81 protein-coding genes, 7 pseudogenes and 1 other annotated feature are annotated in these 81,978 nt (G+C 33.5%); of the genes and pseudogenes, 16 read left to right on the forward strand and 72 right to left on the reverse strand.

Translation table 11 applies throughout. From position 1 onward, the window contains the following. Positions 1-34 precede the first annotated feature (34 nt). On the forward strand, positions 35-460 hold the full coding sequence (locus tag PGC35_RS19370) for an acyl-CoA thioesterase (protein ID WP_053589445.1): 426 nt from the start codon (positions 35-37) through the stop codon (positions 458-460). Further along, positions 460-762 (forward strand): hypothetical protein, encoded by a 303-nt coding sequence (locus PGC35_RS19375; protein WP_053589446.1) that lies wholly within the window; start codon positions 460-462, stop codon positions 760-762. The genes PGC35_RS19370 and PGC35_RS19375 overlap by 1 nt, the downstream gene beginning before the upstream one ends. A gap of 9 nt (positions 763-771) precedes the next feature. Here the strand turns inward: PGC35_RS19375 and PGC35_RS19380 are convergent, their stop codons facing one another. Then, positions 772-1,065, reverse strand: a complete 294-nt coding sequence (locus PGC35_RS19380) for a HesB/YadR/YfhF family protein (protein WP_375220303.1) — start codon at positions 1,063-1,065, stop codon at positions 772-774. Positions 1,066-1,134: 69 nt separating this feature from the next. Further along, positions 1,135-1,740 carry a glycerol-3-phosphate 1-O-acyltransferase PlsY gene (gene plsY / locus PGC35_RS19385; protein WP_053589448.1) on the reverse strand — a complete coding sequence of 202 codons (606 nt, stop codon included), beginning with the start codon at positions 1,738-1,740 and terminating at the stop codon, positions 1,135-1,137. Positions 1,741-2,148: 408 nt separating this feature from the next. Here plsY and parE point away from each other — a divergent pair, with 408 nt between their 5' ends. The 3 genes from parE to PGC35_RS19400 are packed head-to-tail and all read left to right on the forward strand — an operon-like array spanning position 2,149 to position 7,772. After that, complete coding sequence (parE, locus tag PGC35_RS19390; protein ID WP_375220304.1) at positions 2,149-4,149, forward strand: DNA topoisomerase IV subunit B; 2,001 nt, start codon at positions 2,149-2,151, stop codon at positions 4,147-4,149. Beyond that, positions 4,146-6,578: a DNA topoisomerase IV subunit A gene (parC, locus tag PGC35_RS19395; protein ID WP_375220305.1), complete on the forward strand. Its 2,433-nt coding sequence runs from the start codon at positions 4,146-4,148 to the stop codon at positions 6,576-6,578. Before parE ends, parC begins: the two co-directional genes overlap by 4 nt. A gap of 9 nt (positions 6,579-6,587) precedes the next feature. Beyond that, complete coding sequence (locus PGC35_RS19400) at positions 6,588-7,772, forward strand: MFS transporter (RefSeq protein ID WP_375220306.1); 1,185 nt, start codon at positions 6,588-6,590, stop codon at positions 7,770-7,772. On the opposite strand, the gene PGC35_RS19405 is transcribed toward PGC35_RS19400, so the two are convergent. The 25 genes and pseudogenes from PGC35_RS19405 to PGC35_RS19525 form a co-directional block, all read right to left on the reverse strand. After that, the gene (locus tag PGC35_RS19405) at positions 7,765-7,977 is read right to left on the reverse strand and encodes a hypothetical protein (RefSeq protein ID WP_375220307.1); all 213 of its coding nucleotides are present in this window, start codon (positions 7,975-7,977) and stop codon (positions 7,765-7,767) included. The genes PGC35_RS19400 and PGC35_RS19405 overlap by 8 nt on opposite strands. 878 nt (positions 7,978-8,855) lie before the next feature. After that, a complete protein-coding gene (locus PGC35_RS19410; RefSeq protein WP_375220308.1) occupies positions 8,856-9,608 on the reverse strand; it encodes an oxidoreductase in 753 nt (250 codons plus the stop codon). 61 nt (positions 9,609-9,669) lie between these two features. Beyond that, positions 9,670-9,840 (reverse strand): hypothetical protein, encoded by a 171-nt coding sequence (locus PGC35_RS19415; RefSeq protein WP_375220309.1) that lies wholly within the window; start codon positions 9,838-9,840, stop codon positions 9,670-9,672. 29 nt (positions 9,841-9,869) lie between these two features. Continuing rightward, positions 9,870-10,658, reverse strand: coding sequence for a dCTP deaminase domain-containing protein (locus PGC35_RS19420; protein ID WP_375220310.1), 789 nt, complete (start codon positions 10,656-10,658; stop codon positions 9,870-9,872). 263 nt (positions 10,659-10,921) lie between these two features. Then, positions 10,922-11,341: a hypothetical protein gene (locus PGC35_RS19425; RefSeq protein ID WP_375220311.1), complete on the reverse strand. Its 420-nt coding sequence runs from the start codon at positions 11,339-11,341 to the stop codon at positions 10,922-10,924. Then, entirely contained in the window at positions 11,320-12,180 is an 861-nt protein-coding gene (locus PGC35_RS19430) for a hypothetical protein (protein WP_375220312.1), read from the reverse strand. Before PGC35_RS19430 ends, PGC35_RS19425 begins: the two co-directional genes overlap by 22 nt. 88 nt (positions 12,181-12,268) lie before the next feature. After that, a complete protein-coding gene (locus tag PGC35_RS19435) occupies positions 12,269-13,657 on the reverse strand; it encodes a hypothetical protein (RefSeq protein WP_375220313.1) in 1,389 nt (462 codons plus the stop codon). A 32-nt stretch (positions 13,658-13,689) separates the two neighbouring features. Further along, positions 13,690-14,685: an ATP-binding protein gene (locus tag PGC35_RS19440; RefSeq protein ID WP_375220314.1), complete on the reverse strand. Its 996-nt coding sequence runs from the start codon at positions 14,683-14,685 to the stop codon at positions 13,690-13,692. A gap of 12 nt (positions 14,686-14,697) precedes the next feature. Then, a complete protein-coding gene (locus PGC35_RS19445; protein ID WP_375220315.1) occupies positions 14,698-16,659 on the reverse strand; it encodes a hypothetical protein in 1,962 nt (653 codons plus the stop codon). Continuing rightward, on the reverse strand, positions 16,649-17,332 hold the full coding sequence (locus tag PGC35_RS19450; protein ID WP_375220316.1) for a TnsA endonuclease N-terminal domain-containing protein: 684 nt from the start codon (positions 17,330-17,332) through the stop codon (positions 16,649-16,651). The genes PGC35_RS19445 and PGC35_RS19450 overlap by 11 nt, the downstream gene beginning before the upstream one ends. A gap of 1,188 nt (positions 17,333-18,520) precedes the next feature. Further along, positions 18,521-18,865 (reverse strand): group II intron maturase-specific domain-containing protein, encoded by a 345-nt coding sequence (locus PGC35_RS19455; RefSeq protein ID WP_375220317.1) that lies wholly within the window; start codon positions 18,863-18,865, stop codon positions 18,521-18,523. 304 nt (positions 18,866-19,169) lie between these two features. Further along, entirely contained in the window at positions 19,170-20,414 is a 1,245-nt protein-coding gene (ltrA, locus tag PGC35_RS19460; RefSeq protein WP_375220318.1) for a group II intron reverse transcriptase/maturase, read from the reverse strand. Between the two features lie 523 nt (positions 20,415-20,937). Then, positions 20,938-21,638, reverse strand: a pseudogene (ltrA, locus tag PGC35_RS19465) (group II intron reverse transcriptase/maturase); the annotation flags it as partial. A gap of 784 nt (positions 21,639-22,422) precedes the next feature. After that, complete coding sequence (locus PGC35_RS19470; RefSeq protein ID WP_375220319.1) at positions 22,423-23,283, reverse strand: DUF421 domain-containing protein; 861 nt, start codon at positions 23,281-23,283, stop codon at positions 22,423-22,425. A 22-nt stretch (positions 23,284-23,305) separates the two neighbouring features. Beyond that, positions 23,306-23,512 (reverse strand): DUF1657 domain-containing protein, encoded by a 207-nt coding sequence (locus tag PGC35_RS19475; RefSeq protein ID WP_375220320.1) that lies wholly within the window; start codon positions 23,510-23,512, stop codon positions 23,306-23,308. Positions 23,513-23,524: 12 nt separating this feature from the next. Next, positions 23,525-23,875, reverse strand: a complete 351-nt coding sequence (spoVAE, locus tag PGC35_RS19480; RefSeq protein WP_375220321.1) for a stage V sporulation protein AE — start codon at positions 23,873-23,875, stop codon at positions 23,525-23,527. 2 nt (positions 23,876-23,877) lie between these two features. Beyond that, the gene (gene spoVAD / locus PGC35_RS19485) at positions 23,878-24,891 is read right to left on the reverse strand and encodes a stage V sporulation protein AD (RefSeq protein ID WP_375220322.1); all 1,014 of its coding nucleotides are present in this window, start codon (positions 24,889-24,891) and stop codon (positions 23,878-23,880) included. Further along, the gene (gene spoVAC, locus PGC35_RS19490) at positions 24,891-25,370 is read right to left on the reverse strand and encodes a stage V sporulation protein AC (RefSeq protein ID WP_340780272.1); all 480 of its coding nucleotides are present in this window, start codon (positions 25,368-25,370) and stop codon (positions 24,891-24,893) included. Before spoVAC ends, spoVAD begins: the two co-directional genes overlap by 1 nt. A gap of 20 nt (positions 25,371-25,390) precedes the next feature. Then, positions 25,391-25,864, reverse strand: coding sequence for a YhcN/YlaJ family sporulation lipoprotein (locus PGC35_RS19495; protein ID WP_375220323.1), 474 nt, complete (start codon positions 25,862-25,864; stop codon positions 25,391-25,393). An 81-nt stretch (positions 25,865-25,945) separates the two neighbouring features. Beyond that, a complete protein-coding gene (locus PGC35_RS19500) occupies positions 25,946-26,152 on the reverse strand; it encodes a DUF1657 domain-containing protein (protein ID WP_375220324.1) in 207 nt (68 codons plus the stop codon). A gap of 714 nt (positions 26,153-26,866) precedes the next feature. Next, positions 26,867-28,165, reverse strand: coding sequence for an IS1182 family transposase (locus PGC35_RS19505; RefSeq protein ID WP_375220325.1), 1,299 nt, complete (start codon positions 28,163-28,165; stop codon positions 26,867-26,869). Further along, a complete protein-coding gene (locus PGC35_RS19510) occupies positions 28,081-28,677 on the reverse strand; it encodes a transposase (RefSeq protein WP_375220326.1) in 597 nt (198 codons plus the stop codon). Before PGC35_RS19510 ends, PGC35_RS19505 begins: the two co-directional genes overlap by 85 nt. Before the next feature lie 145 nt (positions 28,678-28,822). Next, positions 28,823-29,110: a hypothetical protein gene (locus PGC35_RS19515; protein ID WP_375220327.1), complete on the reverse strand. Its 288-nt coding sequence runs from the start codon at positions 29,108-29,110 to the stop codon at positions 28,823-28,825. Between the two features lie 95 nt (positions 29,111-29,205). Continuing rightward, the gene (locus PGC35_RS19520; RefSeq protein ID WP_375220328.1) at positions 29,206-29,412 is read right to left on the reverse strand and encodes a hypothetical protein; all 207 of its coding nucleotides are present in this window, start codon (positions 29,410-29,412) and stop codon (positions 29,206-29,208) included. Between the two features lie 519 nt (positions 29,413-29,931). After that, positions 29,932-30,111 (reverse strand): annotated as a pseudogene (locus PGC35_RS19525) (phospholipase D-like domain-containing protein); the annotation flags it as partial. 452 nt (positions 30,112-30,563) lie between these two features. Between PGC35_RS19525 and PGC35_RS19530 the strand changes: the two are divergent. Next, positions 30,564-31,244, forward strand: a pseudogene (locus tag PGC35_RS19530) (IS30 family transposase); the annotation flags it as partial. Positions 31,245-31,305: 61 nt separating this feature from the next. Here PGC35_RS19530 and PGC35_RS19535 read toward each other — a convergent pair. From PGC35_RS19535 to PGC35_RS19550, 4 genes and pseudogenes are all read right to left on the reverse strand, one after another. Further along, a pseudogene (locus tag PGC35_RS19535) lies at positions 31,306-32,507 on the reverse strand (IS110 family RNA-guided transposase). Positions 32,508-32,765: 258 nt separating this feature from the next. Beyond that, positions 32,766-34,101, reverse strand: a pseudogene (locus tag PGC35_RS19540) (IS3 family transposase). A 100-nt stretch (positions 34,102-34,201) separates the two neighbouring features. Further along, positions 34,202-34,434 (reverse strand): annotated as a pseudogene (locus PGC35_RS19545) (alpha/beta fold hydrolase); the annotation flags it as partial. Positions 34,435-34,613: 179 nt separating this feature from the next. Then, the gene (locus PGC35_RS19550; protein WP_375220330.1) at positions 34,614-34,898 is read right to left on the reverse strand and encodes a hypothetical protein; all 285 of its coding nucleotides are present in this window, start codon (positions 34,896-34,898) and stop codon (positions 34,614-34,616) included. 1,669 nt (positions 34,899-36,567) lie between these two features. On the opposite strand from PGC35_RS19550, the gene PGC35_RS19555 reads away from it, so the two are divergent. Further along, on the forward strand, positions 36,568-36,993 hold the full coding sequence (locus tag PGC35_RS19555) for a ferritin-like domain-containing protein (RefSeq protein WP_375220331.1): 426 nt from the start codon (positions 36,568-36,570) through the stop codon (positions 36,991-36,993). A gap of 204 nt (positions 36,994-37,197) precedes the next feature. Then, positions 37,198-37,689 carry an SRPBCC family protein gene (locus PGC35_RS19560; protein WP_375220332.1) on the forward strand — a complete coding sequence of 164 codons (492 nt, stop codon included), beginning with the start codon at positions 37,198-37,200 and terminating at the stop codon, positions 37,687-37,689. A 153-nt stretch (positions 37,690-37,842) separates the two neighbouring features. Here PGC35_RS19560 and PGC35_RS19565 read toward each other — a convergent pair whose 3' ends face one another. Both PGC35_RS19565 and PGC35_RS19570 read right to left on the reverse strand, forming a co-directional pair. Then, positions 37,843-38,304: a GNAT family N-acetyltransferase gene (locus PGC35_RS19565; RefSeq protein WP_375220333.1), complete on the reverse strand. Its 462-nt coding sequence runs from the start codon at positions 38,302-38,304 to the stop codon at positions 37,843-37,845. A gap of 78 nt (positions 38,305-38,382) precedes the next feature. After that, positions 38,383-39,033 (reverse strand): RNA polymerase sigma factor, encoded by a 651-nt coding sequence (locus PGC35_RS19570; RefSeq protein WP_375220334.1) that lies wholly within the window; start codon positions 39,031-39,033, stop codon positions 38,383-38,385. 91 nt (positions 39,034-39,124) lie between these two features. Between PGC35_RS19570 and PGC35_RS19575 the strand changes: the two genes are divergently transcribed. After that, positions 39,125-39,544, forward strand: a complete 420-nt coding sequence (locus PGC35_RS19575; protein WP_375220335.1) for a VOC family protein — start codon at positions 39,125-39,127, stop codon at positions 39,542-39,544. Positions 39,545-39,721: 177 nt separating this feature from the next. Here the strand turns inward: PGC35_RS19575 and PGC35_RS19580 are convergent, their stop codons facing one another. From PGC35_RS19580 to PGC35_RS19615, 8 genes are all read right to left on the reverse strand, one after another. After that, complete coding sequence (locus PGC35_RS19580) at positions 39,722-40,138, reverse strand: VOC family protein (protein WP_375220336.1); 417 nt, start codon at positions 40,136-40,138, stop codon at positions 39,722-39,724. Positions 40,139-40,160: 22 nt separating this feature from the next. Then, a complete protein-coding gene (locus PGC35_RS19585; protein WP_375220337.1) occupies positions 40,161-40,451 on the reverse strand; it encodes a VOC family protein in 291 nt (96 codons plus the stop codon). 129 nt (positions 40,452-40,580) lie between these two features. After that, complete coding sequence (locus PGC35_RS19590) at positions 40,581-41,231, reverse strand: RNA polymerase sigma factor (RefSeq protein ID WP_375220338.1); 651 nt, start codon at positions 41,229-41,231, stop codon at positions 40,581-40,583. A gap of 155 nt (positions 41,232-41,386) precedes the next feature. Then, positions 41,387-41,887, reverse strand: a complete 501-nt coding sequence (locus PGC35_RS19595) for a hypothetical protein (protein WP_375220339.1) — start codon at positions 41,885-41,887, stop codon at positions 41,387-41,389. A 586-nt stretch (positions 41,888-42,473) separates the two neighbouring features. Beyond that, the gene (locus PGC35_RS19600) at positions 42,474-43,508 is read right to left on the reverse strand and encodes a hypothetical protein (protein ID WP_375220340.1); all 1,035 of its coding nucleotides are present in this window, start codon (positions 43,506-43,508) and stop codon (positions 42,474-42,476) included. A 126-nt stretch (positions 43,509-43,634) separates the two neighbouring features. Next, a complete protein-coding gene (locus PGC35_RS19605; protein WP_375220341.1) occupies positions 43,635-44,759 on the reverse strand; it encodes an SAVED domain-containing protein in 1,125 nt (374 codons plus the stop codon). Between the two features lie 43 nt (positions 44,760-44,802). After that, positions 44,803-45,441: a hypothetical protein gene (locus tag PGC35_RS19610; RefSeq protein ID WP_375220342.1), complete on the reverse strand. Its 639-nt coding sequence runs from the start codon at positions 45,439-45,441 to the stop codon at positions 44,803-44,805. After that, positions 45,438-46,622 carry a nucleotidyltransferase domain-containing protein gene (locus PGC35_RS19615; protein WP_375220343.1) on the reverse strand — a complete coding sequence of 395 codons (1,185 nt, stop codon included), beginning with the start codon at positions 46,620-46,622 and terminating at the stop codon, positions 45,438-45,440. Before PGC35_RS19615 ends, PGC35_RS19610 begins: the two co-directional genes overlap by 4 nt. A 376-nt stretch (positions 46,623-46,998) precedes the next feature. Between PGC35_RS19615 and PGC35_RS19620 the strand changes: the two are divergent. After that, positions 46,999-48,566: pseudogene (locus tag PGC35_RS19620) on the forward strand (IS3 family transposase). 125 nt (positions 48,567-48,691) lie between these two features. On the opposite strand, the gene PGC35_RS19625 reads toward PGC35_RS19620, so the two are convergent. The 3 genes from PGC35_RS19625 to PGC35_RS19635 all read right to left on the reverse strand — a co-directional run bounded on the left by PGC35_RS19625 (position 48,692) and on the right by PGC35_RS19635 (position 50,325). After that, complete coding sequence (locus PGC35_RS19625) at positions 48,692-49,270, reverse strand: histidine phosphatase family protein (RefSeq protein ID WP_375220379.1); 579 nt, start codon at positions 49,268-49,270, stop codon at positions 48,692-48,694. A gap of 173 nt (positions 49,271-49,443) precedes the next feature. Next, a complete protein-coding gene (locus PGC35_RS19630) occupies positions 49,444-49,782 on the reverse strand; it encodes a hypothetical protein (RefSeq protein WP_375220344.1) in 339 nt (112 codons plus the stop codon). A gap of 270 nt (positions 49,783-50,052) precedes the next feature. Then, positions 50,053-50,325 carry a hypothetical protein gene (locus tag PGC35_RS19635; RefSeq protein ID WP_375220345.1) on the reverse strand — a complete coding sequence of 91 codons (273 nt, stop codon included), beginning with the start codon at positions 50,323-50,325 and terminating at the stop codon, positions 50,053-50,055. Positions 50,326-50,760: 435 nt separating this feature from the next. Here PGC35_RS19635 and PGC35_RS19640 point away from each other — a divergent pair, with 435 nt between their 5' ends. Continuing rightward, the gene (locus tag PGC35_RS19640; RefSeq protein WP_375220346.1) at positions 50,761-51,018 is read left to right on the forward strand and encodes a DUF3888 domain-containing protein; all 258 of its coding nucleotides are present in this window, start codon (positions 50,761-50,763) and stop codon (positions 51,016-51,018) included. Positions 51,019-51,217: 199 nt separating this feature from the next. Here the strand turns inward: PGC35_RS19640 and PGC35_RS19645 are convergent, their stop codons facing one another. The 3 genes from PGC35_RS19645 to PGC35_RS19655 all read right to left on the reverse strand — a co-directional run bounded on the left by PGC35_RS19645 (position 51,218) and on the right by PGC35_RS19655 (position 54,030). Then, entirely contained in the window at positions 51,218-52,207 is a 990-nt protein-coding gene (locus PGC35_RS19645) for a hypothetical protein (RefSeq protein ID WP_375220347.1), read from the reverse strand. Positions 52,208-52,286: 79 nt separating this feature from the next. Further along, the gene (locus PGC35_RS19650; RefSeq protein WP_375220348.1) at positions 52,287-52,820 is read right to left on the reverse strand and encodes a hypothetical protein; all 534 of its coding nucleotides are present in this window, start codon (positions 52,818-52,820) and stop codon (positions 52,287-52,289) included. Between the two features lie 982 nt (positions 52,821-53,802). After that, positions 53,803-54,030, reverse strand: coding sequence for a hypothetical protein (locus PGC35_RS19655; RefSeq protein ID WP_375220349.1), 228 nt, complete (start codon positions 54,028-54,030; stop codon positions 53,803-53,805). 153 nt (positions 54,031-54,183) lie between these two features. On the opposite strand from PGC35_RS19655, the gene PGC35_RS19660 reads away from it, so the two are divergent. The 3 genes from PGC35_RS19660 to PGC35_RS19670 all read left to right on the forward strand — a co-directional run bounded on the left by PGC35_RS19660 (position 54,184) and on the right by PGC35_RS19670 (position 57,869). Further along, a complete protein-coding gene (locus PGC35_RS19660; protein ID WP_375220350.1) occupies positions 54,184-55,659 on the forward strand; it encodes a spore germination protein in 1,476 nt (491 codons plus the stop codon). A gap of 103 nt (positions 55,660-55,762) precedes the next feature. Further along, positions 55,763-56,806, forward strand: coding sequence for a GerAB/ArcD/ProY family transporter (locus PGC35_RS19665; protein ID WP_375220380.1), 1,044 nt, complete (start codon positions 55,763-55,765; stop codon positions 56,804-56,806). After that, positions 56,781-57,869, forward strand: a complete 1,089-nt coding sequence (locus PGC35_RS19670; RefSeq protein ID WP_375220351.1) for a Ger(x)C family spore germination protein — start codon at positions 56,781-56,783, stop codon at positions 57,867-57,869. The genes PGC35_RS19665 and PGC35_RS19670 overlap by 26 nt, the downstream gene beginning before the upstream one ends. Before the next feature lie 569 nt (positions 57,870-58,438). On the opposite strand, the gene PGC35_RS19675 is transcribed toward PGC35_RS19670, so the two are convergent. The 9 genes from PGC35_RS19675 to PGC35_RS19715 form a co-directional block, all read right to left on the reverse strand. Next, a complete protein-coding gene (locus PGC35_RS19675; protein ID WP_375220352.1) occupies positions 58,439-58,708 on the reverse strand; it encodes a hypothetical protein in 270 nt (89 codons plus the stop codon). A 669-nt stretch (positions 58,709-59,377) separates the two neighbouring features. Beyond that, positions 59,378-59,719, reverse strand: coding sequence for a hypothetical protein (locus tag PGC35_RS19680; RefSeq protein WP_375220353.1), 342 nt, complete (start codon positions 59,717-59,719; stop codon positions 59,378-59,380). A gap of 160 nt (positions 59,720-59,879) precedes the next feature. Next, positions 59,880-60,071 (reverse strand): hypothetical protein, encoded by a 192-nt coding sequence (locus tag PGC35_RS19685; RefSeq protein ID WP_375220354.1) that lies wholly within the window; start codon positions 60,069-60,071, stop codon positions 59,880-59,882. A gap of 251 nt (positions 60,072-60,322) precedes the next feature. After that, the gene (locus PGC35_RS19690; RefSeq protein WP_375220355.1) at positions 60,323-61,108 is read right to left on the reverse strand and encodes a class I SAM-dependent methyltransferase; all 786 of its coding nucleotides are present in this window, start codon (positions 61,106-61,108) and stop codon (positions 60,323-60,325) included. Positions 61,109-61,325: 217 nt separating this feature from the next. Then, positions 61,326-61,946, reverse strand: coding sequence for an SdpI family protein (locus PGC35_RS19695; RefSeq protein WP_375220356.1), 621 nt, complete (start codon positions 61,944-61,946; stop codon positions 61,326-61,328). Next, positions 61,943-62,245: an autorepressor SdpR family transcription factor gene (locus PGC35_RS19700; RefSeq protein WP_375220357.1), complete on the reverse strand. Its 303-nt coding sequence runs from the start codon at positions 62,243-62,245 to the stop codon at positions 61,943-61,945. Before PGC35_RS19700 ends, PGC35_RS19695 begins: the two co-directional genes overlap by 4 nt. Before the next feature lie 826 nt (positions 62,246-63,071). Next, positions 63,072-63,890, reverse strand: coding sequence for an SDR family NAD(P)-dependent oxidoreductase (locus PGC35_RS19705; protein WP_375220358.1), 819 nt, complete (start codon positions 63,888-63,890; stop codon positions 63,072-63,074). 35 nt (positions 63,891-63,925) lie between these two features. After that, a complete protein-coding gene (locus PGC35_RS19710) occupies positions 63,926-64,624 on the reverse strand; it encodes an SGNH/GDSL hydrolase family protein (protein ID WP_375220359.1) in 699 nt (232 codons plus the stop codon). Next, positions 64,602-65,222 (reverse strand): TetR/AcrR family transcriptional regulator, encoded by a 621-nt coding sequence (locus PGC35_RS19715; protein WP_375220381.1) that lies wholly within the window; start codon positions 65,220-65,222, stop codon positions 64,602-64,604. The genes PGC35_RS19710 and PGC35_RS19715 overlap by 23 nt, the downstream gene beginning before the upstream one ends. Positions 65,223-65,595: 373 nt before the next feature. Between PGC35_RS19715 and xerA the strand changes: the two genes are divergently transcribed. Beyond that, positions 65,596-66,435 (forward strand): site-specific tyrosine recombinase/integron integrase, encoded by an 840-nt coding sequence (gene xerA, locus PGC35_RS19720; RefSeq protein WP_375220360.1) that lies wholly within the window; start codon positions 65,596-65,598, stop codon positions 66,433-66,435. A 1,498-nt stretch (positions 66,436-67,933) separates the two neighbouring features. Here xerA and PGC35_RS19725 read toward each other — a convergent pair. The 9 genes from PGC35_RS19725 to PGC35_RS19765 all read right to left on the reverse strand — a co-directional run bounded on the left by PGC35_RS19725 (position 67,934) and on the right by PGC35_RS19765 (position 74,972). Beyond that, on the reverse strand, positions 67,934-68,530 hold the full coding sequence (locus tag PGC35_RS19725; RefSeq protein ID WP_375220361.1) for an AAA family ATPase: 597 nt from the start codon (positions 68,528-68,530) through the stop codon (positions 67,934-67,936). A 550-nt stretch (positions 68,531-69,080) separates the two neighbouring features. Beyond that, a complete protein-coding gene (locus tag PGC35_RS19730) occupies positions 69,081-70,220 on the reverse strand; it encodes a carcinine hydrolase/isopenicillin-N N-acyltransferase family protein (protein WP_375220362.1) in 1,140 nt (379 codons plus the stop codon). Positions 70,221-70,413: 193 nt separating this feature from the next. Then, the gene (locus tag PGC35_RS19735; protein ID WP_375220363.1) at positions 70,414-70,818 is read right to left on the reverse strand and encodes a hypothetical protein; all 405 of its coding nucleotides are present in this window, start codon (positions 70,816-70,818) and stop codon (positions 70,414-70,416) included. A 152-nt stretch (positions 70,819-70,970) separates the two neighbouring features. Next, entirely contained in the window at positions 70,971-71,558 is a 588-nt protein-coding gene (locus tag PGC35_RS19740) for a histidine phosphatase family protein (RefSeq protein ID WP_375220364.1), read from the reverse strand. Positions 71,559-71,640: 82 nt separating this feature from the next. Then, complete coding sequence (locus PGC35_RS19745) at positions 71,641-71,985, reverse strand: hypothetical protein (protein ID WP_375220365.1); 345 nt, start codon at positions 71,983-71,985, stop codon at positions 71,641-71,643. Positions 71,986-72,289: 304 nt separating this feature from the next. Beyond that, a complete protein-coding gene (locus PGC35_RS19750; protein WP_375220366.1) occupies positions 72,290-72,712 on the reverse strand; it encodes a hypothetical protein in 423 nt (140 codons plus the stop codon). Positions 72,713-72,863: 151 nt separating this feature from the next. After that, positions 72,864-73,535 carry a DUF4030 domain-containing protein gene (locus PGC35_RS19755; RefSeq protein ID WP_375220367.1) on the reverse strand — a complete coding sequence of 224 codons (672 nt, stop codon included), beginning with the start codon at positions 73,533-73,535 and terminating at the stop codon, positions 72,864-72,866. Between the two features lie 189 nt (positions 73,536-73,724). After that, complete coding sequence (locus tag PGC35_RS19760) at positions 73,725-73,970, reverse strand: hypothetical protein (RefSeq protein ID WP_375220368.1); 246 nt, start codon at positions 73,968-73,970, stop codon at positions 73,725-73,727. 225 nt (positions 73,971-74,195) lie between these two features. Next, positions 74,196-74,972: a hypothetical protein gene (locus PGC35_RS19765; protein WP_375220369.1), complete on the reverse strand. Its 777-nt coding sequence runs from the start codon at positions 74,970-74,972 to the stop codon at positions 74,196-74,198. 276 nt (positions 74,973-75,248) lie between these two features. Here PGC35_RS19765 and PGC35_RS19770 point away from each other — a divergent pair, with 276 nt between their 5' ends. After that, on the forward strand, positions 75,249-76,043 hold the full coding sequence (locus PGC35_RS19770; protein WP_375220370.1) for a hypothetical protein: 795 nt from the start codon (positions 75,249-75,251) through the stop codon (positions 76,041-76,043). Positions 76,044-76,110: 67 nt separating this feature from the next. Here the strand turns inward: PGC35_RS19770 and PGC35_RS19775 are convergent, their stop codons facing one another. From PGC35_RS19775 to PGC35_RS19805, 7 genes are all read right to left on the reverse strand, one after another. Then, positions 76,111-76,266 carry a hypothetical protein gene (locus PGC35_RS19775; RefSeq protein WP_375220371.1) on the reverse strand — a complete coding sequence of 52 codons (156 nt, stop codon included), beginning with the start codon at positions 76,264-76,266 and terminating at the stop codon, positions 76,111-76,113. 290 nt (positions 76,267-76,556) lie between these two features. After that, entirely contained in the window at positions 76,557-77,591 is a 1,035-nt protein-coding gene (locus PGC35_RS19780; protein ID WP_375220372.1) for a DUF4179 domain-containing protein, read from the reverse strand. Continuing rightward, complete coding sequence (locus PGC35_RS19785; RefSeq protein WP_375220373.1) at positions 77,588-78,142, reverse strand: RNA polymerase sigma factor; 555 nt, start codon at positions 78,140-78,142, stop codon at positions 77,588-77,590. The genes PGC35_RS19780 and PGC35_RS19785 overlap by 4 nt, the downstream gene beginning before the upstream one ends. 379 nt (positions 78,143-78,521) lie before the next feature. After that, complete coding sequence (locus tag PGC35_RS19790; protein ID WP_375220374.1) at positions 78,522-79,049, reverse strand: hypothetical protein; 528 nt, start codon at positions 79,047-79,049, stop codon at positions 78,522-78,524. A 315-nt stretch (positions 79,050-79,364) separates the two neighbouring features. Further along, positions 79,365-80,393, reverse strand: a complete 1,029-nt coding sequence (locus PGC35_RS19795) for a S66 family peptidase (RefSeq protein ID WP_375220375.1) — start codon at positions 80,391-80,393, stop codon at positions 79,365-79,367. Between the two features lie 41 nt (positions 80,394-80,434). After that, positions 80,435-80,650 (reverse strand) — a binding site (T-box leader). 201 nt (positions 80,651-80,851) lie between these two features. Next, positions 80,852-81,310, reverse strand: a complete 459-nt coding sequence (locus tag PGC35_RS19800; protein ID WP_375220376.1) for a hypothetical protein — start codon at positions 81,308-81,310, stop codon at positions 80,852-80,854. Between the two features lie 119 nt (positions 81,311-81,429). Beyond that, entirely contained in the window at positions 81,430-81,600 is a 171-nt protein-coding gene (locus PGC35_RS19805; protein ID WP_375220377.1) for a hypothetical protein, read from the reverse strand. Positions 81,601-81,978: the final 378 nt, after the last annotated feature.

Below are 81,978 nucleotides of genomic sequence, written 5' to 3' on the forward strand. Positions count from 1 at the left end.
TTTCTGTATAATATATATAGAGGTGACATGAAAGATGTATATAAGTGAAAAAGAAATAGAAGTGCGCTATGCAGAAACAGATCAAATGGGCGTTGTCTATCATGCAAATTATGTTATTTGGTTAGAAATTGGACGAACTCAATTGATTCAAGACTTGGGATTCACGTATGCAGGCCTTGAAGCAGATGGATATATCTCCCCTGTAACGAATGTCAATATTAACTATATGTCTTCTGTAAAATACGGAGAGACAGTAACAGTTAGAACCTGGATTGAGAGCCATGGAAAACTTCGTACTACTTATGGATATGAGATTTTACATAAAGATGGAACGATTGCATCAAAAGCTACATCCGAGCATGTTATCGTCAAAAAAGATAATTTCCGACCGGTTTCACTAAAAAAAATCAATCCGCAATGGGATTCGAAATATACTGAAATTGCAAAGGAACTTGTTTAATGGCTTTTGGAATTACACGTGATGAATTAAATGAATGGAAACGAAATGTACATAATGAGCAAATTGCATTTTTAACGCATTATTGGGTCGACAAACGTTTTCCAGGTTGTAATACGGTTACAAAAGTAGGCTGTAGTAATCTTTCCATTTTAATTGAGTGGGGTAAGCAGTACGGTTTAAAAGAAGAATGGATTGATTTCAAAGAAGGATATCCTCATTTTGACTTATTCGGTAAACACGAATATGACATTATGAAAAAAGAAGGTCAACTTGAACAGCTTAAGAGGTTTAAAAAAGCGTGACAATAAATGTCACGCTTTTTTATAGGAGTAGGCTAATTCCTCCGTCTTGGTGTCTACATCTACATAAAGATCATGACCATTGAAAAACCATTCATCTTTCTCCTCGATAAAAAACAAGATATTTTCTATCGTTACAGTTACTGATGGAATTACGGGAGTATCAATTGTCATTCCTAAGGAGAACCCTTCGTTTATTGGACTAGTTCCGCCATAACGAGCATAGAAACGAATTGTTTCGCCATTCTGTACTTCCATTTCGTCATGGAACCATTTTAGTGCATCAGTGGAGATGAATATTTTCATGTGTAATCACCAAGCTTTCTTTAAAATCATTCGAGCATATTACATCTCATGGTAATAAGTGCGTAGTTGCTAAATCCATTTGACTTTCGGTTCTGTTCCTTCTTTGATTCGTTTTATATTCGTACGATGTCTATAAAAGATGAAAATTGCAAGAAGTAGTACTATACCAATCAATGGTAAATCGTGGTCTACAGTATAGTGATAAATAATAGCATATAAAACCGCAATGATAGAAAGAATCATTGACGTTAGAGAAACCATTTTAGTTAATTTTAGGATAATGAAAAATCCAACAACTAATAGCACAAATATAGGCCAGTTATATCCCAATAATATTCCACCTGAAGTGGCAACTGCTTTTCCGCCTTTAAACTTCGCAAATATAGGGAACATATGTCCTACAACAGCAATGATACCTAAAATTAATGGATGAACATTAGCAGATTCAAAAAATGGTAACGCACCTAAAAGTGTTGCAGCTGTTCCTTTTAATATGTCCATGATTGTAACTACTAACCCGGCTTTTTTTCCAAGTGTGCGGAAAGTATTTGTACCACCTAGATTACCGCTTCCGTGCTCTCTTATATCTGTATTATAAAATAACTTTCCAACCCAAAGTCCTGAAGGGATGGAACCAATTAGATAAGCGAGTAAAAGTAAAATGAATGTAGTCATAGCATACTCCTTTTATTATGAAACTAATAATATAATGAACTTTTCTTAGTTTACCATGTACATAAAGCTCTCTTCAATGTTTAGTAAGTAAATATCTATTTAATAATACTAACCAAAAAATACTTTATAACGGTATAATTAATTATATATAATGAGCTAACATCATTAGAGTTATGTAATATATAGTCAATTGATGCTGAAAAAATGTCTAAATTATTATGCTATTATGAACTTTGTTTATAAAGTTTGGTATTACTATGAAGGAATAAGGAGCTTTAATAGAGAAAGCTATGGTATGGCAGATTGCATTACACTAGAAATTTATTTACAATTAAATTCTGTCCTATGTACTGTAAGTATTGACACATCGACAATCTGTTTGTAGGCTTAAATAGAAGTTAAGAACGGATGTTTTGTTTTTTTGGAGGGGAACATATTTTGCGTAAAGATGAACTATTAACAAGTTATAGTGATGATGATATTCAGGTATTAGAAGGGTTAGAAGCCGTTCGGAAAAGACCTGGTATGTATATCGGATCAACAGATACTAGAGGATTGCATCATTTAGTATACGAAATAGTAGATAATGCAGTAGATGAAAGTCTTGCTGGTTTTGGGGAGCATATAATTGTAACTATACATGAAGACCAAAGCATTACTGTTCGTGATTTTGGGCGTGGAATGCCAACAGGTACACATAGAACTGGAATACCTACTGCAGAAGTAATTTTTACAGTGTTACATGCGGGTGGTAAGTTTGGACAAGGTGGATATAAAACGAGTGGAGGACTCCACGGAGTAGGTGCATCCGTCGTGAATGCACTATCTTCATATGTTGAGGTAATTATCCATCGTGACGGCAAAAAGTTCATGCAACGCTTTGAAAATGGTGGTAAAGTCGTACAATCATTGACTCAAATAGGGTCTACTAAAGAAACAGGTACTTCTGTTCATTTCTTGCCGGATCCTAACATATTTTCAGTCATTAAATACAATTACGAGACGTTAAGCGAAAGATTAAGAGAATCTGCTTTTCTTTTAAAGGGATTAAAAATAGAACTACTCGATGAGCGAACAGGTGCTCATGATATTTTTTACTTTGAAACAGGAATAGAAGCATTCGTAGCATATCTAAATGAAGAAAAAGATGTATTACATCCGGTTTTCTATATGGAAGGCTCTCATGATGAGATAGAAGTTGAATTTGCTTTTCAATTTAATGATGGTTATTCAGAAACCATTCTGTCGTTTGTTAACAATGTCCGTACTCGAGATGGCGGAACGCATGAAACAGGTGCAAAAGCTGCTTTAACAAGAGTATTTAATGATTATGCTCGTAAAACAAATTTGTTAAAAGAGAAAGCTAAAAACTTGGAAGGTTCTGATATACGAGAAGGAGTTTCTGCGGTAATATCTGTTCGTATCCCAGAGAATATATTACAATTCGAAGGCCAAACAAAAGGCAAACTAGGTACAAGTGAAGCAAGAAGCGCTGTAGATGCTGTCATTTCTGAAAAACTACAGTATATATTAGAAGAAAACTCAGAGTTAGCTTCTTCTCTAATTCGAAAAGCTATTCGTGCACAACAAGCTCGTGAAGCAGCGAGAAAGGCACGTGAAGATGCTCGAAACGGAAAGAAACGAAAACCTTCAGAAATGTTATCTGGTAAGTTAACGCCAGCACAATCGAGAAATGCTGCCAAAAATGAACTATATTTAGTCGAAGGAGATTCAGCAGGAGGATCCGCAAAACAAGGTCGAGATCGAACATTCCAAGCAATCCTTCCTTTACGAGGTAAAGTTATTAATACAGAAAAAGCAAACCTAGCAGATATTATGAAAAATGTAGAAATTGCAACAATCATTCATGCTATTGGAGGCGGGGTTGGAGCAGATTTCCAAATCGATGATATTGCCTATGATAAAGTCGTGATTATGACCGATGCTGATACGGATGGAGCACATATTCAAGTACTGTTATTAACCTTTTTCTACCGCTATATGAAACCGTTGATTGAAAATGGAAAGATATATATTGCTTTACCACCACTTTATAAAGTATTTAAAGGGATAGGCAAAAAAGAAGTTTTTGAATATGCATGGACTGAAAAAGAGTTAGAAGCTGCAGCCAATAAAATTGGTAAAGGATACATGCTCCAACGTTATAAGGGACTTGGAGAGATGAATGCCGACCAATTATGGGATACTACCATGAATCCAGAAACCAGAACCCTTGTTCGGGTGACGATTGAAGATGGAGCAAGAGCAGAAAGGCATGTTACAACACTTATGGGTGATAAGGTAGAACCACGTCGTAAATGGATTGAAGCAAACGTAAACTTTAGCTTAGAAGATGATTCAAATATTTTAGAAAATGATAGATTACACACGGAGGATGAATTAGTATGACACAAACCGAACGTTATCAAAATTTACCACTAGAAGAAGTAATCGGTGATCGGTTTGGACGTTATAGTAAATACATCATTCAAGACCGTGCACTACCAGATGCGAGAGATGGGTTAAAGCCTGTTCAACGTCGTATATTATTTGCAATGTTTCAAGAGGGAAATACAAATGATAAACCATTCCGTAAATCTGCTAAAACAGTTGGTAATGTAATCGGGAACTATCATCCACATGGTGATAGTTCCGTTTATGAAGCAATGGTTCGTATGAGTCAGGACTGGAAACTGAGACATATGTTAGTAGAAATGCATGGAAATAATGGTTCTGTTGATGGTGATCCTCCTGCAGCAATGCGTTATACAGAAGCAAGACTTTCTGCCATTTCTCATGAGCTACTAAGAGATATAAACAAAAATACTGTGGATTATATTGCAAATTTCGACGATTCGGATACAGAGCCAGTCGTATTACCTGCACGTTTCCCAAATCTATTAGTGAACGGCTCAACAGGAATATCAGCCGGTTATGCAACGGATATACCACCACATGCACTTCACGAAGCATTAGATGCTGTATTAATGCGTATAGAAAACCCTGCAGCAACAGTGGATGAGTTAATGACTGTTTTAAAAGGTCCTGACTTCCCGACAGGAGGGATTATTCAAGGTGTAGATGGGATTAAAAAAGCTTATGAAACAGGAAAAGGTAAGATTGTCGTTCGATCTAAAACAGAGATTGAATCTATTAAGGGTGGCAAAGAACAAATTGTCATTACGGAAATTCCTTATGAAGTGAATAAAGCCAATTTAGTTAAAAAAATCGATGAACAACGTCACGATAAGCGTTTGGAAGGCATTGCCGATGTGCGAGACGAATCAGATCGTACAGGATTGCGTATTGTTATTGAAATGAAGAAAGATATAGATGCCCACGGTATACTACAATATTTATTTAAAAATACGGATTTACAGGTTACCTACAATTTCAATATGATTGCTATTCATAATCGTAGACCAACAATGATGACATTACCTCTCTTATTAGACTCTTATATTGGTCATCAAAAAGAGGTAGTAACCCGTCGTACTGCATTTGACTTAAAAAAAGCAAAAGAACGTCTGCATATTGTTGCAGGTTTAATGAAAGCTTTATCTATTTTAGATGAAGTTATTAAAACGATCCGTGCATCAAAAGATAAACGTGATGCGAAAAACAATTTAATCGCTAGCTTTGAATTTTCTGAAGCGCAAGCAGAGGCAATCGTGTCCTTACAGCTTTATCGTCTAACAAATACGGATATTACGGAGCTTCAAAAAGAAGAGGAGTCATTGAATGCATTAGTTAAAAAGTTAGAGAGTATTTTAGCTAGTGAGACCGTTCTTTTAAAAGTCATCAAAAAAGAACTACAAGAGGTAAGAAAACAATTTGCAGAACCACGTAAATCAATAATTGAAGATGAAATTGAAGAGATAAAAGTTACACTTGATGTCTTAATTCCAAGTGAAGAAGTAATTGTAACAGTCACGAAAGATGGCTATATTAAACGCACGAGTATGCGTTCGTTTACTGCATCCAACGGACAAGATTTTGCTATCAAGGAGTCTGATTACTTATTGTACCAGGAGCCTATCAACACGCAGCATCATCTACTTCTTTTCACTACCAAAGGTAACTATATCTATCAGCCTGTACATGAGCTTCCGGATATCCGTTGGAAAGATCTTGGCCAACATATCTCAAGCATAATACCATTAGATACAAATGAATCGCTTATTAATGTAATAGGAATTGAGACGTTTGACCTTGATCTATGTGTCCTTACAGCAACCAAGGAAGGACAGATTAAACGATCATTACTTTCTGATTATGTTGTTCAACGTTATGCACGTCCAATAAAAACAATGAACTTGAAAAAAGAAGACGAATTAATCCTTGCACAACTTGTTTCTCCGTCAGATGATGTATTGTTGACGACATATCACAGTTATTCTGTCCGGTTCTCACTTGATGAAGTACCAATTACAGGGGTAAAAACTGGTGGTGTGAAGGCTATAAACTTAAAAGATGATGATCTTGTCGTAAGTGTAAATGTTATTTCTCAAGATAGTCAGGAAGATATTACATTAATAACACATCGTGGGTCAGTGAAAAAAATGGGGCTTAAAGAAATAGAATCTGGCGGACGCGCAAAGCGAGGAATCGTGACTCTACGTGAACTAAAGTCAAACCCTCACAGAGTTTTCGCTGTTATATTGACGAATAAAGCAGATGAAATTGTTTTAGAAACAGAAAAAGGTGTTCAAGAAGTTGTTCAAACGAATTCACTTCGTCCAACTGATCGCTATTCAAATGGATCCTTTATCGTAGATACAGAAAAAGACGGTCAACTTGTTCGAGTTTGGAAACAACCAATTGAACAGAAAGAGTAAGGGAATAATATGTGGAGAAATGCAAATGTTTGGATTGTGTTAGTAGGGGAAATGATTGCGGGACTTGGTCTTTGGAGTGGAGTCATTGGCAATCTAGAATTTATGCAAGAGAAAGTACCATCCGATTTTCATAAATCGTTAATCCTCGCAGGCGGTCTACTAGCCGGTGTACTAATGGGCCCACTAGCAGGGAGGATAATTGATCAATCTAAGAAAAAAACAGTGTTAATAGTATCTAGTGTAGGTAGGATATTAAGTGTTCTATTTATGTTCGTAGCAATTGCAACAGGATCTATTTGGTGGATGGTTTTATTCTTAATTAGTTTACAAATATCCGCTGCGTTTTATTTTCCTGCATTGCAAGCTACATTACCAATGATAGTGAATGAGAAAGACTTGTTACAATTAAACAGTTGGCATATGAACATTGCTACAATTGCACGTGTAGCTGGTACAGCTATTGCTGGCCTTGTTTTAGTCTATTGGTCGATCCAATATCTATATATTTTTTCCATGGTTGCATATGCTGGATTACTGGTATTTACGTGTATGCTCAAATTGGAGGAGAAAGAAGCTGTCACTGTAAATGGGGAGAAAGTAAAAAGCGGATTTAAGGAAATTTTTCCAATGTTAAAGGATAATACTGCAGTTCTCATGACAGTTATCTTAACTTTAATTCCATTATTGTTTTTGGGATCGTTTAATTTAATTGTCATTAATATTAGTGAAATTCAAGATTCCTCTTCCATCAAAGGTTCCATATATGCAGTAGAAGGTTTTGCCTTCATGCTAGGTACGTTAGTCATTAAATATATTGGATCTAAGTGGAAAGTAAGTAATATTCTATTCAGCTTTGTAATAATAATTGGACTTTCTGAGATATTACTATACTTTGCTGAAAGTCCTGCATTGACTCTAACGACTTTTGCTCTTTTTGGTTTTTCCATTGGATGTTTCTTTCCCACTGCAATGACGATCTTTCAAAAACAAGTACCCAAAGAGTTTCACGGAAGATTCTTTTCATTTCGAAATATGTTAGACCGTGTAGCATTTCAATTAGTATTATTGTCAACTGGTGCACTTTTAGATATCATCGGATTGCAATATATGGTAGTTGTTTTTGGTCTAATTAGTGTTTCATTAACATGTATTTTCATGCTACAAATGAAAAAAAGTAAATTAGCATTCAATTAAGCAATATAAAAAGCATTTCCACGGGTAATATACCTTGTTGGAAATGCTTTTTGTGTTTGTTCTGATACTGTTGTAATTTTTCCTTCTTTGTTTTCGTTTTTCGCACGTGCATACTAAATTCAACATCATTTCGGAAAGTTGTAACATCTTTACCAGTATTACGTAGTTGGTGAGAACGTTTTTTATGTGCTGCAGACTTAGCCATGTAACCACTCCTTAAAAATTTATATCTTACAAGAAACAGAGTATATTATTTTATACAAAAACACAAGAGAATGAATGTAAGAATGATATCTATTAGTATGTATGGAGCAAATGGGGAAGTGGTAGCAATGAATCCCGAGTTGTTGTAGAAAATAGTGTTTAAATAATCATGCATAAGTAGTAAGATATTGGAAAAAATACTGACTAAAGCTAAAAACATCAAAATGAAATCTAAAAGAACTTAATTTATTTTTAAAAATAAACAAAACTGACCAGTTATAAATACTGAGATGAAAAGCAATACAAAATCTTTTAGTGTTTATTTGTAAGTGATCAATTGGATGCAATGAAAATAAATATAAACAAAAATATTGATTGTAGTATTAAGTAATAAAATTGATATTTGATACAAAATTCTTTCTGATATCTCACTGTTTCAAGTATACTTCTTCAATGAAATACAACTTCGTATAATTTATATTATGTAAACTTAATTATTTTCAAGGATACCAATAACCAGCCACTTACCTACCTATATGACGAACGACACAAATGTTTTGACTAAAATGACACAAATGTTTTGACTTTCCCTCTTTGCAATACAGTCTATACTTTTGTGTCACTAATTAATGACACAAAAGTATAGACAATAAAAACTTTCGTAAATTTTATGTCACAATTCGTTAGATGTTCTTCAATATTAGCTGTTTGTCCACCAAAAAATAAAAGCGATGGTAATTTCCCCTCGCTCACTGGTACCATTGTTATGCCCCATTAGTTGAATTTGAAAAAAGAACTAAATAAGTTGCCTCAGGTTCTATTAATAATGCTCATAATGATCTAATGTTAATTAGTCATTAGATAAATGAACCTTACAATTTATGAAATTGTTTTATTAAGTTCGTATATAGGACAACCTACATGCTCGAGATTTAATGAATAGTAATGACATTTATTCTTAAATTCACATCTATTTATTGTTGAAGCTTGATTTTCAAAAGACTTTTTTACAAAGAATGGATCAGCTATCAAAGAACGACCAATTGAAAAGGTAAGATTATTAGGTAGTGTTTCTAATTTCAATTCATCTATATTCCAAATATTACCTGATGTATTCCAAAGTATATTTGGATATTTTTCCGCATATTTTATTATATTCTTAAGGAAAAAAGCGTGTCCCCATTGCTCTAATGGATAAATTAATTGCTTATTTACATCGTATATTCCGTTAGAAAAACTTATCATATCAATATCTAGTTTAGTCAATTTTTCTATTAGATCTGCTTTAAAATTGAGTTCAGCTTCTGGATCAGTCAAGCCCTCTAATAAAGAAATTCTTAGATCAATTATAATGTCTTCGGTCTTTTCCCGAATACCTTCTATAATTGATGAAAGTACAAAGTTATTTAAAGGAGCAAATTTATCTTTTCTTTTATTCAGCTCATTGCTCAGTAATTGAGATAAAAAATAACCATGTGCAGCATGTATTTGAATAACTTTGAAGCCAAGGTGATAAGCACGTATAGAACTATCTATAAACTTAGATATAATTTTAAGAATATCAGCCTCGTTTAGGTTTAATATATCGTTTTGAACATAGTGTTTGTAAGTTAAGATATCATTGTTAATCATTCTTCTAATAGGTACTAAACTAGAATTTCTACAAGCAATTTGTATCCCAGCAATAGAACCTTCATTCTTCTTTATAAATATCTTTTGTTAAGTTTAGTTTTTTAATTATATTAGAAAACTCCCCTAACTCACCCATCAGACCAATTATATCTTTACTAATTACTTCTAGTTTTTCAGAGGTATTTCCTGATTGAAGACTCCATCCATGCTTCGTATCAAACTCTTTCTGCATTTCAATAATCTTAGATAATTCTATTATAATCAGCTCCTAATATTAGTTAAGAAAGTAGCGGTTACTCCATAAATTATATTTACAATTACACCCAAAACTATTGTTGTAATAGTGCTTATCCAATCAGTTCCTTGAAAAATAGCTATAAGTATTAATGTAAATACAAGATATGCAATAGAAACTAAGAGGAATTTTCTTTCATACTTATGAAGTCTTGTAATTACATTGGAGATACTTTTACCATGTGAAAGTTCGATTTCTTTAGAAAAATCCTTAATTCTCTTATCGTTTTTGATCTCTTCAATTGTCATTATTAAATCTGTTGGTATTGGCCATATTCCTGTTTCATATCCATGTTGACCCGAATATGCTTTTTCCACAGGATGCTCTAGTTTATTAAATTCTATTTTCGCTATTGCTTCTTCGGGATAGATTTTTAAGTAATTATTAGATAAATTACTAAAAACTATGCCTAATTTCCCTTGGAACCCAGGATCTGCATAAGTGTTCACAGGTAATAGACCTACTGAAAATAATTTTCCTTTAGTCAATATTTTACCTAAAATATCATTCGGTAAAGAAAGTTCTTCTAAGGTTATAATTACTACTATCTGTTTTGGTTTAATAATTATATATTCCCCAGTATTTACTGTATTCTTTTTGTGTGAGTCTGAAATATCATAAAAAATATTGCTTGCTCTTAATTCATAACATGCTTGTTTCACATTTTTCCTTAAAAAATTTTCTGTAATTAATTTATTCTTAGAACAAAGATTGATAATATCTTTATCATTTAGAGTTCCAATTGTAGTATCCATCATATACCCCCTATTCCATTTTTTTCTATAATTATATTATAAATCATTTAATTGATTTATTATATGAGTTTCTACAGTTTGCCGACAATAATTAAAAAGCGAAAGGAATTATCCTATCGCTGACCTGTACCATTTATTAATTTTGATTGAATCTTTCAATGAGTTGTTTGTTTAAAAGAACTAGTTCCATAATACGTTCCGTACTACCATCTATTTAATTCAAAGCGGAACATTCATATAACGATATTTTGTACAATTTCATTTTAATCTTTTTTATTCATTCCTAATACACAACAAAGATTTGTTTCTTTATTGATGATTAAAACAATATTAATTTCATTTAGAACATTGTGGTTAAAATGATTTTTATGAATTGTGTTTATTAAAAAATCATTAGTAAAAAAAACAAATACCGAAAAGACTTGAAGAATAAAGTTTGAAATATCTTCGAGATTGATCTCTTCATTTTTTAATATATTATAAATAGAATTAATTATGGAATTAAAATATTTTGCTGCAGTTTTTATATCATCATTGTAGTCTGGTTTTCTTCTAATACCATTATCTATTCCTTTAACTGTACCTATTCCTTCACATATTTTACGCCAAAGTAAGTAATGACAAACATTATTTTTTACAATATCTAGTTCAATACCTCTTACTAATATTTTAATTTCATGCATATCTTTTTTTGAAAAATCTTTTTTTTATACTTAACTATAGATGAATAAATGCTCTTAGATTGTTTATATAGATTTCTTAATTCCCCCCTTCCCATTATATTCTTTCCATTAAAATCTATTTTGGTTTTCTTAATTGCAGAAAAGTAATTTTTATGAATAATGTTCTTATTGATATTGCTCCCATTAATAAATAAATGTTTATAATCATTTAACGACCGCACATCAATACATCCTATTAAAGGATATATCTTAATATTTTCATTATTTTTTAATGGTGAGTTTATCCACGCATAAAAGGAATTGATAGAATCGAGAGTATTTGTATTTTTAATTTTACTAAACTTTTCCTCTATTCCATCTATTAATGGATATCCGCAATTACAGTTATACGGTTGGGTATTAGTAACAATTATTCGATACTTTATTTTTGCCTTGCATTTCGAACAATGATCAATTAATTCAATCAAATGAAATGGACATTTATAAACAAAGTTTAATTGATGGAAGTAGCTGTGATAACCTCCCTTTAGGCATAGAGGACAATATTTCAGATTTTCGCTAAACACCATTTTTAATTGTAATGGACTGTCAGTAATTATATTTCCAAGAATTTTTTTTCTAACTTTAGTCTCATAGTCATAAGTGGAAAAATTTAATAAATTATCTAGTTGTTTTGTTTTAGTAGGTGTTAAGTTTAAAACATAGTCATTTCGTTCATAAGTTGTATTTGCAGATATTAATTCATTAAATTCTTTACCATTAATAACGTTGTTGTATTTGAATTTTTCTACAATACTCCATATACTTTCAAATTCAATAATGTTTTGTAAAATATACAATTTAAAACCTCCAAAAAGTAGATACTATGAATTTAGTATCTACTTTTTGGAGATAATATATACCTATTTATTAAACTCAAAATTGATCTTAGTTATTACAATAACTATTAGCTTTTGCTATAAGTAATTTTAAATTATTTTGAGGTCTAATATATATGGAATATGAACCATTGTTACCTGAAAATTGATTAAATAAAATTTTAGGCATAAAGGCATAACCGTATTTGCGATAAATACGATTAATAGGTTCGTCTTTATTAATAAATTCAATACTAGCTGCAAGATAAGTCTCAAATTCTGAAATGAAAAGTTGAGCTTTTATACTAGATAAATTCCATTTAAAGTAATTAACATAATCAGGATGCATTTTTCCAGGATAGAAAAGGTTATCTAAATTTCTATTAATAAACTTTGAATAGTGGTTAACTTGATGTTCAAAATCATTTATTCTACGCCTGCGTAATGCAATATACCCCTTATTATCAACATCTGAGATATATTTAAATTCTAACATATCTTTTTTCCAATGGACGTAAGCTACTGCTAGAGGACAAAACTGTTTCGAATCCAAACAAGAATTACTAGTATAATAATGGATGCATTGCTTATGTTTTTTTAAAAATGTCTTTCTGTACTGTCTTGAAATAGAACTAAAAATTTTTACGCCTATTAAATACGTTTGATTTACAACGGGATAATGGGAATATCTCTTTTCTGTATCTATTTTTTTAAATTTCATTCTTATCTTATCTAAGTTATTTTCTGAACGAGGAAATGGTTTTGCTTTGATGGTCTTTTTCTTATTTATGAAATTTAGTAAATCAATATGGTCATATTTTATGTCTGAACTTGAAAAAGAATCTTCCTCAAAATCATCAAGAAATGCTATGTTAAAAATAGTATTAGTTTTTTGTATATCTATAAACTCTTCCATCGATTTGTTTTGAAAAATAGGTAAAAAAGTTCGGTTTGATATCAATCGTCCACTACTGTATATATGTCCACACGCACAGATATAACCATCAATAAAGTTTTTATCGTCGAAAAGGTAGGGAGTTTCAATATTACATGATGGACACCTTTTTAGTAGTTCAATATCATGAAAAGGACATCTATGAAAAAATAGATATTGGTGGAGTGTTGAATGATACTTATTTTCTATACAAATTGGACAGAACGATAAAACAGATTTAAAAATATTTAAATTATAAGTTTTATTGTTTTTTGACATAAAAGGTTTTTTTAGATTGTTTATCAAGTCATTATTCATCGAAAAAAGGTCTATGTCTAATGCCTTTATTAAATCTTTTTCGTCAAATCCATTCAATGTAATTATGCTTTTATGAATAGATCCAATTGTTGTTTTTAAACTCTTTACATGTTTGGTTCCAAACAAACGAAACATATCTCTACACGTTATACTGTTTAAGGTTCTAAATTTGGTTAATATACTCCAAGGGGATTCATATTCCTTCACAAAATCTTTATTCCATGTGTAATGATCCTTATTTAGATATCCGATAATTGTATCACCTCTGCTTGTATATATCCCGATTCCAAGATACCTTCACGCCACATGTTAGGTGTAGGCCATAATATTCCTTGATTGTTTGTACCGTACTTTATTAAAACATAATTTATTATTGCAATTATATAATGCATTGGTATTTCTATTTTCTTTTTCATTCCGTTTTCATATCTGATTGTCTGGAAGATATTCCATATAGTTGGAGCCTCTGCTTCTAGTCGTGATCCACTTAAAAATCCTTCCGGAAAGAAATACTTTGTATAACTCCAACCACTTTTTAATGGGAACTCTGAAATAGTGTCATATCCTTCAAGAAGAAATGATAATTCTTCAACATCTTTCATTCCATGGAAAGGTTTTTCATGTATCATGAATCGTCCAACAATTTGTTTACTTGTACTTAAATATGAATTCCTTCTATGTTTCAATTCTTCTTGTCCTACTAAAATTGTAGTCATTGTAATATTGTATCTTTGTAGCTCGTTATATATATCCATTAACCACTCATATTCATATTCCCCTAAACGTTGTGCATCATCATAAAACAAAACCACTTGGTTCTTTATTGAATGTTCTCCCTTTTCTAGTAAGTAATTTATTAACCTGTTTTTTTTCGCTTTTGCTTTACCATTATTATAAAGTGAATGACCAACATCCTTAAGAAGATTTTCATAAAACCTATCTTCATTTGGAATTTTTACCTTTTCAGATGTTACCAAAAAAGATACGAATTCATTTTCGTATTTAAGTTCAAAAATTCTTTGTAAATATTTTATTGCGAAAGATTTACCCAGTCGTGGAGCTCCATAAATTATTGCACCTGGATTTCTCATATGAATCCATTTAATTATTGATTCAAATAAATCATTTATAGCAATAGTTGATAATATATAATCCCCTTGTTCTAGAGGATGACTCCCGACTGGAATATCTGGAAGGCTAAATTTATATGATTGTTTAACATTATGGATTTCCATTTTTAATCCTTTCTATGAATTGAAAAAGAAACGATCTTTAACAACTCTATTTTTTTTCTCCTTTTGTATAGTTTTTAACTGTAATTTCTCATTCTTTGGTTTTTTTATTGGTTTAGCCACTTTTTTTTCAACAGTTCTTTCTACTGTATCACCTGGAACATCTTCTGGTTTATTAATGATACTATCTAAGTGAACTAGTTCATTTCTTTTTGTACGATTAGTTTTTGCTTTAGTTTTTAAATAATTGTGATAGATTTCAATGGGGTCATCTTCATTTAGGAAATGAAGAACTTTTCTGTAATTGAGTTTATTTATAGCTTTTCTTATTCTTAATGAATGTTTCTTTATTGACCATTTTCCTTGAGCCTTTAATATTCCTAATTCTCCACCCCCAGGCAAGAAAGCTCTAATATTTCTCAAATCTTCTGAATCAATTTCTAACGTTATTTTTGTGCCAATTAAATTGAAGTTTTCTGATAAAACATAGTTTCGATAATCCACGCCCTCAAATCTTATATATGGTCTTCTCCCCTTTTCTAAAGACCCTCTAATAATTCTTGTTTCTTGATACATCATAAATTCCTTTCCTTCTCTATACTCTTCATTAAGTGTTCTAAACACAAAGTTTCTATTAATTCTCTGCTGCATTACATCTAACGGAGATAGATTATTTAATGATCTTTGGGGTATACCATTTCTTGTAGCGATAAGTATTTCTGCCAATTGTTCAATCTCATCAACTGAAACTCGATATTTAATTGCCTTTTTTTCCGAATCTTCTCTTCTGACATCACTAGTGTTACTCCCCGTTGTATTAGTTAAACGATGAAAACCTTCCTCTTCTAATAAATCGAAAAGCTTTTCAATCTTTGGTCTACGCGTAGGAGTTCCAACGGGACCTGTATTAATAGAACACCCCACTATTTTTTTTAGTTTAGGTTTTACACTTTTGGCAAGGTGTGCTTTAGCGTTATCAAAACAAATCTCATCCCAAACTGCATATCTAGTGGCAGGTATAATTTCTGATGCGAAACCACCTTCTTTAGGTAATCGCAATGCAGGTATTGTTAGTTGTTTTGGAGACCAAGGTAAAATTGATTTTCTAATACAAAGCATTACATCATCAGTAGAATACTCTTGGTTATAACAAATGTGGTATCCTAATATTAAATTTGTGGCAACATCAATTACTGCTAAAAGCCATATTCTATGGATTATATCGACAACTTCATCACCTTCAGGGGAGATGTAACTGATTGCAATTGTCACATCAATTTTATGTCCATCAAATTCAACTCTTTCATAAGGTCTTTCAATTATTGTATTTTTATCACCTTGGCCTGTATTATTGTAGAGCATTACTGAATCTTTCCCATAATTACGTATTACTTTACTAGGATTAGTATTTTTTATTTTTCTTAAATATCTATACAATGATCTTTTGGCAAGATCAATTGTGTTAAAAGGATATTTACCGTTCTCAGTATTTAAGCCGACAGATTTACAAACTTGTATAAACTTTTTATGAATGTCTTTTGTTCTGTTATTAGCACGTATTTCTCCATTTTTTTTGTTAAATACTAAATTATCAATTGTTTCTTTAATAACGGGAAATTCATCTAATAAATACTTGAAAGCACCACTTTTTTTAAATTTTTCGTTATTATACCCATTTATTTTTTTGTCTGACTTAACTTGGTATGGTTTTATCCGTTGATATCTCAATAAACCTCTATAGCCATATACATTTCCGAACTCATCAATTTTTTGACATCTTTTTAGTAAGCGAAATATTTCACTTTTAGGAACACTAGTTTCAAGGTATATTTTATTCAATGACTTTTCGGCCTCAATATATGCATTAATTGCATTAAATCTTTTAAGAAATATTTCACGATTTGTTTCATCCAACATTTCAATATTTACTTTTGGCCATATATCTCTTTCGTTCATTAACCTTTCTCTATCTATCATTGTGTAATCTCACCTTTGAATTATTGGAATATAAAATCTCATCTAAATTAATATTAATTTTTTGTTGAATATATAAACTAAATAAAGTTTTATTTAATGTCTGTTGGTCGAGATTTGTGTCCAATGCCAAGCTGCTAACCAATGTTTCTTTTTCTGTTAGTTTATTCATTATTGTTTTCTTGTCTATGTCACTAACACTATTACTATCCCTGATATATGGCATAATTAATTTTTTATTACTAAGCATTGGTTGGGATCTAATATCTTCTTCTGTGACAATTCTATATAAATATCCATTTAAGCTACACCATTCTTTTTGGATTGCTAATTGAATATGTGTTTTCATACTTCTTTTGCAGTTTGGATTTAACGATTCTTTTATATCTTTTGAATATTTAATCTCAATAAATTCCTCTTTGCCATTATTCCACTGAATCCACATATCAAAAATTGTACTATGCATTTTGCCCTCATATTCTAATTCTATTTTTATTGGTTGTTCACAAAAATTATTTATTAAGGGATTTGTTTCTACTAGAATCCAATGCTCATATTCTAAATCACTGTAAAAATACGCGTCTCTATCCAATTTAAAGCTAAAGCAGTCCCAAAAATTACTGCCAAAATGACTTGTTTTAAAGTTCTTTACAGGTTTATAAATATTTATCACCACCTTATTATTATTAATTTTGCCATATAAAACTCAAAATATACTGAATATACAAAATATTTAATAGTTTTGTTAATAAAATTTAATAATTTTAATGCTAAATTAATTTGTGAAAAGATTTTTTATTAATTATACAGGCTTTTTCTTTAAACAGTTTCTTACATGATACAGATAGGTAAGCTTTTGAAGTTATCGCCAGCTTTTCCCCCCGTTCACACCGTACATGAAACTTTCACTTCATACGGCGTTCCAACTAATCCAATTCGATTTAATCATCAACACTTTAGATATTTTAATACCTTCCGTATCTCAATTCTTCCGTTTCAATAAGTCGGTGCCTCCCGTAGGAGGTGAACCTCTATTAGTCTCACGAGAACCTTATTAACCGTTAAAGATTTGCCTAGCATGATTAAATGATTCTTTATTAGTCTGGTGGCTATCCCTCCATGTGGATTAGACATTTCATGGGTACTGTGCCACCACTTTCACTGATACAAAAGTAAGTTATACAATAACTATTGTCATTATTGCTTTCCTTGCCACCGTTTCTTTGGGAGTAAGCCCTCCACGTTATCAGCTTACAACGTTGAATTATATCTATTATAGAATGAACTTAGGTGCTTCCTCTAAGCCTGTTAGCATTCATACGCCTGTAACGTATCATGGATTTTCATATTAGCTAGTCTTACTCATCCACATCTAACCTCCACAATTTGGTGACATACACATTTCTATGTATCGCAGTTCTAGACCCGTACATTCAGAAGTTCGTCAGCTTAACCTTTCTTTTAGGTATATTTGCATTCTCACCATATTCATTCAACTCAAGCATCATGAACTAACCACTCCATCGAGTAGGCTTTCGTCAGCCGAACTGGTACGGTAGTTTCTCACGCCTTTTCACCGAGCTTATAACACGGTCATTCTTACTAAATCCAGTGCTACTCGACTAAGAGAGAACCCTTCCGAGCGTTACCTCTTCATTTGATTCTTCGATATAATCCTTCAGTTCCATAAGGAACTGCCTAGCCTTTACCAGAGAAATGTAACCATCCTCTATTTAAACTAGGAACATTTCGTACAACTAGTCGAGTAGAAGGGAACCTCTCTACCTTACGGTAGAATGTGTTCCACCCCCCTCACAGAACCGTGCTTGCGCTATTCACGCACACGGCTCCTCCTAGTCATCATTCACAAAATGTAGCCAATCTTCTTTCTTAAATCGTATATATTCACTTTAACTCTTGGTGAAGGTAACGGGTATTTATGAAGAAAGAGATTGAATTTATCCCAAGTAAAGGATTTTCTTTGACTTCTTCTGTTGAGCCATTTAAACAGTAAATATTGAATTTTGTTTCTAAAATGGTGAACACTTTGCGTGTTATCCGTGATGCAATAGTAGTTGTAGTAACCTACAAGCGAGCGTTTAAATCTATCCATAATCATATGAATATCTTTATTTCGGTTATTCTTTATCCATTCTTTCGATTCCTTCAGTTTACCTTGTAGCTTCTTCCTACTTGTTTTCCGTTTCACACGAAAGTATCCTTGTTTACTCTTTCCACAATAATGCGTAAAACCGAGGAAATCAAAGGTTGCAGGTTTTCTATTCCCCGTTTGTTTTGCATCTTTCTCCGCAAATCTCCCGAAGGGGATAATTTTGGTTTTATCCTCCGCTATTTCTAGGTTAAACTTCTGTAATCTCTCCTTTAATGATTGAAAGAATTCCTGAGCTTCGCTCTTATATTGGAAACAACAAACAAGGCAAGTAGACCACTGGAACCTCCCCAGTAGCCCCTCTCAGAACCGGACGTGAACCTCTCAGCTCATCCGGCTCCCATTATTCAGCCGTAGGCTTTATTCCTAGTTCCCAATGTTTGAAGAGCTTAGGATTCTGAACAGCAATCCTACCCATAAAACGTTCCGCATTTTTCTTATGACGAGCAAGTCTTTTATATTTCTTTCTTGCCCACATGATTAAGGCTTTATTAATATGCCTCAAACTAGAATACATTTCGGATTTGTAGAACTTCCCATAGTAATTAATCCATCCTTGAATAGCTGAGTTAAACATCATCGATAAGTCAAAGAGTTCCTTATTTGCTTTCAATTGCAGTTTCCAACCTCTTACTTTTTGCCGAATTGATTTCTTGGATTTATTGCTGATAGCGGGAGTGAATTTCACAAAGTGTTTTCCCCATCTGTTCTTCGACCGTCTTGGTCTGAACGTATAGCCCAGAAAATCAAACGATATGTTTTCATGCTCTTCTTTTCTATCTGCATCCTTGCAATAAATAATTTTGGTTTTAGTTGGATGAAGTTCGAGTTTACATATATTCATTCTCTTGTTTAGGGATTCAAGCAACTTCTTTGCTTCTTCCTCTGTCTTACAGTGGATGACTGCGTCATCTGCATATCTAGCAAATGGATTGTTAGGATGATTGATTGCCATCCATTTATCAAACGTGTAATGAAGAAATAAATTTGCTAATACCGGACTTATGACCCCACCTTGCGGTGTGCCAGAGTTACGTTCTTTTATTCCTTTATTCGTTTGAAACGGTGCTTTTAACCATCTTTTGATGTATACCTTTATCCATTCGACTTTTGTATGCTTTTCTACCGCTCTCATTAATAAATCATGGTCTATATTATCGAATAAACCTTTAATATCAAATTCAAGTACCCAATTGTACTTCCAGCATCTTTTCCGAGTGATCTCTAACAATTGAATGGCACTTTTCTTCGGTCTGTATCCATAGGAATCTTCATGAAAGAATGGCTCTACCGAAGGTTCAAAATATAATTTCACTGTCATTTGTGCAATCCTATCCGACACACTTGGAATTCCAAGTGTTCTTGTACCCCCAGCTTTCTTTGGTATTTCTACAGCTTTAACAGCTGGTGGAAAATAACTGCCAGATGACATTCGGTTCCATATTTTATACAGATTATCTTTGAGATTTTCTTCAAACTCTGCTATGGATTGCTCATCAATTCCTGCTGACCCTTTGTTTGCTTTAACTCTTAGAAAAGCTTCATATACTACGTTCTTGGATATAACATATGGCTTTGTTTTATGCATAAGTTCCTCCCAGTTTGTTGGTTGACTTGTTTATAAAACTGAATAATATAACCCCTTTGCTCCATCTCCGTTAGGAGATTTCATTGCTACTACGAGTTATTCCGCCTCTATACATGGCATTGGTACTCCGATTCTTGTGGGGCTTCCACTTGAAATCTCTCCCTTAGCATCCATGTCGTAGGTTCCCACGTTCCACACAAAAGCCTGTATTAAGTTCACGCCGCCTTTATACCGGTCACCGAACGGACAGTAAACAGGTTGCCTCCGAACTTATCCTGAGTTAATGACTCCCCCTCAGTTTTGATGACATCTCTACGCTTTCGATACTTCATCAGCGGTTCAATGGTTTTCGTCTCCTTAATACATACCTGACAGAGTCATGCTCTGCCTTTTCCCCTAACGCTCAATACCATAGCTTTTGACTATAGCACCTTAGGGTGGTTTGCAATCTCTACCTGTATAGCGATTGCGAGAGGCCTTCTCTCATCTTAAGTGCAGCATAGCTTACAAAGTAGACTTCTCAAGCACACTTCGTTTGCTTTCGTGGCACACAGTCATCCGCATACCGAACGAATTTGTGACCTCTTTTCTCCAATTCCTTATCGAGTTCATCCAACACGATATTGGAAAGTAGAGGACTTAGCGGTCCACCTTGTGGCGTTCCTTCTTCTGTACTTGATACCACTCCGTTTATCATGACACCAGCTTGTAGATATTTACGAATTATTTTCAATAATGGTTTGTCATCGATTTTCTTAGCTAATGTGCTCATTAGTCGGTCATGGTTCACCTTATCAAAGAATTTCTCTAAATCCATGTCGACCACCCATCGGTATCCTTCTTTTAGAAAGCCTTTGGCTTTCCGTATAGCGTCATGGGCACTTCGATTCGGTCGAAAGCCATAACTGTGTTCCGAAAAGGTCGGGTCGTACTCCTTTGAAAGTACTTGGGCGATTGCTTGTTGAATCAAACGATCCGTTACAGTTGGTATACCTAATAACCGAACACCCCCATCAGGTTTCGGGATTTCGACTCTTCGGACTGGTTCGGGCTCATATGTACCTTTGAGAATCGCTTCTTTGATGGATAGCCAGTTTTCGAGGATGTGCTTTCGTAAGGTTTGTACGGGCATATCATGTCTACTCCGTGGCTTCCTTTATTCTGTTCAACACGTTTAAGTGCTGGAAGCATATTCTCCCGTGACAGGATTTGATTCATGAGCATTGTTATTTCTTCCTTTCGTGAATAGCTTTTCTTCTTATAACAGTGATGACTCCACCCTCCAAGAGGACCCTCATGGGATTCACCATTACTTTCGTTCAAGTGAGGACAAGTGTTTTTCTGTGTTCATCATCATTCACTGAATGCCAAGGGCTATTCTTTCCTAATTGTTCGGTCCTTCCCAGTCGTTCTAGACCAACCGGTACTATGACCTCTGCTGACTTCTGATGGTTCAACTACTTATCACTAAGTAGGTTATGAAGGGTACTTCACGTATCCATCAGACCTCCCAGGGTAAGAGTGTGTACTTTCACTCCATCTATCCGCCTCATTTACTTTGTCTACCCTTCGACAGAAAGGACTTTACGTTGTTATGCACACTCATCCAGAAAAACATAGCCTACTATGAGGTTCGTGTTCCTCGGACCGGAGTTTTGCCGCCTGCTTCCTTCAGATTCCGCGTCACCACGGACACCCTTGCACTTGGCTAACCACTACTTCTGCCTTCGTGGTTCGGGACTTGCACCCTATAGTTCACACCCATGCCGGGCGCACATAAAAAAAAGTCTCGGAATAAAATCCAAGACTTTTTCCTTTGATTAAGTTATCAACGGCAGGGGCGAGTCCTGCATCTCCATACCCATTCTAAATGGGGGTGTTGGCCGCCAGTTCCAACTACTGTACCTAATCTTTATATTTATATGCATTAGAACGATGTGTTATGCACATGGAAATTGATATTTACGAGTTTTCTTAGCGGCATTATCCGCCCTATTATTTTAAACAATTAACTTTTTAAGATGTGGGTAACTTTATCAATAGCTTTTTGTAGTTTTTCACTATTTTTTACATATAGCTCCTTAGCATCCTTATTTTCTGTTGCTAGCGCAAATAATTCTAAGTCAGCTTGGCATTTTTTCATTGTCGCAAGGATTAATGGCCTTTCTTGAGGAGATGGAACTTGTAGTTTATCATCAAAAACATCAACCGTTAATTCCCCATAGGAGTTCACTTGTCCGATAAATACGTTTTCAATTGTGACTCCCAGTTTTTCCAGTTCCGTCTTTAACCATCTTCTACTGTACCCAATGGTTGCAAGTGGCTCATCCAAAATCTTGCCATCCATAATGACAGTCTGAGGCTCCTTGATTGATGCTACCTTTATGTTTAAATCCTTTGCTGTTAAAGGTTGGTTTTCTTTCTTCAACATAACAGATAAATCCCCAGTTGGTTCTAATACCGCAAATTGCACATCAGACACCTGGAAGACATCCTTATTCCGAAGTAGTTCTAACAATTCGTCCACAGTATATCTTTCCTTCTTCAAATTATCTTCCATAACTTTTCCGTCTTTGATGAATATAGTCCCCTTGCCTTCTGTAAAATCGCGAAACTTTTTACTTTTTAAAGAAATAAGACCACCTAAAAATGGGATCAATGAAACGATTCCAATCCCTAACAATCCTAAAAACATGTTTCCATCTAATCCCATGATACTTTCTGCTGCTATGCTTCCAATGGTTATTCCAGTTACATATTCAAAGAAAGAAAGTTGAGCTATTTGTTTTTTACCTAGTACCTTGGTAACGAAAAAAAGAAAAATGACAAACATTACTGATCGAAGCGCGACATCTAGCCATTCAGGCATGATTAAAAGACCTCCTCTTTACTTAAAAACCTTTATATTGATATTCTTCATTTTCCAATTCTCCAACCCTTTTATTCAAATCTGTCACTATTTCGCTTACTACCATCATCGTTTCATGTATGGTTTGTTTTGATTCAATATCTTGTGTACGTTCTGCTAAATTGGATAGGCTAGCTTCTACTCCTTTGAGACTAGCTAGACATTGTTTTACATCCGACACTACAGTCATCTGTCATCCTCCTTATCCCTTTGGTTTAAAAATAAAAGCACCAATCATGCCAAAAACAATGGCAGATGAAATACCGGAACTTGTCACTTCGAACATCCCAGTGAGTACGCCAACTAAACCATGTTTTTCAGCTTCCGCCATGGCACCATGTACCAGTGAATTACCAAAGCTTGTAATAGGCACTGTAGCTCCTGCGCCAGCAAAATCAATCAATGGTTCATATAAACCTACCCCATCTAAAATGGCACCAGACACTACAAGGGTACTTAACGTATGTGCTGGTGTTAGTTTAAACACATCAAACATAATTTGACCAATTACACAAATCAAGCCACCTACAACAAAAGCCCAAAAAAAGATCATAACTATTCTTCACCCCCGTATTCAATCGATACCGCATGAGCAATACAAGGAATTGTTTCGTTTTGCTGGAAGGTTAGCGGTGATAGTAGAGCACCTGTAGCTACCACTAACATTCTTTTAAATTCACCTTTTTTCATGCGATTTAATAAATGGCCATATACTACGGTTGCTGAGCAACCCGCACCACTGGCTCCTGCCAAAACCGGCTGTCCTTCCCGATAAATCATGAGTCCACAATCCTGGTATTGTTCTTCCGTGATAGGGGTTCCATGCTTTTTGAATATTTCAAGCGATGCTTCATGCCCTATTTTGCCAAGGTCACCTGTTACGATTAAGTCATAATAAGAGGGATCAACGTTTCGTTCCTTTAAATGCGCTTCGATGGTATCAACCGCAGCGGGTGCCATAGCCCCTCCCATATTAAAAGGATCTGTCAACCCCATATCAATGACGCGGCCTATCGTGGCAGAAGTTACACGTGGTCCTTCCCCGGTATTACTTAACAAAGCAGCCCCTGCACCCGTTACTGTCCATTGTGCAGTAGGCGGTTTTTGTCCACCATATTCAGTCGGATAGCGAAACTGTTTTTCAACGGCCGTGTTATGACTGGAGGCCCCTGTCAATAAATATTTAGCTCCATTTGAGTTGATAATAAAGGCACCGAGAGCCAATCCTTCCATAGATGTGGAACATGCACCAAACAAACCAAAATAAGGTGCTCCAATGGTTCGACTTGCAAAACTTGTCGGGGTAATTTGGTTAATCAGGTCACCTGCGAGAAGAAACTGAACCTGTTCTTTTTGGATTCCCCCTTTTTCCATTGCTTTTTGGCATGCTTCTTCAAAAAGTATTTTATGTGCTTTTTCATATGAATCTTGTGCGAGCCATAAATCGGAATGAAGGAGATCAAAATCATCTGCGATAGCTCCATCTGCTTCAAATGGCCCTCCAACTGTTCCGGTAGAAATAATCACAGGTTTTTGTTCGAAGACCCATGTACGATGACCTGCTAACATTACAATCCACCCCACTGTATTAAAATTGTTTTAATCAAGGCAATGACAAATGCTGAAAATACGCCAAATACAATCACGGAACCGGCAAGTTTAAACATATTACCACCCACACCTAACACAAATCCTTCTGTTCGATGTTCAATAGCTGCAGATATAATGGCGTTTCCGAATCCAGTCACCGGAACAGCCGACCCCGCTCCTCCGAATTGTGCAATTCTATCATAAACCCCAAATCCTGTAAGAAGCATAGCGATAAAAATTAAAGTTCCCACCGTTGGATTTGCTGCCGTTTGATCTGTAAAATCAAAATAATAAATATAGAATGTTTGAATTAGCTGTCCAATAAGACAAATAAGTCCACCTATTAAAAACGCCTTTATACAATTTCGAACTACTGGTCTTTTTATCTCTCGTTGCTTTTGAAGATCTTGGTATTCCTGTTGCACTGGTGTTAATTGTTTCTTTTTATTATTCGACATGGGACGAAGCCTCTCTTTCTCTACGATTGTTCTTTCATGAGACTTTTGATTTTTTTAATATCTTTTTCTAACTTCTTCATACTCAAGTTATTCTTTTGGAGTTTTTGTTCCAGTTTGTCAATTTCAAAATACATTTTTTGATCAGTCGAAACCAAGATTTTGTAATCTGGATACATTTTTTCCAGATCAGTTTTTACGTTCTTTTCAATTTTTTTTAATTGAAAACGATCAAATTGTTTCACTTTTATGGCTACTAATAGCTCTTTATCAGTATTCACAGCCTTCACATTCGAAATTTCTTCTTCAGTAATGGTGTTTTCTTTTGCTTGATTGGCAACGGATTGACTGATTGGCTTACTTATATTCACCTCTGAAACTTTCAAATCCTCATTGGCATCAGCAAATTGATCCTGATTTCCATTACAACCTGAGCATAATCCGATAACCATTAATATTAAAAGACCAACTTTCAATTTTTTTATTGTGGATATCATGAATTCACCTCTGTGTTTTGTCTATTATTTTAGAGACAAAAGGTTGGTTACTTCAACCAACCTTTTGTCTCTCCTTAATAATTATTCCTGTTTGTATTGAGGTTCTTCTTGTTCAATTTGTTGAACACGCAGTTCAATACTGTCTATAACAGATTGAGTTTGTTTAGCAGCATCTTGGTAAAGCGACTTCGCTTGTTGATTGTCTGTACTTAGAGCAAAGGTTTCAAAACTTGCCTGAGCACTTTTCAAGCCTGCTAGAGAAGTCTTAACGTCATTAATTACCGTCATAAGAACACCTCCTTATCTTTTTTGATTTTCAACTTCTAATGGGATGTATTAGTTTCCAATTTCCTATTTTCAATTGGCAAAATGAATCCCTGGATATATTCCCCTATTTTTCTATGGTTTATACTTTTCGTAACTAAAATATTTAAAAAGGAAATATACTGTTAAATGATGACCTTTATTTTTACAAAACGTATTGAACATAAAAGATTGACCTCTAATAGTTCTAACAAATTACATGATTCATAGAGTGATTCAACCATAGTAATCGCCGATGCTTTACTGCATTTCAAGTTCGCCCCTTGACTGTGTTTTTCACTTTTAGTCAACTCCTGTCTTTGTTGGATATAGGGGGAGGGCGAACGTCTAGGAATTTGCCACTGTTTCCGGCTTAAAAAAGGTTGGGAATGTGTACGATACGTATATAAATGTCAACACTAATATGTACATTTTCGCTTATATAAGGATGTACACGAAATATCACTCACCCTACAGTCATTAAATGAAAAGTTCATCAGATAAAGCTCATTTTGAAGGAGGATTCACACTCACCCTAATCATGAATTTCATGACCTTAAAGTACCTTCAAATACTGATACAACTTGATTCTATTTATCTTGCTGTTTATTCTTATGATCCATTATCTGATTGATTTTCTTGGAAATTCAAATTGGAAAAGTTAAATTTCTTTTCACCTTTTTTAGGAATCATAATAGTTCAATTTGAAACATACAAAACAAAGGGGCTGTCTAATAAGTCCCTAAAATAAAACAGGTGGAGAAAAACGAGTCGTTTTTCTCCACCTGTATTTATGTTTTTACTAATTTTTCTTGAAAGTAGTTGGCGAATGCCTGCTACTTTCAGTAGGTTGTGGGCTAATGCCACAATCCCAAATTCTGTGTGAACCTTTTCGAGGCCCCGCAGTAAAAATCTGCGGAACGATCGATTGCCCTTGATGTGGCCAAAAACACTTTCTACGTCAATTTTACGTTGTGCGTAGATGCGTGATTTCGTTTCACATTCAAGGGCTGCTTTGGCCTTTGCTTTCATTTCTTCAAAAATGGGGTTCCATTGTACTTGGCGATTGCCTTTGGCTTTTGTACAGAGTGCTTTCAATGGACAATCTGAACAGTCCTCACATTCGTACACTTTTAAACTTTGTACATAACCCGAGACATTTTTCTTATTCAAATACTTTTTAAATTCAACTCTACGCCCGTTTGGACAAATAAAATGATCTTCCTTTTCGATGTAATCCCAATTCTTCGCATGTTTGATGTTCTTCTTATAACTTCGTGACTTTTCCTTTAGATACATTCCGTACGGAATAAGGAAGTCAAAACGGGGTTCTTTTTCTTCACCTATCGCATACAGATAATTTTCTTCACTTCCATAACCCGCATCGGCTATCACCGTTTTTGGCATCGGTAAACTAGATGCTGCTAATTTCTCCAAGTGTGGAATAAAGCAGCCTGTATCCGTAGGACGTTGATGCATGGAGTAAAATAAAATGAATTGATTTTCTGTTGCCATTTGAACATTATAAGCCGCTTTTAATTGTCCGATTTTCATATGATCATCTTTCATTCGCATAAACGTCGCGTCATAATCTGTTTTCGAAAAGCTATTGCGGTCACCGAAGACTTCGTATTGTTGTTTATATTTATTCAGGCGAGGCAAGAAGTTTTCTCGAATCAATTTTAATGGTTTCTTTAGCACACTTCGTTGCGAACGGATTTCTTTACGTGCCGCGACATCTTCTTCTGCTTCAACTTCATTTGTTAAAGTGAATACCTGTTCTTCCAATTCCTGCGCAATGATTTCTAATTGTTCTGGGGTTACGTCTTCTTTGACCTCCTTAATAGTAGATTGAATCAACTCGGATTCCGCTATTTCTTGAATATGTTGAATCGTTTCTTGTATTTTTTCTTTTAGCTTTCCCTCGAAATTCTTCGTTGCTTTTTTCCACACAAAAGAATACTTATTGGCATCGGCTTCAATTTTTGTCCCATCCAAAAGTAGTTTTCCATGGTAATATAGTTTTGCTCGATAAGTAGCAGAATCATTTCTTCAAATAGTGAATCTATCATGTTTATAAATTGCTCTGAACGGAAGCGATTGATTGTACGATGATCGGGTTCTTGTCCAGCTGCGAGCCATTTTACGGGAATATTTTCGCTGAGTAAATTTTCAATACCCCGTGAGGAATAAACCTTTTTAGAATAACCGTACAGAATCACTTTTGTCATCATCTTCGGATGGAATGAGCTTCTTCCACCACCTTTATAATGAGAAAAGAAAACTTCGTCATCAATAGACTCAATCATTTCATCAATCACGCGTGATACATGGTTGCCAGGGATCAAATCTTGTATATCAAAAAGGGATATTCCTTGTTGGTTATTATATGGAATAAAAGTAGGTGCGTAATTTCTTTTTTTAGAATTGCAAGTTTCCTCCTGAATTGCCAGTGGAAGTGAAGTTTGTTCAGTGATATAATTTGGATTAGTAATCTTTGGATTGCACATAAAAAATCGTCAAATGTTGGTGTGGTAACTTTCATTTTACTAGAAGTGACGATTTTTTTGTACCCATTTTTAGTAACGAAAAAAGGGCTGCCCTCAAAAGTCATTATTGATGACTTTTGGGACAGCCCCTTAAACTTATTGCTGTTTACTTATTTTCATCTGTTGTATCTGGGTCAGTTGCATCTGCGGGATCTTCAACCGGTTCTTCTGAATCAGGGACCACATTATTTTCATCTGTAGTATCTGGATCAGTTGCATCTGCGGGATCTTCAATCGGTTCTTCTGAATCAGGGACCACATTATTTTCATCTGTAGTATCTGGATCAGTTGCATCTGCGGGATCTTCAATCGGTTCTTCATCATTATTACAACCCATTAACAAGATGGCAGATAGAAAAACTGCTGTTACTAGTCTTAACCACTTAAGATTCATTTTTTACCGCCCTTTCTATATTCATTTTATAATCTAAATTATATTGCCCGTTTATTCTTTTTTTATACTTGTGGTTCCTAGGGATGTTAATATAGTCACATTCCTATATCCAAACTTTCACTTTGTTTAAACACTCCGTTTTTCATCTCAATCAATATTTCAAAATGACCGTTTATTTGTTGAACCTTACTTATTGGTTGCCAATGACGTTTTGCATTTTCATCTACAAATTTATTTAATTCCTTCGGAGTCGACGCACGTAAAATTTTCCGTATCGGGCCTGTTTTTCTCCAATAAGTCATATCAAAACACCATCCCCTATATGAGCTATACATACCAAATTCGAATCGACTTGTAGCTTTTCATTCTTATCTTTAATCAATTCCAAAAATGTAGGCGTTCAAATGTATTCGGTACTTTGTGGTATTCCCCATCATGAGTTTTTTATACTCCCCAATATCGAATATTATTTGCAACAGAGATGTGACTCACTACTGTTAGTATTTTATCTTCACTTTAAATCATGTAGAGTTTTTGAGTCAGCTGTCAAAAACTGATCCGTTGCAGTTTAGCTTTTGGAATAGCTAGTTGGTCTTACTTTATCGAAACGTGAAATATGAAATATATAGGTTAATTAATAATAATAATGATTTTTTGTAATGTATTTTCACATATATAAAAAAACCCATGCTAAAATATCTTCTAACACGAGTTTACTCCTGTTTTATTTAATTTATAATAATGGTGAAAGCAGGCGAGCACTTTGCTCAATAATACGCTCTGTCAGTGATCGTTGCACGCCAGTAAAGGATTCCTTTCCCCCGGTAATTCCAATTGGACAAAATCCATGGAAAACGTACAAGAAATATTATTCGGCGTTCTATTCCTGCATCCATCATCTGAAAGATGATGTGACGTGGAAATTTTTTGCTCCCCCAACCATCCCTTACAAATCTAACCTGAACTCCGTTTGCTGCCTTATCTATTAACAGTTCTGTAATAGGTTTTACAAAGGAAGTTAGAGATGAGATACTCAGTAGGACTTCTTCGTATGCATGTACAGTAAAATCTCAAGGGTGGACTAGTAGCGGAAATTACGGACACCTCCAAAATATATTAAATAAGCGACCTACTCGATTGAGAAGGTCGCTTTTTAGAAGAGAAGAAGATACAAAATGGGATTGTATCGATATTATTTTTTCCAAATTAATTAAATTTAATCATCTCTCTAAAAATCGTTCGTATTGGCTACTTTTCCATCTAACTATCCACTACAAGTACGACTAAAGAGTGATTCTTGTCAGAGCTGAAACTCTCTCTTTAATTCAAATTGTTTTGTAAGACCGTTTGTCAAATTAAGTGCAACAGTTCTTCCTGAAACGCCTCGTATGCAGTTTTCCAGCCAAGGCATTTCCTTGGTCGATTGTGGATTAAGTGCTTGTTTCATCTCATTACGGCTGAAGAAGCGCAAGTTCGTTATCATACCAATAAATCGTTCTGTGGGGCGAAACTAAAATTAACGCCCTTGTTAAAAGAAGCTGTTCAAGAAAAGTTGGGGAAAACTTGGTCGCCTGAACAGATTGTCGGCCGCTTGTATAAAGGGAAGCTGAGCTTTAAAAGTATATACCGTTGGATTTATATCGGCTTATTAGAAGTGCCATTGACAGTCCTTCGTCAAAAAGGGAAACGTCAGAGACCGCGAGAAACACGAGGTCGTTTTAACATTGGTACATCCATCTCCAAACTCCCCAAAGAAGTTCGTAACCGGGAAACATTTGGTCATTGGGAGCTCGATACGGTCGTTTCTGGACGTGGACAAGCAAAGGGCTGCGTCGCTACTTTCATTGAGCGTAAAACACGCTGGTACAAAGGGATTTTGATACCTAACCGATCAGCGGAATCAATGGAAGCAGCCGTCAAACTTTTACATCAACAGTTACCAAAAGGTGCAATCCAAACCGCTACAACGGATCGTGGGAAAGAATTTAGCTGTTACAACGTGCTAGAAAAAGAACTAAACATCCAGGTCTATTTTGCGGATGCCTATTCTTCTTGGCAACGTGGGAGTAATGAAAACGCGAACGGCATACTGCGGGAGTTCTTCCCTAAGAAAACGAATTTCGATAATGTCACACCGGAAATAGCCCTCCAAAAACCTTTTGGAAGGTTTTCTCTTTATTACTTGTAACCGTTAATTACGCTATATCTAGGAAATTTTCTTTTCTATTTAATAAAGCATAAATCCAGTGAAGCAGTTTGTTAATGCAGGCTACTATCGCTACTTTGGCAGGCTTTCCTTCTGATTTCTTCTTATCATAGAATTCTTTAAGCTTTTTGTTTCTTGAACTTCTGATACTGCACAATACGGCAAGATACAAAGCATGGCGTAATCTACTTGAACCTCGTTTAGTAATACGATTGGTTGTGGCAGTAAACTTTCCAGATGAGTGAACACTGGGATCTACTCCTGCAAAGGCAACCAGTTTTTTCGGATGACTAAACCGCTCAATTTCACCAATCTCAGAGATTATCGTGGCAGCGATTTTTTCTCCGATTCCTGGAATCGATTGGACAACTTTGTATTCTTCTAATTCATTTGCCATTGTCACAATACGATTTTCTAACTCTGAAAGGTGTCCCTGGTACTGAAAAAGCAACTCAATATACATTTGAAGATTGATTAAGTGACTGTGATACACCACTTTTTGAAATGGATTTCGAGCTGCGGAATCCATTAATTTTTTGGCCTTATTCAATGCCCATAGACTAGATCGTCTTGGACAAAACTCCATAACACACTCCGCTAGCTTACTTTCTCCAGCTGCTAGTACATCTTCTGAAGTAGGATATTTCTTTAACATCAATAAAGAAACCTTCGAATAAAGATCCCCAAAAACCTTGCGGTATTCAGGAAACACTTGATCTAAAATAGTGTGAAACTGCAGCTTAGCCTCCACATACATATTCGTCACAATCTCCTGTTGTCTGGAAAGATTTCTAAGATTTAATAATTGAATTCCTCTGTTTTTATGAGGCTCAAAATCTTCTTTGTAATAAAGCACACACAACTGATACGCATCAATTGCGTCGTTTTTACCTTTCGTAAACTGGATCTCTTTGCCTGATAAGAAATGATAGGATTAAGCAAGATATATAAAACTTCATGTTCCTCCAAGTATTGAATAACAGGGGAATGATAATGACCTGTAGATTCTAAAATGACCATAGGCATCTGCCCAGTCATCCCTTCAATCTCTTTTAAAAAGCCTATAAAACGGTCTAACTCCTCTTTTGTATGCTTCATAGAATAACTCTTTCCAAACGGCTTCGATTTATCTAAAAATGCCTGAACTTGGCTCTCTCCTTTTGCCACATCCAGACCAACTACTGGGTTCATTTAGGTTCCTCCTCTGACTCACTCACCAGTGCCCCTATTCCTTTATGTAGTATCATAGCTTCGCTTGTTATACGAGATCTATGTCCCAACCAGCCTCAAACATGTTTCTACAAGTAGGGGGTGGACAGTTTAGTTCACGGGATCATTGTCCCACGCACCCGTACGTCCTACCCTGGCTACTGATATATTAAATCCTATAAAAATAAGGTCAACCAGTAAATAAAATGTACCCTTTGTAAAGGACATTTTTGAAAAAGGTCACGCCACATGGAGAAGATGATTTCTGTATTGTACAGGAGTCATCTTCTTTAAGTTCCATTGGTACCTAAAATTGTTATAGTACGTCATATAATTTTTAATTTCTCTTTTAAGTTCTTCCAGCGTATTACACGGCTTTATATTGGCCTCATCTTTGAAGTGACCAAAAAAGACTCTTGGGGAGCGTTATCCCAACAGTTTCCTCTTCTTGACATTGATTGTCCAAGCCCTAGTTTTCTTACGTGTTTCTGATAGGTTGGGCTTGTATAATGCACTCCTTGATCAGAGTGAATAAAAGCTCCTTCCGCAAACTTTACTCGCTTATTCTTCATTAACTTTACTAATGTATCTGTAGCTAAATCTAATGTCATTCTACTAGACACATTATAGGCAAGTATTTCATTTGTTGAACTATCTTTAATAGTGGATAAATATGCCTTCTGTCCATTACCGTAGAATAAATATGTAATATCAGTGAGTAGTACTTTCCCCGGAGTTGGCTGTTTAAACTCTCGGTTTAGTAAATTGGGCAGTATAGTGTGCTCTTGAGTAGCTTTCAACATTTTCTTGTAAGGATTGGCTCTTCTAATAGGACATACAATTTCGTATTTCTTCATAATTCTTCGAATTCGCTTCAAATTATAAGTAATCTGAAACTGTCCTTCTAATGTCATCTTAATCTGGCGGGCACCCTTTTTACGGTTTTTAAAATTAAAAGCCTTTATAATATTTCCTTTGATGATTAATTCTTCTTTTTCTCGATTTTCTCTTCTTTTCTGAGATTTAGAAGAAAAATAATTATAATAACCTGAGCGTGAAATTCCCGAAATCTGACATAAGAAACTAACCATCTTTTTGAGTTTATACTTTTCTATAACTGAACGAATTAAAAGAAACTTCTGTTCAGCAGAGACTTTTAATCGTCTCTCTCCAACCTCCTTTCTATCATGTCTAACTTTTTTAGTAACTCATTCTCAGCTCTCAACAGTTGAATTTGAGCTTCTAATCTAGCATTCTTTTCTTCTAGAGAAAGCTCCTGCTTAGTTGGCCTCCCTGAGTTTTCTTTACGCGTATCTTTAAGTCCCAATACCCCCGATTTCTTATAAGCAGTACGCCATCTAGAAGCAGCCCTTTGTACTCTTACAATACCAATGACTTCAATATCAAAACCATTCTTCTCGAATATCTGTCTTGGTAATTTTCCTTTTTCACTTTCCGTTATAAAAATCCTCTTAAATTCGTCAGTATATGTAACCCCCTTTGAACTTACAGATTTAACATATGGATTATTAGATAGTATTTCTATTTCTTTTTCAGTAAAGTGTTTTTTTGACATTTAAATGTTCTCCGATCGAGTCCTAATTTTATTCATTATACATAAAAGTACCCTATAGAACAGACCTTTTTTAAGTGTCTATTCTATAGGGTACATTTTAGATAATCTCGTCCAAAAGACGCAATATCGCTTCTAAAATATCATCAGAGTTCTGAATAGATGGTTCTGACTCGGAAAGCCCCATACCTGGTAAGTCTATGTATATTCTCTTCCAACCGCTTCGTTTTTCGAATAAAGGTTCCATTGCATGTAACATCACTTGATGGTCAAGTGTCCAACCATGTAACATAACGATGGGATATCCTTCTCCAATTACTTATGGTAAATCGACATGTATTTGTTTCCCCTTTCCCTGTAAAGCAGCTGTATCGACATGGACATTTAATCCTCCCATACATATATTACAATTTTAACAAACTTCCTTGTTCAACTAAACTGCCGCTTTAGTTCAATAAGAAAAAAGAGTTGCCTAAGCAACCCTGTGATCTTTACTAAAGCACCCGTTAGTTGAATTAACATATTTCAGCTTCCATCATTTCAATTTCACCATCACTATTAACACTATCTATTCCACGCTGGCAGTCTCCTTCAATTTGCCACTCGATATAGTACTTATTGTTCTTCAATACAACAGAAAGAATTTCAGTTTCTTCATTATGGACATAGTGGTTATCCAATACCATTTGCTTTGCTTCATCTTCTAAAATAACAGATTGAATATTTGTCAAAGTATTATCTGTACAGCCTAAGAGAAAAGATGACATAAGTAATATAAAAACTAATCTAATTTGGAACAATTTAGACATCCCCTTTAACAGGATTTGACGTTTGATATTGATGATTGTTTCAAATCTTTATTAAACTAAACTGCTTCGTTAGTTTAAGTGTAACTATTCACATACTTGTACATTCTCAAATTAAACAATTGCTTTTATACTTAAACACACATTGTCACATGTATACCTAAAAATCCCCCAGAATTCATTAGTCACTTATTTTAGGCTCTCGCCTAGATACAGCTTAATATTAGGAATACTCTATAAAGCAACTGCGAGGAAGCACCTAACCTCTTCCATTCATCCTCCAGTTGAATTAAACACCATTTGAATGCCTATACTTTATTAACTAGATCCAAATCAGTTGCGAAAGTCTGATATTGGTTCTAGTCTTTTTTGTATTATTTTTTGATTTTGTCTGCATATATTTCTAATAACTGAGCAATCTATCTATTGGTGGCAGTTACACTTCCTTAAGACCTTCAATCGGAAAGTCTTTTTATTTTCTTGTCACCAATTTCTCTAACCGTTTCTTAGGCTTCTACTCATACTTTTGTAATTAATGGATATAATATTAAAAGCAACTGTGAGGCATCCTATCTAACCTCTAAAATTACTGCCTCCAGTTGTAAAAGACCTTCATGCAAAAGATCTTTTTTTGTTTTAGGACACATTTTCTACGAAATGTGACATTAATTTAGGCTCTTGCCTAGATACAGCTTTAAATCGGGAATACTCTATAAAGCACCTGCGAGGAAGCACCTAACCTCTTCCATCCATCCTCCAGTTGAATTAAACACCATTTGAATGCCTATACTTTATTAACTAGATCCAAATCAGTTGCGAAAGTCTGATATTGGTTCTAGTCTTTTTTGTATTATTTTTTGATTTTGTCTGCATATATTTCTAATAACTGAGCAATCTATCTATTGGTGGCAGTTACACTTCCTTAAGACCTTCAATCGGAAAGTCTTTTTATTTTCTTGTCACCAATTTCTCTAACCGTTTCTTAGGCTTCTACTCATACTTTTGTAATTAATGGATATAATATTAAAAGCAACTGTGAGGCATCCTATCTAACCTCTAAAATTACTGCCTCCAGTTGTAAAAGACCTTCATGCAAAAGATCTTTTTTTGTTTTAGGACACATTTTCTACGAAATGTGACATTAATTTAGGCTCTTGCCTAGATACAGCTTTAAATCGGGAATACTCTATAAAGCACCTGCGAGGAAGCACCTAACCTCTTCCATCCATCCTCCAGTTGAATTAAACACCATTTGAATGCCTATACTTTATTAACTAGATCCAAATCAGTTAGAAAAGTCTGATATTGGTTCTAGTTTTTTTTGTATTATTTTATGATTTTGCCTGCATATATTTCTAATACAGTTACACTTCCTTAAGACCTTCAAACGGAAGGTCTTTATTTACTTTCTGGTCATAATTTCTTTAATCGTTTCCTTGGCTTCTACTAATAATTTTGTAATTGATAAATATAATAAAAGTGACTGTGTGGCTTCCTATCTAACCTCTAAAATTACTGCCTCCAGTTGTAAAAGACCTTCATGCAAAAGATCTTTTTTTGTTTTAGGACACATTTTTGTCGTATAGTGTCTATTTTTTTCATTAACATCGGACAAGATGCCCTTGCTTACATACTTGAATACACTATCAATGGAGGTGAAAAAATGAATCAGAACTCCATTCAGCATTCTTCTAATAGAGAAATCATCGACGATCTTTCGAAAGCTATTAAAGGAGAATATCAAGCAATCTATTGCTATGAAATATTAGCTAATCAAGCTCGCAATCCTGAAATTAAAAACAGAATACTCGAAATCCGAAAAGATGAAATGAGACACTTTCAAACCTTTGCTCAGATTTACATTTCACTAACCGGGAATCAACCAACACCTCAAATCACTAAACAATGCTCCCGAGATTATACAAGTGGAGTATTAGCTGCATTTATCGACGAACAAGAAACTGTAGATCTTTATCATGAGATTGCTAGAAAATACAATAATGAACTTATAAGAAATGCATTTACTCAGGCTTCTGCTGATGAGCAGAACCATGCAGTTTGGTATTTGTATTTCATGAATCATCATTAATTTAAGTTTAGCCGGCTTTTAGGTCGGTTTTTTTGCGTCATCTTTTGTTCGCTTTTTGTGTCAAATGCGACATAAAAACTCCTAGTTTCATCTTCAACTAACCTGCGTACTGCGTATTAATAAAAGATTATAGTAACTACCAAGTAATTATCCAATTTGTTATAATATTTAATAGTATCAGAATTTTACTAAGGAGGAATTTATTTGAATTCAACTTCAAAAGAAACAAATGTAAAGAAACAGATTACTATTCATGCCCCTTTAAATCTAGTTTGGTTTGCTTGGACTCTTTCTGACCGTGTTTCTGAATGGTTTGCACCTGAAACCATAATAGAGCCTGAAGTAGGTGGAGCATATGAACTATATTTTATTCCTGGAAATAAATCTGAAATGAACACTAAAGGCTGTAAAATAACAAGATTAGTTGATTATAATGAGCTCCATTTTACATGGAAAGGGCCAGACCAATTCGCTAAAATCATGAATAATGAAAATACACTTACAATTGTAAAAGTGAATCTTAAAACAAATGATAATAATTCTACAACAGTTTCTCTTGAACATACAGGTTTTAAAACTGATGAAAATTGGTCAGAAGCACTTAATTGGCACGATATGGCGTGGACTGGTGTATTAAGCAGTTTAAAATCCGCTCTCGAAAAAGGTGAAGGAAATCTATGTTGTCAACCAAATTAATAATATTCATTTACGTCTATTTGTAAATTAAATAGACGTTTTTTATTGCATACTATGAGCATAAAACTTCTCCTTCCTTTTTCAACTAAACTGCTGCTTTAGTTCAATTAGTTCTACAAAGAGGGTATAAGCCCTATAATGGATCAGCGGATTTTATAAAAATAATTCCATCTCTGAATCATTATCAGTAAAGCCCATTTTCTTATAAAGTTGATAGCCGTCTTGGGAAGAATGTAGCCATATTCGCCCAATACCCATAATCTTACATTCAGAAATACTTTCTTCTAATAGTGAACGAGCTATCCCATATCCTCTATATTCTGGTTTAGTGTACATATTCATTATGTATGCTTCTAATCCGCTTATATTTTCACCTTGGGGCGGCCTTTCAAAAAACACTAAACCACTTAAAGCAACAACTGTTCCTTCAACTTCAGCTATCCAAGCCGAAAAACCTCCATTAGACAACTTCTTCCTGAAGTAATTTTCATTTGCGCTAAATACTTTTCTTCTATTTTCTTCGTTTACGTCACCCACCACTGTCAGGAGTTCTATTCTCAATTCAGTAATGGAATTAACATCACTATATGTAGCTTTCCTTTTATTCCAATTCATTTTTATTCTCCCCTCCATGTTTCATTCTTCTTCAACTAAACTGCCCCTTTAATAATAAGGTGTAATTATCAAAGTGACTTATTCTAAACCTATCTGAAGAATATTCCCATCTGGATCAGATAAAAAGAATGCTCTTATATTATTTTCCCTTCGACTCAGAACTTTAAAGTTCTCTGCCTCCAATAATCTATAGTAATAAAATATTCTATATGGATCTTCTTCCTTTATTGCTAATGAAAGCTTTTTAATAGATACAAAACTATCGGAATTATTTATAAATGAACTATTATCAGTTTCCCTTAGATTCAGTCTGATTCTGTGAAGAGATGTCTTTATCGATTCATTACTTACCCTTAATATTTGAGCAATTTCTTTTGAACTGAATTGAAAAACATCCTTTAATGTAAGTAACATTGCTTGTCTCAGAGGTAGTTTACAAAAGAGGATTTCTAATAAACTGTCCCATTCAGGGATATGATAAGAACCAGCAAAAATTTCTGTTTCATCTATTAGAAAAGCAGACTTTTTCCTTTTACTATCAATGAAATGATTTCTTGCTGTCTTATACAAAAACGATAAATTTAAGTCTCTCTCAGAATCTCTTTGAGATACTTTATAGCATTTAATAAAAGTTTCTTGCACCAAGTCTTCAGCTTCCCATTTATTGTTGGTTAGAGTAAGACAATACCTATATAGCTTATCCGTAAAATCCTCAAGTTGTAGATTCATAAAAACCTCCCTGAACAAATTTTTATATTTTTGTAACTTTTCTTTTATTTTAATCGTTAGTAATATGAAAAATAAACAAGGAGGAAAAATTATGTTTAAAGTAGGCGGAATTTTCATTCCAGTTACAAATATCGAACGTTCAAAGAAATGGTATGAAAAAAACTTAGGATTAATAAAAGTTGATGAATGGCAGGAAGAGGGACAAGATTATGGAGTTGGCTATATTTTTAAGGATTGCACTGTAGTACTAACTTTAATTAAAGTAGAAAAACCGCAGGTAACTGAGTTTTCAACAATCGGAAAAAACAAAAATGTTTTTTTTAATTTCCTCGTAGAAGATATTTTGCCTGCATATGAACAGCTCAATAAGAATGGAGTCGAGACAACAGAAATCCATGATTATGGTCTCATGAAGGGTTTTGACTTTGTAGACCCAGATGGAAATTCCTTTAGTGTTGTAAGCGAGGAAAAGCATTCACCTTATCATCCTGAAAACTTACTTACCCTATAAGAAACTAAAAAGTGGACTTCAATTATAATGGACAGTCCACTTTTTTAAACTAATTTTTCAAAAATGACTCCTCCATCTACCGTCCTTCTTCAACTGACCTGCTGCGTTAGTTTAATAATTCCAACAAGAAAAGCGTTAATCCCTCTCGGCATTAACGCTGTGACACCAAAATTACTATTATAGTATTTCATACTTTTTCTTGAAGGAGGGGCTTAATTCACTCCATACATCAAATAAATTCCCATCGATATCGCGAAAAACAAAATTGTTGCCTGGATGACCACGATCTTCAATTTCCCCTACTTGAACCCCATTTTCTTTGAGAATACCATTAAATTTTTTTAATTTCTCATATCCATCAACTTCAAAAGTCATTGTAAAATGTTCCTGTCCATAACTATCCAAAAATCCAGAACGTTCGCCTATTTTAGCCCTAACAAGAAAAATACTTTGATTAGCCAATTCTAAGATAGCCTTATCGTCATTTCTATAATTTTGAATAGCCCCAAGTTTTTCCTGATACCATTTTGACGATATTTTCGGATCTGCAACAGGTATGTAGGTAGTTCCAACTCTGTGAATAAATGTGCTCATTATTTCACTCCTAATATTTATTTTAGAATGTTACAATCCCTAATCCATTTCCATCTGGATCGTAAAGGTCAAAAAATCTCATTCCGTCTCCACCGTGAATATCACTTACCATGTAATTTTGTTCGGATAAATATTTATGATATCCATCAACATCATCAGAGTAAAAGTTAAAGGCGATATGATTACGTTCTGGCATTATATCAACTTTATAGAGAGTTAAAGCTGTTTTGGTATCGCCTTGCTCTTTAAAGCGAAAACCAACATATTGACCATCGCTACTCCGATACACTATTTTAAAAGGAAACGTGTTCATATACCATTTCTCGGAACTCTCAAAGATTGGTAACAGGAACAAATACAGCATCTATCCGTTTTACCGATTTCATTTTTAACACCTCCTACTTAAATAACGGATGAAAAACATAAAAAGATACGGACCATTTTAAATTTTTTCTCTGACCCAAAAACTATTTCCATCGGGGTCAAATAGTTCAAAAGCAAAATATTCATCTGTCTTTTTGATTTTTATACCCCTTGAAACTAAAAGGTGATATGTTGTTACCACACATTTATATTCATTTCTCTTCAATCCATCCAACATTCGATTCAGTATATTAGAAGATTCTTCTTCAGTAGTTTTATGGATATTTTCTAAATTGGCTAGATTGTTCTTTCCACGATTAATTGCTGCCTTTACTCCACCTGAAGTCATGTCCAGCATCTTAGCAATATCATTTGAAGTAAACCCAAAATATTCTTTTAGCAATAGAGTAGCAGCTTGTTTAAATGGTAAAAGAGAAATTAGAATTTCGACTGATTCTAACAAACTATAATCAAAAGTACCTAAATCAACTTCATTGTTGATTCCTACAATCTCACGCTTTGTTTTCCTTATTGTATCGTACCATTGATTAGTGGCAGTCTTAAAGATATAGCCTTTAGGGTTGGGGTGTTCACCAAGTCTTGAATTATTAGTCAAAAGTTTTATTAAAGTATCCTGGAATAAGTCTTCTCCATTCCAAGGTGTACCCGCCAACATATAGCAGTACTTTTTAAGTTCCATTAAAAATGGTTCGAAATTATATTCTGACATTAATTCGTTGCTCCTTTCCTAAGCATTAACATATTTAATTGATGTTTTGGACATAAAAATAGACCATCGAAATGATGGTCTTGTTTAGCTAAAGCACCTGTTACTTTAAGTATAGTTCTTCACAAGCCCAATAATAATTTGGTATTCCAATATTATTAAGTATCGAGTCGTTGCAGGATAGTAAGAATCTTCATTTTATTTTGATAACCAATCAAGTTACCATACTTAAAATCTTTCGATGCTCTAGCCTCAAACTCAGCAATCCAATCCCTTTCGCCGCTACTATTAGACGACGTTTCATACATATCAAAATTGGCTGAAATAGGTATAGTTGCATTTTGTTTTAAGGAGTTAATTGATTTTTCGTAATCAAACGTTAAGAGAGCATGATCCTTTAAAGAAATATCTCCTGCCTCATATAATGTTTGAGATATTTCGGTTATCTCTTCAAAAGTACCCTTCCGCACATCGTACTTACCCGAAAGCTCTTCCCAAGTATTAGAAGAATTGGCTTGTTGGCGTTTCACTACTTGTTCATTTTCAGTTGATTGTCTAATAGAAAATGTATTTGTTGTATTAAAATCTGTCTTAGAATTTGTATTTGTATTTTTTGTATATGAAACTGAATGATATGGATTAATTGAATTTATGTTCATACATTTACCTCCACAAGTATCGATTTATATTGATTCTTATTTTATATCGGTAATACATTATTATTTTTTGACAATTCGCAAAATATTTAAAGAATAAATCACTACTTTTCATTTCATTGATTCTTCGAAATTCTACAATTCAGTTTAAGTAAAGACCTTCACAAACTTATTCTTGTTTTAAAATAATTAATATCCAGTTTGGGTGAAAATAATTTAATTAGATGTGAGATAGGTATCACCATATCATTTTACAATATATCAACCTTTTCCTTTAATATAACCATAAAAAAACACGATCCAATGGGTCGTGTTTTCAGAAATATTTTTGTTACAACTCAATATGTTAGTTCACGACTTTTTTGTCTTCGAACAGTCAGCAGACAAAATTGTAGGTTTGAAATAAAGTTTGATCAAAAGCAAGTCGCATACGTTGTTTTTACAATAGAAGAAAATCAACTATTTGGAAAAAATATTGATCAAAATTCGAGTAACTTTTATTTCTGTTAGGTTAGACTTTTAAAAAAGATTGATCAAAACCTTTTCCTTTTAATCTTTACTATTGTTTTTCCTCTTTATAGAATATTCCTTATTTAAGACGCTGTACCACAGGGCTGATGTGATCTAGCCTTAGCCAATTTATTAAGAGTATGGATGCTGTTATGTACCAAAATCTAAACAGATGATTAAATTGAGAATCATTAGGTAATAAAGAATGATCTCTCCACATTTTCACGATTTGTTCTGCAGATAAATCAGCATGATTATTAAAGCCAATAATACTTTTTATTTCAAATTCAGCGTGTCGAGAATATGCTCCCAAAAGGTCTGAAGCATTAAAAACTCCGAAGAAAAAAGATCTCCATTGGTTGTTACTCTGAATTCTTTTATTAAGTAGATATACCTTATCTCTTACATCGGTACCTTTTGTAATTTGGTCATAAATTTCTTTATTTCTTCTTAAATCTCTATCAATCAACTCTAAAACATTACTAATTCTTTTAATAAAATCAGGTTGATTGAAATTATTAATATTTGCCCATTCATATAAAGCAATACTTATTTCTTTTTTGGATATAGCAGATTTAAATATGTAACTTGAATGAAAAATAGATCCACTTTCAATTTGAAACTTTGGGAATAGTGGTATATTATAACTATCCAGAAATTCATTCATATTAATTGCCCAAAGATACTCTTGAAAAGGATTTGCATTTACAAAAATTCTTTTATCTCCATTAATTAAATAGTTAGCATGACTCAAGGTATTAGAATCAAATACTTCTATTTTATGCGTTTTTGCTATGTGATCTATTTCATGTTTAAGGATGTCAGCTTGAAGATTTAACTTACTAGGACATGCGTATCTGTCCCAAAAATATTGCAGTTTTATAAATGTATCATAATAAGATAAAAAAAGTTTATGTAAATAGAATGTATTATTAACACCCATTTTCCCTAAAAGTTCATCAGAATTTGGAGATTTTAGATAGAAATTTCTTTGTAAGGCTCTTGATATTCCACCTTCTACATTTTCATCTTCTATGTCATCATAAATGAAGTAAGCAGTTTCTACTCCTCCTAGTTTCGAAGTAGATGTATCTACTAATAAACTAATTTCCATTTTAAAAACTCTCCTTCCTTACTCAATTAAATATCCATTATTCGATATTTTAATTCTATCGCATAATTAAAACCTAATAAATGCCCGCTATAGAGTTGGTAAGGATCAGAATTAAACAGCAGTGCTTCATTGAATAGTTAAAGCATACTCAAATCCCCCTTTCTTATAATTTTGATCATATATTTTCATGGGTAAATCTGCTTTAGGCATCCAGACTCTTCCTATTTCTACGTTAGCAGCTACAGGTGCAGTCGGAAAAATATGAATCTCATTATTTTGGCCATGATGATATTTGATATCATTCAAAAGCTTACGAAATATTTTTCTGAAATCGCTTAGCTGCTGTTTAGATTTCAAGAAATCATTGCCTGGATTGTTAATTGTAAGTGTCCATATCGAAACGTCCTCTCCCATCACACTAACAATTCGATCTTCGGTAATAGTCGCACTCAATGAAATAATAAGAGCAACTTTATCTTTAATTACTTTTGGCTCTTTCACAATATAAGAGGTTTCTTTGCTTTCCGACCATTCCCAAGTTGGCTCTGGTTCCCTTTGGCGTTGAAATGTTTCTACTACTGGAATATCTGAGAATAATTTTCCTAACTCAATTAACAATGGTTGTGGTGCTATTCCAAATAGTGAAAAATGTTTTGTATTCTTGGATAGAAGAGGTTCGATTTTTTCTTTAAATTGTGATTGCAAATTTTTTGTTTCCACCTGCCAAAAGAATTGGTCATTATCTTTGAACAAGCTATTATCAAGATTTAATGCAATTGGGTCTGCTTTAGCCGGATATCGCTTTTCAATTTTTAATGCAGGGTAAACACTATTTTTATTTAATGGAGAGCTATGATCACCAATATTGGTACCAAACAAAACAACATGAGTTTCTCTATCCATATCCATTTCTGTTATGAGTTCAATACGGTCTTCATGTTCTTTCTTCATCTCTTTTAATAATTCTACTGGGTGACCCCCAACTTCTTTAATATCGACTAATCGATGATGCACATCACATAACAACATAATATTACTAATATCCTTATTAAGTAACGGTGATAATTTGACGTCTCCTCTAGGGCCTTTTGATTTATCAGCAATAATATGTGCGAGATAGGCACTATTAAATTCTGCCTTAGTAAGTTCATCAATCCATAAAGGTTTGTTACAGCCTCGATATTGACATCTACCAGCTGCTTTTCCCCATATTCTATATCTAACATCAGGTGGTATACTACTTACTGACATTTTATTACTCTCCCTTCCCTACTCTACTGTCTTTGATAAACATTTAAATTAATTGTAGCTGCTCTTCCCACTCAACACGAGTAAGCACCTTTCTCATTCGTAAAATATGTTGAAAATAATTGCATTGTGTAACCCTTTGTTTACATCCGCAAGGGCATACCATTCTATTAGCGTTTTTTTTCTTACTACTTAATATCCTCAACATTTGGTAGACTTCCGATGATTCTTTAAGATGGAAAAAGTCTTGCAAATCTAAAATCAAACCAGTTGTCCCATGCTCCAATTCACCAAAAGGAAAACCGACATTTTGATGAATATTGATTGTAACAGCAAATAAATAGGGTAATACGCATTTTTCGAAAAAGTATTTGAAGTCAGAGTTCCTTTTTAAAAGTATTTTCAATCGTAATGGTGAACCTAAACAAAAAGATCCATCCGGATTAATATGATTAGATGGAGAATTTGGTATTGCTCCTTTGCTTTCAAAAATAAGTGGTAGATTTTCCGGGTAATCTAATGGAATATGAATTATAAGCGAATAATCTATATTGATTGAACCAAAAAACTCATGCTGTAGTTCCCGATGTAGGTTCCCTTTTATAACGATCGCGTTATCAACGATAGGTCGCATACTAAATTCACTATATTCATCTAAAAATTCTTCCAGTAAAAATAAGTTCATTTAGGACACCATGGTTTAGTAGATGGATTTTTTATCACTTGTACAGTTGGCATAGAAGGTGCTTTATAACCAAACTCTTTTTCTAACCGTTCACTACTTACATTTAAAGAAAAATTCTCATTGAGAATAGAACGAATTTCTTCTGTTTTTTCTTTTTCAAGAAGCTTCTTGAAATCTAAATAAGCCTGATTTAGCCAAATCTTAAAGTTCTCCTCTAAATTTAAATGACTAAATTTTGGGTTATCCCATCGGTCTGTAAAATCTTCTTCGGGTTTTACTGGATTTGGAACTCTAGGTTTCTGAGAAGAAATATACAGAGGCATTTTATTAATAATATTAATAATTGCTTCTTCTAAATCTTGTTCACCATCGTAAGCTCTACTTGCTAAAGTTGTAATAATAATTGAAATAGGCTTACTATCTTTATTTTCTTCAAACATATTGTCCCGATGTCGCTTTAGCAGTTGAATACAACGTTGTAAAATTGACTTTTGTTCATATACAGGAACTGGCTCAATAGAAGCTCTTGATTCAAAAATAGCCTGATTACTCTTTTGCATCTGATTTTGGAACCATCTTACATAACCCTGCGGATTGCTGATATTCCATTCATCAGATAAGCTGGAATAATTCTCATTTTCAGTATCAGTAATATTAACCGCAAAATGAGCTACTTCTTGATTAAAAGTTTCTTCATATCCATAAGTTTCATATAAACGTTGTTCGTAAAGTGCCTTTCGTTCATTCTCTAATGGAATACAAGGAACAATGTCTAAGTGGAAACCAACTTCGTCTTTATATTCTAATCGCCAACATCGACGCTTTTCTTCTAAAGGCTTTTCTATACCTACTCTATTTCTGTATAATTCCAATTCCTGTCCTATTATTTGTTTTAGTTCTTCTTGAGTATGGGATCCTTTGTATCCTTCAATATTCAACTTACAACCCATATCTAAATCATATTCTTCATCCTCTTTTAATGGCTTAATCGTTGTCCCTAACGCGAATGATCCTTGTGAAAAGATATCAATATTAATATCTCTTAAACTACTATTCTCACGTTCAAACCAACTACTTAAGGAAATGTATCTTTCTCGAACCTTTCTATCTATGCTCTCTGGTAAATCCAACTGCTCTATCATTTCTATTAAAATGTTTTTATTAATTGATTTCTGAACCACGCAAACACCCCTATATATAGTATTTTCCCCGCTGCCAACATCTATATGTAGTATACAATGAAATATTTAATTTTCCAATTTTTAATGAATTTAAAATTAATCCAATAAAAAAAGGCTATCTAGAATAGCTCATGGTTCATCTACTAAATCTACACATACCAGTTGAATATCCCCTAAAGTAACTTTAAAGAAAAATATATTTAATCAAACAGGATGAATTGATTACTCCAAATTATTTAATAAAGGGTTATGTTGAAGTAAAGGTTGATTTAAATTGCACATAAAAAATGAGCTGGGAAATTGTATGATATGCTCCCAATAAGGTAGACAGATGAAATAATAAAAAATCTGTTTCCTTTATTGGGGGTTTTTTTCTATGGGTAAAAGTGCTTTTACTGCACAACAAAAGTATGAGGTAATTGTATCTTATGAGGACAGAAAAACTTCCATTAGGGACTTCTGTCATCAATACAATGTTTCTGACGAAACAATTAAAGAATGGATTTACCAATTTCAAACATATGGAATAGACGGGCTTAATAATCCCGATGGATGGAAAAGATATTCTAAAGATGTAAAAATGGCAGCGGTCCTTGACTACCTTTCCAACGGCTATTCTCAAGCCGAGATTGTACGCAAGTACGAAATTTCCAGTGGATCAGTGTTACGAAGGTGGATAAAGATTTATAATAATCATAGAGATTTAAAAGAGATGAAAAGGATGAATAACTCTATGATTAAAGGTCGGTCCACTGCACTTGAAGAACGTTTGGAAATAGTTATGTACTACTTTCAGAATGGAAAAAATTATCATCAGGCATCGGAACAGTTTAATGTTTCCTATCAACAGGTGTATCAATGGGTAAAGAAGTTTGAGAAAGAAGGAGAAAACGGTCTTAAAGATAAGCGTGGTCGGACTAAGGCAGAGCTAGAGTTAACTCCCGATGAGAAGTACCAGCGAGATATGAAGAAATTAGAGCGGGAAAATGAGCGTCTTCGTGCAGAGATTGCATTCTTAAAAAAGTTGGAGGAACTAGAAAGGAGGCGTTGAAAAAGACGTCTTTAAACCAAGTTCGATTAATCGATAAATATATAGTCATCCAAGAACTTCATGAGAAAGAGAAATTTTCCATTGTGCTATTGTGCGAGATTGCAAGAATTCAACGTTCTGGCTACTACAAGTGGCTTGATCGTGCACCTTCAGAAAATGAGAAGTTGAATGAGGAAATTCTTGAGGAGATATTACTCCTACACAATAAGGTGGCCGGTATATATGGTTATCGCCGTATAACGATGAATCTGAGACGTGCCTTATCGAAGTCTATTAACCATAAGCGTGTTTACCGACTGATGAAGATTGCCGGAATCCAGGCGGTTATTCGATGTAAGCGTAAGAAGTATAAATCAAGTACACCATAGCATGTGGCTGAAAACGTGTTGAACAGGAAATTCAACTCGGACAAGCCAAATGAAAAATGGCTAACTGATGTGACCGAAATGAAATATGGAGTCTCACAGAAAGCTTATTTGAGTGCGATTTTGGATTTATATGATGGATCAATTGTGAGCTATGTACTAGGTACTTCCAATAATAATTCATTGGTGTTTAAAACCCTTGATTTAGCTTTGCAAGTTAGCCCAGGAGCAACTCCACTGCTTCACAGTGACCGAGGATATCAATACACTTCCCCTACATTTAAAAGGAAAATAGAGAAAGCAGAAATAGTACAGAGTATGTCAAGAGTGGGACGGTGCATTGATAATGGGCCAATGGAGGGATTTTGGGGAACATTGAAATGTGAGAAGTATTACTTAAACAAGTACAGTACGTTTGAAGATTTGAAGGAAGATATTGATGAGTATATTCATTTTTATAATACTGAAAGATTACAAAAAAGATTACACGGCCTAAGTCCCTTAGAATACAGGATTAAAGCCGCCTAATATCTTTTATTTATTTCCACTGTCTACTTGACAGGGGGCAGTTCAGTAGCTCCAAGCTCACTGTATTTTGATGACCTTTTTTTGCTAAAGCACCAGTCAGTTGAATAAGAAAAAGCATCCCTGCTTTAAATGTACTTAGAAAGATGAGAAATTTGATTGAAGTCTGTTATTTGCCATTTATCTTGATGTAAGTAAATATTGCTGATACAAGCATTTATTAAATTGGTTTTCCCTGAGCCTATCTTACCATTAGATAAAACAGCTAAAATTGCATTGATTACTGCACCATGTGCGACAAGCAATATTTTATTGTCTCCATACCTTTGATTTATCTTCTCGATGCCTTCTATTACCCTCTTATTAAGGGATTCTCTTTCCTCTTGATTCGAGTATATTTTATTTGGAAACTTAGATATTCTTTCCTCGTATGTCATTCCCTCAGCATCTCCATAATCTCTTTCTAAAAACTCTTCCATCTCAACAACAGGTAAAATGAGATTTTTATTTATAATTTCCGCTGTTTGTTTTGCTCTTTTTAGTGGGCTTGTTATGATTACATCCCATTGTGATGTTTTAAGGAACTCACTACATTCCTCGGCTTGAAGAATGCCAGTCTCATTTAATGGAATATCAGTTCTTCCTTGAAGCATTCCTATTGCATTCCAATCAGTTTCTCCGTGTCTAACCAAGCATATTATAGTAATTTTAATCTACCCCTCTAAGTTATATCTTTATTAAATTTATATAAGCATTTGAATTCCTTCTTAAAGTAAACTGTTGCGTTAGTTTACTAAGAAAAAAGGCTTTACTCCTTCTTGAAGTAAAGCACCCGTTAGTTCGATACCCCTTGAGCTATAACAAAAAGGTCATTCAATCATTATAAACTATTTAGAGCATTTGATATTTCCTCAATATATTCTTTGTGAACGTAAATATCCCAAATAATAAATATGGTAAGTAATAAAAGATATATGGCAACATACAATTTCACGTTTGTTCTAGGTTGTTTAAAAAATAATGCAAAAAAGGCTGATATAGAAAGCGATAGCATTAACATAGTAAGCATCCACATATCATTTGCTTTGTTAATTGGTAACATTACTTTTATTGCTTGAGTTGTATTATCTTGCACATGGTATATATCTTTTTTTACGAACCCTTTTTCAATCGTTAACATCATCTTTTCTTCATCCAAGTAGTAATTATAACCGGTCATATTGAATTTCCCATTTGGATTAACAAAAAAACACTTTTTGCTATTGAACTAAACTGCTGCGTTTGTTCAAGAAAAAAATGTCACTCCAGACTTGAAGTAAAGACACCTCTTTGTTCAATAATTTACATATATTAACTTATTCTAGACAATCGCAAAAAAAACCTTCTTCTTTAACTAAACTGTTGCTTTAGTTCAATAAGAAAAAAGGCTTTACCCCTTCTTGAAGTAAAGCACCCATTAGTTTAGGTATATTTTTTCACTATAGGCACTTTATTTGCCTATAAAATAAACAGTAAAAATTAACCCATTTATTACTAATGCTGATAAAGGAATAATGGCAAAAAGTACGGAGATAACTAATTCTCTTCGGATTCTATTTGAATTAGCTTTAACAATACTAAATAACGAAGATAGAATTAAAACGAATATAGTTAAAGCGCTAACTAACAAGATGCTTCTATTCTTTTCTCCAGTTACTCTTGATATATCTTCCACAAAAAAAACTGCTATTAGCCCTACAATCCCCAATATAAATGAAGCCATAAACCACTTCAAGAATTTATCTATTTTGCTCACCTCTTAAATAATTTACATATATTATCTTATTCAACACATTCGCAAAAAAACCTTCTTCTTTAACTAAACTGCCGCGTTAGTTTAAGTGTAACATTCACAATGTATTTCTGAGATCTACTTGGAATTTTGGATAAAAAAATAGACCATTGACATGATGGTCTTGTTTAACTAAAGCACCCGTTAGTTTAAGTACATTTCTTCACAAGAAGATAACTAACTTTACGATGAACCACATTTAATGGGTTATACTGCACAAACTAACGGTAAAGGAGAGATAATAAATGAAAAAAATATTGCCTTTAGTCACACTTATTTGTTTCAATTGCCTTCTTGACTCTTTTTTCTTATTCTCACGTTCAAGCCAAAACCGTAACTAAAGATGAAATACAGCTGCTTGATGATGTGATCCACGATTTGCTTTTTCCATCCACCTACATAGCACTCGAAGAACATTTCGGCAAACCGAAGCAGTATTATTGTCGAACAGATTCTCTAAATCGAAAAGAAGGTAGAACCCTCCAATTTAATGTCACCGTGCAGCTAACAACATTTGAAGGTGCTCACGATTTCCCATTTGATTTAGTTACTATCACTTTTAGTAATAAAAATAGTATTAAGTGGCGGGCTATTGATATCAAAAGTCGAACGTCTTTCACTTAATTAGCCTCCTGTGAGAATTTTGAATAATCAATATTATTATTCCTTGATTAATTCTTCATACCGCCAATTAATTATTAAACATAAATTTCTGTACATAGCTGCCCACCTAGTGTTCTAGGTGGGCAGCTATATTATGGACTAATTTTTGGTGTTCATGTTCTTATACTTTTAGTGTTATGCGTATCTATCAAGTATTTATTTAATTTACAATGGGAAAACGATTTGTTATTTTGACTATCCTTAATGGCAAGGGTATATCTAAGTTTTCTAAAGGTTCTCCAACCATTATTATCCTAGCACTCTTATTTAGATTAATATTTTTAATTTCAATTGGCACCATTACTTTAGATTTAGGAGGTATGAGTACTTGTTGTAATTCCACAGGTATATATTCAGAAATCAATTTTAATTGAGCTTTTAACTCAAAATCGTGTTTATTTTCTATAGTTAAAAAATAATTGTCCTTACTTATAGATTCAACTTCTTTAGTTAAATTAGAATCCTCATACATTTGCATTACTAACGTGGTTTCATTTTCTAAATCTTGTATTTTCTGTGCTGGAGTAAATTTATTTTGAATAGAAGATACTTCTTTACCTTTATTAATGACTTCAAGCGATAGATAGTTTCCAGCAACTGTTTTTTGAGTTTTATATATCTCTAGAGGATCACTAATTTTATCGTTAAGTACCTTTTCACTTATTATATAGATGAAATGCTCCCCTGGTGGTAGACTAGATATAGTGAAAGGAATTTTTTTAGTTCCTTCTTTTGGTACATCAATAATATGGTGAGAGTTCACTGTTCCGTTTATCTCTATTTTTAAAGGAGTATTATCGTTTTGTAAAAATGCATAAACAGCTATCTGTTCTTCTGTTAATGTTGAATGTTTATACAAAATGTTGCCTTTTATAGTACCTTTTTCATTCGTTTTGTAGGAATTTTTATCTCTGTCTACAATAAATTCTGTATTTAGATGGATTTCCACTGTTCGAGATTCAGTTGTTTTTTTACTTTTGATATCTCTAGATTGTTCTGTTTCCTTTGTAGATTGTTGAATTGATTTCTCATTATTGGTATTAGAATTAAACATAATAGACCACTTCCTTTCATCAATTAATACAAATAATAAGATTAAAATTAGTGGAATCATTATAACGAGTAACAAGATATGTCTTTTTTTCATCATCTACAACTTCCTTAATATGTATATTTATATGATAAATCCAACCATAAAGAATTTAATTTATGGTTGGATTTTATCATTTCTATAATTCTACTTGTTCTATTGTATCTCTATTAGTTACTGACCAGCCTAAATTTACTTGATGGCTACTTTTAGCGATCATTGTATCCCCAACAATTCCAGTATTACCTCTTGTTGTAACTAAAACAAGTCCGTCGTTTGTTGCATGGACTGTGTCACTATCTTGGTCCAATCGATTCAAAGATGTACTACCTTTTGGTTTTTTTAAAAGTTCACCCTGAACTGCGAAATAAAAGATTGCTTTTCCATTTTTAACAGATGTAGCATGTGTTCCGTACCATTCCAATCCATCTCTATTTAAATAAGTTAATCCTTCTCCAAAAGGGAGAATAGTAGTATCTCGTGTAGAAATTTCATCAGGATTAGTCAGATCCATCGTTACTTTTGAAGGGAGATCTTTTATATCATTGTAATCATAATCCACCCAGACTTCGTCTTTGCTTGTATTCTCTTGTGCTTGTGTAAAACTTGCAGGCGAAATTGCAAATGTTGAAACAAATATTGTAGCTACCATCAAAATGTGTTTTGTTTTCATAAACCTACTTCCAATAATAGTTTTTTCTAACATTTCCATTATACGACAATAATTCTATTTTTGGTATAAAAAATAAAAAAGTTTAAAATAATTTGATAATATTTTAGCGAACTTTAGTATATTCCTTAACTTTATCTTTATGTATTTTTTATTAAAAAAGTCTTTTTACAGGTATGAAAAATAGCCCCATTGTGATTAAAATGGGACAGACTTTCTGGTCTTGAATGATATCGCTAAAATTTTTATAAATAATATTAGTACAAATATTATTAAATCAATATATAGTGCCAATCCGTTCAAAAGTATTGCGAATACCGTTGATATCACTAGAACAAAGAAAATAATCATATCCCACTTTTTTTTCCATAAAATTTTATGATTTTCAATCAATAAAAATATGGAAAAACCGAAAGTTATGGAGAAAGTAAGCGTATAGGGATACATTTATATTCAATCAGTAATCTTTATTATGAGAGGAATAAATAATCTTCCTCTCTTTTTGATATATATTTTGCGTCAAATGCGACATAAAAACTCCCATTTTCTTCTTTAACTAAACTGCTGCGTTAGTTCAATAAGAAAAAAGAGTAGCCCTAGCAACCCATGATCTTTAACTAAAGCACCCGTTAGTTGAACAAGGGGTGCCAATATTGTTTAGCCAATATATTGACTAATTTACTAATTTCCTTTTGGCATTCAATACTTTAATTTCATAAGAGTCAATATTAGATACAGAATTTAGTTCCTTAGAATGTAGGATTTCATTCACTGTCTCTTCAATTTCCATTGCTAACTATGTGCATCTTTATCTGAACCTTATATTGAAGTTTGAATGGTAATGGATTTTTGATACTCAGTATTTATATTTCCGAATACGTGTTTATATCTATGTCAACAATGGATTTAATTACATTTTTTGCAATGGAATCAATATCCTTTTTTACTGAATTAAAATATTCTTTATTCTCTTTAACTTTTACCTTCATTCTATTTCCGAGTTCGAACTTACTGTAAATTCCAAATTCCCATATTTATCATAATTTTTTTCAGTTACCGTATTCAATGTAGAAAATCGTTCTTTAGTAGATAAAGGTTCTGGTTCATCCTTATTGGCAACGGGAGTATCAACTTCTGAATGCTTATTTAACAGGCTAAATGATGCTATTCCCACTATAAGTATCCCATTAATAATCAATATCCTTTTTAACATATAATCCCTCCTGTTAAGAAGGTAAGGGTGTGCCTCTGCATCTTATTAATTTAGTTTCGTATATTTTAAACTTAAAAAGCTAACAATGGAATTAATATGGAATTTTAACGTCTTCCAAAAATGCTTTTTTACGTATAGAGGTGAGGGATATACATGTTTTGGAAAAAACAATCAAATGAAAATAAGCCTGTTTCTCAATCCAACGCAGAATCAGAAATATCAATAGAGACTCTAAAAAAAGCCCTCGTTCAAATGGATGATGCGGAATTTGTGGAAATCAACATTTCTGAAAATCAAAATGTTAATCTTATCTACGTAAGAACCCTGATTGACCAAGAAAGATTAAATGAAAGCATTGTAAAACCTTTATCTAACTGTTCTAAAGAATCCATTCAGGAATGCAATGTTCACTCAACAATAAACTCCATTTCCACTTTTAATGAGGCAAAAAAGCAGCTGTTTAATGGATCAGTCTTGTTATTTGACTCTTCGTCAAACCTTTGGTTCGCTATCCCTTTAAAAAATCCACTTGGACGTGCAATTGAACCATCCGATACTGAAACCATCCTTTTAGGAGCAAAAGACAGCTTCAGTGAACAGCTAGAACAAAATATTACGCTCATTCGTAGACGTCTTCCAACACATGATCTGAAAACAGAGAAGTTCACCGTTGGTTCTTTAAGTGAGACAAATGTGGTCTTATTATACATAGAAGGGCTGACCAGTCCAGAATTTGTTTCAATCGCCAAAAAGAAGATTTCGGAAATTAATTTTGATCTCTTCTTTGAATCTTCTCAAGTAGCGGCATTCATGGAGGAACATCAAGACAGTATATTTCCACAGTTTCAGCAAACTGACCGACCTGATGTAGTTGCTTATTCTCTGGGATTAGGAAAAATTTCGATTCTGGTAGACAATACACCTTTTGCACTCGTTGCCCCAATTACTTTATTTCATTTGTTCCAATCACCAGAGGATTATATTAATCGATGGGTAGTTGCCAGTTTTTTGCGCATCATCCGATATGTAAGTTTTATTCTGTCTATCACATTGATCCCATTCTACGTGGCATTAACGACTCATCACTATCAAATGATTCCTTTACAAACACTTTTCGTCTTGGTGGAGTCAAGGAGCAAGCTTCCGTTCACTCCTTTTTGGGAAGCATTTATCATGTTGATTTTTATTGAAATTATTAAAGAAGCAAGTTTAAGGATGCCAACAAAGACTGGTCAAACGCTTGGGGTTATTGGGGGCATTGTAATTGGTCAAGCAGCAGTTGAGGCTGGTTTGGCAAGTAAGGTGTTAATTGTCATGGTAGGGATTTCAACTATCGGATCCTTTCTTATTCCTAATTACCTTGTGACAAAGGCGAATTCATTGATTCAATTCATTCTTCTTGTATTTTCTTCGTTTCTTGGGATAATAGGGATTGTTCTGGCAATGATTATCATTTTAGCCCACCTTAATGGCTTGTCTTCACTCAAGCAGCCATATTTATCCCCTGTTGCCCCTTTCTACGGAAAAGATTGGCTTGACCTATTTATTCGAGGGCCTTTAGTCAAAATGAAGGAGCGTCCAGAACATCTTAAACCGCTGAAGATGAAGAGATATCAAACTAGGAGATGAACTGATGGAAGCCCTTCAATTATTTAATAAAAATGAAACCTATAATGGGTTCTATGTCATGTTGATGGTAAATCGCCTCCAAATGCTTTACTTTTTTTTGATTATGCCAAGGTTTTTGATCCATTCATATATGATTTGGGTGATTATAGCGGTCGGCATATTGTCTCAACTAAACATTCTTCTTTTATCCAAATGGTTTTTAACCCGGTTTTCTAGCGAAGGATACAAAGGATTTGTCCAATTATTCGGAAAAAAACTTGTACGTCTCCTCTCATTCATCGGGTTGTTCTTTATCCTGCTTAAACTTTTCGTGATTATGTTAGGATTCTCGGAAATGGTTCAAGTATTTATGTTTCCAGCTACAGATTCAAATTGGCTTATCTTTTTTATTCTGTTGTCTTGTTTGTATGTAGCATGGAAGGGCGTTGAAAAAACTATACGTTTTGTCGTGATTTCATTTTTGTGTACATTTTGGATGTTCTTATTCTTTGCTTTTTTCTTCTTTCCTCCACTAGCTCAACTCAGTGATTTGTATCCGATTATTCCAATGGAACTAAGTGGGAATTCCTGGAAAGGGATATTTTTAATTATATCTTCATTTTCAGGTCCTGAATTTCTGGTATTTTTGGGACCGTGGTTTAAAACAAATAATAAGACATTTCGTTATTTGTCTTATGGCAATGCTCTAACCGTTATAGAGTATGTATCCTTATATATGGCGTCCTTATTCTATTTCGGTTCCAATTATTTAAGCAAAAGTCAATTTCCAATTGTCACTATGGCCCGTTATTTTCAAAATCCAGTAATTGAACGTATTGATATGGTCATGCTTTCTTTGCAATTATTTAACATCGTCTTTGCGGTTTCAATTTTTCTTCTGTTGTTTTATGGAGCATCTAAAATAGCTAATGGGAAAATGGAGAGACCACCCAGTCGAGTAGGATTTTTATTCAGTGTATTCATTATTTTAATTGGAATGATTCTTGTAAATGAATGGATTTGGAAGTCAAATGAAAAGCAGGTTATTTTACTTAATCTTCAAATTTTAGCAGGAAGCTTAAGTTACTTAGTGGTTCCAATTATTATTATCGCAGTGATGAAGATAAAGGGGGTTAATAAACATGAGACTACGAAAGAAGATGGCTAAAAAATTGTCAATCATATTTATGGCATTATGGTTAACTGGATGTGCCCCTTTTACTGAAAATAACATTATTGAAGAGCTTGCTCCGATCACATTTTTATCACTTAGTAAAGGGGATGAAGGTAAAATAAAAATAAGTACGATTTTGCCTCCTCTAAGCAAAGAAAAAAAGCGTGTAATGACGCAAGAAGTAAGCTTAATAAAGGAGGGAGTATTGGATTTTAATATAAACTTCTACCAGGAAATGAAATCTGGGCAAATGCGAATGCTGATAATTAATGAAGACCTCGGAAAAGAGGGGATTATGTCTATTATTAATGTGTTATTGACTGATCCGGATATTTCTTTGAGAATCTATTTAGTTATCGTAAAAGGAAATTTTGAAGAATACTTGGAAAATCAATTGGACAAACAAGAAAATCTTGATTACTCTTTTTACCGAATGCTGAAGCACTATGAGGAAAAAAATCAGGGCGAATTAAGTGTCGTTAATCTACATGAATTTAAAAATTTGTTATATACTCCTTATTCAGATCCTTTCTTACCTGTATTCAAAATAGATAATGACGCTATCATCTATGAAGGTACAGCCCTGTTTCAAAATGATAAACTAGTTGAAATAATAACAACTTTTAATGATCGTATCTTCCAGCTGTTAAACAATGATCACTACTTAGCTGTTTTGCCGATCCCAGAATTAGAAGTGGTTCTAGGTCATGTTAGGTCTAAAACGAAAGTGGATATCAATAAAAGCTTGTCTACAATGACCTATACAGTGAATATAGACTCAAGAATTGAAGAATACCGGGGAGAAAAGCATCTATTTGACCCAAAGGATTTAGAAGATTTGAAAAAAGAAATCCAATCCAATCTTGTAAAACAAACACAAGAACTAGTAAAAAAGATGCAAGAATTGAATGTGGATCCATTACAGCTAGGCATTCATACATTAAAACCATTCTCAAAACCAATGGATGAAAAAAAATGGATTGAACTTTTTGAGAAGATGGACATTAAGATTGATTATCAGTTTAATATTCAGCCATTGACGGATTCAAACGCATAAAGTTAATTACAATAAAAGAAAAAAACTCACTCACGTGTATGGTAAAGTCTTTTTAAAAACTACAGATTGCTTATTAGAGAATAAAAAAGCGATTTAAAACCCACCGTAAAACCAAATAGAAAATACTATAAATGAAAAATCATTCTCGGTAAAGATTTGAGAAGGACCTTCAACAATAATATTCCCTTTTACTGCACGTATTTTAAATTCGGCAGAGTTAAAAGAAATGACGATCAAATAAGTCACATCAAATACCTATGTATACATCATAGCTGCTAGTTGTCCTGTCGAGCAAGCGAAGCGCAGTAGGAAAGAAGAACAATATGTAATCTAGGAAAAGAGCAATATGTGACAACTATCTTGACAAACACCGAGCTATTGTTTCACTATCTCGATCATCTCCGTATAAGTTACAGTGGCATAATTACTTAGTCGCTCACTTAATTCCTCGCCAAGATTTCTATATTCACTATTGCTTTTTCAATAAGAATGCAAAATTTCTCTTCCAAACTTTCATAATGAGGTTCTTCACTTTTACTATTTTCTACCGCTAAAAATAATCTCCATATTTACTCGATATAATTTTTTTCTATTTCTGCGTATTCATGAGCTTCAACTTTTTCAAGCATTATCGTCAATCTATTTAAGTAGGTTTGAATACCCATTTCCTCAATATGCTCTGGAAACCAATTGAATAAGCTTGCATGCCCTCCACTTTCAAGCTCACAAAAATAATTAAACAAAATTAAGAAATCGTTCCTTTTCTCGTCGTCCGTCGGAAAAATGTATTCTCCATAGGCTGATAAAACAGCATTCCCAATGTCATCGTTAGTTTGCAATTCACTACGATTTACTTTGATTTTAATAACTAATTATTCTCCCCTAATTCTGATTTTTAAATTGAAGAAGCAATATCAAAAACTACATACATTTCAGGAATTTCTTAACGTACCACAACAACAACTTCCCGTAGCATAGTGATTTTTCAATAGTTGAGTCGTTGGTTTCTCGAAGAATTAGCTAATCCCTTATTCAACTAAACTGCTTCGTTAGTTCAATAAGAAAAAACCACTTCTATAAGCAGCCACTTGTTCTGCTAAAGCACCCGTTAGTTAAAAAAAGAAAGATAAAATAGGAAACAAAACAAGTAATACCACTATACTTTGAATCAAAGTTAACAAAATATCTTTTTTCCAAGTGTTATTTTGTGGATAACGGTTGTTCAATCTTTGGAAAATGAGTAGGAACCCCCACCAAATCAATAAACTTAAAAAGAACTGACTAATGTTATCATAAAGCAACAAAACACCTCCAAATTATCCTACCGATCTACTTTATTACGTTCGCAAGATAAAAATGGTTCCAAATTTTACTAAAACTTTCCTACATAAACAAACAAAAATCAATTTTGCTTGTTAAACTAAACTGCCGCTTTAGTTGAATAAGAAAAAGGCTTTACTCCTTCTTGAAGTAAAGCACCCGTTTGTTTAATTGTATTTATTCCAGTTCTAATAATCTAACTGTTTTAAACTCAATAATAAACCATCATCTGTAATTTTATTAACCTTGAATGAATTTAACTTTCTGTCAATTTTTTTATCCATTTTATCGGCATCACTGAATGAATTTCTTACTGCATCTATTGCATAAATAAGAATTGATAACACACCCGCACTTCCTAATGCCACTCCTATACTTTCGTTCTCTGGAAGATGAGTATCCATAATCTTTCTTACTTCTTTATAATAGTCTCCTTTAATAAGGATATATTCAGATTTTGCCTCTAAACCTGCTAATAACTCAGTTCGATTATGTGCTTCATAAGCTTCTATACCATTCACTTTGTACATAAAAAATCCACCTTTCAAGTGTCATAATAATTTACGAATGTAAACAAACTAAAGTTCCGCTTTTTTTTTATTTTTTATTCAACTAACCTGCTTACGTTAGTTTAATAAGAAAAAAGAGTTGCCCAAGCAACCCATGATTTTCACTAAAACACCCGTTAGCTTAATAAGTGCCTGCTACTAGCCATGCGATGCTCCACATAATAAGAGTAAACGATATTGTAAGCCAAACAGTATGAACCGTAGTTTTTTCTTCGTGTTTTACCTTTTTCAATATAGAAACCAAATTCAAACAAAATATAATGCAAAGGATAGGCATTAAAAACAATCCTATGAATGCAAATGCATAAGTCATATTCTCACTCCTTTGTAGTTGTTTATCATTGTTAAACTAAACTGCAACTTAACTTTAATACGTTTGAAGCAAATAGATGTTCCAATTTTATATAATTTTTCCATTTATAATAAGTAAAAATCCATTTGGCTTATTAAACTAAACTGCCGCATTAGTTTAAGTGTAACATTTCACATTGTACATAAAACAAGACCATCATTTTTTGATCGTCTTGTTTAACTAAAGCACCCGTTAGTGAAATAAAAAGACAACTAAATTAACTTTCTTCCAATGAGAAGACCGTGAAGACTTGAACCAAGCATCGAACGTTCATTTTTCATTTTCAAGAAATTTTGAAAAAATATATTATACTCTTCTTCAGTAAATGACTTGAGTCTATCACGCATTAAATATGCTAAACCATCAGTTGCTGAGTTTTCAATTACTTCTGCCGACTCCTTAAAGTGTTTAAACTCCTTTTCAATTTCTTCGGGTGATGTGAAAAAGAATATATCTCTCTCAAATCCAAATTCTTTCTGATTATTTGCCATATCTTCAAAAGGTATCTGGAGGTATTCTTTGTCACTGTTAATGTTTTGAAGGTATGCAGCAAACTTGTTAATATATGCGATAAATAGAAAACCATTTGGCTTTAATACTCTTAAACATTCGGAAATACATTGAAGTCTTTCTGATACATTCCTAATGTGGTAAAGGGGACCTAAGCAAAGTACCATATCAAACGAACCATCTTGGAAGTCTGATAAGTCTTTTGCATCTCCTTGAACTGGATTCAATTTAATACTTTCCCTCGTTTGGGATAGCTTTTCGCCCATCTGTTCAACGTGACTTGGGAATAATTCTAAAGCCGTAACATCGTGACCCTTATGTGAGAAATGAAATGAATATTTTCCCGTTCCTGCCCCAACTTCTAAAATCCTTAATTTTCTTTTCTTAATATACTTTGAAATACAATGTTCTGTAGTAAGAAATTCAATGTTTCTATGTTTTGCATCTAAACGAGTTTCTTCACTGATTTGGTTATAAAAATGGGGCATTCCTGCCTTTTTGCAGAAATGCCCCATTATTGAACGCTATGTTAAATAATAATTTTCAAAAAAGCTTTACTCCTTCTGGAAGTAAAGCACCCGTTAGTTTAAGTACATTCCTTCACAAGATACTCCTGATTTTAAAAAAGACTGTCGAAACTATATTGCGTACCTTTATTAAAGGACATTTTAATAATGTCTAAAACATTGTCATCCTTTACATAATTCAGGATATACTTTTCTGAATTCGATTCGCATAAAAGTATATAATTATTATTCCTACTAGTAATAGAACCACTGAAAATATTACAGCTAAATGAATGGGCAACAAAGAAGTAAGGACGATTAGACTTCCTAATATAATAAATATAAATCCACCAAATCTTTGCGTTTTTTTCCATGTCGTATCATCATTAAGAGTAGCTGCTGTTCTGATGCCGATAAAAAAATTTTTCTTTATCCGTGGTGTATAATTTCCAATTAATATAAAGAATAACCCAATCAGAACAAAGAGAAATTTTTCTGTTTTTAAGGATTCATCTTTTACATTTAATAAAAATGAAATATTTATAAAAAAAGTAAAAATAATCATAAAAATAGTTATAGGAGTATTTATTTTTTGCTTGTTTGTGTTCTTGTTATCAAAAAGAAGGAAAAGATAAGTTAATAGTAAAAGAATGAAGCTCAATATAAAGAAAATCATCATCACAAAAATTTTCCCTCCATATTGATCTGCGATTCCGTTAGTATAATGCATTGCTACTTCATTTGGTAAATATTCATACGATAAAAACCATAAAAGTAATACGGAAATAAAAGAAATAAGTAATACCCATACATGTCTCATTTTTCATCATGCTCCTTTTTATTATTAAAATCTATTACCCATCCTAAAAGTTCTTGAAAAATCGTTAAATTCAAAGAGTAAATGATATATTTTCCATCTTTGGAGCTTTCAATTAATCCACAATTTTTTAAAATGGCTAAATGTTGAGATATGCTTGGTTGAGAAATATTAAAGTGCTCTGTAATTTGACCAACAGTCATATCTTTATCTTTTAAAAGGTCCAAAATTTTTCTTCGTGTTCCATCTGATATCGCTTTATACACATCAAACAAAATTCCTATCCCCTTTCTTCTACGCATCAACATATAGCTATATAACTATATGTATTATAACAAAAAACCCGAATAAGTAAATGATTGTAAATTATATAAATTAAAATTACTTTGTTTCTACAAAGATTAACTTAAGTTTTGCCCTATATTTAATATAACTATCACTTGTTTCGATAGAACATAAAAAGTATAAATAGATTTTTTATTTCTTTCACAAAAATTATCTAAATACCCAGACATTTTTATTACCCCTTGAATTTTTGCATGCTAACTTGTTCAACTAACCTGCTGCTTTAGTTCAATAAGAAAAAAGGCTTTACACCTACTTGAAGTAAAGCACCTGTTAGTGAAAAAAATTATATTTTCACGGTACAAATTTTATAGATGATATGACCATTAACTTCAGTTGTTCCTGTATAGACACCCATTAGCAAATTGTTATAAATCGTCCAACGAGGACAATGTTCTTTCGTTCATTTATTTTGCCCCAAAGTTCTAGGGGCTTACTCACCTACCATACCGTCCTTATCAGCATCTTGCATATATGGGTATAACCAATGTTATATTTAGGTTAGGTAAGTGAAACATTTGAAATTAAAAGGACCATACATATTAGAGATGTCTAAGATGTGTAGTCCAATTTTATATCATTCTTCAACTAAAGCACCCTATAGATGAAGAATGACGATCACCATATTTGTGGAAATCGTCCTTTAATATTTCCTGCTGAACAGTATACTTGTACTGTGCAACAAATAGATCTGCTGTTTTTCCATCTTTCTTCTTCAACATTAGTCGTTTAAGTGAAATAATTCATATATCATTCTTTTTATGACATATTAAATAAATTGTTTTACAAAATACGAGCTTTTCTACTCACATTGCAAACTAGACGCATCAATGCAGTATGTAATGGAGGAAAGATTGTAAAAATAACATTCATTGTTTTACGAAAGGGCATTGGACAAATTATCGGTTTATTTTTATGAACTTCCTTAAGGGTTATTTTTGCAAGTTGTTGAGGAGACATCATCTTTTGTTTTTTCAATTGTTGAGTCATATAAGACTTATCGATATTGATTGCCTTAGCTGTATCAAAGATAGGTGTATCAACGAATGTTGGACAAAGTGTACTTACTTTAATTCCAATATCTTTTGCTTCGTAATGTAGAGAGGTAGTCAAACCCACCACAGCATGCTTTGTCGTTGAATAGGCTGCAGATAAAGGAGAAGGGCCGAGTCCTGCGGCTGATGAAGTGTTTACTAGATGTCCGAATCCCTGTTCTTTCATAATTCTATAACCAACTTGTGTACCATATATGACTCCCCATAAATTAAGGTTTACAATGTCTTGCCAATCTTCTAATGACATGTCATACATTTCACCATACATAGCAATTCCTGCATTGTTAAATAGATAGTCTAGTCTACCAAATTCACTATATATTCCTGATATTACTTTTTCTACACAATTGTAATCGGTAACATCCAAACGAACAAACCTAGAAGTAGAAGTGATATTATTTAACTTAGTTTCTAATTCTTTTCCCTCTCTTTCATTAATATCTGTGATAATGACAAAAACATTGTTATCTACTAATTCTTTACAAATTGCCTTACCTATTCCTGATGCCCCACCTGTTACAATAGCAATTTTTCTATTACAATCCATTTAAATCCCACCTTTACTAAATTTATAGAGTACTTCTATTGCGTTATAGTTTTGCTATTGTATAAAAGTTGATCAATTAACGTTGAATATTCTTCTACAACAACCAAAGCACCTTTACTATTTAAATGAATTCCATCTAAAGTCAAATGTAAACCTCGCTTACTAGATAATCGATCTATTCTTTCAGGCTTCTTATAAAATAGTACATCCTTCATAACTCTGACCACACTTGTGCCTAAGTAGTCAGAGCAATTGAGTGTAGCCAACTGCTTCTCAAATATTGAATTTAAATTCAAAAAGCTTACTTTTGAATGTTTACTAGAAATAGATTCAATAATGGAAGATAATTCTCTTAACTCTTTATTAGTTGGATTTTTAATGTTTTCGCCTACTACAGCTGGTGATACAACAACAACTTGTTTAGAAAAAGGCATAAGCATATCTAATACACTGTTAAAATAATCATTAAATTCTTGGTTGTCTTTTGCAACAGGCTGGGCTTGTACTTTCAGTAATTTAGAGTAAACATCATTAACCCCAATCCAAAGAAAGACTAAATCATAATCAGTGTCTAATTTTGTTTTAGTTAAACGAGTATGCAAACTTTTAATTGATTCCCCTGGTTTTCCAAGATTGATAAATGTAATACTTGAATATTTGTCTTGTAGAATTTTAGAAAAAGAAACTCCAGGTCGACCTTCTGTTAAACTGTCACCAATTAATCCGACTTTCATTTTCATTTCCTCCTTTTATTATTGACCCTAGAAAAATTGTAATTGCTTGATTGAAAAGCGGTTCAAGAGTTTTTAACTCTTGTGTATTTGTAAGTTGGCATAAGCCACCAAGCCATGTTCCAAGCAAGACAGTCCATTCATCTATATTGCCATTTTTAAACTCTCCCTCATCTGCTCCTTTTTGTAGAATAGATCTATAAGCGCTCATTGGGACAATGGCTAAATCATATAATTGCTTTATCGATTCTGGACTTGACTTTGGATTAGCAGCAAGTTCTTGCCCTGCCTTTAATAAAGGGGTTTGGTAATTATAAAGAACATGGTTTGCCATGCTGTACAATTTTTCGGTTGCCGTTGTGTAAGTAGTTTCTTTTGCTACCCACTTTTCATACCACTCTTGCATTGTTTTTTGAGCTAAAAGGACAAAAAGTTTTTCTTTGTTTTGAAAATGATAATAAATATGTCCCTTGCTGTAACCAGAAGCTTTTGAGATATCGCCAACTGATGTTTGATTATAACCTTTTTGAGAAAACAAAAAGGTTGCTTGCTTCATGATTTCTTTTCTTGCAGTCTCACTGTCATAACGTCTTTTGTTCAAAAAGTATTCTCCTTTCATAAATTTGAACAATCGTTCTAATTTAATCATACACATTTTTTTCTGAAAAATAAATAAATTAAATTAAGTGTTCAATATTTTGTCACATTGTACTTATAGGTTTGGGCAGTTATTTACTTCAAATTAGTAAGATTTCCTCTTCACTCATATGATCCATTCAGCTTAAGTACACTCTTTCACAAAGTCCTCTAAAAATGAAGATATTTATTGCGCAGTATTTAGTCTACTATGTATAAAGAAACGATAACTTTCTTCTTCCGCTAAACTGCCGCGTTAGTAAAAACACATCCTATGTCTATAATTCTATTAAGTTGGCAATAATCCTTTTAGTATTACTATTTTAGGGGGAATGAAATTGTTACTATCAAAAGCATGGTCTTCGTTTGAAGCGGATAAGCGAATAGAGGGCTTTTCGTCACAAACGTTAAAGGCTTACCAGTTACAGTCTTTGCTACTAATTGATTATTTTAAGGATGTAGAGATGGAATTACTGGATACAAATCAATTGAAGGAATATCTTGCTATATCGGGCAAGCATTTAAAGCCAGCCAGTCTTGCACATCGTATCCGCTTTATGAAATCGTTTTTTCGTTGGTCTCATGAAGAAGGATACTTGAGTAAGAATCCAACTTCCAAAATTAAAGAACCCAAAGTAGGGAAGCGGATACCAAAGTATTTAACCGAACGTGAGATTGAACACCTTCGTGAATCCTGTCATTCCCCAATGGAAAAAGCGATTTTCGAATTCATGTTTTCTACCGGTTGTCGAATTGGAGAAATTGTTGCGTTAGAAAAGAACCATATTAATTGGTCCAATCAATCCGCGATCGTTAGTGGAAAAGGTGACAAGGAAAGAGAAGTTTATTTTAATACACGTTGTGACATATGGCTTAAACGTTATATGGAAAGTCGGAATGACCATAATCCTGCTATCTTTGTAACAGCAAGACAGCCACATCAAATGAGTGTCGCCCAAATGCGTTACATCATCAAGCGGATCTCTAATCGGGCTGAAATTAATAAAGAGATTCACCCACATCAATTGAGACACAGCTACGCAACTCATTTGTTGAATAATGGAGCTCCTATTGAAATAATACAAAGTCTTATGGGGCATGAGAAAAGTGAGACCACCAGGATCTACGCTAAATTAAGCGGGAGGCTAAGGAAAGAGTATTATCAGAAGTACTTTTAAATGTGAAAGTAGCAACGTCTTAAAAGACGTTGCTACTCGATTAAAAATTACCTTTTCTTCATTAATTTCTTCTTTTTTGGTCGATTTTCACTCGTTTTTGCGTTAATCCTTCTTTCCTTAACTTCTCGGGATAATAAATAACACCCGAATTCTTTTTATATCAAAGTTTCGGGTGTTTTAGGAGTATCGAATAATAAATTTAATTCAAAATATTCTAATTTAATCAAGTGTTTTCAAGTATATTTCCCATCAAAAATAATATATATATTTGAGAAATTAAGTCCATAAAACCTATCTACCTTACTTATTTCTATAAGTATTAAATATATTAAGTATATTCTTGCCAGTATGGCAAAGATATACTTAAAGTCCCAGTTTTCACAGATTTGATTACGGGCAAGAATCTAAACTTCAAATGGTATTTTAAGCATAAGATTGTCACTCGAAAATTAAAGCATAAAGATGTCATAGTGACAATCTTATGCTTTAAGTCACACACTGTATGAAATCATATGATTTGAATATATGGAGACTGCGGGAGTCGAACTGCTGTCACTTAGAAATGTTGCTGGGATTAAGATTCCTAAGCTTCCTGGAAACAATCATATTTATTTAGCAATTTAATCAAAAGTATTATTGGTTTTCCAATCTCTCTACAGACTCTGTTCGAAAACAGTCCATTACTTCATCTATTTCTTCACTTGGGATGGATTTTTCTCTTATTTGCGTTAATCCTACTAGGTTCAATGCACTGATAATATATTTTTCCAGATGGATGTATTTATTATAATGATACAAATGATCACGATTACACTTATTTGCTAATCAAATTAAGAGTGTATAAACTTATATGTCAATTTGCAAAAGTGTCCAAACTTTTGTGTCAAAAGACTAGAAAGTCTAAACTTTTGTGTCACTAATTAATGACACAAAAGTTTGGACAATTTGATAAAAACATTGATAATATTTGTTTTAGATTGTCTAAAGATTTGTGTCAGTCGTCACTATATGACGAACGATACATGTATATGGACAAGAATATCGGGACGTTCCTCTTATCTCATTAAAAAAGATTTTTTTAAGACAAGAATGTCGGGACATACTGTATTGTTTTTGGGACACAAATGTCGGGACATTAAATCCTCTACCGATTTTGAAGAAAAAAATACTATTGTTATTTGGCTAGTTATTTCATAGACAAATTTTTGTAGTATACAATAGCTTTTTGTGCCAAATTACTTATTCCCATTTAAATCACTCTCCGTCCATATTCCATTCCCATTATTCTATTGAATAAGTAAATCCTCTTAATCAATACTCTTCAAATTCAACAAAAGATTGTACTTCTCCTTCTTCAACTAAACTGCCCAGTTAGTTTAAGTGTAACATTTCACAATGCATATCTGGGACCAACTTAATGTTTTGGACATAAAAATAGACCATCGAAACGATGGCCAGATTTTGCTAAAGAACCCGTTAGTTGAAGAGAGTAACCTATTTAATTTATAAATCGTATTTGTTTTATTTGTACTTTAATTCTGTCTAATCTTTTCTTGAATTTATTTCTCTTGTCATCGAGTAAATGAATGTCTAACATAGATGCAATTGTTTCCACTACACTTTCGATTGTCAATTTATCAGTTTCTATTCGATGTTTAAATATATCATTTGATAAACCTTGCATACATCTATCTATTTGTTGTTCACCCCATGAATTTTTTCTCTCACCCCTACCTCGCAGCCTCTTTTGTAATGTTTCTTTAGAAGCCCAAAGTACAAAATGATTGACTCTCACTCCATCATCTCTTAATTTCCCTACAATTTCCTCAAAATACTGTGGATTTACTAAGGTCATCGGAACAATTATAATCCCGTCATATTCACTATCTATGTATTTTAAAGTAGTGTAATTTAATTCACGCCAGATACTATAATCTTGGAAATCACCTTTACTAATTTCTTTGGGAATATTCCTGTTAATAAAAAAACCTATGTTTTCTGGATCATAGACAATGGAATTGGGAATCCTTCGTTCTAATTCGTATGAAGTCTGAGTTTTCCCAGAACCAAATGCTCCATTTAACCAAATAATCATTATAATCAACCCTTTTCATATTAAATGAGTTCTACTTATAAGACGTAAATTCCTTCTTCAACTAAACTGCTGCGTTAGTTCAATAAGAAAAAGGGGCAGCCTAAGCAACCCATGAACTTTAATTAAAGCACTCGTTAGTTTAATAACAACTAACAGGAGGTATCAATGTGCTACTTCCTGTTTTGTTTGATAACTTGCAATGAATTAGCTACCCAAAAAAGTATTGTAATTATTGCAATAACAAATATGTTAGGTTCTATATCTGAAATAATAGTATATAAAACCAAAAACCCAAGAAACATAGTCATACTACTAATATTTGTACTTGTAAAAAGTTTTGAAAATACTTTCAATTACAACACTCCATTCTAGTGATTTACTTGTTGTCTTTATCTTTTTATTGAACTATCCTGCCCCTTTAGTTTAAGTGTGCCATTTCACAATGGATTTCTGAGATCTACTTGATGTTTCAGATAAAAAACAGACCATCGAAATGATGGTCTTGTCTAACTAAAGCACCCGTTAGTTTAAGCACAATACTTCACAAACTTCACAAATTAAAATCAATATATCCAGACCTCTTCGTTTTCTTACCTTCTTCCCCTAAATAAAAATCTACCGATAGTTTTTTATTTTCAATATCGTATATGCTATGCCACAGAGTACGTGAAGGTAAGCTGGACTCTCTCAAGGTGCTGGTATCATCAAAAGCAACACTCTTATGGAGTTCCTTAATATAATTTAAGTTATATGGAATGTTGTTTGCTTTTAAACTTTCGGTTAAGTAAAAGTAACGGTTATACATAGAAAGCCGTTCATCAGATAATGGTAGTTCTGATGAAGTCTGGTATCGGAAGAGAGGAAAGTTAGTGAGCACAAGTGGTGAATTTTCATTGCCGTCAAAAATAAACTCTCTGTTTCGTCCGTGTGACATCTCCCAAATAAATGAGTTCCCACTCCTATCAGCAATTAAATAATGTAAAGGATATAAAGCATAATATTGTTTACCAGAATATAATGCTTTTTTCGCTTCTTCCACATTAGAACACGTATCTAAAAGGAGTCTTAAAGTTTGCAATTCGTTTAGACCTACTTGGGCAGTGTAAGAGGGCTCAATTGGGAAACCAGCAAGGGCTTCATCATCGGCTAGCATTGTCACAACCAAACCCTCCGAATTAATGCCATCTATTACTCCACTAAGAAGGTCAAAGCTTGATAAATACAATGAAGAATAACCCTCATCTGGGTGGGTTTCTATGATATATGGGTTAGAGAGAGCTGGTTTTTCACGGTCATCTAGAACCCCTCCTGAAACAGTCCCTGTTGTAAAGTCAAAATTCCTACTGACAATGGAACTTCCGTTATATGTAGTAACAGGTGGATAAAAAACAACGGAACATCCAAATAAACCAGAAGAATACAATAGAGTTGAGTGGTCCAGTCTTTCATCATTATTTGTTAAGCTGTTTACTCCCATTATTCGGTTATATAGAATGGGGTAATGTTCCTTATAATAACCCATTTGATATTTATAACTTGGCTCGGCTAGATTAAACTTAACACCATGCCTTTCAATACCTATACGGGCTAATTCTCTTCCGATTTCAAAATTTGTACCCTTAATTTTTAGGTAGCGTACTTCCATAAAATCATTTGGACTTCCAGCTATAATTTTCTCTTCCCGAATCATACTAACAGCCCCTTTAACTCCATTATTGTTTAATTCAGTGTTTTATTTTTCTAAAAGATGAAAAATACTCCATCTAAACTATTCAACATTTTCCAGTCAATCCCTTCTTAAACTAAACTGCATCGTTAGTTCAATAAGAAAAAAGGCTTTACTCCTTCTTGAAGTAAAGCACCCGTTAGTTGAAGAACAAAAACTAATTAATTGGTTCTTCTGTTTCCCTTACAATCATCCATTTTTCGTTAATTAATCTCCAATTTTCAATGGTAAATAATCGTGCTAATACTTCCTCATCTTTTACAATTAGTTGTTCATAAAACACTACAGCATTTAAGTTATTCCTTAGTCGAATAACTCTATTTTCAAACCTCTTATTCGCACCTGAAAAATGTCTAACTGATTGTTCCATACCATTTATAGCTTCTTGTTTGGTGAATATAATCGGTTTTTCATTTCCACTATTAAAAAAAGCAACATAATAATCTTCTGTCATTCTATCTACTGAAGATGTGTCACCTGAACTCATCGCGTGGTTCCAATCACTGATAAATTCATCATGCATTTTGGTAAATTCATTTAAGCAATTTTGTAATTCAAGCATTGTAAAACCTCACTTTTAACTTTTATTTATTGGTATAGTTCGACAGGGCTATTCGTATTTCCTTCTTCTCCTAAACTGTCCCTTTAGCTTAATAAAAAAAGGCTTTACTCCCTCTTGAAGTAAAGCCCTGTTAGTTGAATAACAAAAAATTTTTATTGGTTAATACCAATATTTACATCCCATAGTCTTTGAACATTCACTAATTCCTGTTCATTGAATTCCATTCTATAAATATCAGGTTTTGATGTGCTATGTAAAAAATTCAAGTCATAAGTGCTATCGAAATATCCCATCATCAAGGTCATAACTGCCCCGTGAGTACCTATCACTACTTTTTTATCTCTAAAAGTATCTAATAGTTCTTTTAAGACTTTTATTGCTCTTTTTTGGGAATCAGCATTTGATTCTCCTCCCTCTAAAGAGAAATTTGAATCGAAAAACGACTTCTTCAAAAGTGGAACCAATTCCTTATCAGATATTCGATTGTCTTCAGAAGAAAATACCTTCTCTTTTAAATCTTCAAACACTAAAACTTTTTGCCCTATTTGTTGAGCTAACTTTTCAACAGTTAAAATTGAGCGTACATATGGACTTGAAACAACTGCATCAACTTCTTCATCTTTCATTATGTTAGTTACTCGTTGAGCATCTAAATAACCTTTTTCGGTTAATCCTCTTGTTCTTTCATTTCCTTCTTTTGGCGACTCACCGTGTCTCACCATATAAACAAATGTACTCATAATATTTTTTCCCCCAAAGTGTATCTCTTATTTACCCACAGCCCTGTTCTACTAAAGCACCAGTAAATTCAATAGGAATAAATTAATTTTTGATTGTTTCTCTTTTATGATTATCTTTATTAGACAACTTCTTTAGTAGTTCAATAGCAAAGTAAAAAATATAAATATATCCTAATAAAACAAATACTGCCCAAAAAGCCCCTGCTGTTAATTCAATCCAAAACCATTCCATTTCGTTAATTTCCATTGGTCTATTTATTGCTTTTGCAAAGAAAATAATAATCGTAAGGGGTAGGATAGCGAGTAATAGTAAGGATTTTTTTACCATTATACGAGAAATTGTTATACGATAAATTGCCAATACAAAGAGAATTACCATTAATATGTGATGTAAACGCCAAAGTACCTCTGAGATAATAAAAATCAACCTCCCTAATAATATTTGTAATTAATAAATAAAACGATACTTAAACCAAAAAAGGTTCATTGACCTTCGTTGTTGAAAAACAGAAACTTATCTCGTTAGCTAAACTGGGTATTTGTATAGCTTACATTTCTTCTTAAACTAACCTGCCCCGTTAGTTGAACAAGAAAAAAGAGCCGTCTATGCAGCTCATTGATCTTAACTAACGCACCCGTTAGCTATCCATGAAGCCCTGCTTCACCACAGAATATGCAAATGCAAGAAAATTACGTTCTTCCATGGTAGTTTAAGTACAACTTTTCACAAACTAACCTTCAAGGAGTTCCATATAGTACAAATATTCCTCTTCAAATTCGACTATCAACATTCCCATAGCCTCCTTATCATTGACACTTGACGAGTATACTTTTGTCCCGACAGGTAATTTTGTTGCTGTCATATCATTAAAGCCAAAGCTATTTGTTGACTGTTTTTCATTTTCGCCTATCAAATTATGTTTGATATATTTCTCTAATGTTTGTTCCATCTCCTCTACTTCGGTATAGTTGCTATAAATACGACCTTTATACATCAATATGTCAGCATCTGAGTTTTGTTTTAATACATCTCTAGCTGTAACCTTACCACCGTCAGCCACACCACAACCTGCAATTGACATTAGGGATAGGATTATAAACAAAATATTAATAAACGTTTTGTTGATGGTAATCAACATGTTTCTCCTTATCAATTCTCTACCTCCTAATATGAATTCCTTCTTCAAGTAACCTGCCTCGTTAGTTCAATAAGAAAAAAGAGCTGCCTAAGCAACCCATGAACTTTTACTAAAGCACCCGTTTAGTTGAACAAGGGGTGTCAATATTGTTTAGCCAATAAATTGACTAATTTACTACTTTCCCTTTGGCATTCAATATATTAATTTCATAAGAGTCAATATTAGATACAGAATTTAGTTCCTTAGAATGTAGGATTTCATTCACTGTCTCTTCAATTTCCATTGCTAACTTATGTGCATCTTTATCTGAACCTATTATTGTTGTTTGAATGGTAATAGATTTTTGATACTCATTTTGATACTCAGTATTTATATTTCCGAATACGTCGTAATCTTTAAGACCTTCCATTAAAGTCGATGCTATATGTGAAAGTTCTTTGTTTATATTTTCAGTTTCTTCGGTAACAAAAGATAAATCCATTCTTTCTACAACAACTGTATAGTCTTTTAATGTGGAAGATCTAATTACATTTTTTGCAATGGACTCAATATCCTTTTTTACTGAATTAAAATATTCTTCATCCTCTTTAACTTGTACCCTCAATTCTATCTCCGAGTTAGAACTTACACCAAATTCCAACTCATCATATTTCTCATGGATTTTTTCAGTTACCTCGTTCAATGTAGAAAAATGTAGTTCTCGTTCTTTAGTAGATAAAGGTTCTGGTTCCTCCTTATTGGCAATAGCAGTATCAACTTCTGAAGGTTTATTTAACAGGCTAAATGATCCTATTCCCACTATAAGTATTCCAGTAATAATCAATATCCTTTTTAACATATAATCCCTCCTTTTAAGAAGGTATGTCATAAATCCACCAAAAAGTCCCCAGAAAAACACAATGTCCTTCTTGAAGTAAAGCACCCGTTAGCTTAAGTACAATCTTTCACAAACTTATTATCTCTTCGATTTACGAAATAACTCAAATAAAAAGAAGCGTTTCCTTCTCTGAAAGAAACACCCCCATATTTAAATATCTTTAAGAGTTTCCGTCTGTCTTTCACTTTTCCACTTAATATACGTATAAATTAATTGAACTATTAGGGTAACTAGTAAAAGTACCAACAAAAATACGCTAAATTTTGAAGGAATATCCATTACAAACAGTAGAAAAGATAAAAATATAGCAACAGGAATCATCCACAAAGTTCGAATAAACTTCGTTCTATAATTCATTTTCCAATAATTAAATCCACTATCACGACCATTTTTCACTAATTCCACCACCTTTGGTTGTTAATTCTCCATGAATGTTCGAAGTTCGTTCTTCCACTAATTTTATCATATTAATTTTCCCGAATTTTAAATATTTAAACATCTTTCTTATTAAACTAAACTGCCCCGTTAGTTTAAGTGTAACAGTTCACATTGTACATAAAAATAGACCACCGAAATGATGGTCCTGTTTTACTATTTCCGATGGCTTCGATAATTTATTATTTACCGGACACTTAGACTAATTGCCCCATTAGCAGGACTATATGTAACAGTTACATTTCTGCCATTAGCAGTAAATTCTTCTGGAATATCGTTACTATTAAAGTAATTCCATACATCCGTTGCATCGTTGGCAAAGTATAATTTGAATAATTCTTTAGCAATAATAGGCACTCTATATGAATTTGGAAGAACAGAAGTGTCTTCCCATCCAAAGAAGACAATATTAACATCTTTTCCACCTTGCTCAACAATATGGATAACACCTTGTGGAAATTCTGGAAGGGCATAACGACTACCGCCATTTGTAAATCCAAGCTCATTTTCAAGTGTTTGATAGTTTACTACAGGATCGTGACTCCAAGATGATTTCAACACTGGTGCGACCCATCCATCAGGATAAATGTTACCATCTGTTTGAGATAGTTCCTGTTTTTTTAATAAAGATAGTTTGGATTTAGAAGGAGTTTCATATTTGATGGCATTTGATTTCTTTACAAATAATCCTCCACCTAACCCGTAATATCCACCATCTTTACCTTTATAGCTATAAACTCGGTATTCATCACCTTTTTTTACGGTTCTTGAGTTTTGCTTAAATTTATCATTGTTCATTTGGTAAGTCGGTGTAGTACTCAATATTGTGACCTTTCCAATTTGCCCAATTTTTAATTCTGTCTTTCCCCACATAACCTTTTTAGGTGCTGCTTCTGCTACTGTTAATAGTGATGTTAAGAATATAGGCACCATTAATACATTCAACAAGAATAGTTTTTTCATGATTTGCTATCTCCAATCTTTCTCTCTATATTTTGTATATCGGTACATTTTTTGAATGCTTAATTTTTATTCTTCCTTAAAGTACTCTTAACAACACTAACCTGCCGCTTTAGTTATGTAAGAAAAAAGAGTTGCCTAAGCAACCCTATGATCTTTACTAAAGCACCCAGTAGTTAAATAAGAAACAATGTTTGTAGGGATTAATGTTATGAGTAAATATTAAATTTAATATACCGATATACTGATTGAGTAACATATTGGAGGTAATGAATACGTATGAAGAAAGTTTTTTTATCTGCATTAATAATCCCGTTATTATTTTTATCAACTGTTACAATAACTGAAGCATCAACTAAAGTAATGTGGGGGAAAACCGAATTAGTAAAAGGACAAATTGGTAAGGTGACTGTGTTGAATACAACTCAAGTCTATCAAAATAACAATGATGGCATATTCAAACAAAGCACTAGATCTCTGAGAAAAGGTGACGAATTTAGAATCTATAGCTATAAGGGTCAAGATGGTGGTTATTATGGGCTTGGTGGAGGTTTATTCGTAAAGAGAACAACTGTTGTAAAATATGAAACTCCATCTAAAGCCAAGCTCAAATTATTAGAGGATAACTCTCTCTCTTCCTCTTCAAAGGATAGCGAAAAATATCCTGATGGTTGGGTTGCACCAGTGTTAAAATCTTCTTGGAGTTCAAATCACGCAACTAATTTAGCGACATTGCAAAATGAGCTTGGGTTTAAAGATGGTGGTAGGAGCTATGGTATTCCCTCTTATCCACAAGGGATGATTCATGTAGTTGGTGCTAACTCTACTTCCAAGGAAGAAGTAGCCCTTAAATTCTACGGATGGGAAGATACGTCAGTATTACCAGAGTCCTATCGTGTACCAATCGTAGCCAAAGAATTATTCAATCTATACTTTGGTGGCGATGCAGATAGAGTGTGGAATTACTTCAACAAAAATGATATTCCAGAATCATTCACTGCTAACGGAAGAAAAGTAACTTCCACATATAGCCCTGCTGATGGAGCAATTACTCTTCATGTTGGGAGAAAATAATTATAAAGGTCTTAGTACAAAAAAGCTTAGAGTAAATACTCCGAGCTTTTTTGTTAGCTTTTAAGTATTACCTTGTTAAACCATACTGCCGTACTCTACAATTCTCTGTTATGTCATTCCCGCTATTATCCATTACATGTACTAATGCAATGTTGTCTCCAGTTATCTCAAAAGATTCTTCTTTATCTAGATCGTTTTCCAGATTTATAATGCATTCAGACATAAATATATCTCAACCTTTCTTAGATACGTTTTCCGTTTATCTTGTTAAACTAAACTGCCCCGTTAGTTTAAGTGTAACATTTGACAATGGATTGCAGAAATCTACTTGATGTTTTGGACATAAAAATAGACCATCCAAATGATGGTCTTGTTTAACTAAAGCATCCGTTAGTTGAAGAAAGAATTATTGTATTTGCACTGTTTTTATATCTAGAGTTACTTTGAGTCACAGCCATTTAAAGTTATTAGTATGAGATAATTAACGGGTGTAATTATAATTTGTTTGGTTTTTTAAAAAGGAAAATCTTTTCCGTTCTTGTCTTGGACAATTAGCTCATATTTCTGATTCTCTGTCATTGTTTTTACTTCTTCGCTATCCAGAAACTCAGTAATTTCTTTTCGGATTTTGGTTACCGTCTCTTTAGTATCTACTTCCGATAGTTTCATGTTCGTCATGATGGTAATAGACACTTTTTCTGGCTTGTAGGAATAGCTAATGTCAGCTACCCGGTACTCTTTTTTTAGGAAAAACTCTTCTTCTATGCTTCTCATGACCGGCATCCACTTATCCTTAAGTTCCTCTTCCGAAACGTCTCGAGTTATAATCTGTACTTGTGACGGTGTATCGTTTGCTTTCAAAAGTTCAATCGAGGCCTTGTAAATTTCTACTTTCTTAGCTTCATAGGCAATCGGGATGTACACGTTTACTACAGGGCCATATGCGTTAACATTCATAATCGAGTAGCCTGCTCCCTGCAAGTCCGACATCAACTTTTCGCCTAGTTCCTCCCTTTGATTACCTATCTCTTTTAACGCGGGAGATACCTCATTCGTGTCAGAAACCGTTAACTCGTAGTTATCATACCCCTTTTTTTCCAAAATTTCAGTCAAAATAGTCAAAACTTTGTCCTCTTCTTGCTTGACGTATTCTTCCGTTCCCTCCAGCGATATGTCAAAGTGTGGCTTCTGTCTCCAGATCCCCATGCCGATACTTGTTGGTTGATACCCTTCTTTCACCAACGCTTCCGTAATTACTTCATGTATCGGTTTATGGAATATTTGTCCAATATAAGGGATTTTCGATGCCATTTCCGCCATGGTTGGATTCAGGAATGCGGAACCCGTTAGGACGACAAGACTGATAACCGCTGCAACTACAAACTGGGATTTTCTCCAACCTCTTTTTCTTCCTGTCGCTTTTTCAAAATCCGCTCTTTTTTCCGATTCTTCCTTAATGTTTTTAGCAAATTCGTACATGGAAGATGGTACCTGGATTTTTTCCATCTCTTCTTTAATTTCTTTCTTCATTGATTCATCAATTTTCATTGTGAATTCACCCCTATAAACTGATTTTCGATCAATCTTTTTTTCAGAGTGTTCCTTGCTCTTCGAAGGTGGGATTTGACCGTCGAACTTTTCAGTCCCAACAAATCTGAAATTTCTTGGATTGCTTGCTCTTGGTAATAGTAGAGGATTAGGACGTTCCGATAATCCCTGTTATCGAGGGATAATATGCCCCTTTTAATCTCGTTCTCGGTTTCCTCTTTTAGTACGCTTTCCATCACGCTATGTTTGTCTGTCACCGCATCGATTTCAAGCGGAGATTCCTTCAGGCGGTCATTCTTTCTCCAAGCATCGATTGAGCGGTGGGTGACCAATTTATAGAACCAGGTGTTGAAATAGGTGATATCCTTTCCACTCATAATATTCCTATATGCCTCAATCAACGCATTTTGGACAACCTCTTCTGCCTGATCTCTCGACTTGAGGATACTGAAACTGGTCCTGTACCCCTTTTCAATCAAGGGGTTGACTAGTTGAGCAAAAGCTTCGTCCTCGCCGTTCTGGATCCGTGTCATCAGTATTTCCTGTTCCATGAGGAAAGCCCCCTTTTTTGTTTCTACCTTTTAGGCGACGGTGAGGCTGTTTAGGATGCACAATTCGAAAAAATAAAATGGTAAAGAAGTTGAATTTACTTCCAACTCTAGTAAAGTTTAATATAAAGCATTAAATTTATTATACCTGTTTTCCCAAAAATTCAGATCCATTATTCATGATGACATTTGTTAATATAAATAAATAAATAAATAAATAACCCAGTTCAATGAACTCGGCTAATACCTTGTATATTTTAATAATTATTGAACTAAACTGCCTCGTTAGTTCAAAAAGACTTTACCCCTTCTTGAAGTAAAGCACCCGTTAGTTGAAGACTCAAAAATTACTTTCGATAGTTCAATATGGACTTTTAATTTACTACTTTACCTCGACAACAATTGATCCAAAACGGTCGGCACCGATAAAGACTTCTAAACGCCATATTCCGGCTTTTGACAAGGACATATTAGAAGGTCTTGAACTATCTGAACCCCTAACTCCATTTGGACTGTAAGATAACTCCTCGTAATTCCAGACTTTCCTTTCGTTAGATGTACCAGCATCAGTAACTAACGCCATTTCTTTTTCTCCTGTGTCTTTGTTTATAGCAACCACTTTAAAATTTCCGTCTTGAATAGTTTGTTCATCTCCCCAAAAATGCCATAACCATTTATTTACTTCACCAGCTTTAAACTCAGGTCCAACAATCCCTACTTTATCTTTTTGTCCCTCTAATTTATCTCCAGGGGATGTTTCAAACTCAGGAGATAAATCCCACTGTATATTTTCTTCTGATGAAGAACTTACTTTTTTTGTATTAACGCTAGCTTTGTCATTGTCATCCGGAGAACAACCAGAAATAAGTAAAATAACAAATAAAGAAATGCTTAAAAGTGCTTTTTCCAATTACCTTATCCCCTTTCAAAGTAACATCGAACTTTTGAAATACCATAAATTTTAATTCTATATTTTTGCCCACATTCCTTTATATATTTAATACATCTTATTCAACTAACCTGCTGCGTTAGTTCAATAAGAAAAAAGAGTTGCATTAAGCAACCCTTGATCTTTAACTAAAGCACCCTATTGATTAGATACATTTATTCACAAACTTTGCCGGTAATCCAAAACTCATTTCATTTATTACAAGAATGCTGCTTCTTGATGAAACTAAAGAAATCTTCTATATTGATACGCTTAGAATTGATAGTTATAAAAAGTCTACTTAAAGTGCATAGTTATTTTTCCGATACCATTTTTGTATGATACATTTGCGAGCGCACCATTAACTAATGTATTTTGTGGTGGCAAATGTCCAATATCAACATCATAAATAAACGGAATATTATCATGATAAAAAATGTCCATCAAAACATCTTCTAGTTCATAATCTTTTGTTGGAGCATATCCACTTGATCTGCCAATTAACACTCCATTAGTATTTTTAAACCAACCATTTATTTTCATTTGCCACAAGGCACGATAGATTTCAGCCGCACTCATTCCTACGCTTTCAAGATACCAGATAGTGCCTTGATCCTTTGTATACGTATCTAAGTATTCTTCCACTTGATCGAATGGTGTTCCATGAAGATTTTGTATTGTATTAATAACGCCTCCTAACAATCTTCCAGAAAAATTTTCATGTGTATTTATACTTTTCCATTCCGTTTTGGTATCAAAATAAAAACCTGTTGCTGGATTCATAAATACCTTCTCCCATGAGGATTGAAATTCAAAAGATGATTTTTGATTTATGATATCTCCATGATTCGCTGTCAGTACATTATGCCAACTACTGCTCGTTTCATCTAATGTTGGTGCGGACATCTCCACAAAGTTTATGCCATGTGCTGATGCATTACCTGTTATGGTGGTATAAACAAAGTTAATCGTACTTATATCCGAATAACCTAATATCCACTTAGGAGTATTTTTTTTGATTTTCTCCCAATCTAACAACGGAAGAATTTCTAAAGAAAATTGTCCTCCCCATGGTGGAATAATCGCTTTAATTGCCGGATCAGCTAATAGCTCCATAAATTCTTCTGCTCTTATTTCTTTTGTTGCACTTCTTGATTTCTCATCATTCCATACCGTTTTTGCTAGTTCTACTTTATACCCTAGAGATTCAATGTTGCTTTTTGCTTTCTCTAATAATATATGTAATGGTTTCTCTACACCACTCGAAATTGCTGTAACAGCAATTTTATCGCCTTTTTGTAAAGCTTTTGGATATTTTATTATCACTAATCATCCCTCCTTATAAATATAAAAAAGCCCATCATCCCATAAGAGACGATAGGCTATACCTACGTGGTACCACTCTTTTTGATTTGTTTAATTAAAACAAATCCACTCAAAAACCTATTACGAGGTTAGCCGTTAAGACTTAAATATCAGTCTTACCACTCCTGGGCGAGTTGGGGAATTTATTGCTGCCTTTCACCAACCGACAGCTCTCTAATCAATAAATAATCCTTAATACTCCCAATCATTGTGTTTTCCTTAGTTTATATTTTTTCCATTTTACAATTTATCCATATTTTAGTCAATAAGTTCTTATTGGAATTTTTATCTCTTGTTCAACTAACCTGCCCCGTTAGTTTAAGTGTAACATTTCACAATGGATCGCCGAAATATACTTGATATTTTGGACGTAAAAATAAACCATCGAAAATGATGGTCATGTTTAACTAAAGCACTCGTTAGTTGAGTAAGGAATTTAATTCAAAGTACTCCGTTAATGGCACTTTCCTACCTTCTTTATGCCATCTATGATATTTATCAGAAACCATCTTCACATCATTATTTGCACGAACTTCTACTAAATACTTTACAGAAAGATAACTTCGCCAATAGTCAAACATAATACTTGATAAGCTACCTTGATATGAACTGCTGCCAAAGTCTTCTAATGAGTGATTTCCATATTTGTCCTTGAAAGCTTCAATTAACTCGGCTTCTGCATTTGTTATTTCATTGAATTCCTTCTCACTTAATAATATCTTTCGAGGTAGATAAAAACACATTCCTTCCTCGAACCATATACTATCTTCTCTTTCATCTTCAAATTCATCTAAAAATAAATCAGAATGATGAGTAAGTTCGTGTGCTAATATGATAAATATCTGATTTTCAGAGTAGCTTTCATAAAATTTGCACATTAGGATGTGCTTTACCCTCTAATTGTATTACTAGAAGTTTCCGCCAAGTTTCTATATCTGGTGACATATATATTAAATCTTTATTAGTGTAGGCTGGTATAGGTATATCGGAAAAAACCTTAGTTGCTAATTCTTCGGTAGTCCATAAAATACTTTTTTGGTAGTTCTGTAAGAGAATAATGATTTTCGAGTATTTTTTGGTACTCATTCAGCTTCTTACCAAATCTATGAATAATATCTTGATACTTCTCATATTCCTCTTTCTTTTCAAAAGCATATATTTGTTTCATTAAGTTTATCTTCCCTTCGTTTAAAAACATTTCCTTCTTCAACTAACCTGCTGCGTTAGTTTAAGTGTAACATTTCACAATGGTTCGCCGAAACCTACTTGATGTTTTGGACATAAAAATAGACCATCCAAATGATGGTCTTGTTTAACTAAAGCACCCGTTAGTGAAAAATAATTATATTTTCACCATACAAATTTAGATGATATGACCATTAACTTCAGTTGTTCCTGTACAGACACCCATTCGCAAAATGTTATAAATCGTCCAACGAAGAAAATGTTCTTTCGTTCATTTATTTTGCCTCAAAGTTCTAGGTGCTTCCTCACCTACCATACCGTCATTATCATTATCGCGCATATAGGGGTATAACCAATGTTA

Source organism: Psychrobacillus sp. PGGUH221 (assembly GCF_042055255.1).
Classification (GTDB): domain Bacteria; phylum Bacillota; class Bacilli; order Bacillales_A; family Planococcaceae; genus Psychrobacillus.

Coding starts and splice junctions, on each gene's coding strand:
- PGC35_RS19370 (WP_053589445.1), top strand. CDS start 35: ATGTATATAAGTGAAAAAGAAATAGAAGTGCGCTATGCAGAAACAGAT.
- PGC35_RS19375 (WP_053589446.1), top strand. CDS start 460: ATGGCTTTTGGAATTACACGTGATGAATTAAATGAATGGAAACGAAAT.
- PGC35_RS19380 (WP_375220303.1), bottom strand. CDS start 1,065: ATGAAAATATTCATCTCCACTGATGCACTAAAATGGTTCCATGACGAA.
- plsY (WP_053589448.1), bottom strand. CDS start 1,740: ATGACTACATTCATTTTACTTTTACTCGCTTATCTAATTGGTTCCATC.
- parE (WP_375220304.1), top strand. CDS start 2,149: ATGTTTTGTTTTTTTGGAGGGGAACATATTTTGCGTAAAGATGAACTA.
- parC (WP_375220305.1), top strand. CDS start 4,146: ATGACACAAACCGAACGTTATCAAAATTTACCACTAGAAGAAGTAATC.
- PGC35_RS19400 (WP_375220306.1), top strand. CDS start 6,588: ATGTGGAGAAATGCAAATGTTTGGATTGTGTTAGTAGGGGAAATGATT.
- PGC35_RS19405 (WP_375220307.1), bottom strand. CDS start 7,977: ATGGCTAAGTCTGCAGCACATAAAAAACGTTCTCACCAACTACGTAAT.
- PGC35_RS19410 (WP_375220308.1), bottom strand. CDS start 9,608: ATGATTAACAATGATATCTTAACTTACAAACACTATGTTCAAAACGAT.
- PGC35_RS19415 (WP_375220309.1), bottom strand. CDS start 9,840: ATGCAGAAAGAGTTTGATACGAAGCATGGATGGAGTCTTCAATCAGGA.
- PGC35_RS19420 (WP_375220310.1), bottom strand. CDS start 10,658: ATGGATACTACAATTGGAACTCTAAATGATAAAGATATTATCAATCTT.
- PGC35_RS19425 (WP_375220311.1), bottom strand. CDS start 11,341: ATGCATGAAATTAAAATATTAGTAAGAGGTATTGAACTAGATATTGTA.
- PGC35_RS19440 (WP_375220314.1), bottom strand. CDS start 14,685: ATGGAAATCCATAATGTTAAACAATCATATAAATTTAGCCTTCCAGAT.
- PGC35_RS19445 (WP_375220315.1), bottom strand. CDS start 16,659: ATGATAGATAGAGAAAGGTTAATGAACGAAAGAGATATATGGCCAAAA.
- ltrA (WP_375220318.1), bottom strand. CDS start 20,414: ATGCATAAAACAAAGCCATATGTTATATCCAAGAACGTAGTATATGAA.
- PGC35_RS19470 (WP_375220319.1), bottom strand. CDS start 23,283: ATGCCTGAATGGCTAGATGTCGCGCTTCGATCAGTAATGTTTGTCATT.
- PGC35_RS19475 (WP_375220320.1), bottom strand. CDS start 23,512: ATGACTGTAGTGTCGGATGTAAAACAATGTCTAGCTAGTCTCAAAGGA.
- spoVAE (WP_375220321.1), bottom strand. CDS start 23,875: ATGATCTTTTTTTGGGCTTTTGTTGTAGGTGGCTTGATTTGTGTAATT.
- spoVAD (WP_375220322.1), bottom strand. CDS start 24,891: ATGTTAGCAGGTCATCGTACATGGGTCTTCGAACAAAAACCTGTGATT.
- spoVAC (WP_340780272.1), bottom strand. CDS start 25,370: ATGTCGAATAATAAAAAGAAACAATTAACACCAGTGCAACAGGAATAC.
- PGC35_RS19495 (WP_375220323.1), bottom strand. CDS start 25,864: ATGATATCCACAATAAAAAAATTGAAAGTTGGTCTTTTAATATTAATG.
- PGC35_RS19500 (WP_375220324.1), bottom strand. CDS start 26,152: ATGACGGTAATTAATGACGTTAAGACTTCTCTAGCAGGCTTGAAAAGT.
- PGC35_RS19510 (WP_375220326.1), bottom strand. CDS start 28,677: ATGTGCAATCCAAAGATTACTAATCCAAATTATATCACTGAACAAACT.
- PGC35_RS19515 (WP_375220327.1), bottom strand. CDS start 29,110: ATGAATCTTAAGTGGTTAAGACTAGTAACAGCAGTTTTTCTATCTGCC.
- PGC35_RS19520 (WP_375220328.1), bottom strand. CDS start 29,412: ATGACTTATTGGAGAAAAACAGGCCCGATACGGAAAATTTTACGTGCG.
- PGC35_RS19555 (WP_375220331.1), top strand. CDS start 36,568: ATGAATCAGAACTCCATTCAGCATTCTTCTAATAGAGAAATCATCGAC.
- PGC35_RS19565 (WP_375220333.1), bottom strand. CDS start 38,304: ATGAATTGGAATAAAAGGAAAGCTACATATAGTGATGTTAATTCCATT.
- PGC35_RS19570 (WP_375220334.1), bottom strand. CDS start 39,033: ATGAATCTACAACTTGAGGATTTTACGGATAAGCTATATAGGTATTGT.
- PGC35_RS19575 (WP_375220335.1), top strand. CDS start 39,125: ATGTTTAAAGTAGGCGGAATTTTCATTCCAGTTACAAATATCGAACGT.
- PGC35_RS19580 (WP_375220336.1), bottom strand. CDS start 40,138: ATGAGCACATTTATTCACAGAGTTGGAACTACCTACATACCTGTTGCA.
- PGC35_RS19585 (WP_375220337.1), bottom strand. CDS start 40,451: ATGAACACGTTTCCTTTTAAAATAGTGTATCGGAGTAGCGATGGTCAA.
- PGC35_RS19590 (WP_375220338.1), bottom strand. CDS start 41,231: ATGTCAGAATATAATTTCGAACCATTTTTAATGGAACTTAAAAAGTAC.
- PGC35_RS19595 (WP_375220339.1), bottom strand. CDS start 41,887: ATGAACATAAATTCAATTAATCCATATCATTCAGTTTCATATACAAAA.
- PGC35_RS19600 (WP_375220340.1), bottom strand. CDS start 43,508: ATGGAAATTAGTTTATTAGTAGATACATCTACTTCGAAACTAGGAGGA.
- PGC35_RS19605 (WP_375220341.1), bottom strand. CDS start 44,759: ATGTCAGTAAGTAGTATACCACCTGATGTTAGATATAGAATATGGGGA.
- PGC35_RS19610 (WP_375220342.1), bottom strand. CDS start 45,441: ATGAACTTATTTTTACTGGAAGAATTTTTAGATGAATATAGTGAATTT.
- PGC35_RS19630 (WP_375220344.1), bottom strand. CDS start 49,782: ATGACCGGTTATAATTACTACTTGGATGAAGAAAAGATGATGTTAACG.
- PGC35_RS19635 (WP_375220345.1), bottom strand. CDS start 50,325: ATGGCTTCATTTATATTGGGGATTGTAGGGCTAATAGCAGTTTTTTTT.
- PGC35_RS19645 (WP_375220347.1), bottom strand. CDS start 52,207: ATGATGAAAAAAAGACATATCTTGTTACTCGTTATAATGATTCCACTA.
- PGC35_RS19650 (WP_375220348.1), bottom strand. CDS start 52,820: ATGAAAACAAAACACATTTTGATGGTAGCTACAATATTTGTTTCAACA.
- PGC35_RS19655 (WP_375220349.1), bottom strand. CDS start 54,030: ATGTTAAAAAGGATATTGATTATTAATGGGATACTTATAGTGGGAATA.
- PGC35_RS19660 (WP_375220350.1), top strand. CDS start 54,184: ATGTTTTGGAAAAAACAATCAAATGAAAATAAGCCTGTTTCTCAATCC.
- PGC35_RS19665 (WP_375220380.1), top strand. CDS start 55,763: ATGCCAAGGTTTTTGATCCATTCATATATGATTTGGGTGATTATAGCG.
- PGC35_RS19670 (WP_375220351.1), top strand. CDS start 56,781: ATGAGACTACGAAAGAAGATGGCTAAAAAATTGTCAATCATATTTATG.
- PGC35_RS19680 (WP_375220353.1), bottom strand. CDS start 59,719: ATGTACAAAGTGAATGGTATAGAAGCTTATGAAGCACATAATCGAACT.
- PGC35_RS19685 (WP_375220354.1), bottom strand. CDS start 60,071: ATGACTTATGCATTTGCATTCATAGGATTGTTTTTAATGCCTATCCTT.
- PGC35_RS19690 (WP_375220355.1), bottom strand. CDS start 61,108: ATGCCCCATTTTTATAACCAAATCAGTGAAGAAACTCGTTTAGATGCA.
- PGC35_RS19695 (WP_375220356.1), bottom strand. CDS start 61,946: ATGAGACATGTATGGGTATTACTTATTTCTTTTATTTCCGTATTACTT.
- PGC35_RS19700 (WP_375220357.1), bottom strand. CDS start 62,245: ATGCGTAGAAGAAAGGGGATAGGAATTTTGTTTGATGTGTATAAAGCG.
- PGC35_RS19705 (WP_375220358.1), bottom strand. CDS start 63,890: ATGGATTGTAATAGAAAAATTGCTATTGTAACAGGTGGGGCATCAGGA.
- PGC35_RS19710 (WP_375220359.1), bottom strand. CDS start 64,624: ATGAAAGTCGGATTAATTGGTGACAGTTTAACAGAAGGTCGACCTGGA.
- PGC35_RS19725 (WP_375220361.1), bottom strand. CDS start 68,530: ATGATTATTTGGTTAAATGGAGCATTTGGTTCTGGGAAAACTCAGACT.
- PGC35_RS19730 (WP_375220362.1), bottom strand. CDS start 70,220: ATGATTCGGGAAGAGAAAATTATAGCTGGAAGTCCAAATGATTTTATG.
- PGC35_RS19735 (WP_375220363.1), bottom strand. CDS start 70,818: ATGCTTGAATTACAAAATTGCTTAAATGAATTTACCAAAATGCATGAT.
- PGC35_RS19740 (WP_375220364.1), bottom strand. CDS start 71,558: ATGAGTACATTTGTTTATATGGTGAGACACGGTGAGTCGCCAAAAGAA.
- PGC35_RS19755 (WP_375220367.1), bottom strand. CDS start 73,535: ATGTTAAAAAGGATATTGATTATTACTGGAATACTTATAGTGGGAATA.
- PGC35_RS19765 (WP_375220369.1), bottom strand. CDS start 74,972: ATGAAAAAACTATTCTTGTTGAATGTATTAATGGTGCCTATATTCTTA.
- PGC35_RS19770 (WP_375220370.1), top strand. CDS start 75,249: ATGAAGAAAGTTTTTTTATCTGCATTAATAATCCCGTTATTATTTTTA.
- PGC35_RS19775 (WP_375220371.1), bottom strand. CDS start 76,266: ATGTCTGAATGCATTATAAATCTGGAAAACGATCTAGATAAAGAAGAA.
- PGC35_RS19780 (WP_375220372.1), bottom strand. CDS start 77,591: ATGAAAATTGATGAATCAATGAAGAAAGAAATTAAAGAAGAGATGGAA.
- PGC35_RS19785 (WP_375220373.1), bottom strand. CDS start 78,142: ATGGAACAGGAAATACTGATGACACGGATCCAGAACGGCGAGGACGAA.
- PGC35_RS19800 (WP_375220376.1), bottom strand. CDS start 81,310: ATGTGCAAATTTTATGAAAGCTACTCTGAAAATCAGATATTTATCATA.
- PGC35_RS19805 (WP_375220377.1), bottom strand. CDS start 81,600: ATGAAACAAATATATGCTTTTGAAAAGAAAGAGGAATATGAGAAGTAT.